Source organism: Methylobacterium sp. HJ2, assembly GCF_056431005.1.
Map to the genome: position 1 here is coordinate 554375 of NZ_JBWJYM010000002.1, position 110047 is coordinate 664421.

The window sequence follows — 110047 nt, forward strand, 5'->3', positions numbered from 1 at the left end:
CCTGACGGAAGGCCTGTGCGGCGCCTTCCGGCCGGGCCATTTCGCAGGCGTCGCCACCGTGGTGACGAAGCTTCTGAATCAGGTCCGGCCCGACGTCGCGCTGTTCGGGGAGAAGGATTTCCAGCAGCTCCAGGTGATCCGGCGGGCCGTGCGCGACCTCGACATGGAGACGGAGATCCGCGGCGTGCCGACCTTGCGGGAACCGGACGGGCTCGCCCTGTCCTCGCGCAACCGCTACCTCGAACCGGCGGAGCGGGCGCGCGCCGCGACGCTCCACGGCGTGCTGCAGCACATCGCCGAGAGCGTCCGCGACGGCAGCGAGACGGCCCCCACACTGGCCGCCGGCATCGCGGCGCTGGAGGCGGCCGACTTCCGGGTTCAGTACGTGGCGGTCTGCGATGCCGAATCGCTGGAGCCCGTCTCGCGGGTCACGGGTCCGGCCCGCGTCCTGGCCGCCGCCTATCTCGGGCGCACGCGCCTGATCGATAACGTCGCGGTGTAGTGCCGGCCGGAGCGGGGAGGGGGTCGTCTCGGAGCCCCGCGGACCCGCCTCGCGGCTCCATCCGGCGCGTCGCCCTCAGCGACCGCTACGCCGCACCCGCGTATGAGGCCCTGAAGCGCTCCAGCGCCGACGCCTGAGCGCCGGACGACCGCTACCGAATGTCGGCGGGCGCCAGGCGGTGTTGCGCGAAGAAATCGAGCATCGCCCGCGAGGCGTCGGGGCCGCGCGCATCGGTGTAGCTGCCGCGCGGATCGCCGCCGGACCATGCGTGGCCAGCGCCGCGCACGCGCCAATCCTCGATCACCACCCGCCCGTGCTGATCCGCATAAAGGGTCCGCGTGACGGGATGGCCCACATCTTCGATCGTCTCGCGCCTCGGGGTGAGGCCGGAGATTCCGGCCTGGGCGACGATCTGGTCCGCGTTGCGAGCGCTCACGGTGCCGTCTTCGTCCCCGTGGAAGACGATCGTGGGCACGCGGATGCCCACCAGCGGTGCACCGAAGCCGGAGGGCTCGGCGGAGCCGGGGGCACCGACCTGCATGGCGATCAGGGCCGAGGAGAGATCGCGGGCGCAGCCGGCGGCGAGGCCCGAATGGATGCCGACCGCTGCGTAGAGGTCCGGATAGGCGCGCGCGATATTGGCCGCCGCCGCACCGCCCGCCGACATGCCGGCGATGTAGACCCGGGCCGGGTCGATCCCATGCTCTGCCGTCACCGTGCGGGTGAGCCCCGCGATGATTGCGGTCTCGCCGCTCTCACGGCCCTGATCGCGCGACTCGTACCAGTTCCAGCATTTCTGTCCGTTCGCGATCCGGGTCTGAGCCGGATAGGCCACGTACAGGCCATGACGCTCGGCCAGGACGTTCATGCCGGTCCCGGAGGCGAAATCGTCCGGGGATTGCGTGCAGCCATGCAGCATCACCAGAAGCGGCGCGGCGGGTCGCTGCGGCCGGCTCGGGATGAACAGCTTGTAGGTGCGCGAGCCGGCGGCAGCGCTGAACTGCCGCTCCACGAAGCTGCCGCCGGCGGGCCCCAAGGAGGCCGGCCCGAAGGAGGCGGGCTCCGCGCCCGGCCCTTCCCCATGTTGTCCGAGCGGCATCCCCGCCTGTTCGCCTCCGGCCAGACCCTCCAGGCCTTTCAGGAGCGGCGCGACGGTTTTGCCGAGGCCGCGTACGACGCCATCCACCGCGGCTCGGACGCGCTCGGGTACCACCGACGCCTGGGTGGCGGTCCCCGCCGCCTCAGCGAGGCCGTCTGCGGCCGGGGTCCGGCGCGCAGGAGCCGGCTCCCCATCGGAACTCCGGGTCGGCGGTTGGTGGGGTATGGGGCGACCGATCTCTTCGCGGCCGGGTCCAGCCGCGTGCCCGAACAGGGTGCGCTGGATCAGAGCGGTCGATTCGGCGATGCGGCCGAGACTGACGAGGCGGGTCGCCTCCAAGATCTGATCGAAGGGCGCCTGCGTCCGGCCGGGGCGATCGGTCGTGTCGGGACGATCGGTCATGGATCCTCGCAAACTTCGAATCGGCGCCGGGCACCTCGTGCGTCCAGCATCATCGCGTTGCCGAGACCCGGCCTCGATCGGCGGGGGCTCCGCCCATGCAGCGGCGGAATCCGCTTTCGACTGTGGTGGTTACGGATCATCGTGCGCCGAACAGGGGATCGCTCCGGCGGACATGCGGGTCAGCGCAGGCGATCGGCGAGGGCGGCCCGCGACGCCATCCACCTATCATCCAGGGGGATGGTAGCGGATCCTTCTTGTGCGCCGCAATACTTATTGTGCAATGCGGTAGCTGCGCGACAAAATGTGATCCTCGGGCTCCCGGGTCGGTTCCTCGGCTCGCGTCAGGCCGGTCCGTCCTCGGCCACGTATTCGGCCCAGATCGCGTTCGCGCCGAGGCTCGCCCGGAACGCGTCGTGGCGCGCCCGCTCCGCCTCACTCAACCGAGCCCGATACTGGCGCGGCCCGCGCGCGATCGTATCCGAGGCGGTGCTGCTCGCGGCCTGCTGGGGGAGGGCGGCGCCGAGATCGAACCCGGTCTGCTTGCCCCCGAGGAGCTCGACATAGACCTCGGCCAGGATCTGCGCGTCCAGGAGCGCGCCGTGCTTGGTGCGGCGACTCCGATCGATGCCGTAGCGGCTGCACAGGGCGTCGAGGCTCGCCGGCGAGCCCGGATGCTTGCGCCGCGCCATCGGCAGGGTATCGACCACCTCGTCGAGGGCGATCGGCTTGGGGGCCGCGGCGCCGAGGCGGGCGTATTCCATGTTCAGGAAGCCGACGTCGAAGGGCGCGTTGTGGATCACCAAGCGACCGCCCTCGCAGAAGGCGACGAGGTCCCGGACGATGTCCGCGAAGAGCGGTTTGTCCGCCAGGAACGCGTCGGAGAGCCCATGCACCGCGAAGGCGTCCGGATGGACCGCGCGCTGGGGATTGACGTAGCGGTGGAAGCTCTGCCCGGTCTGGATGTGGTTGATGAGCTCGACGCAGCCGACCTCGATCAGCCGGTCGCCGTTCTTCGCATCGGTGCCCGTGGTCTCGGTGTCGAGGACGATCTCGCGCAACATCTCTTGCCATCCTGGGGGCGACCGGGGCCGGACCCTACCGGATTAGGGGAGAGCCGTTAACCGATCGCCTGCCCGGCCTGCGTGACCGCGGCGATGATGCGGTCCACCTCCGCCTCCGCCGCCGCGAAACCCCGGCCGGTGTCGATCACGAAGTCGGCGCGGCGCCGCTTCTCGGCGTCGGGAAGCTGCTTGGCGAGGATGGCGTCGAGGGCCGCCTCGGTCATGCCGGGACGGGCGAGAACCCGCGCGCGCTGGATCTCCGGCGACGCGCTTACCACGGCGACCGCGTCGCAGCGCGCCTCACCCCCTGTCTCGTAGAGGAGCGGGATATCGAGAACCACCAGACGCGCCCCGGCGTGGCGCGCGAGAAAGGCGCGGGCGACCTGACCGACAAGGGGGTGCACAATCCGCTCCAGTTCCGCCATCCGGTCGGCCCGATCGAGCACCGCCGCGCGCAGCCGCACCCGGTCGACGCTCCCGTCCGGTGCCCGCGTGCCCGGGAAGGCTTGAGCGATCGCCTCGGCCGCGCCGCCGCCGGCACCGTAGAGCGCGTGGACGGCCGCATCGGCATCGTGGACCGGCACGCCGCGCGCCGCGAACATCGCCGCCGTGGCGGATTTGCCCATCCCGATCGAGCCGGTCAGGCCGAGGACGAAGGGCCGACCCTCCGGGCGGGGACGGGCGCTCATCGGGCCGCCAGATCCGCGACGATCCGGTCGCGCAGCGCCGGCGTCACCGCGGGGCGGGTGCCGAACCATGCGGCAAAGCCCGGCACCGCCTGATGGAGCAGCATGCCGAGGCCGTCGACGGCCGCGAGCCCGCGCGCCCGCGCGGCGGCGAGGAGCGGGGTCTCGAGCGGCGCGTAGACGATATCGGCGACGGCCGAGCCGACGGGCAGCGGCGCGAGGTCGATCTCGAGCGGCGGGTGCCCGGTCATGCCGAGGGAGGTGGTGTTCACGAGAAGATCGGTTTCGGCCAGCCAGGCGGGCAGATCGGACCACGCGACCGGCTCCGCCCGGCCCGGCGCGAGCGCCGCGACCGCCTCGGCCCGTGCCGGGCTGCGGTTGGCGACGCGGATCCGCGCGACGCCACGCTCGGCGAGCCCCACCACGATCGCCCGTGCTGCCCCGCCGGCTCCGAGCACGAGGGCAGTGCCGCCGGTCCGTGCCAGCCAGTCTTGCCCGAGGGTCTGATCGAGATGCGCGACGAAACCCGGTGCGTCGGTGTTGTCGCCGCGGATCGTCCCGTCCTCGGTGAGGATCAGGGTGTTGACGGCACCGATCCGCTCGGCCCGCGGCGTCAACGTGTCGGCCAGCCTGAAGGCGGCCTCCTTGTGGGGGATGGTGACGTTGCCGCCGACATATCCTGCGCCGGCTATATTTTTTATGAAGTCGGCGAAGTCCTCCGGCGCGACGTCCACGCGCTCGTAGCGCCCGGCGATGCCGTAGCGGTCGAGCCAGTGGCCGTGGATCAGCGGCGAGCGCGAATGGGCGATCGGGTGGCCGACGACGAAGGCGCGTTTCATGGATCCGGTCCCCGACCTCATACCGTGCAGGCGCCCGAGAGGTGGCAGGGCGGTCCGCCCGCCTCCTCGATCTGCAGGGTGGCGTGGGCGATGCCGAAGCGGGCGCGCAAATCCTCCGCGGTCGCGATCAGGAAGCGGTTGCCCGGATGGCCCTCCGCCATCACCAGATGCGCGGTGAGCGCCGTCTCGGTGGTGCTCATCGGCCAGATATGGAGATCGTGCAGCTCGGAGACGCCGGGCCGGGCCCGCAGGAACGCGGCGACGGCGTCCGGCGCGATGCCCTCCGGCACCGCGTCGAGGGACATCGTCACGCTGTCGCGCAGCAGCCCCCAGCTCGCCCAGATGATCAGGCCGCCGATGAGGAAGCTCACCACCGGATCGATCCATTCGAGGCCGGTGAGGAGGATGACGAGCCCGGCCAGCACCACGCCGAGCGAGACGGCCGCATCGGCGGCCATATGCAGGAAGGCGCCGCGGATGTTGATGTCGCCCTTGGCACCCGAGGCGAACAGCCACGCCGTCACCCCGTTCACGGCGATCCCGAGCCCGGCCACCACCACCACGGTCACGCCGGCGACCGGCTGGGGATCCAGAAATCGCGTCCCGGCCTCCCACAGGATCGCGCCGACGGCGACCAGCAGGAACACCGCGTTGAACAGGGCGGCGAGGATCGATGAGCCGCGCAGGCCGTAGGTGAAGCGCGCGCTCGGACGGCGGCGCACCAGCACCGAGGCGACCCAGGCGACGATCAGGCCGAGCACGTCGGAGAGGTTGTGCCCGGCATCCGCCACCAGGGACATGGAGTTGCTGAGCCAGCCATAGGTCGCCTCGAGGCCGACGAAGCCGGTGTTGAGCAGGATGCCGATCGCGAAGGCGGTCCCGAAGCTCTTCGGCGCGTGGGCGTGGCCGATCCCGCCATGGGCGTGGCTGCCGTGACTGTGACTCCCATGGGCGTTGCTGCGAGGACGGACCTCGCCGTGCCCGGACCTGCCCTGCACCGGCCCGTCAGGGCGCTCCGCGGGCTCGGACGCGTGATCGTGCGGGTGATCGTGCAAATGCGTGCCCTTCAGAAGCGTAACCAGCCGCCCGCCCGCAGCTCCGCCAGCAGCGGTAGCAGCGGCAGACCCAGGATGGTGCTGTGCTCGCCCGCGACCGCCGCGAACAGATGGATCCCGAGCCCCTCGAGCTGGTAGCCGCCGACGCTCGCGCTGACGCGGGCCTCGCCGGCACACGCCACATAGGCCGCGATCGCCTCCGCATCGAGAGCGCGCATGGTCAGCCGGGCGGTCTCGACGGCGGCGGTCCGCAGCCGACCGTCCTGCGCCACCGCGAAGGCGGCGTGGAGTGCATGGGTGCGGCCGGCGAGACGGGCGATCTGCGCCCGGGCCGCCGCGGCGTCCGCGGGCTTGTGGAGGATCTCGGCGTCCAGGGCGAGCACTTGGTCGGCGCCGACCACGACCCGCCCCGGATGGCGGCGGGCGACCGCGAGGGTCTTGGCCTCGGCAAGCCGGCGGGCGAGCGCCTCGGGCGGCAAGCCGCCGCTATCCGCCTCGAGAGCGCGCTCGTCGATGCCCGGGGCCTCGGTCTCGACCGGTATCCCGGCGCCCTCCAGCAGAAGGCGCCGCGTGGGACTGGTGGAGGCGAGGAGGAGGGGGGCTGGACCGAGCCAGGGCGAGGCGGACACCATCGGCCCAGTGTCACGGATCCGCGCCGCCGGGCAAGCGCGGCGGGAGCCGAGGCGAACCCCGCCGCGCCGGGAGGGCCGGCGGGCGGGGCTGCTGGGAGAGCCGGTACGCGACGTGGCCCCTGACGCCACGATGCCCGCAGGCGGTTAGCCGAACATCAAGAGCCGATCGCGGCGGGCGCCCCAGGGTGGGACGGGCGCGCTCCGCCGGGCCTACGCACCCGGCATGGTGAGCACCATCGGCCCGTTGCGGGTGGCGACGACGGTGTGCTCGTACTGGACCGTCAGGGCCCGCGGCCGGCTGTAGAGGGTCCAGGGGTCGTCGCCGTGCTCGGCGAACCCGGCGCCGAGGGAGAGGAAGGGCTCGACGGTGAAGACGAGGCCGTCCGCCATGATCCGGCGCTCGGAGGCGTCGGGCCAGGTCGCGATCTCGGTCGGGGCCTCGTGCAGCGAGAGGCCCACGCCGTGGCTCGCGAGGTTCCGCACCAGGGTGTAGCCGTTCTTGCGCGCGAAGGCGCCGACGGCCTGGCCGATGCCGGAGAGGGGCTTGCCGGCGCCGACCTGACGCAGGCCCGTCCACATCGCCCGGCGCCCGTCCTTGCAGAGGCGCTCCACCGCCCGCGTCACCGGCGGCACGGCGAACGACGCGCCCGTATCGGCGAAGTAGCCGCCCCTCTCGGCGGAGACGTCGATGTTGACGAGATCCCCCGGCCCGATCCGGCGGTCACCCGGGATGCCGTGGGCGACCTCCTCGTTCACGCTGATGCAGGTCGCGCCGGGAAAGCCGTAGACCGCCTCCGGGGCCGGTCGGGCCCCGGCGGCCTCCAGGAAGGCCCGGCCGATCCGATCGAGCTCGGCCGTGGTCATGCCGGGCTCGATGGCCCGGCCCATCGCCGCCAGCGCGTCGGCGACGATGCGCCCGATCACCTGCAGCCCGGTCAGCTCGTCCTCGCTCGACACTGTCATGGGTCTACCTGGCCGAGCCGGACGGCATGATCAGACGGCGATGAACTTCAGCCGGTGGTCGCGGTAGAGATCGACGATCGCCGCGGCGGTCTCCTCGATCGAGCGACGGGTCACGTCGATGGTCGGCCAGCGGTTGCGGGTGAAGAGGCGGCGCGAGGCGGTGATCTCGTCGGCGACGGCGACGCGGTCCACGTAGAGGGTCGATTCGTCGGCGTTGAGGCTGAGGATCCGGTTCTGGCGGATCTGCACGATGCGCTCGGGGCTCGCGAACAGGCCGACGATGAGCGGACGCTTCGCCCCTTCGAGGCCCGGGGGCAGGGGCATCCCGGGCACGAGCGGCAGGTTCGTGGTCTTGAGGCCGCGGTTGGCGAGGTAGATCGAGGTCGGGGTCTTCGAGGTGCGGCTGACGCCGAGCAGGATGACGTCGGCCTCCTCCAGGTCCTCGGGCAGGTTGCCGTCGTCGTGCGCCAGCGTGAAGTTCATCGCATCGATGCGCTTGAAGTACTCTGCGTTCAGCATGTGCTGGGCGCCGGGCCGGGCCGTGGTCTGGGCGCCGAGATAGGATTGCAGCAGGGCGTGCACCGGCTGCAGCACTGAGAGGCAGGGCGAGCCGCCCTCGCGGCAGGCCGCCTCCAGCCGCTCGCCGAGATCGCCGCCGACGAGGGTGTAGAGCACGAGGCCGGGCGCGGCGCGGATCTCCGAGATGACCCGCTCCAGCTGCGGTCCGGAGCGGACCAGCGGGTACACGTGCTCGATCGCCGAGACGCCCTCGTACTGCGCGGCGGCCGCGCGCCCGACGTTGATCAGCGTCTCGCCGGTGGAATCGGATACGAGATGGAGATGGAAGTAGCTGCGGCTCATCCGGTCGCCTCGGGGCCCGGGCTTATCCACCGGGCGCCGTCAGGGGAGTCGATGAATGTGGATAGGATGCCTTGCGGGCAGGGTCCAGGCCGGAACGGCCCGAAGCTATCGACTCCGCCCTCAACAGGCTGCCGGCCGGGACGCGCCGAATCCGGGCGCCTGGGAGAATCCGGGACGCAGGCGCCCGCTCGGCGTGCGGGACGCTCGCAAGGCCCTCTGCGGCCAAGCCTATCCCTGACATTAGAGCGAACCCGTTAAAGCCCTCTTAACGCCGTGGCGGCGGGGACGGCCTGTGGACGCGGTTGCGATCCCGTGATCCAGCCTCCAATAGAAAAAACAGAGTCCTAGAATCTCTCTTCTCTTAAGATAGGGCCGGTCTGGGGACGGAGCCGTCGCGCTCCCTCCGGGCCCGGATTCGGGGTTTTCGGCAAAGAGACCCCTTCGACGACAAGACCGGCGTCAGGCCGAGGCGCAGGGACGGGGAGCGGCATGGTCGAAGCGAAGGGAATGGCCGAAGGGCAGGGGCTGGATCGCGCGATCATGCGGGTGCTCGCCGGCGAGGCGATCACGCCGCCGCCCGCCTGGATGATGCGGCAGGCCGGGCGCTATCTGCCCGAGTACCGGGCGACGCGGGCGGAGGCGGGATCCTTCCTCGACCTCTGCTACAACCCGGACTTCGCTGTCGAGGTGACGCTGCAGCCGATCCGCCGCTTCGGCTTCGAGGCCTCGATCCTGTTCTCCGACATCCTCGTGGTGCCCCACGCGCTCGGCCAGGACGTGCGCTTCGTGGAAGGGGAGGGGCCCCGCCTCGACCCGCTCGCCGGCCGGGCCGAGTTCGAGCGCCTGCGCGCGGCCGACGACCCGGCGGTGTTCGACCATCTCGCCCCTGTCTTCGAGACGGTGCGGCGCCTGCGGGCGGACCTCCCGGCCGAGACCACGCTGCTCGGCTTCTGCGGCGCGCCCTGGACGGTGGCGAGCTACATGATCGGCGGGCGCGGCACGCCGGACCTCGCCCCCGCACGGGCGCTGGCCGAGAGCGACACCGCCCTGGTCGACGCGCTGATCGACCGGCTGGTCACCGTGCAGACGGAGTACCTCGTGCGCCAGCTCCAGGCGGGCGCGGACGCCGTCCAGATCTTCGAGTCGCACGCGGGCACCCTGCCGGCGGCGCTGCCGCCCGCGGCCGACGTGGTGGACCCGGTGGGCGACGTCGCCGAGAGCGCGATGCCGGACGCAGCCGTCGACGCCTTGACGCGCTGGTCGTTCCGGCCGATCGCCCGGATGATCGCGGGCATCCGCGCCCGGGTTCCGGGCGCCCGCATCATCGTGTTCGCCCGCGGCTCGGGACTCGAGGGCCACGCCCGCGTGGTGCCCGAGACGGGCGCGGACGCCGTCGGCGTCGACTGGGGCGTCGATCTCAAGGCCCTGCGCGCCCGCATTCCGGCGACCACCGTCACGCAGGGCAACCTGCATCCCGAGACGCTGATCGAGGGGGGCGAGGCCCTCGACGCGGCGGTGGACGCGGTGCTCGAGGCGACGCGCGGGCTGCCCCACATCTTCAATCTCGGCCACGGCATCACGCCGCAGACGCCGGTGGCGCATGTCGAGCGCATGCTCGCCCGGCTCCGGGGCTGACGGCAGTGCTCTACGACTGGATCAAGGCCGGGCACGTCATCGCGCTGATCGCCTGGATGGCGGCGATGCTCTACCTGCCCCGCCTGTTCGTCTATCACGCCGCGCTGCCGGCCGGCCCCGGCTCGGCGGCGCAATCCGAGACCTTCAAGGTGATGGAGCGGCGGCTACTCAAGGCGATCATGACGCCCGCCATGATCGCCACCTGGGCCTTCGGCCTGACGCTCGCCTGGATGAGCGGCTACTACGCCAGCCACTGGCTCCAGGCGAAGTTCGTCCTCGTGCTGGCCATGAGCGGGATCCACGGCTGGCTCGCCCGCATGGTCAAGGACTTCGCGGCCGACCGGAACGCCCGGAAGCCCAAGTTCTATCGGGTGATCAACGAGGTCCCGACGCTCCTGATGATCGCCATCGTGATCCTCGCCGTGGTGAAGCCGGGCTTCTGAGTGGCGTCCCCCGATCCTGTGATCGCGGGATCCGGGGGCCGTTAACCCTCGGCGCGGCGTGCGGGAGCCTTCGCGGGGGCACGGCCGTTGTCGCGCATGTCCAAGCTCAGCCCCGCCGCGCACCTCCTGCCGCTCATCGCCCTGCTGGCGATGCCCGCCGTCCTCGCGACGCCCGCCCTCCTGGCGCCCGCGCAGGCGGCGAGCTTTCCCTGCGACAAGGCCGGGACGCCCGACGAGACGGCGATCTGCGCCCATCTCCCGCTCAACGACCGCGACGTCGAGATGGCGACGCGCTTCGAGATCCTGAAGGCGGTCCTGCCGATGGGCGGGCGCACCAAGATGCAGGAGGACCAGGAGACCTGGCTCGGGGAGCGCCGCACCTGCGGCGCCGAGGTCGCTTGCCTGACCGCAACCTACGACGCCCGGCTCAAGACGCTGCGCGGGCTGCTCTCGGAATTCGCCAAGCAGGGCCAGTGAGGTCGAGGCCGGGCGCCCGAGCCTAGAGCCGCGCCAGCAGCCGCTCCGCCAGGGGGTTCTCCGCCGCGAAGGCGTAATCGATGCGGCGGACGCTGACGGCGCGGGCGCCGGCCGCCACCAGGGCGTCGGCGAGGTCGAACACCGCGTCCGCCTTGCAGCGCAGCACGATCTCGCCGTCGAGCCCGCGCGGGGCGCCGTAGGGCAGCTCGGCCTCGTGCAGGCCGGCGATCCCCGCGAGGTCGATCTCCCCGCTCTCGGGCATGCCGGCGCGGATTTCGCGGGTGGTGCGGGCCCGCTCCTCGGCGCTGATCCGGCCCATCACCGCCCGGAAGGCGGTGCGCTGGCTCTCGCCCCAGGGGGCGTTCAGCGCGGCGACGAGGTTCGCCTCCGAGCGCAGGATGACGCCGTCGTCGAGGATCTTGAGGGCGTTGGCGGCGAGCGTCGCGCCCGTGGTGGTGATGTCGACGACGATCTCGGCCGAGCCCGCGGCCGGGGCGCCCTCGGTGGCGCCCAGGCTCTCGACGATGCGGTAATCGGCGACGCCCTTCTCGGCGAAGAAGCGCCGGGTCAGGTTCACGTACTTGGTGGCGATGCGCAGACGCCGGCCGTGGCGGGTCCGCATCTCGGCGGCGACCTCGTCGAGGTCGCTCATGGCGCGCACGTCGATCCAGGCCTGGGGCACGGCCACCACCACCGTGGCGTTGCCGAAGCCCAGCGGGGTCAGCAGCTCCACCTGCCCGCGCGGATCCGGCAGGCTCTCGCGGATCAGGTCCTCGCCGGTGATGCCGAGATGGGCCGCGCCCGAGGCGAGCTGGCTCGCGATCTCGGAGGCCGAGAGGTAGCGCACCTCGACGTTGGGCACGCCGACGAGCCTGCCGCGGTAGTCGCGCGCGCCCGAGCCCTGCGCCAGCCTGAGCCCGGCGCGGCTGAAGAAGGCGTTGGCGTTCTCCTGCAGCCGGCCCTTGGAGGGCACGGCGAGGACGAGCGGGGCGTCGCCCGCGGTCTCGGACACGCTCATCGGGCGGCTCCCACAACGCGCTCGACCCAGAAGGTGCAGCCCACGGCCGGCTGCGGCCCGGAGCTGCCGAGATGGGTCAGCAGGCCGTCGTAGCGGCCGCCGCCGACGAGGGTCGGGCGGCCCTCGCCGCCGGTGATCTCGAAGATGAAGCCCGTATAATAGTCGAGGTTGCGTGCGAAGCCGCCGCTGAAGCGGAAGCGCGCGAGATCGAGGCCGCGGGCGGCGATGAAGCCGTTGCGTTCCTCGAACAGGTCGAGCGCGGCGTCCAGCGCGGCGTGCCGCACGCCGGCCTCGGCGACCAGCGCCCGCAGGCCCCGCGCCGCCGCGTCGGGATCGCCCGCGATCCCCCGGTACCGCTCGATCAGCGCCCCGTTCTCGGGGTTGAGGCCCGCCCCGCCGCTCGCCTGCGCGGCGGCCTTGGCGAGGAAGCGCTCGGCGATCTCGCCCGCCGAGCGCCCGCCCACCGCCGAGATCCCGGCGATGGCCAGCACGTCCTCCACGAAGGCGCGCACCCCGCGCGGGTCCTGGCCCTGGATCGCGGCGAGCAGGCCCGCATGCGGATCCTCCGGCAGGGCGGCGTTGGCGAGGTCGTCGAGGGAGCGTCCGGCGGCGAGCGCCCGCAGCGTCCGGCGCTTGGCGGCCGGCGGCACGCCGAGCCCGTCGAGGAGCGCCACCGTCAGTCCCATGTCGCCGAGCCGCACCGCGGGGGCGTGATGGCCGAACAAGCCGAGGCCCTCGAGGGCGAGGCCCAGCACCTCGGCGTCGGCCGCCGGGATGTCGGCCCGGCCGATCGACTCGATGCCGGCCTGCAGGAACTCGTCGGGCTCGTCCGCGGCCAGCCGGAAGACGGGGCCGAGATAGCTGTAATCGGCCGCCTGCCCCGCGGCGCGGGCCTGGTGCAGCCGGCAGACCGGAATGGTGAATTCGGGCCGCAGGCACATCTCGGCCCCGGCCGCGTCCTGCGTCACGAAGATGCGCCTTCGGATGTCCTCGCCCGACAGTTCGAGGAACGGCTCCACCGGCTGGAGCACCGGCGGGGTGACGCTGGCGTAGCCGGCCGCCGCCAGATGCGCGAGCAGCCGCGCCTGCGCGCCGCCATCCGCCCCCGTCTCGCCTGCCTCCGGTCGTGTCATGCTATCCTCGCTCGGGCCGCTCTGTAGCAACCGGGCGGCAGGTTGGCGACTAACCCGCCCCGGGCCCGATTGCGCAGAGGCTCAGACGGTCGCCGCGTCCGAAAAATGCCGCGCCAGCACCTCCTGCACCCGGGCGACCATCTCTGCCTCGGAGCAGGAGAACTGGGCCGGGCGGGCGGATTTCCACTCGGCGTTGCTGGCGATGGTTTCGGCGGCGCGCGCACCCTCGATCAGGTCCTTGATCTGGACCTCGCCGGCCGCCCGCTCGTTCGAGCCCTGGATCACCGCCACCGGTGCGCGGCGGCGGTCGGCGTATTTCATCTGGGCCTTCATGCCGGCGCCGCCGAGATAGAGCTCGGCCCGGATGCCGGCCCGGCGCAGGGACGCGACGAGGCGCTGGTAATCGGCGACGTTCTCGCGGTCGAGGACGAGCACCACCACGGGGCCGGGCTTGGTCTTGCCCTCGAGCAGCGGGCTGCCCACGACCTGGAGCGCCGAGAACAGGCGGGAGACGCCGATCGAGAAGCCCGTGGCCGGGACCGGCTCGGTGCGGAAGCGCCCGACAAGCCCGTCGTAGCGCCCGCCGCCCGCCACCGAGCCGAAGCGCACCACCTGCCCGTCCTCGTTGGTGACGGGCACGGTCAGCTCGGCCTCGTAGACGGGCCCGGTATAATATTCGAGCCCGCGCACCACGCTGGCGTCGGCCCGGATCCGGTCGTGGCCGTAGCCCGCCGCCTCGCAGAGCCGCATGATGGCGTGCAACTCGGCGATGCCTTCGCGGCCGGTCTCCGAGGTGCCGACGACGTCCCGCCACGAGCCGAAGAATTGCTCCCAGAAGGCGAGCCGGTCGGCGCCCGCATCCGCCGAGGCCTGGAAGCCGACGTAGGCGAGGATCCGCTCGATGGCGGCCTCCGGAAGCCCCGCGCCCTTGGTGAAGTCGCCGCTCTCGTCCTTGCGGCCGGGGCCGAGCAGCAGGCGCACGCCGTCGGCGCCGAGGCGGTCGAGCTTGTCGATGGCGCGCAGCACGGTGAGGCGCTGGCCGGCCCGGTCCTCGCCGGCGAGGCCAATCGCCTCCATGACCCCGTCGAGCACCTTCCGGTTGTTGACCTTGATGACGTACTGGCCGGCGAGCCCGAGCCTATCCAGCGTGTCGGCCATCAGCATGCAGGCCTCGGCGTCGGCCGCGACGGAGGCGGCCCCGACGATGTCGGCGTCGAACTGCATGAACTGGCGGAAGCGGCCCGGCCCCGGCTTCTCGTTGCGGAAGACGTAGCCGGCGCGGAAGCTCCGGTAGGGCTTGGGGATCGCGTCGAAATTCTCGGCGACGAAGCGGGCGAGCGGCGCGGTGAGGTCGTAGCGCAGCGACAGCCAGGACTCGTCGTCGTCCTGGAACGAGAACACCCCGGCGTTCGGCCGGTCGAGGTCGGGCAGGAACTTGCCCAGCGCCTCGGTGTACTCGACGAAGGGCGTCTCCAGCGCCTCGAAGCCGTAGAGCTCGAAGGTCTCGCGGATGCGCTCCAGCATCCGGTGCTGGGCCGCGATCTCGTCCTCGCGCCGGTCGGCGAAGCCGCGCGGCAGGCGCGGCTTCAGGGTATCGGCCTTCTTGGAATCGGCCTTGGACATGGGGAACTTCGCTTCGCGTCTTCAAGATCTCGTCCCGGGCTCTACCGCAGGGCGCGGGGAGGCGACAACCGTCGCCCGGAGCCTCGTGGCGAAACGCGCGGCGCGCGGGCGCCGCGCGCAGGGTTGCGCTCAGTAGGGCGACATCAGCTTGAGCACGAGGAGCGCGGCGAGGCTCAGCACCGCGATCGGGATCTGGAGCGGTCGCAGCCGCGCGAAGAACAGGGGCGCCTCGCCGCGGCGCGCCGCGATCGGGTCGAGCACCGCCACCGCGACGAAGCCGGCGATCAGGAGGTCGAGGGCGACCACGCGGTTGCCGAGGATCGAGACCGCGAGGAGTGCCCCGAGGCCGAGGCAGAACAGGCCGAGCATCGTGGCGATCTGCACGAAGGTCGGCCCGCCCTCGGTGCGGAAGCTGACGCCGCGGCGCACCCCCGAGAGGAACAGCAGGATCGCCGCGCCGTACAGGATCGTCGCGAGCAGGATCAGCTCGTCCCACATCCCGCGCTGCCACCACGCGGCGGCGGCGCCGGCGACGAAGGGCAGCATCGGCCCGTAGCCGAGGACCACGCTGAGCCAGGGCGTCTCCCGCGGCTCTCGGGTGGTGAGGGTGCGTCCGGTGGCGTTCTCGAGCATGGAGGCCTTGACCTGAACAGGGTTCGCAAGAGTATCCCGCGGTTTCGCCAGGAAACCGTGCGGCTCACCGAGGATCCCGTGTGCGATGCACCCCTCGGCACGCAACCGGCGCCTGCCCGGGCGGTTCCGGCGCTCGACGCTTCGTGAGGAACGATGCGCCCGGCGTCGCCGCACCGCAACAGCCGACGGTCCGCCCCTTCATGCCGGCTGGGCCGGCGCCCGGGCTTGGCGCCGGCGGGCGCGCCGGCCGGGCTCGGGCGTCGCGTCGAGCCAGATCACCAGGGCGAGGGCGCCGAGGGCGGGAGCGCCGAGTGCCAGGAACGATCCGGTCCAGCCGAGCAGGCCGTAGGCGAGGCCGCCGTACCAGGCCGAGAGGGCGCCGCCGATGCCCTGGACCGCGTTGAGGCTGCCGAGCGCGGTCTGGGTGCGGCCCGAGCCCCAGGTCAGGTCGGCCACCACGACCGGCACGGCGACGCCGACGATGCCCGAGGCCACGCCGTCCAGCACCTCGGCGGCGATCAGCCAGACGGGATCGTCGATGAAGGCCGACAGCGCGGCCCGCACCGGAAGCACCGCGAAGGCGACGAGGAGGAGCCGGCGCCGCCCGCTGCGGTCGGCGAGCGAGCCGGCGAACAGGGCCACCGGCACCATCACGAGCTGCGCCACCATGACGTAGCGCGCAGTCCAGCTCGTGGCGTCGGCCGCCGTCGCCACGAGCTTCTGCCCGAGCAGCGAGAGCATGCCGCCGTTGCCGAGGTTGAACAGGGCGAGCGCCACCGCGAGCACGAGGAGCCGGCGGTTGCCCGCGATGCTGCGCAGGCCCGCGCGTGCGGGCGTCTCGTCAGAGTCTTCCTTCCAGCCGAGCGCCCGGCGCTCGCTGTAGCAATGGCCCGGCGTGGTCACGGTGGCGACGATGGCCAGCACCGCCATGCCGCCGAGCACCCAGAAGGCGATGGCGGGGCCGAACCAGCCGGTGCCGAGGCTGATCCCGCCGGCCGCGAGCAGGATGCCGAGGTGATTGAAGGCCTGGTTGCGGCCCTGCTGCGTCGGGAAGCGCTCCTTGCCGACGATGCCGAGCGTGAGCGCGGTCACGGCCGGGAGCAGCAGCGTGCCGCCGGCCGCCGCCATCATCTGCGCGGCGAACACGCTGGCGACGCCGCGGGCCGGCAGCAGCAGCAGGGTGCCGCACAGGATCGCCGCGCAGGCCAGCGCGATCAGGAGCCGCGGCCGGCCGAGCCGGTCCACCAGGGCGCCGAACGGGCCGCTGAGCAGGAGCGAGCCGATCCCCACGAGGGTGGTGACGAAGCCGATTCGCGCGGGGCTCCACGAGGCGGCCTCGGCGAGCCAGGTGCCGAGGAAAGGTCCGAGCCCGCCCTGGATGTCGCCGGTGAAAACGTTGATCAGCGCGAGGTGATGGGTGGCGAGCATGCGATCCTGTGGCGGGGAAGCCGACGGCCCCGCGGGCGTGACGCGGATGCATCCCGCTGCCGCGGAAGGGCTGGTGGGGACGGCCGGCATCCGCGACGGTCCGGGCGCGTGCCGCCCAGAGCGGGCTCTTCACGCCCCCGCGGACGCTGCGGCGTGGAACCATCACGGCGAAAGCCCGCACGTCCCGCTCTTCCCGCTGCGGGGGCGATGACAGCCGAAGGGTGACGGGAGCGCGGAGAGACGGTGCAGGACCGCGCTCTGCATCGACGCGCCGCCCCGGCCCGAAGCGCGGCTGCGCTCGGCACCTTCCCTCAGCGGAGGTGGACGGATCCCGCGCCTCGGCAGGTCATGCCCGAGCGTGCGAGGACGATCCGTGAAACCCCTCGCTCCGCAAGCGGGGCGAGGAGGAAGGCGCGCGATCGGCGCGGATCAGGACGCGAGCGGGCCGCCGGCCTGCTGCTGCGCCTCGAAGGCCTTCTGACGGTAGAGGCCGACGAAGTCGATCGGGTCGATGTAGAGGGGCGGGAAGCCGCCGTTGCGCACCGACTCGGCCACGATCTGGCGCGCGAAGGGGAAGAGCAGGCGCGGGCACTCGATCATCACCGCCGGGTGGAGCTGGTCCTGCGGGATGTTCAGCATGCGGAAGATGCCGGCATACTTCAGATCGAAGGCGAACAGCACCTCGCCGGCGATCTTGGCATCGCCCTCCAGGGTCAGCTCGACCTCGAAGTCGGTCTCGGCGATCTGCTGCGCGTTGACGTTGACCTGGATGCTGATCTGCGGGCCCTGGCCCTCCTGGGGCTGGAGCGAGCGCGGCGCGTTCGGGTTCTCGAAGGAGAGGTCCTTGGCGTATTGCGCCAGCGCGTTGATCGTGGGGGCGGCTTCGCCCTGCGGCGCGCCGCCGTTGCCGTTCGGAGCCGGAGAGTCGGCCATGGCGGGTATCCTCCTGAAGAGTGTCGCGCGCGCAGGAACCCGGCCCGCCGCCCTCGGACGCGCCCGGGGCCCTGCACCCCCCGGGGCCATCGCCCCGGCGCGCAGGCCGCTAACACGCCTCTCCGATGCCGACAAGCAACCGGCCCGCGGCTTCGCGCGTGGCTGCGCGCGTGGCTGCGCGCGTGGCTGCGCGCGTGGCTGCGCGATGCGCGCCATGCCCGCCCCGTCGGCGCAACGTCGTGGATGCCGCTGGAACCGGGGGGCCGGCCGTCCCATATGGCGGGAAGCCGCCGGGTCGCGAGCGGCGATATCCGGCTCGCTCCTCGCGCGGGTGTCGGATAAGAGCACTGCGTGCGATGCTTGCCCCGGCCGCCCGTCCGGTGCGGCATTCCGCGGCGGGACTCTCACGGGGCGCTCGCGGGATACGCTCGGGATTCTCTCGCGGAATTCTCAGGACGCCGGCTTCTCGGCAGCCGCCATCGGATCGATGATGCAGGATACCTTCGACCTTACGACGATCATCTTCCTGGCGCTCGCGGTCTTCGTGATCTGGCGCCTGCGCTCGGTCCTCGGTCAGAAGACCGGCGCGGAGCGCTCGCCGTTCAAGCCGGTGGAGCGCGGGCGGACCGAGCCGCAGCCGGGCCGCAAGGACGGCGACAACGTCGTGCGCCTGCCGGGCGCCGACCGTGCGCCGAGCCCGGAGCGCGGGGCCGCTGCGGCGGTCGCGCCCGTGCACGATTGGCGCGGCATCGCCGAGCCGGGCTCGGACGTCGCCCGGGGGCTCGAGGCGGCGGTGCAGGCCGAGCCCGGCTTCGATCCCCGTGCCTTCCTGGAGGGGGCCAAGGGCGCCTACGAGGCGATCATGATCGCCTTCGCCAAGGGCGACCGGAAGACCCTGCGCACGCTGCTCTCGAAGGAGGTCGGCGAGGCGTTCGAGCGGGCGATCGCCGAGCGCGAGCGCAACCGCCAGACCCTTGAGACGACCTTCGTGTCGATCGACAAGGCCGAGATCGTCGCGGTCGAGGTGCGCAACCGCGTCGCCCAGATCACCGTGCGCTTCCTCTCGAACCTGATCACCGCGACACGCGCCGCCGACGGCAGCGTCATCGACGGCAGCGCCGAGGCGGTGGTCGAGGTTCCGGACGTCTGGACCTTCGCCCGCACGCTGGGCACCCGCGATCCGAACTGGCAGCTCGTCGCCACCGAGGCGGGCGCCTGAGCCGCCCGGGCGCGTTGACGGTCCCGTCTCGGCGATGCCGACCTCGCTCCCCGTCGGGCGCCTACGCCGCCTCGCCGCAGCCCTGCTGAGCGCGGGCCTGTGCGCCGCATCGGGCCCGGCCGTGGCCGGGCCGCTCCGCGTCGGCGAGGCCGTGCTCGAGCCGGTCCCGCCCGCCGCGCTTCCGGGCTTTCCCGGCCCCGATCCGGCCGCCGCCCTCGACGCCTTTCGCCGCACCTGCGCCGCGCCGGGCCCGACGCTTCCGATCCCCGCGGGCGTCGCCGGCTCGGCCGAGGACCTGGCACGGGCCTGCCGGGACGCCGCCGAGGTCGCGCCGGACGGGGCGGGCGCGTTCTTCGCCACCCGGTTCGAGGCCTACCGGGTCGTCCGGCCCGCGACAGGCGCCGACCCCGAGCGGCGTCCGGGCTTCCTCACGGGCTATTTCGAGCCGGAGCTCGCGGGCGCCCTCGCGCCGGGCCCCGGCTACACGGCTCCGGTCCTCGCCCGGCCGGACGACCTCGTCAGCCTCGCGCCCGGGGAGACCCGGCCCGGTCTCGACCCGACGCTGCGCGCCGCCCGCGCCGTGGGCGGCGGGTTCGAGCCCTATCCCGACCGCGCGGCGATCGAGGACGGGGCGCTCGGCGCGCGGGCCCGCCCCCTGCTCTGGCTGCGCGACGGCGTGGATCTCCTCGTGCTGCAGGTCCAGGGCTCGGGCCGGGTGCGCCTGCCGGACGGATCGAGCGTGCGCGTGCTCTACGACGGGCGCAACGGCCGGCCCTACACCGCGGTCGGCAAGCTGATCGTACAGGAGGGTCACCTCCCCCTCGAAGGGCTCACGCTCGCCCGCTGGACCGCGTGGCTGCGGGCCAATCCCGAGACGGCGCGACGGTTGATCCGGGCCAACGCCTCCTACGTCTTCTTCCGCCTCGCCCCGGTCGAGGATCCGGCCCTCGGGCCGGCGGGCGCTGCGGGTGCGGCGCTCAGCCCGGGGCGGAGTCTCGCCGTCGATGCCGGGCTCTGGCGTTACGGCCTGCCGTTCTGGCTAGAGGGGCGGCTGCCGGGAGCGGGACCCGGCGAGACCGGCCGTCTCGTGATCGCGGCCGATACCGGCTCGGCCATCGTCGGCCCGGCCCGGGGCGACCTCTACCTCGGCACCGGCGCCGAGGCCGGCATCGCGGCCGGCACCCTGCGCGAACCGGTGGGCTTCGTGGTGCTTCTGCCCAAGCCCGCCGGGTCGTCCGGCTCGGGGCGATAGCCGCATGCGCCTGCCGCGTCGCCCGCGAGGCCTCACCGGCGAGGAGGCCCGCCTCTGGGCCGAGATCGCCAAGCTGATCACACCCCTGCGCGGGCGCGCCCGGCCGGCGTCGAAACCCGACCCCGGCGCACGCCCGGGCGCGCCGGCCCAGGGTCCGGTCAAGACACCGGGCCAGACCGCGGGGCCGGCCACCGGACCCGCGGCGGCCGCGAAGGCTCTGGCGCGGACGCTGCCCTCGGCGAGGACGCTGCCCGCGGGTGCGGCCGCGGCATCGGCGGCCAAGGGTGCGCCCAAGGCGTCCGCGAAGGGGACGGGGACCAAGCCTCCGGGCGCCAAGGCCCCCGCAGCCAAGCCCCCGCCGCTCCCGACCGCGGCACCCTACCAGGCGCCTCCCCCGGCTCCGCGGCAGCCGAGCGGCCTGGAGCGTCAGGCCCGGCTCGGCCTGCGCCGCGGCACGCTCGCGGTCGAGGCGCGGATCGATCTGCACGGGATGTTCCAGGGCGAGGCGCACGCGGCGCTCACGGGCTTCCTGCTCCGGGCCCGGGCCGCCGGCCACGCCCACGTCCTCGTGGTGACGGGCAAGGGCGGAGCGGATTTCGGCGAGGCTTTCGCCGAGCGCGGCGTGCTCCGGCGCAGCGTGCCGCACTGGCTGCGCGGACCCGAACTGCGCGGCATCGTGCTCGGCTTCGAGGAAGCGGCCCGGCATCACGGCGGCGCGGGCGCGCTCTACGTGCGCCTGCGCCGCCGCTGAGGCAGCGGCTCATCGGCGCGGCCTGGGGCCCCGCTCACCATCGCATGGTGCGGTGCCGGCAGGTGCGGCCGTTGTCCTGATAGCCCGCCGGACAGCGACGGACGCAGGCCCCGGCCGCGTATTTCAGCGGCGGCCGGCAGGCGTTGCCGAACTGGCGCGCGCCGAACTGGTAGGCCTTGGCGGGGCTCTCGGCCGAGGCCGGCCCGGCGAGGGCGAGAGGCAGGAGTGCGGCCGACAGGAGCAGCGCGGCGCGGGCGAGCGATCGGGGCATCGGGGATCCGGGTTTCGGGGCGTTCGCACAACGCCGCCGGCACCGACGGGTTCGACCCGGGACAGGCCCCGCAGCCCCGCGCCCGGCCGGATCGGACGGAAGATCGCATCGCGGACTTGAGCCCGCTACCGAAACGCGCTATGCGTGCCCAGCCCTCCTAAAAAACGTGCCGCACCGCATCCGTGAGCCCTGGGGGCTCCGCCCAGACGATGCTTCGGGATCCGCCGCTTCCCCAGCGGGCGATCCCGGCCCCGGCGCCTTGTGAACAAGGCCCGGTGCGGACCGCTTCCCACCCTCGCCCCAACCTTCGTCCCACGTCGGTTCAAGATATTCCATGACTGCAAATCCCGACGCTCTCGCGACCGCGGACCTGCCTGCCGAGGCCACCATCGCGGCGGCCGACCTCGATGCCATGCGCGAGGTGAAGCTCCAGGATCTCAAGGCGAAGACGCCGACCGACCTGATCGCCTTCGCGGAGGAGGTCGAGGTCGAGAACGCCTCGACCATGCGCAAGCAGGAGCTGATGTTCGCCATCCTGAAGCAGCTCGCTGCCAAGGAGGTCGAGATCATCGGCTCGGGCACCGTCGAGGTGCTCCAGGACGGCTTCGGCTTCCTGCGCTCGAACGACTCGAACTATCTGCCGGGTCCGGACGACATCTACATCTCGCCCACGCAGATCCGCCGCTTCGGCCTGCGCACCGGCGACACCGTCGAGGGCCCGATCCGCGGCCCCAAGGACGGCGAGCGCTACTTCGCGCTGCTCAAGGTGAACACGATCAACTTCGAGAACCCGGAGAAGATCAAGCACAAGGTCCACTTCGACAACCTGACGCCGCTGTTCCCCACCAAGCGGTTCAAGCTGGAGCTCGAGAATCCGACCAAGAAGGATTTCTCGCCCCGGATCATCGACATCGTGGCCCCCATCGGCAAGGGCCAGCGCGCCCTGATCGTGGCGCCGCCGCGCACGGGCAAGACCGTGCTGATGCAGAACATCGCCCAGTCGATCACCCTCAACCATCCCGAGTGCTACCTCATCGTCCTGCTCATCGACGAGCGGCCCGAGGAGGTCACCGACATGATCCGCTCGGTGAAGGGCGAGGTCATCGCCTCCACCTTCGACGAGCCGGCCACCCGCCACGTGCAGGTCGCCGAGATGGTGATCGAGAAGGCCAAGCGCTTGGTCGAGCATGGCCGCGACGTGGTCATCCTGCTCGATTCGATCACCCGGCTCGGGCGCGCCTACAACACCGTGGTGCCGTCCTCCGGCAAGGTGCTCACCGGCGGCGTCGACGCCAACGCGCTCCAGCGCCCGAAGCGCTTCTTCGGCGCGGCCCGCAATATCGAGGAGGGCGGCTCGCTCTCGATCATCGCCACCGCGCTCATCGACACCGGCTCGCGCATGGACGAGGTGATCTTCGAGGAGTTCAAGGGCACCGGTAACTCCGAGATCATCCTGGACCGCAAGGTCTCCGACAAGCGCATCTTCCCGGCGATCGACATCACCCGCTCGGGCACGCGCAAGGAAGAGCTGCTCGTCCCGCCGGACGCCCTCAAGAAGACCTACGTGCTGCGCCGCATCCTCAACCCGATGGGCGTCACCGACGCGATCGAGTTCCTGATGGACAAGCTGCGTCAGACCAAGAGCAACAGCGACTTCTTCGACTCGATGAACACCTGAGCGGTGCGCACGGCTTGATCCATCCAGAACGGTGACGTTCTGCTTGCCCGGGCCGGTGCCGCGATAGCGATTCTGCTCGCGATCACGGATGTCCCATCCACCACCTCATCCTGAGGCGGCGACGCACGGCGTCGCCCTCGAAGGAGGGCTCCAGATCCCGCCGCGGCTGCTGGAGCCCTCCTTCGAGGCCTCCGCTGCGCTGCGCCGCCTCAGGATGAGGTGGTGGGTGGGGATCGATCGGCAAAGCCCGTCGCCACATCGTCGTGATGCACGATCTCAAGAAGGCCATGACGCGAAGCCGGGTTCGGAAGCGGACTGGTAAGGCGCACGCAGCCTTCGCCGCGAGCATCGGCATCGCGGTCGAAGCCTTGCGGCAATGGGAGTCGCGCCGGCGCCAGCCGCGCTGGTGCTGCTCGACCTGCTCGACCGCAATCCGATCCCCGTAGAGGACACGCCGGGACGAGGCGGCCCGAACCCGTTCAGGCCGGCCCGTCGAGCGGCTTGAGCCTCTCCGCACCGGGCACGGCCGCCGGGCGCATCCGCTCCGCGCGGCCGAGCCGCCGGGCGAGGGCGGCGAGATCGGGGGCCGGGCCGCCGGCCGGGGCATAGACGGCGCGGTCGAGGGCCGCGAGGGCGGCGGCGGTTTCGGGTCTCTCGCGCCAGCGCCGAGCCAAAGCGGGCTCGGCCTGGGCCGCGGCGGCGAGTTCGGCCCGGAAGGCGATCGGATCGTTCGCGGCGGCCGCGCGGCGCAGGGCCCGGCGGCGGGCGGCGGGCAGGCGCAGGCGCGTGCCGCCCGGGCCGAAGCCGAGGAGCAGGAGCCCGAGCCCGAAGGCGACGAGGCCGGCGAGCCCCGCCGCCAGCGGCGCGGCGGCGCGGGGCGGGGCGAGGCTGCCCTCCTGGTCGACGAGGCCGCCGCCGATCTGGCGGGCCGGGATCTCGGCCTCGCGCAGCGTGCGGGACACCGTGTCGAACCACGGGATGGTGATGGCTTCGAGCGGGATCACCTCGGGCACGCCCAGTCGCACGTCCCACTGGTAGGTCGCCCGCGCCACCGGGCCCGAGGGTGTGATCAAGGTCTCGCGGCTGACGGGTCCGGCGAAGGTGAGGATGCCGCGCGTGCGCATGACGGGACGCGGCGGCAGGCCCTCGGCCACCATGCCCTGCGCCTCCACCGTCACAATCCGCCGGGTGGTCTCGCCGAGTTTCACCGTCTCGGGATCGGGCGTCCAGGAATCCGTGATGGTGACGTCGCGGGCGGGCAGCCACCACGGCTCCTTGGCGTCGGGGCCGCCGGAGGCTTGCGTCCAGCGCGCCACACCGAACGGGATCGGCTCCGATCGCACGTCGACCACGCGGCGCGCGCCCACGTCGTTGACGGTGAGGCGGTGCACGAAGGGATCGATGGTGAAATCGCCCGGATGGTGCGGGAAGATCGCGATGGTGCGGTCGAAGGCCAGCGCGCTCTGCCCGTCGGGCAGCTTGGTCTTGCTCCAGTGGTCGCGGCCGAGCTGGGTCCAGCTGAAATTCGCCAGCGTCGGCTGGATCACCTCCTCCAGCAGGATCTGCTGCTTGTAGACCCCGTGGATGCGCAGCAGCACCATCTCGCGGGCGTAGGGCGTCGCGTTGCCGTTGCGCTCGGGCGTCACCGTGAGGGTGAGGTCGCCCGGCTCGATCTCGGCGCGCGCCGGGGCGGCCAGGAGGACGAGGATCGTCAGCGCGGCCGAGATACGGATCACCACGGGTTGCTCCCGGCGGGCATGCTGGTGCCGGCCTCGACACGGCGGGTCTGCTCGGCCTTGATGCGGAGCTTGAGGTAGCGGCCGGGATCGTCGGGCAGCGTCTGCAGCCAGAGGCGGTCGGGCCGGATCTCGTGGGCCTCGAAGCTCTTGGTCACCCGGCGCACCTCCCTCTCGGGCGGCGCGGCCACCATCGCGGAGCCGCCGCCGGTGCGCCCGCGCCCGGCCGCGTCGCTAGCCGAGCCGCGCGCCTCGCCCTTCCCGGAATCGATCGATTGCTGCTCGGTGCGCCCGCGGCGGGCCACCTTGCTGTTGCCCGGCAGAGAGGCGCTCGAGGACGCCTCCTTGTTGCCGGCGAGGCCCTCGCCGCTCGAACTCGCGTTGATGTCGTCGTTCTTGTCCTGGTTCCCGGTGTTGTTGTAGCGCGCGCCGTACTGGGCGGTGCCGTTGGCGATGCCGCCGCCCTTGCCGCGGTCGATCGCCTCCTCGACCATGCGGGCGATCAGCGAGCGGTTGGCCTGGGCGTCGGCGTCGCGCGGGTTGAATTGCAGCGCCTCGTCATAGGCCTGGATCGCGCCCTGGAGGTCGCCCGCGCGGGCGAGCGCATTGCCGAGGTTGTAGGCGTTGCGCCGCCCGCTCGTCCGGTAGATCGCGGCGGCGGCGGCGTAGTCCCCCGCCTCGTAGAGGGCGGGCGCGCGCCAGGCCGGATCGGCGATCACCTCGGCGGCGAGGCCCGGCAGGCCGATCCCCATCAGCAGGCGCCCAAGCCCGGTCCTGGGCTCGGTCAGGGCAGCCAGCGCCAGGATGCCGCCGCCCGCCAGCGCGACGCCGCCGATCCGGGCGTAGAGCCGCCAGCGGCGTCCGAGCGCCGCCCCGAAGGGAGGGAGGGAGAGCGATCCGGCAGCCATCACGCCCCCAATTTCATCAGGCGCCCGTCGCTCATCAGGCGCTCCTGCGGAAGAGGACGAGGGCCGGCACAGCCGCGAGCAACAGCAGCCAGCGGCCGAGATCGGCGAAGGCCAGCACCGTGTAGCCGCCCGCGGCGAGGTGCTGGGCCGTGCTGGCGCCGACCGCGTCGAGGACGGGGCCGGGCGCGGCGAGGTCGGCGACCGTGCCGCCGCCCGCCGCCGCCAGGGCGTCGAGCCCGGCGCGGTCGGGTTTCGGCGCGCCCGGCGGCAGGGCCTTGGCGGCCGGCACGAACAGGCCCTGGAGGCGCCAGCCGCGCTCGCGGATCGCCCGCGCCTCGCGCAGGGCCGCGTCGCCGATTGCGTCGCCATCGGTGATCAGCACCACGTCGGCGGCGACCACGTCGGCCTCCGCGAGGGTGCGGCGGGCGAGCGCGAGCCCGCGCTCTGGGTGGCTGCCGCGGTCGGGCACCGTATCGGCGTCGAGGGCGAAGAGCGTGGTGCCGAGGCTGTCGCGGTCGGTCGTCGGCGACATCGCCAGATAGGCGTCGCCCGCATAGACCACGATGGCCACCGAGCGGGTGCCCGCAGCCTCGGCCACGCCCTGCGCCGTCTGGCGCAGGTCCTTCAGGCTGCCGCCCTCGGCGACCGAGCGGGACAGGTCGATCACCAGCACCGTGGCGTCGAGGTTGCGGAAGGTGGTGGCGTCGCTGCGCTCGACCGCGGGGCCCGCGAGCGCCAGGGCGATCAGCCCCGCCGCGAGCGCCGCCGCGAGGCTGGCCTTGCGGCGCCCGCCGAGCACGGCGCCGCGCCTTTCCATCAGGCGCATGAGAGCCGGGTCGACGGCACGGCGCCAATCGCCGAGCGGGGCGGCCCGCCACGCCGCCCGCAGCGCCAGCAATGCGACGAGGGGGAGGGCGGCCAGCCACCAGGGCCGCAGCAGGGCAAGGCTCGCGAGCGTCACGTCCGCCTCCGTGTCGCGAGCAACAGCCCGGCGCAGGCGAGCGCCAGCCCGGCGGGCCACGGCCAGAGATCGCGCCGCAGGGGCAGCGGCGGCGCCTTGGCGCGCCCGCCCTCCAGGGTGTCGATGGCGTTGGCCACCGCGATCAGGTCGTCCGTCGTCTTCACCCGGAAGGCCTTGCCGCCGCTGACCTCGGCCATCTCCCGCAGCGTCTCGGTGTCGACCACGTCCTGCTCGCCGTCGGCATTGGCCATGTCGCGGGGCCCGAGCGCGATGGTGTAGACCCGGATGCCGAGATCGCGCGCCAGCGCGGCGACGTCCCGCGGGGTGGTCTGGCCGGCATTGTTCGCCCCGTCGGAGAGCAGGATCACCACCTTGGTGCTGGCGGGGGCCGGCTGGCCGGCCTCGCTCCCGGCGTCCCGCGGGTCGAGGCGCCGGAGCGCGAGGCCGAGCCCGTCGCCGATGCCGGTCGAGCGTCCGACGAGGCCGATCGTGGCCTCCTCGAGCGCCCGGGCGACGCTCTGGGTGTCGAAGGTCAGGCTCGCCGCGACGAAGGACTGGTCGGCGAAGATCACGAGGCCGATGCGGTCGCCGGCACGGCGGCGGATGAAGTCGGCGCCGACGCGCTTGACCGCCGCGAGCCGGCTCACGGTCTCGCCGTCGAGGCTGAAATCGCGCCGCTCCATCGAGCCCGAGAGATCCATCGCCAGCATGATCTCACGACCCGAAGCCGGCAAAGCGGTTGCCGGCAGGACGAGCCGCGGTCCGCTCAGAGCCGCGACCAGGGCGCACCACAGCGTCCAGATCAGAACGGTCCGACGCCGGCCGCGGGCGGCCACCGCCGCGTCGGTGTCGGCATCCGGCACGAGCGTGGCGGGCACGCGCAGCGCGCCGCTGAAGCCCTCCGCCTCGGCCGGCAGCAGGCGCGCGGCGAGCCAGGGCAGCGGCAGCAGCGCGAGCGCCCAGGGCGTCGCGAGATCGAAGGCGGAGAGGAATGCGCTGACGGCGGGCGGCAGGAAGCTCATGACCGGCCGCTCACGTCCGCATCCGTCCGATCAGGCGACCGAGTTCCGCATCCAGGGCGGCGGGGTCCGGCTCCGCGCGGCGGTAGAGCCCGTCGGCGAGCGTCCGACCGGCGCCCGCGCTGAAGAAGTCCGTGGCGAACAGCCCGTCGAGGCGGCCGGCCCAGTCGGCTCCGCGGGCCGAGGCCGCCTCCTCGCCGAGGCGGGTGCGGACGAGGCGGCGCAGCAGACGGGCCTGGGCGACGAGACGGGCCTGCGGCTCGAGGGTCCGGCTCGCAGCGAGCTCGGCGAGCGCCGCCCGGCGCAGGTTCGACCGCGCGCGCACCCGGAGGTAGCGGACGAGGCCGACGAGGAGAGCGGCCAGGAAGCCGAGCGCCATCGCGGCCACGACCTCGCCCTGCAGCGCGCTGGCGGCGTTGCCGGGCAGATGCAGCCCGCGGAGCTGATCGAGGCCGAGAGCGGGATCCGTGCTCATGGGTGTTTCTTGGTCATGGAGCCGGCTCACAAAACCGCATCGAGCCGCTCCATCAGGGGCGCGTAGGCCTCCGGCCCATCCTCGACGTCGAGGCGCAGGCCCGCGATGCCGCGCCTCGCGTAATCCGCGAGTCGCACCTCGGCGCTCGGCGCGGATGGCCGGCCGCGGCCGGCATCGAGGGTGCCGCGCCGCCCGTCCGCCAGGGCGAAGGGGTAGAAGCCCGGGGGCCGTCCCCGCTCGAAGGCGTCGCTCACGAGGATCAAGCGGATCGCGATGCGCTCGGCGGCCAAGGTCAGCAGCGGCTCGAAATCGGGCCCGGGCGCATCGAGGGCGCTGGCGATGACGAGGTGGCCACCGGACGGCAGCAGGCTCGCGGCGAGCGTCAGCAGGGCGTCGAGGGGCGGATCCGGAGCGTTCGGCGCCGCGAGGGCGCGGGCATGGGCCAGCGCGAGGGCCCCGGTCACCGCGGTCATCGCCCGCTCGCCTCCGGCCGGCCGGAGGGCCGCGGGCGCGCCCGCGCTGCCGACCACGAGGCCGACCCGACCGCCGTCGCCGACGACGCGCCAGCCGAGCAGGGCCAGCGCCTCGGCCGCGGCGACCGAGCGGAGCGCCCGCCGCGTGCCGAACAGCATCGAGGGCCGGAAATCGGCGAGCAGCACCACGGCGCGGTCGCGCTCGTCGTGGTGGGTGCGGGTGTGAAGCTGGCCGGTGCGCGCGGTGGCGTTGCGGTCGATATGGCGCATGTCGTCGCCCTCCGACCAGAGCCGCACGTCGTCGGGCTCAGACCCCCGCCCGCGCCGTCGGGTGACGATGCCGCCGGGCAGGCCGGCGAGCGTCCGGGTCGCCGGGGAGACGCCGCGACGGGCGAGGTGGCGCAGGCCCATCAGGGCCTCGCCCGACAGGTGGATGCCGGGTTCCTCTGCGGCCTCCGCCGCTGGCGCGCCCGTGCCGGCCATGCTCAGAGCGCCCGAACCCGCTGCACCAGACCCTCGATGATGCCGCGCGTGGTCCGCCCCTCGGCGGCGGCGCGCCACGTCAGGCCGATGCGGTGGGAGAGGGCGTCGGCGGCGAGCTCCGCGATGTCCTCCGGCGTGACGTGGTCGCGCCCGTGCAGGTAGGCGCGGGCCTTGCCGGCGACCATCAGGGCGAGGGTGCCCCGCGGCGAGGCCGGGTGCTCGATCGCGGCGCGCAGGTCCGGTGCCGCCGCATCGGTGCGCGTGCCGGCGACCAGCCGCACGAGGTAGTCCTTCAGCGCGGGCGAGACGTAGATCCCGAGCGCGGCCTCCCGCGCGGCCCGCACCTCGTCGAGGGTGAGGCGGACCGGCATGGCCTCGGCGTGGTGGTTCAGCTCGCCCTCGACGAGGTCGAGGATGCGCCGCTCCGAGGCCTCGTCCGGCATCTCGACCACGACGTGGAGCAGGAAGCGGTCGAGCTGCGCCTCGGGCAGTGGGAAGGTGCCGGCGTGCTCGATCGGGTTCTGGGTCGCCACCACCATGAACGGGTCGGGCAGGGGGTGGGTATGGCCCGCCACCGTGATCTGGCCCTCGGCCATGGATTCGAGCAGCGCCGACTGCACCTTGGGTGGGGCGCGGTTCACCTCGTCCACCAGGATCAGGGCGTGGAACAGCGGCCCGGGCAGGAACTCGAAGATGCCGGCGTCCTGGCGCCACACGGTGGTGCCGGTGAGGTCGGCGGGCATCAGGTCGGGGGTGCACTGGATCCGCGCGAAGGATCCGTCGAGCCCGTCGGCGAGGCGCTTGACCGCGCGGGTCTTGGCGAGCCCCGGCGCCCCCTCGATCAGCAGGTGGCCGCCGGTGAGGAGCCCGATCAGCAGGCGCTCGACGAGCCGGTCGGCTCCGATCAGGCCGTGGGCGAGCCCGTCGCGCAACGCGAGGATGCGGGCGCGCAATCCGTCGTCCGGAGCTGCCCCGGGCGGCGGGGCGGCGAGGCCCCCCGGCGAAGGCACCGGGCCGTCGGGCGTGGGGCGGGTGGCGACCGTCGCGCCGCTCATGCGCGCGTCGCTCCGGACACGCCCGCACCGTCCACGAGGGGAAATACCACCATCCTGACCGTCTCCTCGTCGCGCGCGATACGATGATGGCGCGGGGCTCTTATGCGGCCCATAGAGAGCCGGTGTGCCCGCTGCCCGGGGGCAGCGTCAATCCCGTGCCTCGGCAACGCGGGGAGCGCAGGCCCTTTGCCCGTGTCCCATATCGTCACGGTTCCGTCATCGAGCGGTGCCTACGAGGCCGGATGATCACGTTCGCACCGCTTCCCGAGACCCTGAACTCGGCCATCAGCCTCGTCGTCGCCTTCGGCCTCGGCACCCTGATCGGGGCCGAGCGGCAGTACCGGCAGCGCACGGCCGGCCTCCGCACCGCCGTGCTGGTGGCGGTCGGCGCGGCCGCGTTCGTGGATCTCGGCATGCGGCTGACGGGAGGCGAGGGCGCGACGCGCACCGTCGCCTACGTGATCTCGGGGATCGGCTTCCTGGGCGCTGGCGTCATCATGAAGGAGGGCATGAACGTGCGCGGCCTCAACACGGCCGCGACGCTGTGGTGCTCGGCCGCCGTCGGCGCCTTCGCGGGCGCCGACCTGCCGGTGGAGGCGGGCTTCGTCACCGTCGCCGTGCTCGCCTGCAACACCCTGCTGCGGCCCCTCGTCAACGCCATCAATCGGGCCCCCATCCGGGAGGACCAGACCGAGGCGACCTACGAGGTCCAGATCACCACGGATGCCGCCGAGGCGGGTCCTGCCCGCGATCTCCTCGTCGAGCGGCTCGAAGCGGCGAGTTACCCGGTCAGTGGCATCGCCGTGGTGGAGCGCGGCGAGGACAGCGTCGACGTGATCGCCACGCTGCTCGCCGACGCGGTCGAGGCGGCGGAACTCGACCGCGTCACCGACGACCTCGCCCGCGTTCCGAGCGTCCGCCACGCCACGTGGTCGGTCCGGGCCGCCGACTGACGGACCTTTGCCGGCTTCTTAGGACTCTGCGGGAGGATCCTGGCGGAACGCCCGTGCTCCCTGGCACCTCGCCCGGGGGGCCGACCACCGACCTCGTCCTGAGGTCGTGACGCGCCGCATCGCTCTCGCAGGCGGGCTCCCGGGAAGGTCCCATTCCCCATCGCCCTCCCGTGTGAGCGCTTCACGGCGCCTCTGAATGAGGTCACGGGAGGATCGGACGGTCCGGGCAGCGAGTCCGACCGCTCCGACCGGACGCCGCAGCCCCCGCGCGTGCGCGTGCGCACGCCGCGGACGCCACGGCTCTTCTCACACCCGGCGCAAGGCCGAAGTCAGGTCCGCAACCGTCCACTTGCCGGAGGTACCCCATGAGCGCATCCCCCTCGAAAGCGGCGCTGATCGTCGGAGCCTCGCGGGGCCTCGGCCTCGGCCTCGTCGAGACCCTGCTGAAGCGCGGCTGGCGCGTCACCGCGACCCAGCGCAAGCCGTCGCCCGGCCTCGCGGCGCTCGCCTCCGAGGCGCTGCGCATCGAGACGGTCGATGTGGACGACGATGCCGCGGTGGCAGCCCTGTACGAGCGCCTCGGGCCGCAGGCCTACGACCTGATCTTCGTGGTGGCGGGCGTGGCGACCCAGGCGCACGATCCCCTGCACGCGGTGCCGCGCGCCGTCGCCGCGGAGGTCTATCTCACCAACGCGATCAGTCCGGTCCGCTTCGCCGAAGCGTTTCGCGACCGGCTCGCGCCGGGCGGCAGCATCGCCCTGATGAGTTCCATCCTCGGCAGCGTCGGGCTGAACGAGGCGGGCGGCTGGGAGATCTATCGGGCGAGCAAGGCCGCCCTCAACACGCTGGCCCGCAGCTTCGAGGTCCGGCACAGGGATTCGGGCCTCAGCGTGCTCCTCGTGCATCCCGGCTGGGTGCGGACCGAGATGGGCGGCGCGGAGGCCGACATCGATGTCGAGACCAGCGTCGCCGGCATGGCCGACGTGATCGAGGCCCGGCTCGGCCAACCGGGCTGCGCCTATGTCGACTACAAGGGCGACACCCTGGCCTGGTAGGGCGGCGTCGCCGTCCTCTCCCGCGCACGGGCCGGGCAGACCCGGCGGGCGGTCGCGCGGACGAAGCGCGGACGCCCGGTTCGGCGCCGGGCGATCAGCGTCCGAGCGGCCGGCCGCGACGTTCGACGATGACCGGCGGGCGGGTCCGGCGCTCGACCACCACCGTGCGCGGCGCACGGCTCGGGCCGGCATGGCTCAGGATCCGCTCCGGGACGCGCTCGGTCGCGCGGCGCGCGGGGGCGGACGCCGCGGCGACCACGTGCGGTCGCACCTCCTCGGCCGGCAGGCCGATCAGCCCAGCGGCGATCTCCACCTGCTGCTCGAGGTCGTCGGCAAGGTCCTGCGCTGCGGCGACCGCCTCGGCCACCGTGGGCGGCTCGCGCCGGACACGGATCGGCGGCAGGTCGGCGAAGCTCTTCTGCGATTTCTTCACGGCTCGGCTCGCACGGTTCATGATCCGAAGATAGGTCGAGTCGCTCGGATTGTGCACTGCATCAAACCGGAGAGGAAGGTCCCACCCGGCGCATGACGGTCGGTTTCCTCAGAGCCCCTGCACGATGATTGTCCAATCAGGCCGGATCTAGCAGATTCATTATGCAGTTGCCTTGCAGTGCAGCAGGCGACCGCGGAAATTGTGCGTCGTAATGACGCATGCGGTGAGCGGCTGCAAGAGTCGATGAGCTAACCGAGCGAGACCAAGATCGTTCTCGATCTCCTAACGTGCGCGGCGCGCCAATGCCGTGCGTCAGCCCACACCGCATTCGGTCCCATGAAGCCTTTCGATCCGCGTCTTACCCCGGCCCGGCCGGATCTGGCCGATGTGGTTCTGCGCGGGCGCGTCACGGCTGAGCGTTTCGTCGCCGGCACGCCGTGCCGCGTGCGGGTGCCGTCCGCACCGCTTCGCCGCGCGCCGTCGCACGATGCCGCGATCGATACCGAGGTGCTGCTGGGCGACGCCGTCACCCTCTACGAGGCCCGCGGCGGCTTCGCCTGGATCCAGATCGCCCGCGACGGCTACGTCGGCTATCTCGCTGATTCCGAGTTCGGCCCGGACGATCCGACCCCGACCCACCGCGTCACGGCCCTGCGGACCTTCCTCTACCCGGCGCCCGACCTGAAGCGGCCACCGCTCGGGCATCTGAGCCTCGGGGCTCGACTCCATGCCGTGGATCGGGCGGGCGACTACCTGCGGACCGGGCTCGGCTACGTCTTCGCGCCCCATTGCGGGCCGGTGGATGCCACCGAGCCCGATTATGCCGCCACCGCCGAGCGTCTCGTCGGAACGCCTTACCTCTGGGGCGGGCGGACCAGCCTGGGGCTCGATTGCTCGGGCCTCGTCCAGCTCTGCCTCGATCTCGCGGGTCTCGCCTGCCCGCGCGACGCCGACCAGCAGGAGGCGGCGCTCGGCACGCCGGTGCCCTCCGACCTGTCGGATCTCCGCCGCGGCGACCTCGTGTTCTGGCGCGGCCATGTCGGGATGATGCTCGACGGAACGCGGCTGATCCACGCCAACGGCCACCACATGGCGGTCGCGGTCGAACCGCTCGCCACCGCCGTCGCGCGCATCGCGGCGACGAGCTACGGACCGGTGAGCGGGGTGCGCCGGCCGATCTAGGCTCCTCTGTCCGGAGACGCCGCCGGCGCGGCGGGCGGCAAACCCGGCACCCGCGTGGCTGGGACCGGCTCCGGGACCCGCATTCCCGAGCGCCCCGCTCAGGCCAAACCTGCGGCCCTACGCGACCACCAGATTGAGCGTGCGGGCGGCTGCGCCCAGTTCGACCCGGCGCCCCCAGTCGAAGACCATGAAATCCGGCTCGATCCCGTCGGCGAAGATGACGCCGCCCTCGTTCATCCGGGAGGTGACGGCGAGGACCGCGCCGGCGAGCTTGCCCGCCCGCACGGTGGTGCCTGTGGCCACGCTCGGGAAGGGCTCGCGCACCCAATAGCCGACCGCCGGCTCCTCCGCCCCGATCCCGAGCGTGAGCTGCGTCGCCTCCCCGATCGAGCGGGCCCAGCCCGTCAGCCCGGTCCCCGAGGCGACGATGAGCCCGCTCGAGGACTGGTCCTCCGCCACGCCGTCCGCCTCGATCCGGTAGCGGGCCGATTGGTGGCTGCGATGGCCCACGAAGATCTCGTTGAGCGCCAGCAGCCGCTGTCCGGTGTCGAGCACCGCCTGCACAAGGGTGCGACGCTCGACCGGGGCCGCCCCGGCGAGGGTGGCCGGAAGCAGCGCGCCCAGGCGCTCCACCGCAATCCGCGCCAGGGCGCCGTCATAGAGGTCGGGAGCCGGGTTGACGCCGATCACCGACTGGTCGCGCAGGTACTTCGCCACGTTGGCGACCAGGCCGTCCTGCCCCACCGTCACCACGACGTCCTCGGGAGCGAACAGGAAGCGGTCCAGGTCGCCGCGCCGCGCCAGCGCCTGCCGCCACTCCCCCGGCACCGCGGCCCGTGCCTGCGCGAGCACGGCGTGGAAGTGGGCATGGCGCGCCTCGACCTCCGCCAAGCTCTGGCCGCGGCTCTCCAGAAAGAACCGGGCCTGTCCGCGGGTGGCGTGCCGGGCCAGCAGGGCCTCGTAATCGGTGTCGCGGATGACGAACACCGCGCGCGGGGCGATCGCCGGCATGGCACATCCTCAAGGGCGCATTCCGACGGCGTGGTTGCCGGTTCGTCGAGGGGATGCGCGTTACGACACAGACGTCGAGACCCCGACCCGATGCGATCAGGTCGGGTCCGGGACTAGCGCGGCACGGCCGCGGGCGGGACCGCGCGGCGGAACTCGCCGAGCGCCGCGGCCAGTAGATCGGGCGTCACGTTGAGGTGCTCGATGGTCTCGAGCTTGCCCGCGAGTTCGCGCGCGGCGAGCCCGAGGAGCACGGCCGGCGGCAGATCCCGGTAGATCGCGGCGCGGCTCTGCTCGGCCTCGGCCCGGGCGCCCTCGATGAGACGGATGCGCTCGGCCTCCGCCGCGGCCGCCAGCCCCTGCGCCTCCGCAAGCCCGGCCGCGCGGTCGCGGGCGTTCTCCGCCTCGCGGGCGATGAGCACGGCTTCCTGCCGGGCGAGTTCCGTCCGCGTCTCCAGCTCGTTCTCCGCGATGGCCCGCTCCTTCTCGACCGCGAGGGCGCGCCGCGCGAAGGTCGCCGCGTCGGCCTTCTGCTGAAGGGCCTCGAAGGTCGGCGTCTGCAGGGCGCGCTCCAGCTCGCTCGACGGCGCGAGGTTGGTGAGGCGCACCGAGACCACCGCGATGCCGATCTCCGCGAGCGCCGGTGCCGCCGCCAGCACGGCTTCGAGGGCGACGCGCAGCGGCTCGGGGCCGGCATCGAGGAGCGCGCCCACCGGACTCTCGCCGATCGCCTGGAGGACCGTCTGTCCGGCGATGCCGCCCAGGCGCGCCTCGATGCGCTCGATCGGCTCGCCCTGCGGCCGGCCGGTGTGCAGCCCGAGCGAGAAGTCGACCCGGCTCGCCAGCAGCTCCGGATCGACGACGCGCCACCCGATGGTCCCCTGGACCACGACGGTCTGGAAATCCCGGCTGCGACCGCGCACGAACAGCGTCGTCTCGCGGTCGTCCATCGGCACCTCGCTGATGCTCGCGGTCTCGGGCCGGAACCAGAAGACGAGGCCGCGCCCGCTCTGCCGGATGCGGCCGTTGCGGTAGCGGATGACGTGACGGCTCGCCTCGCTCCTGAGCTGGGCGACCGGACCGAGATTGCGGATCGTGGCCATGGGGCCTTCCTTCCCAGGATGGAGGTCAGAGCGGCTTGCGGAAACGGTAGAGTTCGGCCGGCCGGAACGAGGTGCCGGCCTCGCGGGCGCCCGTCGGCGCGAGCCAGCCCCGGTCGAGCATCCGGCGGCGGAAGGCGGGCTTGTTCAGGGCGGTGCCGAGAACCGCCTCGTGCACGTCCTGCAGCTGCCGCAGGGTGAAGGTCTCCGGCAGCAGCGCGAAAGCGATGTCGGAATAGTCGAGCTTCCCCCGCAGCCGCCGGATCGTCAGGGCCAGGATGTCGCCGTGGTCGAAGGCGAGGGGCAACGGCGTGCGCGCCGTCCTGTCCCGGGCGGCGAAGACCGCGACGGGCCCGCCCGAATCGCCGGCCCAGGGCACCGCGATGCAGGCCGCCGACAGCCCCGCGCGCGCCTCCGCCGCCCGCGCGAACACGGCCTCCGGCAGGAGCGCCAGATAGGCGACCGTGACGATGCGCATGCGCGGGTCCCGGTCCACCGCGCCGAAGGTGTAGAGCTGCTCCAGGCGCGTTCGGTCGGCCTCGTCCGCGCTGAAACCGGCCTTGTCCCGCAAGACGCGTCCGGCCGCCGCGTCGAGGGTCTCGTCGAGGCGGACGAAGCTGCCGGGCAGCGCCCAGCGGCCGGCATGCGGGTGCTCCGTGCGCTCGAGCAACAGCACGGCCGGGCGGCCCGCGCACAGACCGAGCAGGACGAGATCGACGGTGAGCGCCGGCCGCTCGAAGGCGGCCGGATCGTACTCCCTCAAGAACGCGTCCTCGTCCATGACGCCACCATATATCCATCTTGCATCTAACTAAGACGCAGGATGGATATATGTCAATCGGCAACGTCGATCCGCCACCGCAGGCCGAGCCGGATGGGCTCTACCCCTTCAGCCGGTTCTTGATCCGGAAGATCAGACCGTCGCGCACGTCGCGATACGCGTCCATCCGCTGGTCGCGGGAGGCCTCGAACAGGATGGTCGGATCGGGCGTCGGCCAATATTCCACCTCGGCAGCGAGCGTCCGCGTCAGCTCCAGGGCGGCGTGGTGCGCTTCGGGGGCGAGGGTCACGATCAGGTCGAAGTTCAGCCCCTCCCACTCGTCGAGCTGCGCCAGCGTCCGGGGCTTATGACGCGCGGCATCGATGCCGATCTCCTCGAGCGCCGCGACCATGAAGGGATCCACCGGCTCGCCCGAGCGCACGCCCGCCGACTGCACGTAGGTCGACTTGCCGAAATAGGCGCGCGCGATCGCCTCCGCCGCGGGGGAGCGCACGGCGTTGAAGTTGCACATGAACAGGACCGACTGGACCCGCTTCTTCCTCGGGGCGGCGTCGGGAGCGGGATCGTCCATCGGCGCTCAGCCCTTCACGGGGCTCAGCCCTTCCAATGCAGGGCGAAGATCAGGGTGAACAGGCGGCGGGCGGTGTCGTGGTCGAGGTCGACCTTGCCGTCGAGGCGCTGCTTCAGGGTCTCGGAGGCTTCGTTGTGCAGGCCGCGCCGGCCCATGTCGATCGCCTCGATCTGGGTCGGGGACGCGGTGCGGATGGCGTTGTAGTAGCTCTCGCAGATCATCTCGTAGTCGCGGATCACCCGTCGGAACGGCGTCAGCGACAGCAGGTGCGTCATTACCGGGTCGCCCGAGGCGGTGCTGATCGCGAAGGAGAGCTTGTTCTCCACGAGCCCGAGATGAAGCGCGTAGGGCCCCTCGTCGCGGCCCGGCAGCTCGAAGCGGTTGTCCTCCAGGATGTCGAAGATCGCGATCGCGCGCTCGTGCTCCTGGTCCGGATTGCCCCGCCCGATCGAATCCTCGTCGAGGGTCACCTTCGCGAGACGGTGCGGCCCGCGCTCCTTTTTCCCCTCCGACATCTTCGGCCAAGCCTCACAGGTTCAGGCGGATCGCGACGGAGCGGGCATGTCCCTCGAGCCCCTCCGACCGGCTGAGGGTTATCGCCGCGGGGCCGAGCGCCCGCAAGCTCTCCGGCGTGCAGGCGAGGATCGTCGTGCGCTTCATGAAATCGAGGACCCCGAGTCCCGACGAGAAGCGGGCCGAGCGCGCGGTCGGCAGAACGTGGTTGGGGCCGCCGACATAGTCGCCGATCGCCTCCGGCGTGTGCGCACCGAGAAAGATCGCCCCGGCATTGCGGATCTTGGCGGCCAGCGCCTCCGCGTCCCGGGTCTCGATCTCCAGATGCTCGGGGGCGAGGCGGTCGACCAGCGGCACGGCCTCGTCGAAATCGCGCACCCGCACGATCGCCCCGTAATCGCGCCAGCTCGCCCGGGCGATCTCCCGGCGGGGCAGGGTGGTGAGCGCCCGCTCCACCGCCGCTTCCGCCGCCTCCGCGAGATCCGGGCTGTCGGTGATCAGGATCGACTGGGCCGCGACGTCGTGCTCGGCCTGGGCGAGGAGGTCGGCGGCGATCCAGTCGGGATTGGCCTCGCCGTCGGCCAGGATCAGCACCTCGGAGGGGCCGGCGATCATGTCGATGCCGACCTGCCCGAACACCCGGCGCTTGGCCGCCGCCACCCAGGCGTTGCCGGGCCCCACCACCTTGGCGACCGGGGCTATGGTCGGCGTGCCGTAGGCGAGGGCCGCCACCGCCTGCGCGCCGCCGACGCGGTAGATCTCGTGCACCCCCGAGAGCCGCGCGGCGGCCAGCACCAGCGGGTTCATCTGGCCCTCGGGCATCGGCACCACCATGACGACGCGCGGCACGCCGGCCACGCGCGCGGGCAGCGCATTCATCAGCACCGAGGACGGGTAGCTCGCGGTGCCGCCCGGCACGTAGAGCCCCACCGATTCGAGCGCCGTCCAGCGCCAGCCGGAGACGACGCCGAGGGCGTCGGTCTGGCGATGGTCGCCCGGCACCTGGGCGCGGTGGAAGGCCTCGATGCGTTCGGCGGCGAGACGGAGCGCGGCGAGCGCATCGGCCGGGCAGGCCGCGATGGCGGCGTCGACCTCGGCCTCGCTCACCCGGAGCGAGGATGCGGTGAAGGCCTCGCCGACGCGGTCGAACCGGCGGGTGTAGTCGACCAAGGCCGCGTCGCCGCCGGCGACGACGCCCGCGATGATGCCGCGCACGGCCTCGTCCACGTCCTCGGCGATCTCGCGCTTCACGGTGAGGAGCCGCGCGAAATCCTGGGCGAAGGTCGGGGAGCTGCTGTCGAGGCGGACCATCGGGGCCTGTCGTCTGCTGAAATGTCCGGGGGCGGTCAGGCGGACCGGTCGAGGGAGGCGTCGCCGTTGCCGACCCCGTGGCCGGGCCGGGTCTCGGTCTCCCAGACCGGCCCGAGATCCTTCATCTGCACTTCGATGCACTCCACGTCGAGCCGGATCGCGGCGCCGCCGGAGAAGACCAGGGTGACGAAGCCCGAGGGGGCCTCCGTCGGATCGAAGGTGACGGCGAGCAGGCTCAGCGTCGCGTCGTCCGCCTGCCCGGGGGCGATGCCCCGTGTGCGGACGCCGAGCACGCGCTCGAAATGGACGCCTGCGAGGCGGCGTCGCGCCGGTCCGCCCTCGGGCGCCGACCAGTCGAAGCGGCGCACCACCAGCACGAAGCGGCGCTCGGCGGCCAGGTAGGTCAGGTCGCCCGCGCGCAGCACGGCATCCTGCAGGTGCGCCGAGATGATCGTGAGGTCCTCGGCATCGAGGGCGGCGAGCTTCAGAAGCTCCATGCGGTCACCTTGAGGGCCGGTCTCGGGGAGGGGTCGGATGTCGGAAGCGCGGCGGGTCGGCCGTGCCCTGTGCCGCATCGGCCGGATGGTAAATTTCACGTGAAACCGGTCCGGTCGGATCGGGCGAGGCAGTAGGTAGCGGCGCGAGGCGCCTGCGGCAACCGGGGCCATCGCGCGCCGGCCACGTCCGCTCCGCGTCCATTCGACGGATCGCGATCGTCACCGATCCGCATGGGAAAAAGGTCAGCCGCCGTTCAGGCACCGCGCTATATTCCGGGTTCAGGTACGCCAGACGGCTCCGGAGACACCAACGTGAAGCGCATCACCCTCGCGGCGCTCGCCGCCCTGACCCTCGGCACGACGCTCGGCACGGTCGGCGCCAGCGCCCAGTACTACGACGGTCCGCGCTATGGCCGGGAGCGCGACTACGACGGCGACCGCTACGAGCGCCGCCGACGCGACTACGACGAGGATCGCTACGAGCGCCGCCGCGACTTCGACGGCGGCCGCCGCGGCAGCATCTGCGTGACGGCCCGGGGCAACTGCGTCACCCGTCCGGCCCCGTTCAATGCGCCCTGCGGCTGCGAAGTCCCGGGCTTCGGCTTCAAGCGCGGCGCCATCGGCCGCTGATCCGTTCGCTCGGAGAGGCGATCGTCTCTCCGAGCGGCCGTCCGTGCGAGGCTTGGCTCCTCAGGAGCGCACGCGCTCGATCTGCGCGCCGCAGCGGCCGAGCTTGGCTTCCAGCGCCTCGAAGCCGCGGTCGAGATGGTAGACCCGGTTGATCTGGGTCTCGCCCTCGGCCGCGAGGCCGGCGATCACCAGCGAGACCGAGGCGCGCAGGTCGGTCGCCATCACGGGCGCGCCCTTCAGGCGCTCGACGCCGTCCACGATGGCGAGATCGCCCTCGAGGCGGATCCGCGCGCCGAGGCGGGCGAGTTCCTGGACGTGCATGAAGCGGTTCTCGAAGATGGTCTCGCGGATGCGCGAGCTCCCCTTGGCCAGCGTCATCAGCGCCATGAACTGCGCCTGCAGGTCGGTGGGGAAGCCCGGGAAGGGGTCGGTCGTCACGTCCACCGCGGCGATGCCGCTGCCGTTGCGCCGCACCCGGATACCGTCCGGCACCTGGGTGATCTCGGCGCCCGTGGTCCCCAGCACGTCGAGGGCCGAGTGCAGCAGGTCGGCGCGGGTGTTCTCCAGGACGACGTCGCCCCCGGCCATCGCCACCGCCATCGCGTAGGTGCCGGTCTCGATCCGGTCGGGCAGCACCTCGTGGCGGGCCCCGTTCAGCCGGGCCACGCCCTCGACCTCGATGCGCGGCGTGCCCGCGCCCTTGATGCGCGCGCCCATCTTGATGAGGCAATCGGCGAGATCGACCACCTCGGGCTCGCGCGCCGCGTTCTCGATCAGGGTGCTGCCGTAGGCGAGCGCCGCCGCCATCAGGGCCACATGGGTGCCGCCCACGGTGACCTTGGGAAAGCTGATCTCGGCGCCGCGCAGGCCGTTCTTGGTGCGCGCCACCACGTAGCCGCCGTCGATCTCCACATGCGCGCCGAGCCGCTCCAGCGCCATGATCAGGAGATCGACCGGCCGCGTGCCGATGGCGCAGCCGCCGGGCAGCGAGACCTTGCACTCCCCGAAGCGCGCGAGCAGCGGCGCCACCACCCAGAAGCTCGCCCGCATGGTCGAGACCAGCTCGTAGGGCGCCGTGGTGTCGATGATGTTGGAGGCCGTGAGCCGGATCGTCTGACCGGTCTCGGTGGTCTGCCCCGGACGCTTGCCGACCACCATGTGGTCGACCCCGTGGTTGCCGAGGATGCGCGTGAGTGCGGCGATGTCGGCGAGCCGGGGCACGTTGACGAGCTCCAGCGTCTCGCCCGTCATCAGGCTGGCGATCATCAGCGGCAGGGCCGCGTTCTTGGCGCCGGAGATCGGGATGGTCCCGTTCAGCGCAGCGCCGCCGGTGATGTGGATGCGGTCCATGCTCGTCCTCTCGGTCGCCGCGCGTCCGGAGGGTCCGGGACTCTCGCAGGCCGATTCAATGCCGTTTCAATCCTGGGTCGCACACCTGCGCGCCCATGCTTGGCCGCTGCCTATAGTCCAGTTTTGTTCGAATCGGGACCACCCGGATTCGCCTCGCCGTCCGCAGCGGGCGCGTCCGCCCCCGGCTCGATCCTGCCGGGCGCCTGAATCTCCCCGCGCACGCGCTCCTGTGCCTTGCGCCGCCGCAGGTTGTCACGCAACGCCGCCTTGAGGCGCTCGGCCCGCCCGTCCTTCGTCTCGCCCATCCGCCGATCCTCGAAAGATCCCCGTTCGTCATCGTCTGCGCAGATCGGTGCCGCGCCTGCCGTCTCGCGGCGTGCCGATCAGGGTCATTCCTGTCGGACGGAGCCCGCACGCTCGCCTCACCCGCCCGCTCCGCAGGCACCCTCCCATGCAGGGGGGGAGGGTAGAACCCGCGCGCGAACCGGACCCGCCGGAGCGCGGAGGCGGGCGCCTTGCCCCATCCGCCGATGCGGTGAGGGCGTCCGCCGACCCGGCGCCCGGAGGCGCGTGCCATCCGCGCGACGCTTCGTCGCCGCGGCGCTCGGAGGCTTTGTACCCGCCGGCCGAACGGTGCAGAGCAGGATTGTCGGAACTCACCTTGAACCGATTCCAGATCCGCCTGTATCCTGCTTCCGACGGCGCCTGAAGACGCTGCCGCACAAGGAAACCCGCCACACCGCGTCCCACGCCCGATATCCAGACCTGGGAAGGCCACCAGATCCGGAGGGCGAGCGGGCGCAAGTCCTCACGACGACGCCCGCGCCGCCGGAGCCCGCACCGGGATCCGCGACCGGGCGATCCCGCGCTCCGACGATCCCGGATCGTCCGGCGCCAGCCACCCGAAGGACCCCCATGCCCGTCAACCGGATGCCCGCTGCCCCGAAGACCGCATCGGCCGGACCCGGCAGCAGGACCGACTACGAGGCCCATTTTCGCGGCGCGCTGGAGAAGCTGCACGGCGAGCGGCGCTACCGCGTGTTCGCCGACATCGAGCGCATCGCCGGCCGCTTCCCCACGGCGAACTGGCGCCGGCCCGACGGCACCACCAGCGAGATCACCGTGTGGTGCTCGAACGACTATCTCGGCATGGGCCAGCACCCCGAGGTGGTCGGCGCCCTGACCGAGACGGCCCGGCGCTGCGGCGTGGGCGCGGGCGGTACCCGCAACATCGCGGGCAACACCTCGCCGCTGGTCGATCTGGAGCGCGAGCTGGCCGACCTCCACGGCAAGGAGGCGGGCCTCGTCTTCACCTCGGGCTACGTCTCGAACCAGGCCGGCATCTCGACCATCGCCAAGCTCATCCCGGACTGCCTGATCCTGTCGGATGCCTTCAACCATAACTCGATGATCGAGGGCGTGCGCCATTCGGGCTGCGAGAAGCGCGTCTTCCGCCACAACGACCTCGGCCATCTCGAGGACCTGCTGCGCGAGGCGGGGGACCGCCCGAAGCTGGTCGTGTTCGAGAGCGTCTACTCGATGGACGGCGACGTCGCCCCGATCGGCGCGATCTGCGACCTCGCCGACCGCTACGGCGCCATGACCTATCTCGACGAGGTCCACGCGGTCGGCCTCTACGGCGAGCGCGGCGCGGGGATCAGCGAGCGCGACGGCGTGATGGACCGGGTCGACGTGATCGAGGGGACCCTCGCCAAGGGCTTCGGCTGCGTCGGCGGCTACATCACCGCCTCGGCGGCGATCTGCGACGCGGTGCGCAGCTTCGCCCCCGGCTTCATCTTCACCACGGCCCTGCCGCCCGCGGTCGCGGCCGCTGCGCGTGCCTCGGTGCGCTACCTCAAGCGCTCGCGCACCGAGCGCGAGGCGCATCAGCGCCAGGCCGCCGCGACCAAGCGCGCGCTGGAGGAGGCCGGCCTGCCGGTGCTCGCCACCGAGACCCACATCGTGCCGGTGATGGTGGGCGATGCCGAGCTGTGCAAGGCCGCGGCCGACCACCTGCTCGAGCGCCACGCCATCTACATCCAGCCGATCAACTACCCGACCGTGCCGCGCGGCACCGAGCGCCTGCGCATCACCCCGTCGCCGTTCCACGACGCCGCCCGCATCGCCACGCTGACCGCGGCGCTCGTCGAGACCTGGGACACGCTCGACCTGCCGCGCGCAGGGGCGGTCTTCGCGCAAGCCGCGGAGTAGACCCCCCGCCGCGCGACGAGCGGCGCTCTCAGTCGGGATTCGGCCTGTTGTCCCCGGCCAGAGCGAGCCCGCGCGCCGCACGGGCGAGGCGGCGCTCCCGCGTCACGCATCGTCCGGCAGGGACAGCCCGGAGTCTCGAGCCGGGACCTCGTCCTGAAAGCTCGGCCGCATTGCATCCGGCGGCGGGATGCGCTGTGACTGCCCGCGACGAATCGGACGGGGAGCATCGGGCGAATGTCGGCTGGTCATGGGGCGGGTGGAAGTTCGAACAAGCGCGTGGCGCTGCTGATCTCGGTGCTGGCGCTGTTCCTCGCCTTCAGCGAGACGCTGGGCAAGGCCTCGCAGACCGACGCGCTCGGCGCCAACGTCGAGGCCTCGAACCAGTGGGCCTATTTCCAGGCGCGCACCATCCGGGCCACCGTGCTGAAGACCGCCGACGAGGCGCTGGCGCTGCTGCCGCCCGGCCCGAACCAGGAGGCGGTCCAGGCCAAGCGCGCCGAGTGGGCCAAGACGATGGCGCGGTGGGAATCCGAGCCCGCCACCGGCGAGGGCCGCAAGGAACTCGCCGCCAAGGCACTGGCGAGCCAGGAGAAGCGCGACCTCGCGCTGCACCGCTACCACCATTACGAGCTGGCCTCGGCGGCCTTCCAGATCGGCATCGTTCTGGCCTCGGCCGAGGTCATCACGGGCATCGCCGCCCTGGTCGTCGCGGGCGGCCTGCTCGGCCTCGGCGGCGTGGCGATGCTCGGCTTCGGCTTCTTCGCGCCCCACGCCCTGCACCTGTTCTGATCCGGCGGGACCCCGCGATCACCTTTCGGCGACGCCCTGGACTGTCCCGCCCCGATGGGCTCTCTTCGAGCAAACGGGGTGGGGGGCGAACATGGCGGACGATCCGCAGAGCCAGGGGACGCTGACGCGCGCGGCGAGCTTCATCTTCCTGCACACCGAGCACGCGATCTACGCCGCCCTCGGCATCCTGCTCGCGCTGACCGCCGTGGTGGCGCTGGTGGACGCCGCGCACCTGACGCTCGACGCCTTCAAGGCGCTCGGCGGGGTCACGCAGATCCTGGAAGTGGTCGACCGGCTGCTGTTCCTGCTGATGCTGGTCGAGATTCTGCACACGGTGCGGGTCTCCATGCGCTCCGGCCGGCTGACCTGCGAGCCGTTCCTGATCGTCGGCCTGATCGCCTCGATCCGGCGGGTGCTGGTGATCACCCTGCAATCCTCCGAGATCATGCACACCAAGAACTGGGACGCGGAGAAGGAGGCGTTGTTTCGGGCCTCGATGATCGAGCTCGGCGTGCTCGCCGGGCTGATCCTCACCATGGTGGTGTCGATCTTCCTGCTCCACCGCGCCCGCGACGACGACAAGGCGGCCGGCGAGGAGGAGCCGGGGATCGGCGAGGCCTGAGGCCGGCAGACCGCTCGATTGCGACGCAATTCGCAAAGTCCGCGGTGGCTACGCGCCCGTATTGCGCTGGACGGGCTCGCATCCGCCCACGGTTCATCGTGCAATCCGTAAGCTTTGCTTCACCTGTCTGACCGCCCATGGAGGGATGACCGAGGCCAGCCCCTGGCGGAACGCATGTCCCGTCCCGTTCTCCCCGCACTAATCTTGACGGGCCTCTGGTCCGTAGCCGGCTTCGTAAATGTCGCGGCGGCGGGGTCCCCGCTGCGGGACGCTCTCACCGCTGGGGGCGGCTGCGAGGCTCAGCGGGCGCTTATCGAAGGACGGCTGGGCCGCCTCGACGGCTCCGCGGCCCCCGCTCAGCCTGCCAGACCCGAGGCCGATCTATTCGGAAAGCCGGCTCACCAATGGAGCGATGCCGAGATCGGCGACGCGATCCAAGCCTTCGCGGCCTGCGAGACCCGCACCGACGGCCGTCGGCGGGCGCGCGATCTCGCCCGGTTCGAGGCCGCCCTGCGCCGGGCCATCGCGCTGAGCCGCGCGCAGGCGCCCCTGCCGGATGCCGCCCCGCATCAGCCCAGCCGCACCGCGGCCGAGGCGTCGGCGCCGCGTGATCCCAGCGGACGCGCCGCGGGCAAAGGGCCCGCCTTCATCCCGGCCGCGCGGGGCGCCGCCGAAACACCGGCGAATCCCGAGCGGGACCCGCACGCCGCGTTCGTGGAGGCGGCGCGCGAGGAACGAAGCATCGAGCCCACGCCGAGCGCCCCGGCACCCGGCCTGCGACCGCCGCTGCCATCCCCGCCGACGATCCCGGAGCCCGCCCGTCTCGCCGCCTTCGCCGCGGTCCCGCCGGAGCGGCACCTGGCGAGCGAGCGCTGGCACTGCCCCGTCGTGCTGCGGAGTTTCGATCTGCTGCGGGCCGACATGCTCCTGCCCGAGGTCGAGAACGTGATGGGCTGCCGTGGCACGCTGGAGAGCAGCGCCACCGTCGCGGGGATCGGCGACCTCGACGTCTACGTCTGGTCGGATCGCGGCCAGAGCTTCACGGTCACGGCCACCTTCCAGAACAGGCGCCTGCGCGCGAAGTCGCAGCGCGGCCTCAACTGATCCCGGCGCTCAGGAGCCGCGCGGCCGGGCCTGCGCCGCGCGCTTGAGCGCCTCGGCGAGTGCGCCGCCGGATTCCGTGGCGGGTGCCGCCGCGGGCGGGCGCGGCTGGGGCCGGGGCGCGGACGGAGCCTCCCGGCGCGGCGCGGCGCGGTCGTCGGAGCGCATGCTGAGGGCGATGCGTTTGCGCCCGGCATCGACCTCGACCACCCGCACCTGAACCACGTCGCCGGGCTTCACCACCTCGCGGGGATCCTTCACGAAGCGGTCGGCCAGCATCGAGATGTGGACGAGCCCGTCCTGATGCACCCCGATATCCACGAAGGCCCCGAAGGCGGCCACGTTCGTCACCACGCCCTCGAGCCGCATGCCGGGCCGCACGTCCCCGATCTTCTCCACACCCTCCTGGAAGGTCGCCGTGCGGAAGGCCGGCCGCGGATCGCGGCCCGGCTTCTCCAGCTCCGCCAGGATGTCGATCACCGTGGGTTCGCCGAAGGTCGCGTCCGAGAAGGCCCGGGGCGAGAGGCCGCGCAGGGTCGCGCCGTCCCCGATCAAGGCCTGGATCGGCTTGCCGGTGGCGGCCAGGATCCGCTTGACCACCGGGTAGGCTTCCGGATGGACGCCCGAGGCGTCGAGGGGATCGTCGCCGTCGCGGATGCGCAGGAAGCCCGCCGCCAACTCGTAGGCTTTCGGCCCGAGGCCCGGCACCTTGCGCAGCGCCGCGCGCTTGGCGAAGGGGCCGTTGGCGTCACGGTGCAGGACGATGTTGCCCGCGACCCGCTCGCTGAGGCCCGAGACGCGGGCCAGCAGCGGCGCCGAGGCGCTGTTCACGTCGACCCCGACGCTGTTGACGCAATCCTCCACCACCGTGTCGAGGGAGCGCGACAGCTTTCCCTCCGTCAGGTCGTGCTGGTACTGCCCGACGCCGATCGCTTTCGGCTCGATCTTCACGAGCTCCGCCAGCGGGTCCTGCAGCCGGCGCGCGATCGAGACGGCGCCGCGCAGCGTCACGTCGAGGCTGGGCAACTCCGCCGAGGCGTAGGCCGAGGCCGAGTAGACCGAGGCACCGGCCTCCGAGACCACCACCTTGGTGAGCCGCTGCTCGGGCATCTTGGCCACCAGCTCGGCCGCGAGGCGGTCGGTCTCGCGCGAGGCGGTGCCGTTGCCGATGGCGATCAGCTCGATCCGATGGGCGCGGACGAGCTTGGCCAGCGCCGCCAGCGCCCCGTTCCAGTCCCGCCGCGGCTCGTGCGGGAAGATCGTGTCGGTGGCCACCACCTTCCCGGTGGCATCGATGGCCGCGACCTTCACGCCGGTGCGGTAGCCCGGATCGAGGCCGAGCGTCGGGCGCGCGCCCGCGGGCGCCGCGAGCAGCAGGTCGCGCAGGTTGCGGGCGAAGACCTCGACCGCTCCGGTCTCGGCCACCGTCCAGAGCCGCGCGCGCAGGTCCGTGTCGGTCGCGGGCTTCAGGCGCTTCTTCCAGGCCTGCCGCACCGTCTCGACCAGGAAGGCGTCGCCCGGCCGGCCCCGGTCGGCGACGCCGAGGCTCCGGGCGATCCGCGCCTCCTGCCAGGACAGCGCCCCGGGAGCCGCAGCCTCCGCATCCGCGATGTCGAGGTCGAGCACCCCGTCCTTCTCGCCGCGGAACAGCGCGAGGATGCGGTGCGACGGCAGCTTGCCGAGGGGTTCCGAGAAGTCGAAGTAGTCGGCAAACTTCTCGCCCTCCACCGCCTTGCCCTTGCGCAGGCAGGAGACCATGCGCCCGCGCTGCCAACTCGTCTCGCGAAGCTGGCCGACGAGCTCGGGATCGTCGCAGGCCCGCTCGACCAGGATGGCGCGCGCGCCCTCCAGCGCGGCTGCCGCATCCGGCACTTCGCTCCGGCCGGCGAAGCGGCCGGCCTGCACGCCCGGGTCGAGATCGGGCCGGGCGAGCAGCGCCTCCGCCAGCGGCTCCAGCCCCGCCTCGCGGGCGGCCTGAGCCTTGTTCCGGCGCTTCGGCCGGAAGGGCAGGTAGAGATCCTCCAGCCGCGCCTTGGTCTCGGCCTGGGCGATCCGGGCGGCGAGATCCGCATCCAGCTTGCCCTGCTCGCGGATGCTGTCGAGGATCGCCGCGCGGCGCGCCTCGAGATCGCGCAGGTAGGCGAGCCGCTCCTCCAGGCCGCGCAGCTGCGCGTCGTCGAGGGCGCCCGTCGCCTCCTTGCGGTAGCGGGCGATGAACGGCACCGTGGCGCCGCCGTCGAGGAGGTCCACCGCCGCCTTCACCTGCGCCTCGGCGACGCCGAGTTCATCCGCGATGCGCCGATTGATCCCGATCATGAGGTCCTCCCGCTGGACGGGCGGTTTGGATCCTGGGCGCCGCCTCGGTCAAGGCGCCTCAGTTCAGGCGCAGCAGCGCCGCGTTCAGGAGGGTCGCGAAGGCCACCCAGGCGGCGTAGGGCACCAGCAGCCACGCGGCGATCCGGTCGACCCGCCACGCGAGGCGGATGGTCCAGAGCACCATCACCAGGAGCAGCACGACCACGACGAGGCCCGCCCCGAGGGCGTGGGCGGAGAAGAAGACCGGTGTCCAGGCCGCGTTGAGGACGAGCTGCACGGCGAACGCGATGAGCGCGAGCCACCAGCCCCGGCGGGCGGCGCCCGTGCCCCGCGGCGCGCCGAGAAGCCGCCAGGCCGCGACCGCGATCATGGTGTAGAGGATGGTCCAGGCGACCGGGAATACCCAGTCCGGCGGGTTGAAGGCCGGCTTGGCGAGCCCCGCATACCAGCCGTCGATCTCGGCCCGCGTCGCCACCGATCCCAGCCAGGACGTGGCCGCGACCGGCAGGATCGCTGCGGCGAGCCGGGGCCAGGTGCCCAGGGCCGGCGGCTCGTGTCTCTCGATCGGGGTCGCCATCGCGCGGTCGCCATCCTGTCGGCCGCCGCATCACCGGCGGCGGTTCCCTGTCCAGCGAGGTAGCGTGATTCCCGCCGAAGGGGATGCCGGTTCGGCGAGAGACCGCACGGCGCGACGGCAATTCGGAGCCGGTGCTGGCGGGACGCGCCGCCGAGCGGAACCGGAGCGCGGATCACCGCCGGGTTGCGACCCGATCCAGCATGCCGGGCCCGACGGCCGCGCCGGATCCAGTGTCCGCGATGGGAGCGAATCACGAAGACTGACAATACACGGACGATCGGCGTCCTCGCGGGCCGGGAAGGGGATTCGGTCGCGCGCAATGCTGCTGCCGCGACCGGCCGGCCGTGTGGGGCGGCGGTTTTCATCGCCAAATTCGGCGTGGGCGGGTGCGAGGACTACCGAACCCGGGGTCTGGGTGCTTGGCGCGCGCGGCTAAGGTTAATACTCCGGTCTGCTCGCTCGTGCTCTGCCCGCGTGTGGGAGCGGAGGGAAACGGTTTGTTAACCCTGATGCGGATCAAGATGATACGGCCCGGAGGCTGAGGCACTGACATGATCCTTCTCCTCGCGATGACGTATCTCGGCGCGTTCCTGGGCGGCCTCTCGGCCTACGCGGTGGCGAAATCGCTGGTCTGGACGCTGGCGGGCGCCTTCGCGGGCTCGACCGCGGCGGTCCTGGCCGGTGCCGCGATGCTCCATCGCAGCCGCGATCCCGAGGCGGCCCCGCCCTCCTACCTCCGCGCGGCCCGCACGAACCCCTAGAGGCCCCGATCGCGTCGCGAGGCGACGCCCCCCTTCGGGACGACGGGTGTCGGCCCGTCGCAGCGGCCCCGAGCGCCCTGCTCCGGGGCATCGCGGCGCGCTATAGGGATCCGGACCGATCCGGAGCCCCCTGATGCCGCAGCCCGACGCGACCTTCTCCCGACGCAGCCTCGCCGCGCAGGCGCTCGGCCGGATCGATCCGGCGACCCGCGCCGTCGTGCCGCCGCTGCACGTCTCCACCACCTTCATCCGCGATCCGGACAACGGCTACAGCTCGGGCTTCTCCTACGCGCGGCCGGACAACGCCACGGTGCGCGAGGCCGAGGCCGTGCTGGCGATGCTGGAGGAGGCCCCGGCGGGCGCCCTGCTGTTCGGCTCCGGCATGGCGGCGGCCACCGCCGTGTTCGGCGCGCTGGAGCCCGGCGACCACGTGGTGGCGCCGAACGTGATGTACTGGGCGCTCAAGCGCTGGCTGCGGGAAGAGGGGCCCCGGCGCGGCCTCGCCGTCGATTTCGTCGATGCGGAGGATCCCGAGCGGCTGCGGGCCGCGATCCGGCCGGGCCGGACCAAGCTCGTCTGGATCGAGACGCCCGGCAACCCGCTCTGGACCGTGACCGACATCGCCGCCGCCGCCGAGGCCGCGCACGCCGCCGGCGCCCGGCTCGCCGTCGATTCGACCGCGGCCTCGCCCGTCCACACCCGGCCGCTGACCCTCGGCGCCGACATCGTGATGCATTCGGGCACGAAGATCCTGAACGGCCATTCCGACGTGGTGGCGGGGGTGCTCGCGGCGCGGGAGGCGGACGCGTTCTGGGCGCGGATCGGGGCGATCCGCGCGAGCGGCGGCGCGATCCTCGGGCCGTTCGAGGCCTATCTGCTGATGCGCTCGCTCCGCACCCTGCACCTGCGCGCGGCGGCCCAGGCCGCGGGCGCCCTCGACCTCGCGACCCGACTCACCGCGCACCCGCAGGTCTCGCGGGTCCTCTACCCGGGCCTGCCCGACGATCCCGGCCACGCGGTCGCGCGGCGCCAGATGGAGGGCGGCTTCGGCTACATGCTGTCGATCCGGGTCCGGGGCGGCGAGGCGGCGGCGATCGCCGCGGCGGCGCGGGTCGGGCTGTGGAAGCGGGCCACCTCGCTCGGCGGCGTCGAGAGCCTGATCGAGCACCGCGCCTCGGTCGAGGGGCCGGGCTCGCCGTGCCCGCCCGATCTCCTGCGCCTCTCCACCGGGATCGAGGACCCGGCCGATCTCTACGCGGACCTCGATCAGGCCCTGCGCGCCGCGCGGGCGTGAGGGATTTCCGGGCCCGATGCGGGACGATCGCCGATCTTGAGCGTTGTGCCGGCAGCATCGGCCGGGCGCTGTCGCGTCCCGGCACCCGAACCGCCGGAGTCCAGCCATGACCATCCACCGCGCCGCCCTGCCCGGGCCCCTGGCCCTCGTCCTCCTCGGCGCCCTCTGCGGCGCGGCTCGGGCGGAGTCGGTGCCCAATCTCGACGTCGAGAAGACCTGCTCCACCGCCGATCAGGTCAATCTCGGGACCAATGCCAGCGCGAAGGAGAGCCGGGACGGCTGCATCCGCTCGGAGCGCGAGGCGCGCAAGGAGGCCGAGCGCCGCTGGGGCGACTACACGCCGGCGGCCAAGAAGCAGTGCCAGAGCCAGTTCCAGGCCGGCGGCTACCCGTCCTACGTCGAGATGGTGACCTGCCTGGAACTGGCGAGCGGCACCGTCCCGTCGCAGACGGGCACCGGCGGCGGCGCGACCGGCGGTCCGGGCGCGGCGCGCGGCGACATCAAGGCCCCCCGCGAGCGCGACCAGGGCGCGGGCGCGATGACCCAGGAACCGCCCGCGAGCCAGCGGACCGACCCGATCAAGGTGCTGGAGAACAAGTAGGCGCGCCGGCCTCCGCCGCCGGGGCGCAGGGTCGGGTAACCCCCGCTCAGGCCTCGTCGGTGGCGAGCCAGATGGCGGCCTGGGGCTCCCGGGCCGCCGCCCGCGGCGCGGCCGGCGGGATCCGGCCCTGCGCCAGCTCGGCGAGTTCCGGCGCCTGGGCTGTGTCGTCCACCGTCAGGAAGAGGCCGCGCAGCCGGGCGATCCGCCCGAGATCGGCCCGGCTCGTGATCACGCTCTGAGCGGGGCTGGTCAGCAGGGCGAACGCGATCGGCGCCATCCAGAGCGCGAGGGCGAGGTCGCCCGCGAGGGCGAGCAGGCCGGCGAGCAGGGCGCCCACCACCACCGAATCGGCCTGCAGCCGGAAGGCCTCCGTCCACGGCACGCGGCGGTCGTCGCGCACCTGCGCGTCCCAGCGCACCACCCGGCCGAAGAAGGTCGAGACCACGGCGCCCGCGGTGAACAGCGTCATCACCGGCCAGAGCAGCACCCAGACGATCTGTTCCAGCGCGGCGCTCGCGAGCAGCGGGCCGGTGCCCCCGAAGGCGGCGCGGCGCTCGGGCGAGGCGAGCACGTGGCCGAGGCTGAGCAGCTTCGGAAGGGCCATCACCGTCACCGTGAGGCCGGCCAGCGCGTGGGCGGCCGGCCCGGCGCCGGTGAGCCCGTAGGCGAGGAGGCCGAGATCGCCGGTGCGGGCGGCGAGCCACGCGCCCGCGGCCAGGAAGGCGATCCAGAGGGGCAGCATCGCGTAGGAGAGGATGCCGACGGCGAGGTGCCAGCGGCTCGCCGCCTTCAGCCCGGCCCAGGGCAGCACGGAGAGGTGCTGCAGGTTGCCCTGGCACCAGCGGCGCTCCCGCCCGAGCAGGTCGACGAGGTTCGTCGGCATCTCCTCCCAGGTCCCGCCCATCTCGGGCAGCAGGCGCACCTCCCAGCCGGCGCGGCGCAGCAGCGCGCCCTCGACGATGTCGTGGCAGAGGATCTCCCCGCCCAGCGGCGTCTTGCCGGGGAGCACCGGCAGGGCGGCGTTGGCCGCGAAGGCCTCGATGCGCAGGATCGCGTTGTGGCCCCAGTAGCTGCCGTCCGGGCCCTGCCAGGTCTCCAGGCAGCGCAGGGCCAGCGGCGCGTAGAGGCGCACGGCGAATTGCTGGATCCGGGCGAACAGCGTGTCGCGCCCGGCGGCGTAGGAGACGGTCTGGATCAGGCCGACGCGGGGGCTGTCCTCCATCAGCCCGACGAGGCGGCGCATGGCGGCGCCGGTCATCAGGCTGTCGGCGTCGAGCACGATCATGAAGTCGTATTCGGGGCCGTAGGTCTCGCAGAACTCGGCGATGTTGCCGGCCTTGCGGCCCGTGTTCAGCGCCCGGCGGCGGTAGCGCACCAGCGGCAGGCCGGGGCCGGCCGCCCGGCGCCACGCCTGGATCCGGGCGAATTCGTGCTCCTCGACGGCCGCGATGGCGCCGTCGCGGGTATCCGAGAGGACGAAGAGGTCGATGTCCTGCGCCCCCTCGCGGGCGAGCGAGCGGGCCATCACCCGCAGCCCGGCGAAGACCGCGACGGCGTCCTCGGCGTGGATCGCCACCACGGCCGCCGTCCGGCTGCGACCGCTCGGGCCCGGCACGGCGGCCTCCGAGCGCCGCTCCAGCACGGAGCGGGTGCGCGCGCCCATCCGGTCCGCGACGAGGCCGTAGAGGTACTGCCAGGCCGTGAACGACTGCCACGCCATCACCACGCAGAACAGGCCGAGCACGACGGCGCCGAGCCAGCCCGTCACCGGATAGGCGGCGGCGGCGAGCGCCGCGATGCCGGCGCCGGTCGCGAGCGCGGGCAGGGCCAGGGCGAGCCGGCGCAGGCGCAGGGTCCGGCCGGCGCGGCCGGCATTGTCCCCAGCCTCGCCCTTGCCCTCCGCCTGCCAAGCCTCGACATAGGCAGCGGCCGGACGGGGCGCCTCGGCGGCCGGTCCGTTCGGCAGGGGGGCGATCCGCGAGGGGCGGCTCGTCCGGACCTCGACCGTCGGTGTCTCGTGCGGCGGCGTTGTGGTGGACATGGCGCGTGGAACTCGACGGAGTGGGAACCCGGCCGCCATCGGGAATCGAGGGACCGAATGAGCGAGGACGCCGATGAGCGGAGCGAGTGGCAGGGCGAGATGCAAAGCCGGCCCGACAGCCGGACCCCGCCGCAGCAGGACGGCCCTCGGCTCGGCAGTTCGGTTCCCCCCTCCCGTCGATCCGTTCTTCGGACGGCCGCGACCGTGTTAGCCGGTGCGCTTGGTCCTAGCGCCATCGACCTGAATGTCGCCAGAACGATGGCGGAGGACGCGCGCGGGACTCCGGGCGGCCCCGCCGGCGCCGGTCCGATGACCTTCGCGGGCGTCGTCGCCGAAGCCGAGCGGCTGGCCGCCGCGCCCTACGCGCCGCCGGCCGAGGATCTACCCCCGGCGCTCGCCGCCCTGACCTACGACGGCTATCGCCGCATCGTGTTCCGGCCTGCCGAGAGCCTGCGCCTCGGCCGGCACTTCAGCGCCCAGATGTTCCACCGCGGCTTCCTGCAGCGCAAGCGCGTCCGGCTGTTCGTGCAGCCGCGCGACGGTGGGCCGCGGCCCGTGGCCTACGATCGCCGCCTGTTCGCGTTCGGCGCGGACCTCTCCGGGCGCGACGTCTCCAGCAACGGGCTGGGGGAGGCGCCCTTCCCCGCCGATCTCGGCTTCGCGGGCTTCCGCCTGCACTACGCCGCCACGGACACGCTGCCGAACCGGCCCCCGGGCTTCCAGGAGGAGTTCCTGGTCTTCCTCGGCGCCTCGTATTTCCGCCTGCGCGGCGAGGGGCAGGAATACGGGCTCTCGGCCCGCGGGCTCGCCATCGGCACGGGGGCGCCGGAGGGCGAGGAATTTCCGGATTTCGTCGCGCACTGGATCTGCGAGCCGGAGCCGGAAGCCCGCGTCATCACCGTCCTGTCGCTCCTCGACAGCCCGAGCGTGGCCGGCGCCTACCGCTTCGAGATCCATCCGGGGGATCCCGCCCGCATCGGCGTCACCGCCTCGCTCCATCCGCGCCGCCGGATCGACCGGCTCGGGCTGGCGCCGCTGACCAGCATGTTCCTGCACGGCCAGAACGGGCCGGGCGCACGGAACGCGCAGCCCTTCGACGATTTCCGGCCGCAGGTGCACGATTCCGACGGGCTCGTGGTGCGCACCCGCGCGGACCGGCTCTGGCGGCCCCTCGTCAACGGGCGGGCGCAGCCGCAGATCTCGGCCTTCCGGGCGGCGCCCCTCGCGGGCTTCGGCCTGATGCAGCGGGAGCGGAGCTTCGCGGCCTATCTCGACGTCGAGGCGCGCCACGAGGCGCGGCCCGGCCTCTGGGTCGCGCCGGCGGCGAGCGCGCCCCGGCCCGAGATGGTCGCGGCGGGCGCCTCGCCGCGTCCCCCCGCGCCGGGCGACGCCTTCGCGGACGGGGCGGTGCAGCTCTTCGAGATCCCCTCGCGCGAGGAGTACATGGACAACATCGTGGCGGCCTTCGTGCCGGCCGCGCCCGCCGAGGCCGGGCGCCCGCTCGAGGCGGCCTACACGCTGACGACGGTCGGAGCGGAGCCGGTCGCGGTCCTGCCCGGGGATCTCGCCCGGGTGGTCTCGACCCGGGTCGGCTCCGCCGAGCGCCTGCGCCCGACCGAGCCGCCGAGCCCGCAGCGCCGGCTCTACGCCATCGATTTCGCGGGGCCGGACCTGCCCGCGGGGCCGGACGAGGCCGTCACCGCCGTGGTCTCGGCCAGCGCGGGCACGATGGTCGAGCCGGTGGCGGCGCCGATCCCGCAGACCGGGGGCTGGCGCATCTACGTGGAGTGGCGCCCGCCCGCGGAGATGCCCGCGGGCGACGTCGTGCTGCGGGCGCATCTCGCCCGCGGCGGCCGGCCGATCAGCGAGACCTGGGACGCCCCGGCCTGAGGCCGGCGCGGCGGGATCCGGAGCGCCGGATCAGGCGCTGCGCTGCTCCCGCTCCAGCCGCTTGCGCAGCCGGCTCGCCGCGTGGATCGCGCCGAGCCGGCGCCGGGCGGCGTGGACCGGCGGCGTCTCGCGCTCGGCCTCGGCCGCGGCGATCACCCGGAGGGCGGCGGCGACGGAGCGCTCGAGGTGAGCGAATTCGGGATCGGACATGGTTGCGTGGCCCCTCGACCGGGCGACGCCCTCTGGCGGGGCGATCGGCCGTGGCGCCAGGATCGGGAGCCGCCGGGGCCGCATCAAGGACGGGGCCGGGCAGGATTGCGGCAGCTTGGCCGTTGGAGCGGGCCGTGCGTCCTCAGGGGTCGCTGCGGCCCTCGCTGAAGGGATCGACGCAGCGATAGCCGACGAAGCAGTTCGGCACGTCCCGCGTCCGCTCGTAATCGGGGCGGGTCGATGTCTCGATGGTGCAGAAGCCGACGTCGCGCACGATGCGCTCGTAGGTCATCGGGCCCGTCGAGAGCACGATGGCGCCGGCCCGCGCCACCAGGGCGCCGGCCTCGGCGCAGGTGAGATCCGTCGTGCTCGGGCGCGGCTGGGCCTGGGCCGGGGCCGCCGCCAGGAGGATCAGCAGGATCGTGCGTCTCACCGCAACTCCTCGTGCCAGGTCCGCCCGTCGCGCTCGATCAGGGCGATGGCGGAGGTAGGCCCCCAGGTGCCGGCCGGGTAGGGGCGCGGCGCCTCGGGCCGGTCGGCCCAGGCCTTGAGCACGTTGTCGGCCCAGGCCCAGGCCGCCTCGACCTCGTCGCGGCGCATGAACAGGGTGGCGTTGCCGCGCACCACGTCCATCAGCAGGCGCTCGTAGGCGTCGGGGTAGCGCTGCTTGAAGGTCTCCTCGAAGGAGATGTCGAGGTTGGTGGGCCGCAGCCGCATGCCGCCGGGCCCCGGATCCTTGGTCATCACCTCGAGCTTCATGCCCTCCTGCGGCTGCAGGCGGATGACGAGGCGGTTCGGCTCGCGGCCGAAGGATTCCTCGGGGAAGATCGAGAAGGGCGAGGCGCGGAACTGCACCACGATCTCGGAGAGCTTCTGGGGCATGCGCTTGCCGGTGCGCAGGTAGAACGGCACCCCGGCCCAGCGCCAGGACTGCACCTCGAGCTTCAGGGCCACGAAGGTCTCGGTCCGGCTCGGTCCGTCGAGCTCGGTCAGGTAGCCCTCGACCGGCTTGCCGTCGACGGCGCCCGCCGCGTACTGGCCACGCACGGTGACCTGCTGCACGTCGTGGGGGGTGATGGGCTTCAAGGCGCGCAGCACCTTCAGCTTCTCGTCGCGCACGGCGTTGGCGTCGAGGTTGAGCGGGCTCTCCATCGCGGTGAGGCAGAGGAGCTGGAGCAGGTGGTTCTGCAGCATGTCGCGCAGCGCTCCCGACTTGTCGTAGTAGCCGGCCCGGCCCTCGACGCCGACCGTCTCCGCCACGGTGATCTGCACGTGGTCGATCACGTCCGCGGTCCAGAGCCGCTCGAAGATCGTGTTGGCGAAGCGGAGCGCCAGCAGGTTCTGGACCGTCTCCTTGCCGAGATAGTGGTCGATCCGGAAGATCTGCTCCTCGGGGAAGACCTCGCCCACCGCGTCGTTGATCGCGCGGGCCGATTTGAGGTCCTTGCCGATCGGCTTCTCCAGCACGACGCGCGACTTCTCGCCGATCAGCCCGTGGCTCGCGAGGTTGCGGCAGATCGAGCCGTAGAGGTCGGGCGAGGTGGCGAGGTAGTAGGGCCGCACCTGGTCGGGCCGCTCGGCGAGCTTGGCGGCGAGGTCGTCCCAGCCCTCCTCGCCCGCCCCGTCCACCGCCACGTAGTCGAGATGGTCGATGAAGCCGTCGAGGGCGCCCGCCCGGATGTCCTGGGGCGGCACGAAGCGCTTGATCGCGTCGCGGGCGCGCTCGCGGAACTCCTCCGCCGAGATCTCCGTGCGCGAGGCGCCGATGATCCGGCTGGTGCCGGGGATCTGCCCGTCCTGGAAACGGTAGAACAGGGCCGGCAGGAGCTTGCGCGTCGTCAGGTCGCCGGTGGCGCCGAACACGACGCAGTCGAAGGAGGCGACGGGGATGATGGTGGCCAAGGGCGGCTCCCGGGGTCCTGAGGATCGGCGGCGCCGGCACCCGAGCCGACCGGTTCGACGCCGACGGGATTATACCCCTGCAGGAACCTCGCCAAGACGGATCGGCCACGCCTCATCGTGCGCACCGGCCCGTCCCCGGGCGCTCATCCGGGGATCCCCGAGGGACCGGTCCCTTGGGTGGGGTTTTCAGGGGCAAGGCCCCTGACTCTGTCGCGACGATCACGCGGGGCTCCGCCCCTCGGTCCGGCCGAAGAGATGATGCCCTGAAAACCGGATCTCTTCGCTCTCGTGGGAACGACATCACACGTCCGGTAGCGGGCTTTGCGGCAGCTGGCCTTGCACATGCCGATCTGCGGTATCCCGGATCATTGTGTAAGAGGCTCTATAGATTTATTTATCTCGAAAATAGACATCCGCGGGCGAATCGACCCAGATATCCTCGAGTTCTTGATCGCTCAGATTTTTGGCGCGTAAATCATCTATAAAATCTCTGATCTTGAGAGCGGTTTCTCTGCTACGATAGGATACGATGAAAACTACAATCTCTTCCCAGCTATCTCCGAAAATGTAAAAATCCTGATGAAATCTCTCACAGAATTATTTCCAATCGGAATTCATTTCCTTTTCCTTATGTGCGGAAATGCATCTGATTGAATGTCATCCTGATCGCCATCATTCCTCGGATAGGCCGTGATGATGCGAAAGCCTCTGTCCACCGAGCGATCATGGACTGTGAAGACGCCGACGCCAGAGGCCGTCCTCACGCGGATGGGCGTATCAACCCGTGCGCAGGACAGCATCACAGGTCGCGCATGGCACTTACCCTTTTGGGCAGAACGCCTCGCACATGCTGGTCTGCCGTATCACAGATCAGCTTGTAGAAGGCTCTGTAGCCATCCTTGCTGGTCGAATAGATATGGGCGGAAGAATAGGACCAAATATCTTCGAGTTCCTGATCGCTCGAGTTTTTTTCAAGCAGATCGGTGAGAAACGCTTTGACCTCCAGGGCTTCTTCTTTGCATGATGTATCCGATAATATATTCCCATGTGTATCCATAAATATGGACGTAGAGATGAAATTCACCAGTAAACTCCTTCCAAGAAGGATTCATCTTTATCTCCTTGAGATCAAGGTATGTGCTCGATTTATTTTCTCCTTCGTCATCATCATTCATCGGAAAAGCCGTAATGATGCGAAATCCCCTCTCCACCGAGCTATCATGGACTATGAAGAAGCCCACCCCATAGGTCGTCCTCATGCGGATGGGCGTATCCTTCGGGATGCTCACGGCCTCTCGACCGGTCGGATAGCCGAAGCGCGACTTGAGCCAAGCCTCAGCCTTCGACCCTTCCGCGACCCGTCGAACGGCGTCTTTATTCTTCTCCAGACTCTCCCGGATGAAGGTTCTTGCAGACTCGATCGAATCGAAGGATCCGTCCCTTCTATGTGGTAAGATCGGCGGTAGTAGACCTTACAGCCCCCGCCGGTAACTGTCCGCGACGCGCTCGATCATCTCCGCGTCGGTCTTGCCCACATGCCGATCGACGATGTGGCGGTTGAGGTAGGGATCCTTGGCAAGCTCCGCACCGGAGATCCGATCCCGTTCCCGGCCCGCGGCAGGCTGGATCAAGGAATCGTTGCCGGCCCATTGTCCGCCCTCCCGGGTGCCGGCCGGGACCCGCGGCTGGAGCGGGTTGAAGACCTTGAGCGCCAGGCGCACGCGGACGAGCTTCGCCTCGACATCGAGGGCGGCGAGCTGCCAGCGAAGCGCATTCAAGGTGGCCGCCGGCAGAATCTCACGCATGGCGATCCGCTGGTGCGAAAGCCACTCAAGGTAGTCCATTCTGCCTGGATTGTCAATATATTCTTATCGAACGCGCCCTGGGCCGACCGTCCGACTCAGCAGGACCGCTCAGGCCGCCCGGACGACAGGCCCGATCTCCAATCCGCGGAGTCCGGACGGCGTGGCCCCGGATCGGATCCGGTGTCTCCGCCGATCCGGGAACGCCTCCCGGCGCCGAACGGATCGCCCGGGGAGAGGTCCCGCGCGTCAGCGCCCCGCCGAGAACGCCCCGAACGCCTCCGCGTGATCGGGGTGCCAGCGCGACAGCGCCGGGCGGTTCTCGATGATGTCCCCGGCCGCCCAGGCGATGCGCTTGGCGTCCTGCGCCCGGGTCGTCTCGTTGTCCGGGCAGAGGATGTAGAACTCGTCCCGTGCCAGCCGCTCCAGCAGGAACGCCACGGTCTCGTCGGGCGTCCAGGCGCCGGCGGGCTTCTCGGCGACGCCGCGGGCCTTGGTCAGCCCCGTGTAGACGAAGCCCGGGATGAGGAGGTGGGCGCTGGTGCGGCAGCCGTCGCGCCCGCGCAGGTCGTGGGCCAGCGCCTCGGTCACCACCTTCACCCCCGCCTTCGAGACGTTGTAGGGCGTGTTGCCGGGCGGCGTGGTGATGCCCTGCTTGGAGCCCGTCACCACGATCGCGCCGGGCTGCCCGCCCGCGATCATGCCGGGGGCGAAGGCCTGGATCCCGTTGATCACGCCCCAGAGGTTGGTGTCGAGGATGCGCGCCCAGGTCTCGGGTTCCGAGAACAGCGTGCCGCCGGCCTCGATCCCGGCATTCAGCATCACCAGGGCCGGGGCGCCGTGGCGGAGGACGGCGTCGCGCAGGGCCTCCATGGCGGCGCGGTCCGAGACGTCGGTCGCCACCGCCCGCACCTCGATCGCGGCGAGCGCCGCCACCTCGGCGCGGGCGCTCTCCAGCTCCGCGCCCGGCAGGTCGGCGAGCCAGACGTTCATGCCGGCCTGCGCGAAGGCCCGGGCGGCGGCGCGCCCGATGCCGCTCGCGGCCCCCGTCACCACCGCGTCGCGGCCGGGGCTGATCGCAGGGTGCTGCATGGCGGGTCCTTGTCCGATGGCGTGTCCGGGCCTGAGGGTGGGGCGCCGCGCGCGCTTGTCGAGGGCGGGACGGCGAGGGGGATCGGGCCGGTCACCGATTTGGTAACCATCGGGGCGCATCCTCCGCCCCGGTCCGCGAGCGGGCCGGACAGACCGGGGTTCTGCGTATGGTCTCCACGTTCGCGCGCGCGGCCATGCCGCCCCTGGCGCTGCTGCTCGCCCTCGCGCCGGCCGCCGCCGAGAGCCAGCCGCCGCTGCCCCCGGAGGCGATCCCGGCCCAGGGCGCGCTGCCGGTGGTCCAGAGCCCGGCGCCCGCCCGCGCCGCCGAACCCTCCGCCCGGATCGAGTCCGCCAGGGATGGCGTCCGAGCGGATGGCGTCCGAGCGGAGCCCGCCAAGGTCGATCCGCCGAAGGCCGACCCGCTCAAGGGCGAGCCCGCGAAGGGCGAACCGGCCAGAGGCGACGCGGCCAGGGGCGACGCGGCCAGGGGCGATCCCGCGAAAGCCGAGCCCAGGAAGGCGGAGGCGACCCGGCGCAAGGAGCCGGCGCCGCTGGTCTACGCCCAGGTCTCGGCCGACCCGACCCCGACCCTCACGGCCCGGACCTTCCTCGACACCCTGCGCGCCGCCGAGCGCTACCAAGCCTTCGCCGAGGCCGGCGGCTGGGAGCCGCTGCCGGCCGACCTCGTGCTGAAGCCCGGCGCCGGCCACCCGGCCATCCCGTCGCTCCGCCACCATCTCACCCTCACCGGCGACCTGCCGGCCGACGCGCCGCCGAGCGACCGGCTGGACCCGCCGCTGATCGCCGCAATCACCGCGTTCCAGGGCCGCCACGGCCTGCCCGAGACCGGCCTCGTCGGGCGCCAGACGCTCGCGGCGCTCAACGTGCCGGCGAGCGTGCGCCAGCGCCAGCTCGCGGCCTCGGCCCAGCGCCTGATCGGCTCGACCTTCGCGTTCGGCGACCGCTACGTGGTGGTCAACATCCCCTCGGCCGTGGTCGAGGCGGTGGAGAAGGGGCAGGTCGTGCGCCGCTACGTCGCGGTGGTCGGCAGCCCCGACAAGGCGACCCCTTCGGTCGAGACCCGGATCACCGACATCAACTTCAACCCGACCTGGACCGTGCCGGTCTCGGTGGTGAAGAACGAGATCATCCCGCGCATGCGGAAGGAACCGGGCTACCTCGCCAAGAACCACATCCGCATCCTCGGCCCCGGCGGCGTCGAGGTCGACCCGACCACCCTCGACTGGAGCACCAACAAGGCGGCGAACTACACGCTGCGCCAGGATCCGGGCTTCGACAACTCGCTCGGGCAGGTGCGGATCGACATGCCGAACCGCCACGCGGTCTACATGCACGACACGCCCTCCAAGTCGCTGTTCGGGCGCAGCATCCGCTTCCACAGCCACGGCTGCGTCCGGGTGGGCCAGGTGAAGGAATTCGTCGGCTGGCTGCTGCAGGGCAGCGAGGGCCCGAACGGATCGGGCTCGTCCTGGGGCCCCATCGAGATCGAGACCGGCATCGCCGACGGCGAGCGGCGCGACATCAAGCTGCCCAAGCCCGTGCCCGTCACCTTCGTGTACCTGACGGGCTACGCCACGCCGGACGGCCGCACGCATTTCCGCGACGACATCTACGGCCTCGACAGCCCGGCCGCCGCGCCCGCCGAGGTGCCGACCACCGGCACGATCCGGCCTGCCGTGTTGCCGGCCGCACCGTCGGCCGCCAAGACGCCGCGGGACCCGGCCGGCGGCAAGCCGGCGGCCCGCCCGACCCGTCCCTGAGCGGTCCGCGCGGGGCGCGGTGGCGTCCGGCACCTTAGAACCTCTCCAAGCTGTGCGAGGACCGCGACCCGGCCATGCAAGCCGGGCGCGCGGAGGAACAATCGCTGTCACCGCTCATTCTGCCCGGTGAGATGCCGGACGCCTCCGCGCCATGTCGCGAGAGCCCGCGTCGGTAGAGACATCCGAACAGACGAACGGAGACCCCCATGGCCAAGGCCAACCCCGTCAGCCGCATCGGCAGCGACCGCCTCAACACCCCGACCGACCTCGACCCGAACGACGTCAAGAAGATCTCCGAGGGGCTCACGGTCCTGCTCTCGGACCTCTTCGCGCTCTACATCAAGACGAAGAACTTCCACTGGCACATCAGCGGCCCGAACTTCCGCGATTACCACCTGCTCCTCGACGAGCAGTCGCAGCAGATCTTCGCGATCATCGACGCGGTGGGCGAGCGCGCCCGCAAGGTCGGCGGCACCACGCTGCGCTCCATCGGCCAGGCCAAGACCCTCTCGCGCGTGCCGGACAACGACGCCGAGTATGTCGGCCCGCTCGAGATGCTCAAGGAGCTGCGCGACGACAACAAGGCGCTCACCGCCCACATGCGCGAGCTGCACGAGGTGACCGACGAGGCCAAGGACGTGGCGACCACCAGCCAGCTCGAGGAGTGGATCGACCAATCCGAGGAGCGCACGTGGTTCCTCTACGAGGCCACCCGCAACGCCGAGGCCGGCGGCCACTAGAGCCATCCCTCCGCCACGAAGCGGATCGCGTCGAGGCCCTGCATCCCGGGATGCGGGGCCTTTTTCGTGTTCTCAGGGCCCCAGCAGGTCCACCAGGAACGGGATCAGCGGCGCGTCGGCGGGCGGCATGGCGAGGTCGCGCAGCGACCCCGGGCGCACCCAGCGCAGCGCCTGCCCCTCGGCCGGGCGCGGCGTGCCCGACCAGCGCCGGCAGACGTAGAGCGGCATCAGCAGGTGGAAGTCCGGGTAGGCGTGGCTCGCGAAGGTGAGCGGAGCGAGGCAGGGCTCCTCCACGCGGATGTCGAGCTCCTCGGCGAGCTCGCGGATCAGCGTCTCCTCGGGCCGTTCGCCCGCCTCGACCTTGCCGCCGGGAAACTCCCACAGCCCGGCGAGCTGCTTGCCGGCCGGGCGCTCGCTCACCAGCACGCGGCCGTCCGCGTCGACGAGGGCCACCGCCACCACGAGGAGGAGGCGCAGGCTGCCCGGCTCCGCGCTCACGGCGCCACCGCGAACACGGCCGAGACCTCGGCGGCGATCTGGATTGATCCCGCGGCCAGCGGGACGGCGGGCCCGGGCGCCTTGGCCGCCATCGCCGAGCGGTACGCCTGCGGCGGCGAGAAATCGTTCCCGGCGTGTCCGGCGTTCAGGCGGCAGAGGGGCCCGAGGGCCACGCCCGCCGCGTCGGCCAGCGCCGCCGCCCGCCTGCGCGCATCCTGCGCCGCCGCGACCTCGAGCGCGGCCTGCGCCGCCTCGGGATCGCGCAGGCCGAAGCCGATCGCCTCGATCCGGTTGGCGCCCGCCCTCAGGGACCGCCGCAGCAGGTCGCCGAGCCGGCCCATCTCGGCGAGGCGCACCGTCACGGTGTTGCTGGCCCGGTAGCCGTCCGCCTCGTTGGTGACCGCCCCGTTCGGGCGCACCACCTCGCGGGTCGCCCGGTTCAGGCTGAGCGCCGCGGTGCCGATATCTTCATCGGGCACGCCGAACTCGCGCCCCAGGGCGAGGATGCCGGCCACCGCCTTCGAGGCGGCGTCCACGGCGGCCGCGGCCTCGGGGGCCGTCGCCTCGACGCCGAGCGTCACCGCGGCGAAATCCGGGACCCGCGTCGCCTGGGCCCGGCCGCTCACGCTGATCTGGCGGTCGCACGGCCTGTCCGCGGGCCTGTCGCCCGCCCGGTCGTCGGCTTGCGCCGGAAGCCCGGCGGCGAGGAGGGCGAGGCCGGCGAGCGCGCCCCTCACGAGCGGTAATCCCCGTTGATCTCGATGTAGCCCTTGGTGAGATCGCAGGTCCACACGCGGGCCTCCCCGGCCCCGAGCCCGAGATCGGCCCGGATCGTTACGTCCTGGGCCCGCATCACCGCGCTCGCCGCGTCCTCGCTGTAATCGGGGTCCCGCGCGCCCGCGACCGCGACCCGCACGTCGCCGAACCAGATCGCGAGGCGGTCGCGGTCGGCCGGCTCGCCGGCCTTGCCCACCGCCATCACCACGCGGCCCCAATTCGCGTCCTCGCCCGCCACCGCGGTCTTCACCAGGGGCGAGTTGGCGATCGACATGGCGATGCGATGGGCGGAGGCGTCGCTCTCGGCGCCCGTCACCCGCACGGTGACGAACTTGCGCGCGCCCTCGCCGTCCTTGGCGACGAGCTGGGCCAGCTCGATCAGCAGGTCGTCCAGCGCCGCCCGGAAGCCCGCGAGCCGCGGGTCGGCCGCGTCGGCGGGCGCCGGGTTGCCGGCCTGCCCGGTGGCGAACAGCATCAGGGTGTCGGAGGTCGAGGTGTCGCCGTCGACGGTGACGCAGTTGAAGCTGCGCGCGGTGCCCTGCGCCAGCAGCGCCTGCGCCACGGGCTGGGGCAGCGCCGCGTCGGTGAAGACGAAGGACAGCATCGTCGCCATGTCGGGGGCGATCATGCCCGCGCCCTTGGCGATGCCGTTGAGCGTCACCGGCACGCCGTCGATCGTGGCGCTGCGGGTGGCCTGCTTCGGGAAGGTGTCGGTGGTCATGATCGCCTGCGCGGCCGCGGCCCAGGCCTCCGGGCCGTCCGCGGCGCGCCCCGCGCAATCGGCCAGCACGCCCTCGAACTTGCGCGCGTCGAGAGGCTCGCCGATCACGCCGGTCGAGGCGATGAACACGTCGGTCTCGGTGCAGCCCGCGGCCTGCGCGGCGATGCGCGCGGTGAGCGCCACGGCGTCGCGTCCGCGCGCGCCCGTGAAGGCGTTGGCGTTGCCCGAGTTGACGACGAGGGCCCGGGCGGCGGCGGCCGGCAGCGCCTCGCGGCACCAGTCGACGGGCGCCGAGGGGCAGCGCGAGCGGGTGAACACCCCGGCCGGCACCGTGCCGGGCTCGAGGGCCACGTAGAGCACGTCGGTGCGGCCCGAATAGCGGATCCCCGCCTGCGCGGTGGCGAGGCGGACGCCGCGGACGGCCGGCAGCGCGGGCTGCGTCGCGGGAGCCAGCGGCGAGACGGGGGGCGGATTGGCGGATGACAACGAATCGATCTCCGGCTGACCCGCGGTCTGCGCGCGGCGGGCCGGTGTTGCCCCGCGGGCCTCGGCGCCGTCAACCGCCGATGGCGCGGCCGCAGCGTGACGGAACGATCACGTCCGGTCCTGCCTCGTCCTTGGGCAGACCCGGATCCGATTGCGGCACATTCGGGGCGGAGGGCTTGTGCAGGCGCGGCGTCTCAGCTTAGCATGATGCAATGCAACGCGAACACGACGTCGAACGCGGTGCTCAGCGCGCCGTTCTCGGATCCGCTCTGATGAAGCCCGTCGTCCCCCCGCGGGGATGCTACAGGGTTCAAGTGCTCGTCGCCGGTCGCCAGAAGCGCTGGCGGGACGAGATCTCCGCCCAGGTGCGCCGGGCCGGCTATCAGGTGACGACCTGCGACAACGGCGTCGACGCGATGACGGTGCTGGCCCTCGGCCTGCCCGTCGACGTGCTGGTGGTGGACGTGGCGCTCCCAGGCCAGCTCTGCTGCGCCCGGCTCGCCCTCGAAGCCCGGGCCCTGCGTCCGAGCCTGCGCATCGTGCTGGCGAGCGACACCACCGAGGCCGCCACCCGCGAGGCCGTCGCGATGCTCCCCGACGCGCTGATCGTGCCGAAGGATCCGCGCGAGGGTGCCGTGGCGGCGACGGTCCGCGAGGCGCTGGCCGGCTCCACGGAGGCGGGGCGCCGCAACTGAGCCCCGTGCCGTCCCCCGGCGGGCGGCTCGTCAGATCGCGAGGGCCGGGCAGGCCTCGCCGCCCGGGAGGATCACCTCCGGCTGGCCGTAGACGGTCTTTCCGTCCCGCACCGGCCAGGACACCGTGTAGCTGAAGGTCCAGGTGTTGAGGATGGGCACCATCCGGAACAGCGCCGCGTAGGGCATCCGCACCTCGGCCATCACGTAGCGCGCCCCCGCGGTGGCGCTGCCGGCCGGTGCCGGGCCGATCAGCGCCCCGACGGCGCGGGCCTGATCGTTCTGGGTCGCGCTGGAGCAGACCTTGGCCACGAAGCCGGTGCCCTGCGCGTAGACGCCGACCGCGCTCAGCACGATCCCCGCATTGGCGATGCTGTAGGGCATCGCCACGGCCTGGGCGGCCGCGTAGATCTCCGACAGGCTGGCGAAGTCGTTGCGCGAGATCAGGTCCGCCATCGTGGCGGCGGCGAGGTTCAGGCGCTTGCCCGTGGAGAAGGCCCGCGGCAGCTCGACGGACGCCATGAACAGGAGCAGCAGGATCGGACCGATCAGGGCGAACTCGACCGCGCTGACGCCGTCGCGCGCGGCCAGGAAGCGGGCCGAGAGCCGCGTCAGGGCGCGCGCGAGGACGTGCAGGACGACGCGGGCCGGCGACCGCCTCACTGACAGGTCTTCCCCGAATAGGGTTCGGTGCGGAAGACCGCCGTGGCGACGAGGAGCTGCGTGTTGCGCCCCATGGTCTGCCGGGTGAAGTCGAGGAAGGTGAACAGGCGCATCACCGGCACGGCGGCGCGCAGCGCCACCACGTCGCTGCCCGACGGGCAGTCGAAATGGCTGCCGAAGCCGTCGGCCCAGGTCTGCTTCTGGCTGTCGTAGGGCGGCATGATCTGCACGCTGGAGAAGCTGCTGCCGTGCGTGACGTCGAGCTTGAGGTCGTCGCAGCGGAAGAACACGGTCCCGCCGCACATGACGCGGCGCAGGCGCTCGGTCGGGTCGCTGCCGTCGGCGCTGTCTTGGAACTCGCCCGTGCGCAGCACGCGCGTCGCCCGCCCCATGGCGACGTCGAGGGTCTGTTGAGAGAAGACCAGCATCGAGGATTCGAGGATCACGCTGAGCAGGAGCAGGAACGGCAGCGCCACGAGCGCGAACTCGACCGCGCTGGCCCCGCCCCGCGCATGCCCGAATCCCGCGCCGGCCCGGCGCAGGGCGCGCGCCAAACTCGCCAAGCTCGCCCAGCCGGCCCGAACCGGGCGACCGGCGGCGTGCGGACGCGCCTGACGCGGCGCGGCGTCTGGCGGTCGGATCTCAGGGCAGGTGCCATCAGGGGACATGCGGGAGGGCCCGGGGACAGGATCCGGCGTGCCGCCCCATCGGCTCGATCCGTGATCACGGGGAGTTTAACCGCCGGCACCTTTACAACCCGTAAGACTGGGCCGGACCACGTGCCGGCCGCGCGTCCGCCCGGGCCGGTGCAGTCCGCGTCTCCGACCCGCGACCGCGGCGCATCAGACCGGAGCGGTTGCCCCGACGGCCTCAAGTCACCGGGACAGGACGAGAAATCGGGCCGGCGCCGAAGGGCCCGGACCGCCGGGACGGCCCGTCCGGGACGGTTCGTTAACCGGCGACGCGTATGCCGGTCGCGGATCGGACGGTGATCTGACCGGATGAACGGCGGCGATGAGGCGGCGTGGAAGGCCAGGGGAACGCGGGCGTGAGCGGGGCCCGAGGCCGGCGCTGATCGCAAACCTCGCCCGGTTCGGGACCGATCGCGGCGGCGCGGTCGCGGTGGTCTTCGGCCTGAGCGCGCTGGTGCTCGTCGGCCTCGTCGGCGGCGGCATCGACTATGCCCGCCTCACCGCCCGGCGCAACCAGCTCCAGAGCGCGGCCGATGCCGGGGTGCTCGCGGGCGGCAACGCCCTCAAGCTCGCCTCCTCCAGCGGCGCCTCCGTCGCGGGCGTCACCGAGCAGGTGATCCGGGATGCCGCCAAGGTGCCGCCCGACCGGCCCTTCGCCGTGCAGGTCACGGTTCCGACGGACAAGACCAGCGTCACGGCGCGCGTGCAGGAGACGATCACCCTCGGCTTCGGCGGCTTCGTGGGGCTCGGCACCACCGTGATCTCCGCCCAGGCGCGGGCGAGCGTGGTGGGCCGGATGCGGCTCTGCATGCTGACGCTCGATCCGCTCGCGACCGGCGCCTTCAACCTGCAGAAGAACGCCCAGGTCACGGCCAACGGCTGCGCGCTCTACTCCAATTCGGCCAGTCCGAGCGGGATGGTGGGCGGCGACAGCGCGATCGCGCGCGCCGACACGATCTGCTCCGTCGGCGGCTATCTCGGCGCCCGGGCGAACTTCGCGCCGCCGCCGCAGACCGGCTGCCCGGTGATCGAGGACCCGCTGAAGGGCCGCGCCAACCCGGCGATCGGCGCCTGCATGGGCCTGCCCTACCCGTTCAACCTGCTGCCGCTCGGCAAGACGCCGACGATCGACAAGGACGTCACCCTGGAGCCCGGCACCTATTGCGCCGGCCTCCAGATCAAGAAGAACGCCGTGGTGACGCTGAAGCCCGGGATCTACATCTTCAACGACGGTCCGCTGATCGTGCGGGACAAGGCCAGCCTGAGCGGGGCCGGCGTGGGCTTGTATTTCGCCGGCAACAAGGGCGGCTTGCTCTTCGACAAGGACACCACGATCAGCCTGACCGCGCCGACCACGGGCGAGATGGCGGGCCTGCTGATGGCCGAGCAGACCACCGTCGCCAACCCGCTCGACCCCGCGGTCCTCGCCAACCTGCTCGACCTGGGATACCCCATCCCTCCGACGCCGGCGCCGCTCGGGGCGACCAAGCCGCTGCGGACCTACCGCATCATCAGCAACAACGCCCGCACCATGCTGGGCACGATCTACCTGCCGACCGGTCGCCTCGTGATCGACGCGACACAGCCGGTGGCGGACCAGTCGGCCTACACGGTCGTGGTCGCCCAGCAGGTCAATCTCTACGAGGGCCCGAACCTCTATCTGAACGCCAATTACGAGGGCACCAGCGTGCCGGTGCCCAAGGGCGTCGGCCCCCTCTCCGGCAAGGTCATGATGACCCGATGACCGGCCCGCACCCGCTCGCTCCGCCGGACCTCCGGCCTCCGGCCCGTCGATCCTGGGGACACCCGCGATGCTCGCCCTGATCCTCGACGATGCCGAGATGAACAACCTGCTGATGATGCAGGCCCTGAAGCCCGTGCCCGATTGCGAGCCCGTGGACTTCACCGAGCCGCACGAGGCCCTGGCCTTCCTGCGCGAGAACGTGGAGCGGATCGGCATCGTCATCACGGATTACGAGATGCCCGGGATGACGGGGCTTGGCTTCATCGCCGCCGCCCGCGCCGTTCCGGGCTTCGCGCACGTGCCGATCGTGATGGTGACGAGCCTCGACCAGCAGAGCCTGCGCCGCGAGGCGCTGGCCGGGGGCGCCACCGACTTCCTCGGCAAGCCCTGCGACCCGGTCGAGATCCGGGCGCGGGTGAGCAACCTCCTCAAGATCAGCGCGGCGCACCGCCAGGAGCAGGACCGCGCCGCCTGGCTCGCCCGCGAGGTCGCGGCCGCGGTCTCGGTGATCGAGGCGCGCGAGCGCGAGATCATCACGCTCCTGATGCGCGCGGCCGAGCACCGCGATTCCGATACCGGCAACCACGTCGCCCGCGTCTCGGCCTACGCGGGCATCATCGCCCGCCGCCTCGGACTCGACGACGGCTCGGTGCGGATGCTGCGCCTCGCCTCGACCATGCACGACGTCGGCAAGATCGGCGTGCCGGACGCGATCCTGCTGAAGCCGGGGCCGCTGACGCCCGAGGAGCGCGCGCAGATGCAGGAGCATGCCGAGCGCGGGCGCCGCATCCTCGAGGGCAGCACGTCCGAGGTGGTGCGGCTCGCCGCCGACATCGCCGCGAGCCACCACGAGCGCTGGGACGGCAAGGGCTACCCGGCCGGGCTCGCCGGGGAGGCGATCCCCCTCGCCGGCCGCATCGTGGCGGTGGCCGACGTGTTCGACGCCCTCGTCTCCGAGCGGCCCTACAAGCCGGGCTGGCCGCTGGCGGAGGCGAAGGCCTTCCTGCGCGAGCAGGCGGGACAGCATTTCGATCCGGCCTGCGTCGAGGCCTTCCTCGCCGGCTGGGACGAGGTCGAGCAGCACTGCACCGCCCTGGCGGCGTGAGCCGCGGGACCGCCGGCGCGAGAGAGGGGTGAGGCCATGCGCGTGCGTTCCCACGGATCCCGGCACTCGCTCGCCCGGCGCCTCGCCTGGGCGGTGATCGGCGCCGTCGCGGCGGCCCTCGTCCTCGCCACCGCCCTCTCGGTCTGGCGGGAGGTCGACCGCTACGCCGTCGACAAGCGGGAGGCGCTCCGCGCCATCGCCCAGGTCTTCGCCTATTCGAGCGCCGAGGCGATGGTCGCCGATGACGGGACGGCCGCCGAGACCACGCTGCGGGCGATCGCCCACGAGACCTCGATCGTCTACGCCGCCCTGGAGCGGCCGGACGGGTCGCTGCTGGCCGAGCAGGGCCTCGGCCTGCGCCTGACCCAGGACATCGACCTCGACGCCCGGGCCGAGCTCTCCCTCTACGACCTGCTCTGGGCCCGCACCCTGCGGGTGAGCGTGCCGGTGAAGGACAATGCCCGCGAGATCGGCCGCGTCGTCCTCGTGGCGCAGACCGGCGATCTCGCCGAGCGGATCGGCGCCGTGGCGCTCACCGCGACGCTGGCGGGGCTCCTCGCCGTCGCCCTCGGCCTCGCGGTCTCGGCCCGGCTGCAGCGCTCGGTGACCCGGCCGCTGGCGGCGCTCGCCACCACCATGGACGCGGTGCGCCTGCACCACGATTACACGCAGCGGGCCGAGATCGCCGGGAGCGACGAGGTCGGCGCGCTGGCCGGCACCTTCAACGCCCTGCTCGGTGCCGTGAACGAGCGCGACCGGCGCCTGGCCGAGCACGGGGCCCGCCTGGAGGAGGAGGTCCGCCTGCGCACCCTCGATCTCAGCGCGGCGATGCGGAGCGCCGAATCGGCCAACGCGGCGAAATCCACCTTCCTGGCCACCATGAGCCACGAGATCCGGACGCCGATGAACGGCATGCTGGTGATGGCGGAACTTCTGGCCGGCGCGGACCTGCCGCCGCGCCAGCGCCGCTACGCCGAGGTGATCGCCCGCTCCGGCCACTCACTCCTCGCCATCATCAACGACATCCTCGACTTCGCGAAGGTCGAGGCGGGCAAGCTGGAGCTGGAGCGCATCCCGGTCGATCCGGGCGAGGTCGCCGACACGGTGGTGACGCTGTTCGGCGAGCGCGCGCGGGGCGCGGGCGTCGATCTCGCCGCCGCCGTGGCCCCCGACGTGCCGCGGCGCCTCGTCGGCGATCCGGTGCGCCTGGGCCAAGTGCTCGGCAACTTCGTGTCGAACGCCCTCAAGTTCACGGCCAGCGGCCACGTCCTCGTGCGGATGGAGATGCGGGCGGGCGGCGCGATCCTGCGGATCAGCGTGGAGGACACCGGCATCGGCATCCCGGCGGAGACGCTGCCCACCCTCTTCACCGCCTTCTCGCAGGCCGACCAGTCGACCACGCGCCGCTTCGGCGGCACCGGCCTCGGGCTCTCGATCGCCCAGCGCCTGATCGCGGCCATGGGCGGCGCGGTGGGCGCCGAGAGCCGGCTCGGCCACGGCTCGACCTTCTGGGCCGAGATTCCGGTCGAAGCGGCCGAGCACGCCCCGGCCCCGCGGCGCGCGGCCTCCGTGCCGGCGGGCATCGCCCTGACGGGCCTCGGCGGCGCGACGGCGACCGCCCTGGCCGAGAGCCTCGGCGCGGCCGGCTTCGCCCTCGGGGAGGGCGGGGAGAGCCCCCTGCGCATCGTCGCGGCCGAGGACCTCCTGCGGGCCGGGCGGCGCCCCGAAGGCGCCCTGCGCGTGGTCGCCCTCTCGCCGATGGGCGAGCCGGCCGGCGCGGAGGTCGCGCAGGCGGGCCTCGCCGACGAGGTGCTGCGCTGGCCGGTCGTGCAGGCGGAATGGCGCCCCGTGCTCGGCGCCCTCGCCGAGGGCGCCGCCTTCGCGCAGCCGGAGGGGGGCGTCCAGGCCGCCGCACGCAGCCGCGCGCTGCCGCAATTCCCCCAGGCGCGGGTGCTCGTCGCCGACGACAGCGCGGTCAACCGCGAGGTCGCGGTCGAGGCACTCGCCCGCTGCGGCGTCACCGCGGTCGTCACCGTGGAGGACGGCGCGGCGGCCGCGCAGGCCTGCGCGGAGCAGCGCTTCGACCTCGTCCTGATGGACGGCAACATGCCGATCCTCGACGGCTTCGCCGCCGCGCGCGCGATCCGGGACCGCGAGGCCGGCACGGGTGCGGCCCGCGTCGCCATCGTGGCGCTCACCGCCCATGTCGTCGGCGACGGCGCGGTGGCGTGGCGCGAAGCGGGCATGGATGGCGCGCTCGCCAAGCCCTTCACCCTGGCCCAGCTCGCCGAGACGCTCGGCCGGGTGCTGGCGCCCGCGCCGGCGACGGCCCCGGCGGAGGCCGCGGCCGCAGGGGCCGGCCCGGGCGAGCCGGCGGGGGAGACGCCCCTGCTCGACGTGCGGACGCTGGCAGCCCTCGCCGAGATGGGCGACGGTGCCTTCTTCGCCCGGGTGCTCGGGCTCTACACGCGCCAGGGGCCGGTCGCCCTCGCGGCGCTGGCGGAGGCGGTCGCGGCGGGCGATGCCGACGCCGTCGCCCGGGCCGCGCACGGCCTGAAATCCATGAGCGGCAACATCGGCGCGGCCCGTCTCGGGGCCGATCTCGGGCGGATCGAGCGCGAGGCCCGCGACGGGGGCCGCTGTCCCGAGCCGGAGGCGGTCGAGCGTCTGCGCGCCGACCTCGCCGACACGCTGGAGGCCCTCGCCCGCTACGCCGGAACGCTCGCGGCCGACGCGCCGCCGGAGCCCACCCGCATCGCGGCGGCCTCCTGATCCCGCGTCGCCCGCCCGCAGGCAGCCCGCAGTCCATTGGGACGCCGCCTGGACGCTACCCGCAGGCAGCCCGGATCCCGGGTCGGCCCGGCCGCGCCGGGCGCTCGGATCCCTCGATCGCCCGGGCCCCGATGGGTTCGCGGTGGCAGGCGCGGCGCCGCACGGTTAGATCAACCCGCGGAGCCGAGGGCCGCGCACGAATCCTGCGGGGCCCTCGAGCCGTCGGTGCCCTGCGCGGGGATGCCGCCGGCCCGCTTCCGACCAGACACCGAAGGGTCCCCCGATGAGCGCCCCCGCCTACAACCCGCCCTGCGGCGGCCTGCCGCCCCAGACTGCGCTGATGACCGGCCGCGCGGTGTTCACCGAGGCCTACGCCGTCATCCCCAAGGGCGTGATGAGCGACATCGTCACCAGCGTCCTGCCGTTCTGGGAGGGGACGCGCGCCTGGATGCTGTCGCGCCCGCTCTCGGGATTCTCCGAGACCTTCGCCCAGTACCTGATGGAGGTCGCCCCGGGCGGCGGCAGCGCGCGGCCGGAGCCCGACCCGGAGGCCGAAGGCGTGCTCTTCGTGGTCGAGGGGGCCCCGAGCCTGACCCTTGAGGGACGCGACCATCCCCTGCGCCCGGGCCACTACGCCTACCTCGCCCCCGGCGCCGCATGGTCCCTGCGCAATGCCGGGGCGTCGCCGGCGCGCTTCCACTGGATCCGCAAGGCCTACGAGCGGGTCCCGGGGATCGACGCGCCCGAGTCCTTCCTGCGCCACGAGGCCGACATCGTTCCGGCGCCGATGCCGGGCACGGACGAGGCCTGGGCCACCCTGCGCTTCGTCGCCTCCGACGACGTGCGCCACGACATGCACGTGAACATCGTGGCGATGCGGCCGGGCGCCTCGATCCCGTTCGAGGAGACGCACGTGATGGAGCACGGCCTGTTCGTGCTGGAGGGCAAGGCCGTCTACCGGCTCAACCGCGACTGGGTCGAGGTCGAGGCCGGCGATTTCATGTGGCTGCGCGCCTTCTGCCCGCAGGCCTGCTACGCGGGCGGCCCCGGCCCCTTCCGCTACCTGCTCTACAAGGACGTCAACCGGCACGCCGGGCTCCGGCTCCGGAGCACCGCCCGGTGAGCCCGCGCAGCCTCGTCGCCCGGGCCCTGACGCCCGCGGCCTTCGCGCCCTACGGCACGGTCATCGACAGGGCGGCGGTCGCGTCGCGGCCGATGAACGCCGGCCGGGCGCGCCGCTTCCCGGACCTCGCGGAGATCGCCGTGGCGGGGGAGGGCGCCCGCGTCGTGATCGGGCTCGTGGAGGCCGAACCCTACCCGATCCCGCTGGCTCTGAGCCTGGTGGAGCGCCATCCCCTCGGCGCCCAGGCCTTCGTGCCCCTGAACGCGGCCCCGTTCCTCGTCGTGGTCTGCCCGGACGAGGGGGGCCGCCCGGGCCGGCCGGAAGCCTTCGTCACCGCGCCGGGCCAGGGCGTGAGCTACGCCATGAACGTCTGGCACGGGGTGCTGACCCCGTTCGGCGCGGCCCAGGACTTCGTGGTGATCGACCGCGGCGGCGTGGGCGTGAACCTTGAGGAACACGTCTTCGACGAGCCCTGGACGATCCACCTGGACGCGCCCTGAGCGGGGGGCGCCCCTTTCGGTTCGGGCGCCCCGGGGCTTGCGCGCCGTGGGGAGCCGATCTCGGCGAGGCGGACGCGGGGCCTACACGGGCAGGGTGAGGCCGCCGTCCTCGGAGAGCGCGAAGCCGGGGTTCCAGGCCACCTCCCACACGAACCCGTCCGGGTCGCAGAAATGGCCGTGGTAGCCGCCCCAATCTGCGGTCTGCGGCGATCGGGTGATGCGTCCTCCGAGGGCCTCGGCTCGGGCGAGCACAGCATCCACCTCGTCACGGCTGCGGGTGTTGTAGGCGAGCGTGAAGCCCTGCGAGGGTTGGGTTTGCAGGGCGACTCCCGCGTCCGCGGCCAGCTCGGCGCGCGGGTAGAGCGACAGCCCCAGACCGCACAACTGGAAGAAGGCGACACCCTCCGCGGCGAGGACCCGGCGAGGCCAGCCCAACCCCTCGTAGAAGGCCGTCGCACGGTCGAGGTCGGTGACGCCGAGGGTCACGAGGCTGATGCGCGGTTCCAAGCGAGACCTCCAGCAAACCGGAGCGGCGAGCCCGTCCGGCTGGGATCCGATCCGGGCCGGACGGGCCTGTCGCGTCCGGCCCCGGGGCATCGTCCCGATGGCCGGTTCGCGGCGCGCGGAACGGCGGATGCAGGAACGATCTCCCGGCGCCTCGTCCCGGATCCCGTGTCCGGGACGGTGCGCTAGGCCGCGAGCTTGGCCATCAGCGCCTCGGAGAGCGCGAAGTTGACGTAGACGTTCTGCACGTCGTCCTGGTCCTCGATCACCTCGACGAGGCGGATCAGCTTCTCGCCGGTCTCGTCGTCGACGTCGATGGTGTTCTGCGCCTTCCAGACGAGGCCGGTGCGGGTCGGCTCGCCGAACCGGGCCTCCAGCGCCTTGGCCACCTCGCCGAAGGCGTCCTGCGCGCAGGTGATCTCGTGGCCGGTCTCGTCGGAGCGCACGTCGTCGGCGCCCGCCTCGATCGCGGCCTCCAGCACGGTGTCGGCGTCGGCCACCGAGGCCGGGAAGGCGACGATGCCGACCCGGTCGAACAGGAAGGCCACGGCGCCGGTCTCGGCGAGGCTGCCGCCGGACTTGGTGAAGGCCGAGCGCACGTCCGAGGCGGTGCGGTTGCGGTTGTCGGTCTGCGCCTCGACGATGAGCGCGGCCCCGCCCGGGCCGTAGCCCTCGTAGCGGATCTCCTCGTAGTTCTCGCCCTCGCCCCCGGCGGCCTTCTTGATGGCGCGCTCGATGTTGTCCTTGGGCATGTTCTCGGCCCGGGCCGCCAGGATCGCGGCGCGCAGGCGCGGGTTCATCGACGGGTCCGGCGTGCCGAGCTTGGCCGCCACCGTGATCTCGCGGGCGAGCTTGCCGAACACCTTGGAGCGGACCGCGTCGACGCGGCCCTTGCGGTGCATGATGTTCTTGAACTGGGAATGGCCGGCCATGTCTCGGGTGTTTTCAGTCTGTCGCGGCGGAGCGTTCGGACTCTCGACGCCGCTCGATGGAACCTCAAGGCTTATAGGCCGGCCGCCGCCGGACAGGCAACGGACGGGATCGCCCGGCCCTCGTATGCGCCCCGACGGAAAGATCGGCGTCTCCGCACGTTCACGCACCGGAAGCGGCCGGGGTGCCGCCGGGAGCTTCGATGCGGCGGGATATGGGACGGACGGTGGTGGTGACCGGGGCCAGCGCGGGCGTCGGTCGGGCGGTGGCCCATGAGTTCGCCCGCCACGGCTGGAACGTCGGCCTGATCGCCCGGGGGGCAGCGGGCCTGCGCGGCGCGATCCGCGACGTGGAGGGGGCGGGCGGAACGCCCTTCGCCGTGGCGGCGGACGTGGCCGACGCGGACCGGGTCGCCGAGGCCGCCGACGCGATCGCCGCGCGCTTCGGCGGCATCGACGTCTGGATCAACAACGCGATGGTCACGGTCTACGCCCCCGTGCAGGAGACGAGCCCGGAGGAGTTCCGGCGCGTCACCGAGGTGACCTATCTGGGACAGGTCAACGGCACGCTGGCCGCGCTGAAACACATGGCGGCGCGGGATTCGGGCACGATCGTGCAGATCGGCTCGGCGCTCGCCTACCGCTCGATCCCGCTTCAGGCGAGCTACTGCGCGGCCAAGGCGGCGGTGCGCGGCTTCACCGATTCCCTGCGGAGCGAATTGCTCCACGACGGCAGCCGGGTCCGGCTCACCATGGTCCAGCTGCCCGCGGTCAACACGCCGCAATTCGATTGGGCCCGCTCGCGCCTGCCGCGCAGGCTCCAGCCCGTGCCGCCGATCTTCCAGCCCGAAGCCATCGCCCGGCACGTCTACCGCGCGGCCCACGAGGCCCCGCGCGAGCTCTGGATCGGCACCCCCGCCTGGAAGGCGATCCTCGGCACCATGGCGATCCCGGGCTGGATCGACGGCTACCTGGCCCGACACGGCTACGAGGGAGAGATGACGCGCATGGCGGCGAACCCGAACCGACCCGACAACCTCTACGCGCCGGTCGACACCGATCCGGGGGCGCATGGCCGTTTCGACGGCCGGGCGGTCTCCCGCGTCGTGGCGGCGGACCCACGCTGGCTCAGGCTCGGCATCGCCGCAGCGCTCGGCGCCGTGGCGGGCGCGACGCTGTTCGCAACCGAGGCCCAGGGCCGGTCACAGGGCCGGTCGCGGGGGCGGCTCGACCGCGGGCGCGATCGATAGATCCTGCGGGTCTGCGACGCCCCCGTCCCGGGGACCGCTCGGCCCGTGCCGGGGCCGTCAGCTTTGGCCGGCGTGCCACGCGCGCAGGGCCGCGAGCGTCACCACCCCGTCCGGCCAGACCGCGCCCGCGAGGTGGCGGTGCGGATGGTCCGGCTCGCCGAGGTCGGAGATCGCCGAGAAGGCGCCGTCGAGGGGGTGGCGCTCCGTGTAGAGGCTGCGGGTCGCGATCACCGGCAGGCCGGCATCGAGGGCGGAGCGGATGCCGGCCGCCGAATCCTCGAAGGCGATGGCGTCGGAGGCCGGCACCGAGAGGCGCTCCAGCGCGAGGTCGAACACGTCGGGGGCCGGCTTCTTGCGCAGCGCCTCGTCGCCCGCCGCGATCACGTCGAAGGGCTGGTCGCCGTCGGGGAAGTTCACCGCGATCAGCCGGTCGACGTTGGGGCGGCTCGTGGTGGTGGCGACCGCGAGCTTCACGCCGTCCGCGCGGGCCTCGGCGATCAGGCGGCGGATGCCGGGGCGCAGGCCGAGGCCGCCCGCCGCGACGAGGTCGCCGTAGACGCGGGTCTTCAGGCCGTGGATCTCGGGGCTGCGCGCGAGCAGCCCGGCGGCCTCGCGCGGATGGCGCGTCTCGATGAAATGGGCGAGCCGCTCCTTGCCGCCCATCACGGTGAGCAGGTCGGCGTAGGTGGCGGGCTCCCAGTGCCAGGGCAGGCCGAGCAGCCCGAAGGCGCGGTTGAAGGCCTGCCGATGCAGGTCCTCCGTCTCGGCCAGCGTGCCGTCGACGTCGAAGATCAGCGCCCTCAGCATGGGATCGGCCCGGGTCCGCCGCGGGCGGATTCGGCGCCCGCGCGGATCGCCGCGATGCGCGCCGCATAGGCCGCGGGCCCGTCCCGGAACACGGCGTTGCCGGCCACGAACACGTCGGCCCCGGCCCGGGCCGCCGCCGCGACGGTCCCGGCGTCGATGCCGCCGTCGACCTGGATGCGGATGTCGCGGCCCCCGATCATCGCCCGCACCCGGGCGACCGTGTCGAGAGCGCTCGGCAGGAAGCTCTGGCCGCCGAAGCCCGGATTGACCGTCATCACCAGCACGAGGTCGACCGCCTCGAGGAGCGGCTCGACCATCGCGGCCGGCGTGCCGGGATTGAGCGCGACGCCCGCCCGCTTGCCGAGGGCGCGGATCGTCTGCAGCGAGCGGTGGATGTGGGGGCCCGCCTCGACGTGGACGGTGATGCCGTCGGCGCCGGCCTCGGCGAAGGCCGCGAGGTAGGGATCGGCCGGCGCGATCATCAGGTGGACGTCGAAGAACCGGTCCGTGTGCGGGCGCAGCGCCTTCACCACGGGCGGTCCGAAGGTGATGTTAGGCACGAAATGCCCGTCCATCACGTCGAGGTGGATCCAGTCGCCTCCGGCCTCGGCGACCGCCGCCGTCTCGGCGCCGAGCCGCGCGAAATCGGCCGAGAGGATCGAGGGGGCGATCAGGGCGGAGCGGGTCGTCATGGGGCGCCTTTCGGACGGGAGATCGGGCCCGGTTCCCGCGCCGACCGCATCATGCGCGCGGGCCGGGCCCGGAGGGAAGCCGGACTTGCGTACGGAGCGAGACGGGGACGAGGACGGATCAAGCCAGCCGGCGCCGGCGCTCGACGAGCTGCATGATGATCGGCGTCAGGATGAGCTGCATCGCCAGATCGAGCTTGCCGCCGGGGATCACGATGGAATTCGCCCGGCTCATGAAGCTGTCGTGGATCATCGAGACGAGGTAGGAGAAATCGATCCCCTTCGGATCCTTGAAGCGGATCACCACCATCGATTCGTCGGCCGTGGGGATCCAGCGGGCGATGAACGGGTTCGAGGTGTCGACGGTGGGCACCCGCTGGAAGTTGATGTCCGTCCAGGAGAATTGCGGGCAGATCGTCTGCACGTAATCGGGCATCCGCCGCAGGATCACGTCGGTGACGGCCTCGGTGGAATAGCCGCGGAACGAGCGGTCCCGGTGCAGCTTCTGGATCCATTCGAGGTTGATCACCGGCACCACCCCGATCTTAAGGTCGGGATAGCGGGCGATGTCGAGGCTCGCATCGACGACGCAGCCGTGCAGGCCCTCGTAGAACAGCAGGTCGGAGCCCGGCGGGAAATCCTCCCAGTCCGAGAAGGTGCCCTCCGGGATGCCGTAGCGCGCCGCGTCGTGCGCGTCGTGGGCGTAGTGCCGGGTGCGTCCGGTGCCGGAGGCGCCGTAGCTGCGGAAGACCTCCTCCAGCTCCGGCAGCAGGTTGGCGCGCGGGGCGAAGTGGCTGAGCGTGGGCTCGCGCGCCATCATCGCCCGCATGGTGTCGCGATCGTAGGCGTGGAAGCCGTCGCCCTCGATGTAGACGGCGCTGACGTCCTCGCGGCGGAAGATCTGCTCGAAGGTGTTGCGGACGGAGGTGGTCCCGGCTCCCGAGGAGCCGGTGACCGAGATGATGGGGTGACGCGCCGACATCGGATCCGGTGGGTTCTCGCGCTCAGCTGCGCATCAGGCCGCGCTGGCCGAACAGCGGCGAGCGGCCGGCGGCGTGGTTGCGCCCGTCGAAGTACTTGGCCACGCAGGCGACCTCCTCGACCGAGCCGAAGACCAGCGGCACGCGCTCGTGGATGCCGGTGGCCGCGATGTCGAGGATGCGACGCTCGCCGTCGGTGGCGCCGGCATTGGCCTGCTCCATCAGCATGGCGATCGGCGCGGCCTCGTAGAGGAGGCGCAGGCGGCCTTGCCCGTAGCCCTTGCGCTGATCGCCCGGGTACAGGAACACGCCGCCCCGCATCAGCACGCGCTGCGCGTCGGCCACCAGCGAGCCGAGCCAGCGCATGTTGAAGTCCTTGTCGCGCGGGCCGTCCGAACCCTGCAGGCAATCCTCGACGAAGGCCTTGATCGGCGCCTCCCAGTGGCGCGCGTTCGAGGCGTTGATCGCGTATTCCTTGGCCTGGACCGGCACGTCGAGCCGGGGATGGGTCAGCCGGAAGGCGCCCTCGGCCCGGTCGAGCACGTAGATCTGCGTGCCCTCTCCGAGGGTGAGCACCAGGGCGGTGGCGGGGCCGTAGGTGACGAAGCCCGCCGCGAGCTGCGCGGTGCCGGGGCTCGTGAACGAGGCGAGCGGGTTCTGCGGATCCTGCACGGCCGGGCGGATCCCGAAGATGGTGCCCACCGCCATGTTGACGCCGATGTTCGACGAGCCGTCGAGCGGGTCGATGGCGACCGCGAGCGGCGCGCCGGCGTTGAGGTGCATCACGCCCTCGGCCTCCTCGGAGGCGACCTCGGCCACGGGCGCGGCCTGGAGCGCCTCGGTGACGCGCTGGTGGGCGATGACGTCGAGGGCCTTCTGGACGTCGCCGTCGCTGTTGTGCGAGCCCGCCGCCGCGAGGTCGCCGCCGAGCGCGCCGCGGCCGATCACCTCGCTGATGATGATGGCGGCCCCGGCGATGGCCGTGACCACCGCGGCCGTGTCCGCGAGCTCGGGCCTGTCCGCCACGGCCTGCGCGAGGCACGCGTCGAGGCGTGATCCGACCTCCAGAGATCCTGCCATCGGTCCGGTCCTCAATCCTGAATTGCCATCATGCCGTGGCGACCCGCCCTGCCGAGGCGAGGTCTAACCGCAGCGCTACCACGATGATACCGCGCCGACCCGGCGGATCACCAGGGCCGACGGTCGGCCTCCGTCAAGAATTCTAAAATACCTTGCGGCATCTTACAAAAAAACTAGAACCAGCCTCATGCGCAACCTGTCTCTCAAGCAACTCCAGGCTGTAGCTGCGGTCGCCCGTCTCGGCACGATGACGCGGGCGGCCCAGGAGCTGAACGTGACTTCGGCGGCGCTCTACGCGCGCATCCGCCAGCTCGAGGAGGAGGCCGGCCTTCTGCTGTTCGACCGCACCCCCAACGGTCTCAAGCCGACCGATGCCGGGCGCGAGATGCTGTGGGCGATCGACAGCATCAACACGGTGCTGGAGACCTGCACCGAGCGCCTCCAGACGCTCAAGGGCGGCGCGGGCGGACGCGTCGCCATGGGCGTCGTGTCCACGGCGAAGTACTTCGCGCCCAAGGCCATCGCGGGTTTCATCGAGCGGCATGCGGGCGTCGAGATCAACCTCTCGGTGCGCAACCGCAGCGAGACGGTCGAGGCGTTGCGCAATTACGAGATCGATTTCGCCATCATGGGCCGGCCGCCCCGCGACTTCGCCATCGAGGCCGAGACCTTCGGGCCCCACCCGCTGGTGCTGATCGCCGCCCCCGGCCATCCCCTCGCGGGCCGGCGCGGCATCGCCCGGGCGGATCTGGCCGACCAGCCCTTCTTCGTGCGCGAGGACGGGTCGGGCACCCGCACGGTGTTCGAGGAATTCATCAGCGGCATCATCATCCGGCAGGCGAAGCTCGGCATCGACACGGGCTCGAACGAGACGATCAAGCAGGCGGTGATGGCCGGCCTCGGCATCGCGCTCCTGTCGGCCCACACGGTCTCGGCGGAGGTGGAGAGCGGTCGCCTCGTGCTCCTCGACGTGCAGGGCCTGCCGATCCGCCGCGACTGGTACATCGTGCGCCGGGCCGACAAGGTGCTGGGGCCGGCCGCCGCCGCGTTCTGGGAGTATCTGGTGACGGACGGGGCGCGGTGCCTGCCCCGGCTCGGCGCCCTCGAGGCCGTCGGTTCGGAGGGCGAGCGGTGAGCGCGGCCGGCATCCTCGTCCTGGGCGCCGGACAGGCGGGGTTCCAGCTCGCCGCCTCGCTGCGCGAGGGGGGATGTGCCGATCCGATCACCGTGATCGGCGACGAGCCCGGCTTGCCCTACCAGCGTCCGCCCCTGTCGAAGGCCTATCTGGCCGGCAAGACCGACGCGGAGGGGCTGGCGCTGCGCCCGGCCGCCTATCTCGCCGAGCACCACATCGCCTACAGGCCGGCCCTGCGCGCGGAGGCGATCGACCGCGCGGGCCGCCGCGTCCTGACCGCGGACGGCCCCCTGGCCTACGATCACCTCGTCCTCGCCACGGGATCGCGCAACCGGCCGCTGCCGGTGCCGGGCGCGGATCTCGACGGCGTGCGGCAGCTGCGCGGCCTTGCCGACGCGGATGCCCTGAAGGCGGCGATCGCGCAGTGCCGCAGGGCGGTGGTGATCGGGGCCGGCTTCATCGGGCTCGAATTCGCGGCGGTCGCGGCCGTCCGCGGTGTCGAGGTCACGGTGGTCGAGGCGGCGGCCCGGCCGATGGCGCGGGCGGTCTCGCCCGAGACCGGCGCCTTCTTCCGGGAGGCGCATGCCGCGGCCGGCATCCGCTTCCTGTTCGAGGCCGGGGTCACGGCGATCCTGGGAGAGGCCGGCCGGGTCTCCGGCGTGGCGCTCGCGGACGGCCGCACCCTGCCGGCCGACCTCGTCCTCGTCGGCATCGGCGTGCTGCCGAACCAGGAGATCGCCGCCGCGGCGGGACTGGAGACCGGCGACGGCATCCGGGTCGATGCGGCGCTCGCCGCCTCGGACCCGGCCATCTCGGCCATCGGCGACTGCGCCCGCGCGCCGAGCCGCTTCGCCCGCGGCCTGACCCCGGACGGGACGGTCCGGATCGAGTCCGTGCAGAACGCGATCGACCAGGCCCGCTGCCTCGCCGCGCGGCTCAACGGCCGCCCCGCCGCCTACGAGGCCGTGCCGTGGTTCTGGAGTGACCAGGGACCGCACAAGCTCCAGATCGCCGGGCTCGCCGGCCCCACCGATGCGAGCGTGGTGCGCGGCGCCGGCACCGCCTTCTCGGTGTTCCGCTTCCGCGACGGCGCGCTGAGCGCCGTGGAATCGGTCAACCGGGCGGGCGACCACATGATCGCCCGGCGGCTGATCGCGGCCGGCACGGCACTGACGCCGGAGCAGGCGGCCGATCCGGGCTTCGACCTGAAGGCCCTGGCGACCGGACGGGGGTGAGAGGCGCCGCATGGGACGGGCCGGCGACGCGCGGGAGCGGGGGCCAGAACCGGGCTCTGGCGGCGTCCGACCGGATCTCGCCCGGCGCGCGCGGTTTCACGTGAAATTAACCCCGTTCGGCACGGGCCGGTAAACGAGCCTGCCGCGCCACACATGCGCGCCGATCGCGCGCGGAACGGCGCGCCCGAGGGCATCGCGATTGACGCCCTGCCTTCGAATGCCCAAGGTTTTCCGCGAGCCTGCGGACGGCTCGCATGTGGGGCTTCGGGACGGGGTCGATGACGCGTCGGTATGGTGTACTCCGCGGCCTCCTCGCCCTCGGCGTCGCGGCACAGCTCGCTGCCTGTTCCTCCTTGCCGCGCACGGCCTACACGGCGCAGCAGGCCGCGGTCGCGGACGTGCCCGGCATCCCCAACGCCCGCGTCTTCTCGGATGCCTCGGTCGAGACCTTCACGGCGCTCGCCTCGCAGCCGAAGGCGCGGTCGCACGGCTTCACCTATCTGGCGCTCTCGGGCGGCGGCGGGGACGGGGCCTTCGGGGCCGGCGTCCTCAACGGCTGGACCGAGTCGGGCACGCGGCCCGACTTCACCATGGTCTCGGGCGTCAGCACCGGCGCGCTGATCGCGCCGTTCGCCTTCCTGGGCCCGACCTACGACGCCTACCTCACCGAGTTCTACACCAGCGGCGTCGCCGAGACCCTGGTGCAATCGCCCGACATCACCAACGTCCTGTTCGGCTCCGGCCTGTTCGGCGACGGCCGGCTGCGCAGCCTGATCGGCCGCTACGTCACGCAGGACCTGCTCACCGCGATCGCGGCAGAGAACGCCAAGGGGCGCCGCCTCCTCGTGGTGACCGCCAACCTCGACTCGCAGCGCGCCGTGATCTGGAACATGGGCGCCATCGCGGCGAGCGGGGCGCCGAACGCCCTCGACCTGTTCCGCGACGTGCTCACCGCCTCGGCCAGCATCCCGGCGGTGTTCCCGCCCCAGCTCATCGACGTCCAGGCCGGCAACGCCGCCTTCCAGGAACTCCACGTCGACGGCTCGGTGGTCACCCCGGTCTTCACCCTGCCGCAGGCGCTGCTGGTGCAGCAGGGCAAGCTGCGCACGGCCGGCAAGGCGGACATCTACGTGGTGATCAACGGGCGTCTCGAGCCCGAATTCGACGTGACCAAGAACAACACGCTCTCGATCGTCGAGCGCTCCTTCACCACGGCGAGCCGCGCCCGCAGCCGGGCCACGCTGACCACCACCTACGCCTTCGCCCGCGCGAACAGCATCGGCTTCAACCTGACCTACATCGACGAGGGCGCGCCGAGCGCGAACGCGGCCCGCGGCTTCGACACCGCCTACATGCGGGCGCTCTACAAGTCCGGCTACGAGAAGGGGCGCACCGGCCGGTTCTGGGAGCACACCGTGCCGGCGGCCCCGATCGTCAAGGCGGCGATCGCCGAGGCCACGCGCTGAACGGACGCGCGCGGCGAACTCGCAAAGCGGGCGCGCCGCCCCTAGATTGCCCGGATCACGCGTACGTGGAGCGGACAATCCGATGACCGAGAGCGCAGGACCTGCCCGCAAGGGCCGGAAGACCGCCGCCAAGGGCGCGGCCTCGAGCCCGGCCGGCACGCCCGACGAAGCCGTCGCCGAGACCGCGGCACCGGCGGCCGCGCCCCCGAAGCCGTCGCCGCGGGAGGCCGCCGTCGAGGCGCTGATGCGGCTCGCGGCCGAGCAGCCCTGGAGCGACATCGAGATCGGCGACATCGCCCGGGAAGCCGGCCTCAGCCTGGCGGAGTTGCGCGACCTCTTCCCCTCGAAGGGCGCGGTGCTGGGCGGCCTCGCCCGCATGATCGACCGGACGGTCCTGGAGGAGGAGAGCAGCGATCTCGCCGACGAGCCGACGCGCGAGCGCCTGTTCGACGTGCTGATGCGCCGCCTCGATGCCATGACCCCCTACAAGCCGGCGCTCCGCCGGATCTCCGCCTCCCTGCGCGGCGACCCGCTGACCGCCCTGGCTCTCAACGGGGTGATGCTGAACTCGCACCGCTACATGCTGGCCGCCGCCGGCATCGACACGGAGGGACCGCTCGGCCGCCTGAAGCTGCAGGGCGTCGTCATCGCCTTCGCGCGCGTCACCGAGACCTGGCTGGAGGACGACGATCCGGCGCTGGCGCGCACCATGGCCCGGCTCGACAAGGAGATCCGCCGCGGCGAGCGCTTCATGGAGCGGGCCGAGGACGCCAGGCGCCTCACCGCACCGCTGCGGGCGCTGGGGCGGGCCGTGCTCGACCGCCGGCGCGGCCGCGCGTCCGACGCCGACGAATCGTCGGACCCGGCCGCCGCGATCTGACGGCCGGGACCTCAGCCCGGCGGCAGCACCTCGATCTGAAGGCTGCTGTAATAGGCCGCGAGATCGGCGAGATCCTGATCGGGGAGGTCCTTGGCCACGACGTTCATGATCTCGTTGCGGCGGGTGCCGTCCCGGTACTCGCCGAGCGCCTTGACGAGGTAGGGCTCGACCTGGCCCGCGAGGTTGGGCGCCTCCGGCAGCTTCGACAGCCCGTCGAGCCCGTGGCAGGTCTGGCAGGCGGCGGCGCGCCGCCGTCCCGCCTTGGCATCGCCCGCGGCCTCGGCGGAGGTGGCGAACCCCGCCGACAACCCCACGGTCAGGACGGCGAGCGCCGCCGTCCCGACGGCGATGCGGGCCGCGCTCATTGCGCCTTGCCCCCGGTCCCGCGCCCGTCCTGCTTGCTTCCGTCCTGCTTGCTTCCGTCCTGCCTGCCCCCGTCCTGGCCCTCGTAGGAGATGCGGTAGATCGCCCCCGCCGTGTCGTCGGAGACGAGGAGCGAGCCGTCGAGCAGCACCGCCACGTCGACGGGCCGCCCGAGATACTCGCCGTCGCCGGTGAGCCAGCCCTCGGCGAAGGGTTTCACCGAGGCGACCTTGCCCTCCTTGTCGAGGGTCGCGAACATCACCCGGGCGCCCACCGGCTCGGTGCGGTTCCACGAGCCGTGCTCGGCGATGAAGATGCCGCCCCGGTAGCTCTGGGGGAACATCCGCCCGTTGTAGAAGGTCAGCCCGAGATCGGCCGCGTGCGGGGGCAGCTCCGCCATCGGCGCGACGGTGCCGGCCGGCGGGGTCTGGTCCTTGTACTCGGTGGTGCGCACCTGCCCGCCGCCGTACCAGGGGAAGCCGAAATTCTCGCCCGCCTTGGTGGCGTGGTTCAGCTCGCCCGGCGGCTTGTCGTCGCCCATCCCGTCGACCTGGTTGTCGGTGAACCACAAGGTCTTGTCGGGGGCGAAGTCGATCCCGACCGAGTTGCGGATGCCGGTGGCGAAGACCTCGCGGTTCTTGCCGTCCGCATCGACCCGGATGATCCCGCCGATCCCGGTCTTCGCGTAGAGGTCGAGCTTGTCGGCGGCCGGCACGTTGTAGGGCTGGCCCAGCGCGATGTAGGTCTTGCCGTCGGGCCCGACCCGGCAGACCCGGGCGGTATGGTTGTAGCTCTCCTCCGAGGCCGGGATCAGCTCGCCCTGCTTGACCACGATGCCGGCGGCGACGTCCGGGTTCTCGTAGAAGAACTCGGCCGCCGGGAAGGACAGCACCCGGTTCTGCTCGACCACGGTGAGCACGCCGTCCTTCGAGAAGCAGACGCCGTTCGGGATCTTGAAGTCGATCCCCGGCGCGAAGGCCCGCACCTCGTCGGCGACGCGATCCTTGTCGCGGTCGGTCACCGTGTAGAGCTTGTTCTTGCGGGTGCCGACGAACAGCACCCCGGCATTCGGCCCCACCGCGATCGAGCGGGCATCCGGCACCACGGCGTAGAGATCGATCCGGAAGCCCTCGGGCAGCTTGACCTTGGCGAGGGTCTTGCGGATCGCGTCGGCGCGCCGCCCGGTCTGCGGGATCTCGGGGGCGGGGCTGGTATCGGTGCTCCGGAAGGCCTGGAGCTTCTCGAGCGCATCGGCCTTGCCCTTCGTCTCGGCCGGCGCGGCGCCCTGGGCGAGCGCGCCGCCGGCGATGATGAGGGCCGCGCCCGTCAGGAGCGCGGTGAGGATCTGCGATCGCATGGGGTGTCCTCCCGGAACCGCCCTGTGCCGGGCGTGCCGGGTAAGATCTGGCGCGGTTCGACGCCCGGGCAAGCGGGCGCGGAGCGATCCGCGTGTCGATCAGGCCGCCTTGCGCGGCACGAGGCGCTCGCTGCCGAGGGCCGCTTCGGCGCCGGACAGGCCGGCCTCGGTGTACTCGGCGTCCTCGTTGACCCGCCAGACGTCGTGGCGGCGCTCGCCCGCCACGATGTTCTCGACGGTCAGCATCGCCGTCATCATGGCGTGGTCCTGGTTGTTGTACTTGTGCATGCCGTTGCGCCCCACGAGGTGCAGCGTGGGGAAGTCCATCTCCAGCTCGCGCCGCACGGTGGCGACGTGGTCGGCATAGGCCTCGTCGTAGACCGGGTAGGCCTTGGGCTGGCGCACCACGCAGGCATCGACCACGTCGGCGGGATCGATCAGGCCGATACGGCCGATCTCGTCCTTGGCCAGATCCACCAGCGCCGCGTCGGACGCATTCCAGAGACCGTCGTCCTCGAAGCAGAAATACTCGAGGCCGAGGCAGGTATGGTGCTCGTCCGGGATCATCTCGGGCGACCACGAGCGGAAGTTCTGGACGCGGCCGACCTTCACCGAGGGATCGTGGATGTAGATCCAGTTGTCCGGGAAGGTTTTGTCCGACTTCGCGATCAGCGCGACGGTGACGAAGTCGCGGTACTGCAGGGACCGTGCGTTGAAGGTGCTGATCGGCCGCGGCTTGATCGCCTCGACCAGCTCGCGCACCGGAGCCGAGGAGATCACGTGGCGCGCCGTGTAGGTCTCGCGGCTGCCGTCGCCGCGCAGGACGCTCACCGTCCAGATCCCGGTGGCCGGATCGAAGCTCAGGCCGTCGACGCCCCGGTCGAGCAGCACGTGGCCGCCCTGCGCGCCGATCTTGGCGGCGGCGGCCTCCCACATCATGCCGGGTCCGCGCCGCGGATAGCGGAAGGACTCGATCAGGGTCTTGATCACCGGCTCGCCGGGCTTGGGCTTGGCCTTCCGCTTCAGGCCGAGCGAGCGGACCACGCCGTCCCGGATCGCCGCGCCGAGGTCGAGCCCCTTGATGCGCTGGGCGGCCCAGTCGGCCGAGATCGCGTCGCAGGACATGCCCCAGACCTTCTCGGTGTAGGTCTTGAAGAAGATCGAGAACAGGCGCTCGCCGAACTGGTTGCGCACCCACTGGTGGAAGTTCTTCGGCTCGGCCACGGGCTTGGCGCGCGCGTAGAGGTAGGAGGCGACGCAGGCGGCGCTGGTGAACAGGCCGAGGTTGCGCAGCGCCTCGAAGGCCTTGAGCGGGTAGGCGTAGTAGCGGCCCCGGTAGTAGATCCGCGACAGGCGCGGGCGCTCGATGAAATCGTCGGGCAGCAGCTCGTCCCAGAGATCGACCACCGCCTTCGACTTCGAGAAGAAGCGGTGCCCGCCGATGTCGAACAGGTAGCCGTTGTGCGAGACCGTGCGCGAGATGCCGCCGACCTGGGCGGGATCGCGCTCCAGCACCGTCACCGCTCGACCCTGCTTCGACAGCAGGTAGCCGGCGGTGAGGCCCGCCGGTCCCGCGCCGATGATCAGCGTCTCGGTGTGATGGCTCATCCCGCAGGCTTTCCCGTCAGAGCGCGCCCGCGGCGGACCGAACGGTCCCACGGGCAGAATGCGTGGAGGCCGCTTGTCCCGAGGATCGACGTGCCGCCGGGGCAGGCCCGCGACCGGCACGCCGGTCGGACCACGGCGCGAAGAGGATCCTGCCGTGCGTCTGGTTAAGGAAGGGCTCCCAACATCGGGACCGGGCCTCCGCGCCGCCCGGAACCGGCAGCGCGCGCCGCCCGGACCCGGCGGCGGCCTGCCTTGACCCATCCTTAAGCCGGCCCGTGCCAGGGTCCGGGCGAGGCTTGGGGGGATGCATGACGCGCTCGGTGCTCAGACCCGGACGGCCGGCAGCCCGGGTACGGCCGTGCTGAGCCCGGCCCTGTCGTCGCGCGCGGGCGCGTCCCGGCCCGCGAGCCGCATCGACGTCACCCTGTTCCTGTGGCTCCTCGTGGGCCTGTCGGCGCTGACGCTGAACACGCCCGGCGAACTCTGGGGCACGATCGACCACCTGCGCGTGCCCGACACCGACGACGCCATGCGCCTCGTGGAGGTCCGCGACCTCGTGGCCGGCCAGGGCTGGTTCGACAATGTCCAGCACCGCTTCCTGCCGCCGGCGGGCGTGGCGAGCCACTGGTCCCGCCTCGTCGATGCGCCCCTCGCCGGGCTGATCCTCACCCTGACGCCGCTCGTCGGGCCGCGCTTGGCCGAGGGGCTGACCGCCGCGTTCTGGCCGGGGCTTCTCCTGGCGCTCTACGCCGTCGTGCTCTTCCGCGGGGTCCGCCCGCTCTACGGCCGGCTCGCCGCGATCCTGGCGGTGCTCGCCACGCTCCACACCTTCGGGCTGACGGTGCAGTTCCGCGCCGGGCGGGTCGATCACCACAACGTCCAGCTCATCGCGATCCTGGGATTCACGATCGGCCTCGTCCGCGGCGGCTGGCGCGCCGGCCTCGCGGCGGGGACGCTCGCCGCGTTCTCCCTCGCCGTCGGGCTGGAGGCGCTGCCCTACCTCGCGCTCGGGGCGCTGTTCCTCGTCGGCGACTGGATCCTGCGCGGCCGGCCGGCGCTGCCGGCCTATCTCGGCTTCGGCCTCGGTCTCGGCCTGTGCGCGCCGCTGCTCTTCGGCGTCCAGACGGCGCCCGCGCTCTGGGGCGTCGCCGCCTGCGACGCCCTCTCGCCGCCCTGGCTCTGGCTCGCGGGCGGCGGCCTCGCCGCGGCGCTCGCCTGCGCGGGGCTCGACCGGCACTTGGCCACCCCGCAGGCCCGGCTCGGCGCCGCGGCGGGCGCGGGCGCCATCCTCCTCGGCGGCTTCGCGGCCCTGTTCCCGGCCTGCCTCGGCGGCCCCTTCCCGGGCATGCCGGAGCTCGTGCGCGAGCACTGGCTCTACACCGTCAACGAGATGGCCTCGCTGCCGAAATTCATCGTCCGCGGGCAGTGGGAGGCGCTGGTCTTCTATCCCGTCCTGCTGCTCGCCGCCTGCGCGGCGACCTGGGAGGCCGTGCGCGGCGCCGGCCTCGCGCGCCGCGCCGCCGGCCTCGTCGCCCTGTTTCTCTGGCCCGGCCTGATCCTCGGCTGCGTCCAGTTCCGCGGCACCTACATCGCCTCGGGGCTGGTGCCGCTGGTGGCGGGCCCGGTCATCGCCCGGGCGCTCGCCGCCGCGGCCGATCCCGCGGCCGGATGGCGCCGCTTCGGGCTCGTCGCCCTCGCCACCGGCCTGATCAGCGCGCTCTGGACGCTGCCGGTCTACCTCATGGCCTTCCTGGCCCCCGAGACGACCCAGGCGGATCCGCAGGGCGCGCTCCGCTGCCACGCCAACGAGGCGGTGGCGCCGCTGGCGCTCGCCGGCCTGCCGCCCGGCACGGTTCTGGCGCCGATCTTCATGGGGCCGTCGATCCTGCTGCGCACGCCGCACGCGGTGGTGGCCGCGCCCTATCACCGGGCGATCCCCGGCCTCGTCGCCGCCATCGAGGGCTTCGGCGGCAGCGAGGCGGACCTGCGCCGCCACATCGCGGCCCGGGGCGTCACCTACCTCGTGAGCTGCCCGGCCCGGCCCGGCGACGATCTCGGGGCGGAACCGGCCTTCGCCACCCGCCTCGCGCGCGGCGACGTCGCCGTCCCCTGGCTGGAGCCGGTGCCGCTGGGCGACAGCCCGCTGCGGGTCTGGCGGGTGCGCTGAGCCTTCCGTCGCGCCCGACCGCCCTCAGGACTTCACGATCCGGTCGAGGCGGTTGTTGACGAAGAGGTAGAGCTCCTTCGCCCCCGGCTCGGTGTAGAGCACCTGGACCTCCCGGCCCGACCGGCCCTCGCCGACCAGCACGTCGGTGGGCGCGCGGCCCTTCAGGCGGACCAACTCGCACTCGCCGATGCCGGGCTCGATCGCGGCCGCCGCCGTGGGCGCCGGCCCGGTGCAGGTGCCGTCCGGCGCGAGCACCGGGCCGCTGAAGCTCGGCGGCGGGGCCGGCGGGCGCGGCGGCACCGGCGCGATCTCGCTCGGCGTCGGCGGCGTCCGCTCGGTGGCGGTGCATCCGGCGAGAAGGCCGATCGCCGCCGATGCGGCCAGGGCTGCCCTACAAATCCGCGTCATCGCATCTCGCGTCCTGCAGCCGGATCCGCCCGGCCCGCCTCCGTGCCGCGGGCCTTCAGCGCGGCCGCGAACAGCGCCGCGGCGTCCCGCTTGAAGGCGGCCCGCGAATCGGGTCGTCCGTAGAACATGTGGCCGCCTGGATAGACCGAGAGGGCGAGGCGCGGGGTCGGCCCGTAGGAGGGGATCTGGTCGATCAAGAGCTTCGAGGCGAAGTAGGGCGTGACGAGATCGGTGTAGCCGTGGGCCACCAGCACCCGCAGATTGCCGTCGAGCGCCAGCACGCTGCGGAGCTGGCTCAGGACCTCCGGGGCCTGACGGCCCGAATTCCAGCCCCAGCTCCGGTTCACCGCACCGTTGAGCAGCTCGTAGCGCAGGTTCGGCACCCGCCAGTTGAGCCGGGCGGCGTAGAGCTCGATCATCGCGCTGGTGAGCGGGGCCTGGAGGGCGGTCAGCACGGGGTCGTCGAAGCCCGCATGGGCGGCCGTCGGATCCGGATCCCAGCCGCTCACCCCCGTGTCGTAGGCGCTGGCGACACGACCGTTCGGGCGATCGATCTCGCGCTGGACGCTGCTGGAGGACAGGCGGCCCGCCTGCGCCCGCACGAAGGCCGGATCGAGCCCCGTGAGGGCCGCCACCCGCTCGGTGAGGCGGGCGACCGCCGCCGGGTCGTTCGGGCCCTTGAGGAGTTCGGCGAGATAGGGGCCGGTGGCGTAGGCCTCGGCCTCGGCCATGCGGCTCCGGTCCGGCACCGTGCCGGCCCGCTCCAGCGCGGCCGCCGCGTAGGAGGGGAGCCGCAGCACGTGGCCCCAGGGGTTGGCCCGGGGCTGCTGGAGCCACGCGAAATCGAGCACCGGCGAGAGCAGGACCATGCCGGAGAGGCCGACGCCGATCTCCTCTTGGAGCTTGGCGGCGATCAGCGGTCCCCGGAAGCCGCCATAGCTCTCGCCGACGTAGAATTTCGGGGCCGCCATCCGCTCGTTCACCCGCAGGTAGCGGGCGATGGCCGCCGCGAGGACCGAGCTGTCGGTGTCGACGTTCCAGTACGACTTGCCGTCCCCGTCCGCGGCCCGGCTGTAGCCGGTGCCGACGGGATCGATGAAGACGAGGTCGGTGAAATCGAGCCAGGTCCCGTCGTTCGGCACCAGCCCGACGCCCTGCGACGGCGAGATGCTCGGCCCGTCGGTGGGCAGGCGCCAGGGCCCGATCGCCCCGATGTTGAGATAGGCCGAGGCGGCGCCCGGTCCGCCGTTGATCGCGAAGGTGACGGGGCGCTGGCGGCCTGCCTCGGCCGGCCGCGTATAGGCCACGAACGCGATCTCGGCCTGGAGCTTGCCGCCCTCGTCGACGAGGGGCAGGCTGCCGGCGGTGGCGGTGAAGTCGAGCGTCCGCCCGTCCGGCAGGGTGACGCTCTGCTGCGTCACCGAATCGGGCGGGAGCTTGCGGCCGTCGCGGGATTCGGCCGCGCGCTCGGGCGGCCGGCGTGGCCCTTCCGGGGCGGAGCCCGGTTGGGCGTGCCCCTGCTGGGCCTGGGCGGGGCCCGCGGGCCCGAGCTGGAGCGGCGCGAGGCCGATCAGGAGCGCGGCGAGAAGGCCGCGGGCCCGCGCGGCCGCTGTATCTGTCGAGACGGATCGGTTCACGCTCAAGCCTTCTTGTTCCAGCGTCCGGAATCGTCCTGCTGCCAATAGGCGACCGCGTGGCCGGCGGCCTTGGCCCCGCGCCACTGCTCCCGGGCGCGCAGCAGGGCGTCCTGGTCGGTGCCGTCGAACAGGATGCAGATGCGGGCGTAGGCGTCCGCGTCCGGCGGCAGGTCGGCGCCCTCGACGAGGAAGCGGATCGAGGCGCCGTTGGGGTTGAGCTCGCGTAGCGTCAGCACCACCGGCTGGGTCGCCGCATCGGGATCGCGGTCGGTGCCGTGGGGCAGGAAGCTCTCGTCCGTGTAGGTCCAGAGCTGGTCGTCGAGCGCCTGCAGGCGCTCCTCGCTCACCGCCTGGATCGCGGCCTGCCAGCCGCGCTCCAGCGAGCGCTCGAGGAGGTTCGGCAGCACCCGTTCCAGGGGCTGGCGCTGCATGTGGTAGAACAGGATCTCGGTCACGGTCCGCTACAGATAGGGCGGCCCGGCCGGTTTCGCAGCCGTCGCCGCCCGTCCTCAGGCCGCGATGAGGTGCGGCACGAACAGCGCCGCGTCGGTGGTGATCGGTCCGTCCGATTCCCGGATGCAGAGGCCGGCCGGCGCGTCGCCGACGATCCAGGAGCCGACGAGAGGGCGGCGCCCCGCGAAATCCGGAAGCTCCGCCAGCGCCTGCCGCACGTGGCCCTCGTCGCCGTACGGACCCGCGCCGCGGGCGACCACGCGGCCCGCGCGCAGCATCAGGACGTTCGCGCCCTCGCGGGAGAACAGGGGCTTGCGCACGAAGGAGCCACCGAGCTGCGCCTTCGCGGGATCGTCCTCGAAATAGGCCGGCAGCAGGTTCGGATGGCCGGGCTCGCGCGCCCAGAGCAGCGGCAGCAGGCCCTTGTTCGACAGGATCGCCTTCCAGGGCGGCTCGAGGAAGCGCGTCGTGCTCCGGCGGATGCGGGGGCCGAAATCGTCGGCGAAGGCCCATTCCCAGGGGTAGAGCTTGAACAGCGTCTCGATCGGGCGCCCGCCGGGCGTGCAGAACGTCCCGTCCGTGGCGAGCCCGATCTGCGCGAGGTCGAGCAGGATGGTGGAGCGCCCGGCCTGTACCGCGCAATCCTGAAGGTAGGCCGCGGTGCCGCGATCCTCCGGTGCGTCCGCGTAGGCGCAGAAGGCGATCAGGCCCGCGCCGGCGAGGGCGCGGAAGCGCGCCACCAGGCGCTCGTGCACGGAATTGTACTGGTCGGAGCCGGGCGGCAGGCGGCCGGATGCCAGGCCCGCCTCCAGCCAGAGCCACTGGAACACGCCCGTCTCGAACAGAGCGGTCGGCGTGTCGGCGTTGTATTCCAGGAGCTTGGCCGGCCGTCCGGCGCCCCCGTAGGCGAGATCGAGCCGGCCGTAGAGGCTCGGGTCGCCCCGCCGCCAGCTGTCGCGCACCGTGTCCCAGGCGGCCGGCGGGATCCGGAGCCGGGCGAGCAGCCGCTCGTCCTCGACGACCCCGGCCACGAGGTCGCGGCAGAGCGCGTGGAGCTCGGCGCTCGGCCCCTCGATGTCGTCCTCGATCTCCGGGAGGGTGAAGGCGTAGGCGTGGCTCTCGTCCCAGTAGGGCGCCCCGTCGAGGCTGTGATGCAGGAAGCCCGCCTCCCGCGCGGCCCGCTGCCAGTCCGGCCGCGCGCCGGTCGCGATCCGGCGCATCAGCCGCCGCCCGAGGCGAAGCCGCGCCCGGTGCCGCCGAAACCCCCGAACGAGGCCGGCCGCACCGCTGCCGAGGCGACGCGGGCCGCGGTGGACCGGCCGCCGCTGCCCGTCACGATGCGGCTGCCCGAGCCCGTGCAGAAGCCGCCCGCATGACCGGCGCCGGCATGACCGCCGCCCTGCGGCTCGTGCTCGAAGACGGGCTGCGGGGCGAGCCCCTGGGCCGCGCTTCGACCGATCAGGTAGGCGGCCATCCGGGGCAGGCTGTGCCCGGCCGCATCCGCCGCGACGCTCGCCCCGTCGAGGCAGTGGCCGGTGCCGTGATGCCGCTCGCACCCGGCCGTCGAATCGTAGCGCGGAGCCGCGGTCGGGTAGGCCGCACGCGCGACCGCGTAGTCCGACAGGCAATCGGGCTCGCTGCGGATCCGGGCGGCGGCGCAGGCTGCCGGATCGGCGTAGACGAGGACATCCTCCTCGCGCTGCGTCGGGTCGAGGGCGCCGAGGCCGAGCGCCGCGAGGCCCGCGCCGGTGACCAGGACGAGGGAGACCGTCTGGGACCGCTTGGACCGCGGCGCCTCCGCTGCGGGGTCGCCGTCTTGCGCTGTCATGTCCGTCTGCCCGGAGGCTGCATCGCGGAGCGATCCCCGCAAGCGTGGCATATGGGATCGGGTCCGGCGGCGCGTTAGATCCGCGTCCTCAGTAGGTCATGGAGGCCGCGTTCACGAGACCGCCCGCGACCGACGCGAAGGCCAGGAGGATGCCGGAGGCGATCTCGCCCTCGGCGATGCGCCGCGGCAGATCGGGCAGGGCGATCCGGACCAGCCAGTAGATCAGCACCTGAACGGTGAGCGCGACGAGCCCCCAGATCGCGCAGTCGAGCAGGGATTGCGCGTTGTAGATCGCCACGGCCAGGGGCAGCGTGTAGCCCAGCAGGCTCGCGCCGAGGCCAAGGGCGGCCGCGGCGTTGCCGGCGCGGATCAGGGCGACCTCGCGATGCGCCGTCGCCGTGAAATAGACCGCGAGGTAGAGGCCGACGAGGCCGAGCGCCAGGACGAAGTAGGCGAGGAAGGCGGGAAGCCCGGAGATCGAGATCATCCCGCGCCCCGCTCCTCAGACCAGCCGGCTCTGCTCGATCGCGGCGCCGATGAAGCTGCGGAACAGCGGGTGCGGCTCGAAGGGGCGCGACTTCAATTCGGGGTGGAACTGCACGCCGATGAACCACGGGTGCCCGACATGCTCCACGGTCTCGGGCAGGAGGCCGTCCGGCGAGGTGCCGGAGAAGCGCAGGCCCTTCGCCTCCAGCCGCTCGCGATAGGCCATGTTGACCTCGTAGCGGTGGCGGTGGCGCTCGGAGATCTCGGTATGGCCGTAGATCTCGGCGATCCGGGTGCCGGGGGCGAGGGTCGCCTGGTAGGCGCCGAGCCGCATCGTGCCGCCGAGATCGCCTGCCGCCGCCCGCTGCTCCAGCTCGTTGCCGCGCAGCCACTCGGTGAGCAGGCCGACCACGGGCTCGGGCGTGTCGCCGAACTCGGTGGAGTTCGCCGTCTCGATGCCGGCGAGCGAGCGGGCCGCCTCGATCACCGCCATCTGCATGCCGAAGCAGATGCCGAAATACGGGATCCTGCGCTCGCGGGCGAAGCGGGCCGCGCGGATCTTGCCCTCGGCGCCGCGCTGGCCGAAGCCGCCGGGCACCAGGATGCCGTTGATGCCCTCCAGGAACGGGGCCGGGTCCTCGCGCTCGAACACCTCGGACTCGATCCATTCGAGGTTGACCCGGCAGCGATGGGCGATGCCCCCGTGCGTCAGCGCCTCGGTGAGCGACTTGTAGGCGTCCTTCAGCCCCGTGTACTTGCCCACGATCGCGATCGAGACCTCGCCCTCGGGATTGCGCACCCGCTCCGAGATCGTGCGCCAGCGCGTCAGGTCCGGCTCGGCCTTGGGCTCCTCGAGGCCGAAATGGGCCAGCACCTCGCGGTCGAGCCCGGCCTCGCGATAGGAGAGGGGCACGTCGTAGATCGAAGCGACGTCGCGCGCCTCGATCACCGCGGTCTCGCGCACGTTGCAGAACAGGCCGAGCTTGCGCCGCTCGTCGGCGGGGATCGGGCGGTCGCAGCGGCAGAGCAGGATGTCGGGTTGGATGCCGATGGAGCGCAGCTCCTTCACCGAGTGCTGCGTCGGCTTGGTCTTCAGCTCGCCGGCCGACGGGATGTAGGGCAGCAGCGTCAGGTGCACGAAGGCGGTGGCGCCGCGGGGCAGCTCCTGCCCGAGCTGCCGGATCGCCTCGAAGAAGGGCAGGCCCTCGATGTCGCCCACCGTGCCGCCGATCTCGACGAGCACGAAGTCGAACGCCTCGTTGCCGTCGAGGACGAAGGTCTTGATGGCGTTGGTGACGTGGGGGATCACCTGGATGGTCGCGCCGAGATAGTCGCCGCGCCGCTCCTTCGCGATGATGTCCTGGTAGATCCGGCCGGTGGTGATGTTGTCGGCCCGCGTCGCCGGAAGCCCGGTGAAGCGCTCGTAATGGCCGAGATCGAGGTCGGTCTCCGCGCCGTCGTCGGTGACGAAGACCTCGCCGTGCTGCGTCGGGCTCATCGTGCCCGGATCGACGTTCAGGTAGGGATCGAGCTTGCGCAGGCGGACGCGGTAGCCCCGCGCCTGAAGGAGCGCCGCGAGGGCGGCGGAGGCGAGGCCTTTTCCGAGAGAGGAAACCACGCCGCCGGTGATGAAGACGTACCGCGTCATGGGCCTCGGTCCATAAAGAAAGCCAGGGGGTTTGCCAAACGGCATAGCGCCCGCGGCCGGCGATTCCTGTGGTCGCGCGGCGCGGGGCCGGGTCGCCGTGGCGGCATGGGTCTTCGATCAGAGTGTCTCGATCCCGGCCGGCGGCCGGGATCCCGGAGAGCGCCGTCCCGCGGCGCCCGGCCGGTCAGCGCGATTGCGGCGCCTCGGGCGCGGCCGGCGCGGAGGTGGCCGGGGCGGGAGCGCTCGGGGCAGGCGTCTCAGGGGCAGGGGTCGCAGGAGCGGGCGTCGCCGGGGCGGTCGGGGCGGTCGCGTTCGGCGCGGCGTTCTGCTGCTGGCGCAGGCTGTCGAGGAGATTGTCGGCCCCGGTCGGCTGCTTGGCCGGCTGGCTCGTGCCGTTGGCTCCGTCGAGGATCGATTTCGGCGCGGCGCTGCGGTGCGACATCACGGCGAGCGTCATGCTGGTGACGAAGAACAGCGCGGCAAGGATCGCGGTGGCGCGCGTGAGCGCGTTCGCCTGCCCGCGGCCGGTCATGAAGCCCGAGACGCCGCCGCTGCCGCCGCCGCCGAGACCGAGGCCACCCTCGGAGCGCTGCAGCAGCACCACCCCGATCAGGGACAGCACGATGATGAGATGGACGACGATCAGGACGGTCTGCATCGGTTTTCCGGGAACTCTGCACGGGGAGCGGCCCTGAGGACCGTCGGCGCGTGCGGCGCTGGCCGGGCACGGGCGGGTGCCCGCGGGCCGCGAATCTTGCAGGCGCCATTACACCAGATGCGCGCGCACGCCAACCGGAGGGCCCGCCGCCGCCGGGCCCCGCGATCCGGCCTCGCCTGCGCGCCGCAGCCGTGCTCAGATCGCGCGGATCCGTCCGGGGCGGACGCCCCAGCGGCGGATCGGGCCATCGCGTGCAGGAGTCTCACCATGTCCGTCCCGGTTCGCGTCCTCCGCGCTGCCGCGCTCGCCGCCGCGCTGCTCGTCCCGCTCGCCGCCGCGGGCCTCGAGGCGCCCGCCGGCCCGGCGGCCGAGGTCGAGGCCGCGGTGGACGCGCTCACCCGGGCGATGCTCGCGGCCGACGGGCCGGCGCTCGAGGCGCTGGTGCTCGACGGCCTGAGCTACGGCCATTCGAGCGGTGCGGTGCAGGACAAGGCGGCCTTCGTCGAGGCGCTGGCGAGCCGACGCTCCAGCTTCCCCAGCATCACGCTGGCGGACCGGTCGTCCAGGGTCGTCGGCGAGGACGCCATCGCGCGCCACGTCTTCGACGGCGAGACGGTCTCGAACGGCCGGACCGTGCCTGTGCATATCGGGGTGATGCAGGTCTGGCACCGGGACGGCGCCCGCTGGCGGCTGCTCGCGCGCCAAGCCTTCAAGCTCTGAGAGTCTTTGAGTTCTGAGAGCCTCTGCGTTCCGAAAGCCGTCCCGCTCCGGACGCCGTCGAGCGCCCGCGTCCTTCGGGCTCCGGGGGCGCCTGCCTACGCGTAGGCGTTGCAGATGCCCAGGAAGTCCTCGGCGACGAGGCTCGCGCCGCCCACGAGGGCGCCGTCGACGTTCTCGACCGCCATCAGCTCGCGGGCGTTGGCGGGCTTCACCGAGCCGCCGTAGAGGATGCGGATCTTCGCGGCTTCCTCGCCGACCAGCTTGTCCAGCATCTCGCGCAACGAGGCGTGCACCTCGGCGATCTCGGCCGGGGTCGGGGTCCGGCCGGAGCCGATCGCCCAGACCGGCTCGTAGGCGATCACCGTGTCGGCGGCGGTCGCGCCCTTGGGGATGCCGATGGCGAGCTGCGCCCGCACGATGCTGAGCGCGCGGCCCTGCTCGCGCTCCTCCAGGGTCTCGCCGACGCAGATGATGCCGCACAGGCCGGCCCGGCGCGCGCCGAGCGCCTTGGCGTGGACGCCGTCGTCGGTCTCGTGGTGGTAGGCGCGGCGCTCGGAGTGGCCGACGATCACGTATTTGGCGCCGAGGTCGGCCAGCATCTCCGCCGAAATCGAGCCGGTGAAGGCCCCGCTCGGGCGGGCATGCAGGTTCTGGCCGCCGATGGCGATGGAGGAGCCGTAGGTGGCCGCGACGCAGGAGCCGATCAGCGTGGAGGGCGGGCAGATCAGCACGTCGATCGTCTCGACGAGCTTGGGCGAGAGCCCGTCGCGGATCGCCTCGACCGTCGCGACCGAGGACCGCGTGCCGTTCATCTTCCAGTTGCCTGCAACCAGAGGACGCCGCCCCGTATCCGCCATCCCGATGTCCTCGTCCCGCAGCCGTCCGTCACCCGTGCCGGGGCCCTACCAGAGCGAGCTTGGGCGCGCAAACGCCGACGCCGCGGCCCTGGCCGCCGACCGGGGCGGCGCCCCCCTGCGCGTCGACCCGCGCGCTTTGCCCCGCGCCCGCGGATGGTCTATCGCGGGCGCCACCGGGGGAAGCCCCGCGGCCCACGGGCGCGGGAGGACGCGAAGAGCATGCTGCAGAACATCCGCAACGCCAGCGAGCACTGGCTCGGCAAGATCGTCCTGACGATCATCTTCACCCTGCTGATCGCGGGCGTCGGCATCTTCGGCGTCGAGGAATTCTTCCGCGGCAGCACCAGCAGCACGGTCGCCACTGTCGGCAAGACGCCGATCAGCGCCGAGGCCGTGCGCACCGCCTACCAGAACCAGCTGCAGCGCTTCCAGACCCAGTTCCGACGCAACCTGACGCCCGACCAGGCGCGGGCGCTCGGCATCGAGCGGCAGGTCCTGTCCCAGCTGGTGACCGAGGCGTCGCTCGACCAGAAGACCCGGGATCTCGGGCTCGCCGTGCCGGACGCCGCGGTGATTCGGGCGATCCACGACGAGAAGAGCTTCCAGAACGCGGACGGGCGCTTCGAGCCGACCCTGTTCTACCAGACGCTCCAGCGGGCCGGGCTGAACGAGCAGACCTTCGTGCGCGAGCAGCGCTCCGTCATCGCGCGGCTGCAGCTCGCGGAGGCCGTCTCGGCCGACCTCACCGTGCCGGAGGCGATGCGCGAGGCGGTGCACCGCTACACAACCGAGCGGCGCGCGGCCGCCTACCTGATGCTGACCCCCTCCGTGGCGGGCGAGATCCCGGCCCCGAGCGAGGACGACCTCAAGGGCTATTACGCGGCCAACACCGCCTCCTACCGCGCCCCCGAGACCCGCGCGGCGAGCCTGCTCGTGCTCGACCCGGAGGCCCTGGCCAAGCCGGACGCCGTGAGCGCCGAGGACGTCGCCAAGGTCTATGACGGCCAGAAGGAGCGCTTCGGCAGCCCCGAGCGCCGCACCATCCAGCAGATCGTGTTCCCGGACGCGGCGGCGGCCGAGGCGGCGCGCAAGACCATCGAATCCGGCGCCAAGACCTTCGAGGCGGTGGCCGCCGAGCGCGGCACCGACGGCAAGGACCTCAGCCTCGGCACCCTGACCAAGGCCGAGCTGTTCGACCCGGCCGTGGCCGAGGCCGCCTTCGCGCTGCCCCAGGGCGGCGTGAGCCAGCCGGTCCAGGGCCGCTTCGGCACGGTGCTCCTGCACGTCAGCGCGATCGAGCCGGGCACCACCAAGCCGCTCGCCGAGGTCGAGCCCGAGATCCGCCGCCAGCTCGCCCTCGCCCGCGCCCGCGACGGGCTGGAGGCGATCCACGACGCGGTCGAGGACCAGCGCGCCGGCGCCAAGCCCCTCGCCGACATCGCCGCCGAGCGCAAGCTGCCCCTCGTCCAGCTCGCGGCGGTCGACGCGCAGGGCCGCGACGCGCAGGGCCAGCCGGTTGCCGGCATCCCCGAATCCGAGGCGACGCTGCCGGCCCTGTTCCGGGCCGAGGTCGGCGGCGACAACGAGCCCCTGCGCACCAAGGCCGGCGGCTACGTCTGGTACGACGTCACCAAGATCGACCCCGCCCACGACAAGCCCCTCGATCAGGTCCGCGACGCGGTGACGGCGGGCTGGCGCAAGGCCGAGGTGGGCAAGCGCCTGCAGCAGACGGGCCGGGAGCTCGCCGAGCGCCTCGAGAAGGGCGAAACCATCGAGGCGGTGGCCCAGTCGGTCGGCGTCAACGTCCAGGAGGCCGAGGACCTCGCGCGCAACCAGCCGAAGGACCAGCTCACCGCCGAGGTGGTCAACCGCATCTTCGCGACCGCGCTGGGCAAGGGCGGCACGGCGCCCGCAGGCGACGAGGCCCGCGCGGTCTACCGCGTCACCGCCGCGACGATGCCGGCCTACGTGCCGGGCAGCCCGAGCGACAAGACCGTGGCGTCGAACTTCCGCACGGCGCTCGCCGACGACGTGCTCGGCCAGTACATCGCCGAGGTGCAGAAGAACGCCGGCGTCAGCGTCAACCAGGCGGCGCTCCGCCGCGCCATCGGCGGCGAGTACTGATGCCGGAGGCCAGCGATTTCGAGGCGGTCGCGGCCGCCTACGGGGCCGGGCGCCCGTCCCTCCTCAGCCTCAGCCTCGTGGCCGATCTCGAGACGCCGGTCGCCGCCTTCCTGAAGCTGCGCGCCGGCCATGCCGGCCCGGCCTTCCTGCTCGAATCCGTCGAGGGCGGCGCCGTGCGCGGGCGCTACTCGATGATCGGGCTCGATCCCGACCTGATCTGGCGCTGCCGGGACGGGCGGGCCGCGTGCGCGCGCGGGCCCGACCTCGCGGCCTTCGAGGCCGACGACCGCCCGCCCCTCGACAGCCTGCGGGCGCTGATCGCCGAGAGCGCGGTCGGCGCGGAGCCCGGCGCCGAGCTGCCCCCGATGGCGGCCGGCCTGTTCGGCTATCTCGGCTACGACATGGTGCGGGCGATGGAGCGCCTGCCCGCGCCCAATCCCGATCCGCTGGACGTGCCCGACGCGGTGATGATCCGCCCCCGCGTCATGGTGGTGTTCGACGCGGTGCGCGACGTGCTCACCGTGATCTCCCCGGTGCGGCCGGCGGCGGGCGTGCCCGCCCGCGCGGCCTACGAGGCGGCGCTCGCCCGGCTCGACCGGGTGGCGGCGGCGCTGGAGGGCCCGCTGCCGGTCGACGCCCGGGTCGACCTCACGGCGGTCGCCCATCCGGAGCCCGTCTCGAACACCCCGCCGGCCGACTACGCCGCGATGGTGGCGCGGGCCAAGGAGTACATCGTCGCGGGCGACATCTTCCAGGTGGTGCTGTCCCAGCGCTTCGAGGCGCCGTTCGGCCTGCCGGCCTTCGCCCTCTACCGCTCGCTCCGGCGCACCAACCCGGCCCCGTTCCTGTGCTACCTCGATTTCGAGGCCTTCCAGATCGTCTGCTCCAGCCCCGAGATCCTGGTGCGGCTGCGCGACGGCACGGTGACGATCCGCCCGATCGCCGGCACCCGCCGCCGCGGCGCCGACGCCGCCGAGGACCGCGCGCTCGCCGCCGAGCTCCTGGCCGACCCGAAGGAGCGCTCCGAGCACCTGATGCTGCTCGATCTCGGCCGCAACGACGTCGGGCGCGTCGCCCGCATCGGCAGCGTGCGCGTCACGGATTCGTTCTTCCTCGAATATTACAGCCAGGTGATGCACATCGTCTCGAACGTCGAGGGCGCCATCGACCCGGCCCACGACGGGCTCTCGGCGCTGGCCGCGGGCTTCCCGGCCGGCACGGTCTCGGGCGCCCCGAAGGTGCGGGCGATGGAGATCATCGACGAATTGGAGCGCGAGAAGCGCGGGCCCTACGGCGGCTGCATCGGCTATTTCGGCGCCCAGGGCGAGATGGACACCTGCATCGTGCTCCGCACCGCGATCGTGAAGGACGGCCGCATGCACGTCCAGGCCGGCGCCGGCATCGTCTACGATTCGGACCCGGCCTCCGAGCAGCAGGAATGCGTCAACAAGGCCAAGGCGTTGTTCCGCGCGGCCGAGGAGGCGGTGCGGTTCGCCGCCCAGGCGCGGCGGGGGCAGTAGGGCCCCGCCGCGACCCGGCGTATGGATGAAGCGGCGCAGGCCGCCCGGATGCGCGGCGTCTCACCGCAGATTCGGCGCGGGCGGCGCTTCGCGGTTTCAGCCGTGGTCAATATCTGACGCTTGGTACCCATCGACGACGTCCGGTTTCGACCCCACTCGGACGCGACTGGCATCACCGCAGATGCTCTGAAGCGGACCTTCCCATGCGACTCGCTTAGGGATGGGGTGCCCCACGCCGAGGGCCGAGCCGCAATGGGGCGCGGTAGCACCCAGGAAGCTGCACGCCGACGGATGTCGGACGAGTCGATCCTCACGATCTCAGCGATCAGGGCAGAGCCACCAGCGCGACGCCCGTGATTATCAGGCCAAGCCCGAGGATGCGCCGCAGAACGGCCCCCTAAGGCCACGATCATTCACCGTCCCGCGGTCCGCTTGGGCGCTGTGCGGAGGTCGCTCCGTGGCACTCTCAGGTCGTGATGCCGGCGGCTGCCGCGGGACGCATCGCGTTGCAGCCGATGGGGAAGACCAGCAACAAGGCGAGCGCCATGTTCCTACGACCGTTGCAGGACATAGCGCTCTTGCTGCAGGCAGGAGCACTTAATTGTAAGATCGTAAAACCGTTTCACAGAGTTGGTCAGCTAAAGAACCACCTTGTTGGCCGCAGAATCGAAGAGATTTACCTAGATTCGGAACGTCATGATCTTTTCAGAAACTTCGCGTGCTTTTGGGCGAAACTCAGGAATGTCACGGCAATGCATGTATCTGCGGCATACGTGAGCTGAGATCCACACCAGCTTCGTGCGCTTCCTTAAGTTGCATCGCCAAGCGCTGCAGGTTGCAACCGGCGAGAGTGCACGTGGGTAGGGCGTGTATGTAGCCTATGATCGGCATCCATTAGCTTAAGGCCTATCCAGGGCCTATTGCCTTAAAGCTCGACGTCTACTGGAATCGCACCAGAATAGCGCAATGCTAGATTATCGTTCTTTGCCCGCGCGTCGAAGCGCGGTTTTCAGGCAACCCGCTTCTGGGATCGATTCGCGTTCGGAGCCGAATTTCGAAGATTAGCATAGGTTTAAGGGAGTCGGCCCCTCGTAACGCAGGCCCGTGACAAACCTCATTCTTTGACATTAAATGGCGTTATTCATGCCAGGCTACAGATGGAAGTCATTGCCTGTATTTAGAAACATTTAAGCTTATTATACGGATGATGGTTTGTCTATCGCAGGGCAACGACCATGTTCCGAAAAATCTCCTACAACGAAGCGCAAGCCAAGCTCAACGCTTTGGATCGCTCGCTCGCAATCATCGAGTTCTCGCTGGAGGGCACCATCCTGCATGCGAACCCGAATTTTTTGGCCGTTGTCGGCTACACACTCGATGAACTCAGAGGCAGGCACCATCGCATCTTCATCGAGGAAGCCGCCGCAGCGAGCGCCGAATATGCGGCCTTCTGGACCAAGCTGCGCGGCGGAGACTATATGTCCGGCGAGTTCATGCGTCTGGACAAGTCCAAGCGTCACGTCTGGTTAGAGGCGACCTACAACCCTGTTCTCGGCGCCGATGGCAAACCCGCGAAGGTCGTCAAATTCGCCGCGGACATCACGGCCAAGAAGAATGAGACCAGCCGCCTGCTCACGATGATCGACGAGATGCCCGTCGCCGTGATGACAGCCGATCCAAAAAACGAGTTCAAGATCAACTATCTGAACTCTACCTCGCGCAAGACGCTTGGCTCCATCGAACAGCACCTGCCGATCAAGGTATCGCAGATGATGGGCTCCTCGTTCGACGTGTTCCACAAGAACCCGCACCATCAACGCAATATGCTCGCAGACGACCGACGGTTGCCGCATCGCACGAAGATCAAAGTCGGACCCGAGACTCTGGACCTCCAAGTGTCCGCGATCAAGGATCCGGAGGGCAACTACATTGGACCAATGCTGACCTGGGCTGTGGTCACCGCGCAGATCGCCCTGGCGGCGGACGTCTCCCAAGTGGTCAGCGCGCTCGGCGTCGCCATCAACGAGATGCAGCAATCCGCCGAGGGGCTCAATCAATCGGCCGAGCAGGCGAGTGAGCGCGCGAACTCGGTGGCCGCCGGGTCGGAGGAGATGACGAGCTCGATCCGCGAGATCTCGGGGCAGGTCGGCCGCGTGTCGGAGCGGGCGCAGCAGATCTCCGACCAGGCTGCGGCGACGGATGCGACCGTGCGCAACCTTGCTGAGAACGCGCGTAAGGTCGACACCGTGGTCGGCATGATCAAGTCCATTGCCAGCCAGACCAACCTGTTGGCGCTGAATGCCACCATCGAGGCCGCGCGCGCCGGTGAGGCAGGTCGGGGCTTCGCCGTGGTGGCGGCGGAGGTGAAGGAGCTGGCCAGTCAGACGGCCAGAGCCACCGACGACATCACTCAGCAGGTTCAAGCGATCCAGGGTGCGACCGGCGAGGCCGTGGCAGCCATCGAGATGATCACCTCTGCCGTCGATGAGCTTTCGAAGCTCACCCTGGCGATGGCTGGTGCCGTCGAGGAACAAGCTGCTTCGACCCAGGAGATGTCGAGCAACATCACCGGGGTATCAGCGGCTGCGAGTGCGACGGGCCAACTCGCAGAGACTGTGCGTACCATCTCCGAGCAGCTGGCCGCGCACTCTGCCGGGCTTGGCGCGACGATGGAGAAGTTCCTCAAGGCGAGCTGAGGCTGCTATAGAAACTCGCTTCCTGAGTGCCCCTCGCAGGCGTCCGCTCGGCGGATGTAGCCAACGACCGCGCGCGGGTCTCGCTGTCCGCTCCGATTCATGGACCGGGCGCGATCCGTCCCGCGCCCGGCGATGATGGTGATGTAGCCTGCCCGCGCAGGATATGCGCTCCCAAGGTCGCTGCATCCAGTCCGGCAAGCCGCCGCGTACCGTTTGAGGATGCCGGCAACAGTCTGCTGTGTCGTTAGCCTAGGCCTTGAGGGAATAGCAGGGCGCGTGACATCGGAACCTCTAGGCCGCACGGCGGTCCGGCACCTGTGCGATCAATCGCGGGTTTGATCGAGAGGAGTGGCGGCATGTATGAGTACGCAAGTGAGCAGCTCATTTTGAAACCAGCCATTGAGGCTGCCCTCAATGAGCCGGTCCTGTCGCCAGCACACCGTCAGAACACGAGCAGATTTCTTGTGGTCCGTGCGCGGGATAGCCTCAACGTCACTCACGAGGCGGTCGGCATCTGGGCTTCCCAACTAGTCCGGCCAATCGAAATCTTGCACCCAGCCGTGGTGAAAGGGCCGGCTCCCGTTCAGGCGAAGCTATTCTGAGCAGAGTTATTGCCGCACCTCCGACAGGACGAAGCCAACCGCTCGGGGCGAAAGGTGAGCCTCGGGTCAGCTAGAACTGAAACGCCAGGCGTAGTGCTACGCAGGCTGACAAGCTGAGCTGTTTGAGCGGCCGGTTCGGAGAAGCGGCGGGGGTCCTTTGTATAACCGGGATGGGCGCGAAGCCGGCATGCCTGGCCACCTGAATGAACGTCGGGTTCATCTCCGTCGATTCCCAAATGCAAACCGGCAGCAAACCGTCCATGGCGGAGACCGCGACTGTACCTCACGTCAGATGTTCACCACGGGAGGCTGTCATGCCGTTCAGGCATCGGCCGTCGAGGCCTGAGCCGGATGCCGGCCTGTTGACCCCGGCCCGATCACCGGCCACATCGGCCCAGAAATCCCGGAAAGCGCCGGCCATGGCCAACGTCCTCGTCATCGACAACTACGATTCCTTCACGTGGAATCTCGTCCACCTGATCGGCCCGCTCTGCGACGGGATTGAGGTGGTGCGCAACGACCGGATCACGGTGGCGGAGATCCGCGCCAAGGCGCCGGACGCGCTGGTGCTCTCGCCCGGGCCCTGCACCCCGAACGAGGCCGGGATCTGCCTCGACGCGGTGAAGGACCTGTCCGGCGAGATCCCCATCTTCGGGGTCTGCCTCGGGCTGCAGGCGATCGGGCAGGCCTTCGGGGGCGACGTGGTGCGGGCGCCCGCGCCGATGCACGGCAAGGTCTCGACCATCCGGCACCGGGCGAGCGGCATCTTCCGCGGCCTCAACGACAGCTTCGACGCCACGCGCTACCATTCCCTCGTGGTCGACCGCGCCCGCTGTCCCGACGCCCTCACGGTCACCGCGGAGGCCGACGGGCTGATCATGGGCCTGGAGCACGCGGACCTGCCGGTGCACGGGGTGCAGTTCCACCCCGAGAGCATCCTGTCTCACCACGGCAGCCAGATCCTGCGGAACTTCCTGGCGATCGCGGCGGCCTGGAACGCGGAGCGTGCGGGGCGCCCCCCCGGCGGGCCGGGGAACGCGGGGCGTGACGAGCGCGTCCCCGGCGGGCCGGGGAACGCGGAGCGTGACAAGCACGCCCCCGGCGTGCATTGACGGCGGCACGCTAGCCCCGCCCGCTCACGCATCACGCGAATGGATTCGTTCAAGCCCCATCTCGCGAAGGTCGCGGCCGGCCGCGCGCTCGACCGCGCGGAGGCGCGCGCGGCCTTCGACGACCTGCTCTCGGGCGAGGTCACGCCGGTTCAGGCCGGCGCCTTCCTGATCGCCCTCAAGGTCCGGGGCGAGGCGACCGAGGAGATCGTCGGCGCCGTCGAGGCGATGCGCGCCCGCATGGTCACGGTCGCGGGCGTGCCGGGGGCGGTCGACGTGGTCGGCACCGGCGGGGACCATTCGGGCAGCTACAACGTCTCGACGCTCGCCGCGATCCTCACGGCCGCCTGCGGCGTGCCGGTGGCCAAGCACGGCAACCGGGCCGCCACCTCGCGCTCGGGCGCGGCGGACGTGCTGGCGGCGCTCGGGGTCAAGCTAGGGCTGACGCCGGACGCGCTCGCCCGCTGCCTCGCGGAAGCCGGCTTGTGCTTCATGTTCGCCCAGACCCATCACGGCGCCATGCGCCACGTGGCGGCGGTGCGCCAGGAACTGCCGGTGCGCACCATCTTCAACCTGCTGGGTCCCCTCTCGAACCCGGCGGGCGTCGCCTACCAGCTCTTCGGCGTCTCGCAGGAGGCCTGGGCCGAGCCGCTGACGCGGGTGCTCGCCGAACTCGGCAGCCGCCGGGTTTGGACCGTGCACGGCTCGGACGGGCTCGACGAGATCACCGTGACGGGCCCGACCGCCGTGGTCGCCCTGGAGGAGGGCCGGATCTCGCGCTTCGCGATCGATCCGCGCGACGTCGGCCTGCCGCTGCACCGCCTCGATGACCTGCGCGGCGGCGACCCGGATCACAACGCGCGCGCGCTCGGCGCGGTTCTCGCGGGCGCACGCAACGCCTACCGGGACATCGCGGTTCTCAATGCGGGGGCCGCCCTCGTCGTCGCAGGCGCGGCCGGCGCCCTGGCCGAGGGCGTCCGGCGGGCGCAGGATGCGATCGATTCGGGCGCCGCCCGCGCGACCCTCGCCCGCCTCGTCGCGGTCTCGAACGGATAGGTGCGCCGATGTCCTCCACCCCCGAGCCCGCCGCCGCGGACCCGGCCGCCGCGGACCCGGCCGAGCCGCCGGCCGAGCGCCCGAGCGTGCTCGCCCGGATCGAGGCCTACAAGCGCCGCGAGATCGCCGAGGCGAAGCTGCGCGTGCCGCTCTCGAAGCTCGAGGCGCGCGTCGCCAAGGCCGAGCCGCCGCGGGGCTTCGCCCAGGCGATCCGCGCCCATATCGGTGCCGGCCGGCCCGCGCTCATCGCCGAGGTGAAGAAGGCCTCGCCCTCGAAGGGCCTGATCCGCGCCGATTTCGACCCGGCGACGCTCGCCGCCGCCTACGAGGCCGGGGGGGCGAGCTGCCTCTCGGTGCTCACCGACGAACCCTCGTTCCAGGGCCGGCCGGACTACCTCGTCCAGGCGCGCGCCGCCTGCGGCCTGCCGGTGCTGCGCAAGGACTTCCTGTTCGAGCCCTACCAGGTCTACGAGGCGCGGGCCTGGGGCGCCGATTGCATCCTGGCCATCATGGCCTGCCTCGACGACGACGAGGCGGAGGCGCTGGTGGAGACCGCGCACGATCTCGGCCTGGACGTGCTGGTCGAGGTCCACGACGCGGCCGAGCTCGCCCGCGCCATCCCGCTGGGCACCGCGATGATCGGCATCAACAACCGCAACCTCAAGACCTTCGAGGTCTCGTTCGAGACGGCGATCCGGCTCGGGCCCGGCATCCCGGAGGACCGCATCGCGGTCGCCGAGAGCGGGATCTCGACCCATGCCGACGTCGAGCGCCTGCGCGCGCACGGGCTCGACACGGTGCTGGTCGGCGAGAGCCTGATGCGGCAGGCCGACGTCACCGCCGCGACGCGGGCGCTGCTCTTCGGGGCGGCGTCGGGCGACAAGCCGGGGAAGTCCGGCAAGAAGGCGGCCAAGGCCTGACGGTGAGCGGCATGAGCGGCCTGACCCATCTCGACGCCAGCGGCGCGGCCAACATGGTCGACGTCACCGACAAGGCCGCCACCGACCGCACCGCCCGCGCCGAGGGCTGCGTCGTCATGCGCGCCGAGACCCTGGCGCTGATCCGCGAGGGCGACGCCAAGAAGGGCGACGTGATCGGCACGGCGCGGCTCGCCGGCATCATGGCAGCGAAACGCACGCATGAATTGATCCCACTTTGCCACCCTCTTCTGCTCTCTAAGGTACGGGTGGAATGTGCGGTCGAC

General features: G+C 72.2%; 108 protein-coding genes and 1 pseudogene (2 of these 109 cut by a window edge). 42 read left to right on the forward strand and 67 right to left on the reverse strand.

All coding sequences use genetic code 11. The features are described 5' to 3' along the window. A protein-coding gene (gene panC / locus ACS5RC_RS07255) for a pantoate--beta-alanine ligase (protein WP_478343436.1) crosses the window boundary here: on the forward strand, positions 1-502 show its 3' portion. 347 nt of this gene lie to the left of the window's left edge; only the last 502 of its 849 coding nucleotides appear in the window; its start codon lies off the left edge, out of view; the stop codon is at positions 500-502. Positions 503-653: 151 nt separating this feature from the next. On the opposite strand, the gene ACS5RC_RS07260 is transcribed toward panC, so the two are convergent. The 8 genes from ACS5RC_RS07260 to ACS5RC_RS07295 form a co-directional block, all read right to left on the reverse strand. Continuing rightward, positions 654-2003 (reverse strand): extracellular catalytic domain type 1 short-chain-length polyhydroxyalkanoate depolymerase, encoded by a 1350-nt coding sequence (locus ACS5RC_RS07260; protein ID WP_478343149.1) that lies wholly within the window; start codon positions 2001-2003, stop codon positions 654-656. Positions 2004-2344: 341 nt separating this feature from the next. Next, positions 2345-3064, reverse strand: a complete 720-nt coding sequence (gene dnaQ, locus ACS5RC_RS07265; RefSeq protein ID WP_478343150.1) for a DNA polymerase III subunit epsilon — start codon at positions 3062-3064, stop codon at positions 2345-2347. A 56-nt stretch (positions 3065-3120) separates the two neighbouring features. Continuing rightward, complete coding sequence (gene coaE / locus ACS5RC_RS07270; RefSeq protein WP_478343151.1) at positions 3121-3753, reverse strand: dephospho-CoA kinase; 633 nt, start codon at positions 3751-3753, stop codon at positions 3121-3123. Then, on the reverse strand, positions 3750-4589 hold the full coding sequence (locus ACS5RC_RS07275) for a shikimate dehydrogenase (RefSeq protein ID WP_478343152.1): 840 nt from the start codon (positions 4587-4589) through the stop codon (positions 3750-3752). Before ACS5RC_RS07275 ends, coaE begins: the two co-directional genes overlap by 4 nt. 17 nt (positions 4590-4606) lie before the next feature. Beyond that, positions 4607-5587, reverse strand: a complete 981-nt coding sequence (locus ACS5RC_RS07280; protein ID WP_478343153.1) for a cation diffusion facilitator family transporter — start codon at positions 5585-5587, stop codon at positions 4607-4609. Positions 5588-5655: 68 nt separating this feature from the next. Then, positions 5656-6273 (reverse strand): Maf family protein, encoded by a 618-nt coding sequence (locus ACS5RC_RS07285; RefSeq protein ID WP_478343437.1) that lies wholly within the window; start codon positions 6271-6273, stop codon positions 5656-5658. 213 nt (positions 6274-6486) lie between these two features. Then, complete coding sequence (gene map, locus ACS5RC_RS07290) at positions 6487-7239, reverse strand: type I methionyl aminopeptidase (protein ID WP_478343154.1); 753 nt, start codon at positions 7237-7239, stop codon at positions 6487-6489. A gap of 30 nt (positions 7240-7269) precedes the next feature. After that, positions 7270-8100 carry a pyruvate, water dikinase regulatory protein gene (locus tag ACS5RC_RS07295; protein ID WP_478343155.1) on the reverse strand — a complete coding sequence of 277 codons (831 nt, stop codon included), beginning with the start codon at positions 8098-8100 and terminating at the stop codon, positions 7270-7272. 489 nt (positions 8101-8589) lie between these two features. On the opposite strand from ACS5RC_RS07295, the gene ACS5RC_RS07300 reads away from it, so the two are divergent. The 3 genes from ACS5RC_RS07300 to ACS5RC_RS07310 all read left to right on the forward strand — a co-directional run bounded on the left by ACS5RC_RS07300 (position 8590) and on the right by ACS5RC_RS07310 (position 10655). Then, positions 8590-9735, forward strand: a complete 1146-nt coding sequence (locus ACS5RC_RS07300) for a uroporphyrinogen decarboxylase (protein ID WP_478343156.1) — start codon at positions 8590-8592, stop codon at positions 9733-9735. 5 nt (positions 9736-9740) lie between these two features. Then, positions 9741-10178 (forward strand): protoporphyrinogen oxidase HemJ, encoded by a 438-nt coding sequence (gene hemJ / locus ACS5RC_RS07305; RefSeq protein WP_478343157.1) that lies wholly within the window; start codon positions 9741-9743, stop codon positions 10176-10178. A 150-nt stretch (positions 10179-10328) separates the two neighbouring features. Further along, positions 10329-10655, forward strand: a complete 327-nt coding sequence (locus ACS5RC_RS07310) for a lysozyme inhibitor LprI family protein (RefSeq protein ID WP_478343438.1) — start codon at positions 10329-10331, stop codon at positions 10653-10655. Positions 10656-10677: 22 nt separating this feature from the next. On the opposite strand, the gene hisG is transcribed toward ACS5RC_RS07310, so the two are convergent. The 6 genes from hisG to secB form a co-directional block, all read right to left on the reverse strand. Further along, the gene (gene hisG / locus ACS5RC_RS07315; RefSeq protein WP_478343158.1) at positions 10678-11673 is read right to left on the reverse strand and encodes an ATP phosphoribosyltransferase; all 996 of its coding nucleotides are present in this window, start codon (positions 11671-11673) and stop codon (positions 10678-10680) included. Then, positions 11670-12806, reverse strand: coding sequence for an ATP phosphoribosyltransferase regulatory subunit (locus tag ACS5RC_RS07320; RefSeq protein ID WP_478343159.1), 1137 nt, complete (start codon positions 12804-12806; stop codon positions 11670-11672). The genes hisG and ACS5RC_RS07320 overlap by 4 nt, the downstream gene beginning before the upstream one ends. Positions 12807-12887: 81 nt before the next feature. Next, positions 12888-14429 (reverse strand): histidine--tRNA ligase, encoded by a 1542-nt coding sequence (hisS, locus tag ACS5RC_RS07325; RefSeq protein WP_478343160.1) that lies wholly within the window; start codon positions 14427-14429, stop codon positions 12888-12890. Between the two features lie 129 nt (positions 14430-14558). After that, positions 14559-15062, reverse strand: coding sequence for a DUF3429 domain-containing protein (locus ACS5RC_RS07330; protein ID WP_478343161.1), 504 nt, complete (start codon positions 15060-15062; stop codon positions 14559-14561). A gap of 198 nt (positions 15063-15260) precedes the next feature. After that, on the reverse strand, positions 15261-16490 hold the full coding sequence (locus ACS5RC_RS07335) for an MFS transporter (protein WP_478343162.1): 1230 nt from the start codon (positions 16488-16490) through the stop codon (positions 15261-15263). Between the two features lie 429 nt (positions 16491-16919). Next, complete coding sequence (gene secB, locus ACS5RC_RS07340; RefSeq protein WP_478343163.1) at positions 16920-17423, reverse strand: protein-export chaperone SecB; 504 nt, start codon at positions 17421-17423, stop codon at positions 16920-16922. A 490-nt stretch (positions 17424-17913) separates the two neighbouring features. On the opposite strand from secB, the gene ACS5RC_RS07345 reads away from it, so the two are divergent. Genes ACS5RC_RS07345 through ACS5RC_RS07355 form a run of 3 tightly spaced genes read left to right on the forward strand, consistent with a single transcriptional unit; the run spans position 17914 to position 20645 of the window. Beyond that, positions 17914-18642 carry a Tim44/TimA family putative adaptor protein gene (locus ACS5RC_RS07345; RefSeq protein WP_478343439.1) on the forward strand — a complete coding sequence of 243 codons (729 nt, stop codon included), beginning with the start codon at positions 17914-17916 and terminating at the stop codon, positions 18640-18642. 34 nt (positions 18643-18676) lie between these two features. Further along, positions 18677-19894, forward strand: a complete 1218-nt coding sequence (gene mltA, locus ACS5RC_RS07350) for a murein transglycosylase A (protein WP_478343164.1) — start codon at positions 18677-18679, stop codon at positions 19892-19894. A gap of 4 nt (positions 19895-19898) precedes the next feature. Then, the gene (locus ACS5RC_RS07355; RefSeq protein ID WP_478343165.1) at positions 19899-20645 is read left to right on the forward strand and encodes a Smr/MutS family protein; all 747 of its coding nucleotides are present in this window, start codon (positions 19899-19901) and stop codon (positions 20643-20645) included. 34 nt (positions 20646-20679) lie between these two features. On the opposite strand, the gene ACS5RC_RS07360 is transcribed toward ACS5RC_RS07355, so the two are convergent. Beyond that, positions 20680-20916 (reverse strand): hypothetical protein, encoded by a 237-nt coding sequence (locus tag ACS5RC_RS07360; protein ID WP_478343166.1) that lies wholly within the window; start codon positions 20914-20916, stop codon positions 20680-20682. A gap of 334 nt (positions 20917-21250) precedes the next feature. Here ACS5RC_RS07360 and rho point away from each other — a divergent pair, with 334 nt between their 5' ends. Then, positions 21251-22594, forward strand: a complete 1344-nt coding sequence (gene rho, locus ACS5RC_RS07365) for a transcription termination factor Rho (protein WP_478343167.1) — start codon at positions 21251-21253, stop codon at positions 22592-22594. Between the two features lie 479 nt (positions 22595-23073). Here rho and ACS5RC_RS07370 read toward each other — a convergent pair whose 3' ends face one another. The 7 genes from ACS5RC_RS07370 to ACS5RC_RS07400 are packed head-to-tail and all read right to left on the reverse strand — an operon-like array spanning position 23074 to position 29704. Then, positions 23074-24333: a hypothetical protein gene (locus ACS5RC_RS07370; RefSeq protein ID WP_478343168.1), complete on the reverse strand. Its 1260-nt coding sequence runs from the start codon at positions 24331-24333 to the stop codon at positions 23074-23076. Then, the gene (locus tag ACS5RC_RS07375) at positions 24327-25238 is read right to left on the reverse strand and encodes a tetratricopeptide repeat protein (RefSeq protein ID WP_478343169.1); all 912 of its coding nucleotides are present in this window, start codon (positions 25236-25238) and stop codon (positions 24327-24329) included. Before ACS5RC_RS07375 ends, ACS5RC_RS07370 begins: the two co-directional genes overlap by 7 nt. 34 nt (positions 25239-25272) lie before the next feature. Further along, positions 25273-26199, reverse strand: coding sequence for a VWA domain-containing protein (locus ACS5RC_RS07380; protein ID WP_478343170.1), 927 nt, complete (start codon positions 26197-26199; stop codon positions 25273-25275). After that, positions 26196-27221 carry a VWA domain-containing protein gene (locus tag ACS5RC_RS07385; protein ID WP_478343171.1) on the reverse strand — a complete coding sequence of 342 codons (1026 nt, stop codon included), beginning with the start codon at positions 27219-27221 and terminating at the stop codon, positions 26196-26198. Before ACS5RC_RS07385 ends, ACS5RC_RS07380 begins: the two co-directional genes overlap by 4 nt. 10 nt (positions 27222-27231) lie before the next feature. After that, positions 27232-27693 (reverse strand): DUF4381 family protein, encoded by a 462-nt coding sequence (locus ACS5RC_RS07390; protein WP_478343172.1) that lies wholly within the window; start codon positions 27691-27693, stop codon positions 27232-27234. A gap of 26 nt (positions 27694-27719) precedes the next feature. Further along, complete coding sequence (locus ACS5RC_RS07395) at positions 27720-28649, reverse strand: DUF58 domain-containing protein (protein WP_478343173.1); 930 nt, start codon at positions 28647-28649, stop codon at positions 27720-27722. A 2-nt stretch (positions 28650-28651) separates the two neighbouring features. Then, a complete protein-coding gene (locus tag ACS5RC_RS07400) occupies positions 28652-29704 on the reverse strand; it encodes an AAA family ATPase (RefSeq protein WP_478343174.1) in 1053 nt (350 codons plus the stop codon). A gap of 242 nt (positions 29705-29946) precedes the next feature. Between ACS5RC_RS07400 and ACS5RC_RS07405 the strand changes: the two genes are divergently transcribed. Together ACS5RC_RS07405 and ACS5RC_RS07410 are read left to right on the forward strand one after the other, a co-directional pair. Then, on the forward strand, positions 29947-30657 hold the full coding sequence (locus ACS5RC_RS07405; protein ID WP_478343175.1) for an MgtC/SapB family protein: 711 nt from the start codon (positions 29947-29949) through the stop codon (positions 30655-30657). 365 nt (positions 30658-31022) lie between these two features. Next, positions 31023-31712 carry an SDR family oxidoreductase gene (locus ACS5RC_RS07410; protein WP_478343176.1) on the forward strand — a complete coding sequence of 230 codons (690 nt, stop codon included), beginning with the start codon at positions 31023-31025 and terminating at the stop codon, positions 31710-31712. A gap of 94 nt (positions 31713-31806) precedes the next feature. Here the strand turns inward: ACS5RC_RS07410 and ACS5RC_RS07415 are convergent, their stop codons facing one another. Continuing rightward, entirely contained in the window at positions 31807-32166 is a 360-nt protein-coding gene (locus ACS5RC_RS07415) for a hypothetical protein (RefSeq protein WP_478343177.1), read from the reverse strand. 315 nt (positions 32167-32481) lie between these two features. Between ACS5RC_RS07415 and ACS5RC_RS07420 the strand changes: the two genes are divergently transcribed. After that, positions 32482-33327: a C40 family peptidase gene (locus ACS5RC_RS07420; protein ID WP_478343178.1), complete on the forward strand. Its 846-nt coding sequence runs from the start codon at positions 32482-32484 to the stop codon at positions 33325-33327. A gap of 117 nt (positions 33328-33444) precedes the next feature. On the opposite strand, the gene ACS5RC_RS07425 is transcribed toward ACS5RC_RS07420, so the two are convergent. The 7 genes from ACS5RC_RS07425 to ACS5RC_RS07455 form a co-directional block, all read right to left on the reverse strand. Beyond that, entirely contained in the window at positions 33445-34338 is an 894-nt protein-coding gene (locus ACS5RC_RS07425; protein ID WP_478343179.1) for an NAD(+)/NADH kinase, read from the reverse strand. Positions 34339-34451: 113 nt separating this feature from the next. Then, positions 34452-35438, reverse strand: coding sequence for an SPFH domain-containing protein (locus tag ACS5RC_RS07430; protein ID WP_478343180.1), 987 nt, complete (start codon positions 35436-35438; stop codon positions 34452-34454). Positions 35439-35463: 25 nt separating this feature from the next. Beyond that, a complete protein-coding gene (locus ACS5RC_RS07435; RefSeq protein ID WP_478343181.1) occupies positions 35464-36216 on the reverse strand; it encodes an NUDIX hydrolase in 753 nt (250 codons plus the stop codon). A 100-nt stretch (positions 36217-36316) separates the two neighbouring features. Continuing rightward, positions 36317-36787 (reverse strand): arsenate-mycothiol transferase ArsC, encoded by a 471-nt coding sequence (locus ACS5RC_RS07440; RefSeq protein ID WP_478343182.1) that lies wholly within the window; start codon positions 36785-36787, stop codon positions 36317-36319. Positions 36788-36810: 23 nt separating this feature from the next. Then, positions 36811-37302 carry a UPF0262 family protein gene (locus ACS5RC_RS07445; protein WP_478343183.1) on the reverse strand — a complete coding sequence of 164 codons (492 nt, stop codon included), beginning with the start codon at positions 37300-37302 and terminating at the stop codon, positions 36811-36813. Positions 37303-37315: 13 nt separating this feature from the next. After that, positions 37316-38611 carry a histidinol dehydrogenase gene (gene hisD / locus ACS5RC_RS07450; protein ID WP_478343184.1) on the reverse strand — a complete coding sequence of 432 codons (1296 nt, stop codon included), beginning with the start codon at positions 38609-38611 and terminating at the stop codon, positions 37316-37318. 35 nt (positions 38612-38646) lie between these two features. Then, positions 38647-39108, reverse strand: coding sequence for a DUF2948 family protein (locus ACS5RC_RS07455; protein ID WP_478343185.1), 462 nt, complete (start codon positions 39106-39108; stop codon positions 38647-38649). Positions 39109-39420: 312 nt separating this feature from the next. On the opposite strand from ACS5RC_RS07455, the gene ACS5RC_RS07460 reads away from it, so the two are divergent. Beyond that, complete coding sequence (locus ACS5RC_RS07460; RefSeq protein WP_478343186.1) at positions 39421-39738, forward strand: hypothetical protein; 318 nt, start codon at positions 39421-39423, stop codon at positions 39736-39738. A 60-nt stretch (positions 39739-39798) separates the two neighbouring features. Here the strand turns inward: ACS5RC_RS07460 and murA are convergent, their stop codons facing one another. Continuing rightward, complete coding sequence (murA, locus tag ACS5RC_RS07465) at positions 39799-41088, reverse strand: UDP-N-acetylglucosamine 1-carboxyvinyltransferase (protein ID WP_478343187.1); 1290 nt, start codon at positions 41086-41088, stop codon at positions 39799-39801. Positions 41089-41198: 110 nt separating this feature from the next. Then, complete coding sequence (locus tag ACS5RC_RS07470; protein ID WP_478343188.1) at positions 41199-41393, reverse strand: hypothetical protein; 195 nt, start codon at positions 41391-41393, stop codon at positions 41199-41201. 610 nt (positions 41394-42003) lie between these two features. Here ACS5RC_RS07470 and hemA point away from each other — a divergent pair. The 4 genes from hemA to ACS5RC_RS07490 all read left to right on the forward strand — a co-directional run bounded on the left by hemA (position 42004) and on the right by ACS5RC_RS07490 (position 45814). Continuing rightward, positions 42004-43299: a 5-aminolevulinate synthase gene (gene hemA, locus ACS5RC_RS07475; RefSeq protein WP_478343189.1), complete on the forward strand. Its 1296-nt coding sequence runs from the start codon at positions 42004-42006 to the stop codon at positions 43297-43299. A gap of 234 nt (positions 43300-43533) precedes the next feature. Then, on the forward strand, positions 43534-44088 hold the full coding sequence (locus tag ACS5RC_RS07480) for a DUF4337 domain-containing protein (protein ID WP_478343190.1): 555 nt from the start codon (positions 43534-43536) through the stop codon (positions 44086-44088). Between the two features lie 91 nt (positions 44089-44179). Then, positions 44180-44710, forward strand: a complete 531-nt coding sequence (locus ACS5RC_RS07485) for a phosphate-starvation-inducible PsiE family protein (protein ID WP_478343191.1) — start codon at positions 44180-44182, stop codon at positions 44708-44710. 174 nt (positions 44711-44884) lie between these two features. Then, positions 44885-45814: a hypothetical protein gene (locus tag ACS5RC_RS07490; RefSeq protein WP_478343192.1), complete on the forward strand. Its 930-nt coding sequence runs from the start codon at positions 44885-44887 to the stop codon at positions 45812-45814. 9 nt (positions 45815-45823) lie between these two features. On the opposite strand, the gene ACS5RC_RS07495 is transcribed toward ACS5RC_RS07490, so the two are convergent. Then, entirely contained in the window at positions 45824-48127 is a 2304-nt protein-coding gene (locus tag ACS5RC_RS07495) for a Tex family protein (protein ID WP_478343193.1), read from the reverse strand. Between the two features lie 58 nt (positions 48128-48185). After that, positions 48186-48704, reverse strand: a complete 519-nt coding sequence (locus ACS5RC_RS07500; RefSeq protein ID WP_478343194.1) for a TspO/MBR family protein — start codon at positions 48702-48704, stop codon at positions 48186-48188. Positions 48705-49255: 551 nt separating this feature from the next. Here ACS5RC_RS07500 and ACS5RC_RS07505 point away from each other — a divergent pair. The 3 genes from ACS5RC_RS07505 (at position 49256) to ACS5RC_RS07515 (ending at position 51360) form a co-directional block, all read left to right on the forward strand. Continuing rightward, positions 49256-49465 (forward strand): hypothetical protein, encoded by a 210-nt coding sequence (locus ACS5RC_RS07505; protein ID WP_478343195.1) that lies wholly within the window; start codon positions 49256-49258, stop codon positions 49463-49465. A gap of 133 nt (positions 49466-49598) precedes the next feature. Continuing rightward, a complete protein-coding gene (locus ACS5RC_RS07510) occupies positions 49599-50759 on the forward strand; it encodes a trans-sulfuration enzyme family protein (protein WP_478343196.1) in 1161 nt (386 codons plus the stop codon). A 106-nt stretch (positions 50760-50865) separates the two neighbouring features. Further along, a complete protein-coding gene (locus tag ACS5RC_RS07515; protein WP_478343197.1) occupies positions 50866-51360 on the forward strand; it encodes a hypothetical protein in 495 nt (164 codons plus the stop codon). A 46-nt stretch (positions 51361-51406) separates the two neighbouring features. Here the strand turns inward: ACS5RC_RS07515 and mdoH are convergent, their stop codons facing one another. Further along, a complete protein-coding gene (mdoH, locus tag ACS5RC_RS07520) occupies positions 51407-53401 on the reverse strand; it encodes a glucans biosynthesis glucosyltransferase MdoH (protein ID WP_478343198.1) in 1995 nt (664 codons plus the stop codon). Between the two features lie 309 nt (positions 53402-53710). Here mdoH and ACS5RC_RS07525 point away from each other — a divergent pair, with 309 nt between their 5' ends. Further along, positions 53711-55291, forward strand: a complete 1581-nt coding sequence (locus tag ACS5RC_RS07525) for an OpgD/OpgG family glucan biosynthesis protein (RefSeq protein ID WP_478343199.1) — start codon at positions 53711-53713, stop codon at positions 55289-55291. A 30-nt stretch (positions 55292-55321) separates the two neighbouring features. Here ACS5RC_RS07525 and ACS5RC_RS07530 read toward each other — a convergent pair whose 3' ends face one another. The 8 genes and pseudogenes from ACS5RC_RS07530 to ACS5RC_RS07565 form a co-directional block, all read right to left on the reverse strand. Continuing rightward, positions 55322-55501, reverse strand: coding sequence for a hypothetical protein (locus ACS5RC_RS07530; protein ID WP_478343200.1), 180 nt, complete (start codon positions 55499-55501; stop codon positions 55322-55324). Positions 55502-55643: 142 nt separating this feature from the next. Continuing rightward, positions 55644-55934: a hypothetical protein gene (locus ACS5RC_RS07535; RefSeq protein WP_478343201.1), complete on the reverse strand. Its 291-nt coding sequence runs from the start codon at positions 55932-55934 to the stop codon at positions 55644-55646. Then, positions 55931-57403 (reverse strand): glucose-6-phosphate dehydrogenase, encoded by a 1473-nt coding sequence (gene zwf, locus ACS5RC_RS07540; protein WP_478343202.1) that lies wholly within the window; start codon positions 57401-57403, stop codon positions 55931-55933. Before zwf ends, ACS5RC_RS07535 begins: the two co-directional genes overlap by 4 nt. Before the next feature lie 390 nt (positions 57404-57793). After that, positions 57794-57976: pseudogene (locus ACS5RC_RS07545) on the reverse strand (hypothetical protein); the annotation flags it as partial. A gap of 226 nt (positions 57977-58202) precedes the next feature. After that, complete coding sequence (locus ACS5RC_RS07550; RefSeq protein ID WP_478343203.1) at positions 58203-58487, reverse strand: hypothetical protein; 285 nt, start codon at positions 58485-58487, stop codon at positions 58203-58205. Then, positions 58375-58860 (reverse strand): RNase A-like domain-containing protein, encoded by a 486-nt coding sequence (locus ACS5RC_RS07555; protein ID WP_478343440.1) that lies wholly within the window; start codon positions 58858-58860, stop codon positions 58375-58377. The genes ACS5RC_RS07550 and ACS5RC_RS07555 overlap by 113 nt, the downstream gene beginning before the upstream one ends. Before the next feature lie 15 nt (positions 58861-58875). Further along, positions 58876-59208 carry a hypothetical protein gene (locus ACS5RC_RS07560; RefSeq protein WP_478343204.1) on the reverse strand — a complete coding sequence of 111 codons (333 nt, stop codon included), beginning with the start codon at positions 59206-59208 and terminating at the stop codon, positions 58876-58878. Between the two features lie 246 nt (positions 59209-59454). Further along, complete coding sequence (locus ACS5RC_RS07565) at positions 59455-60297, reverse strand: SDR family NAD(P)-dependent oxidoreductase (protein WP_478343205.1); 843 nt, start codon at positions 60295-60297, stop codon at positions 59455-59457. A 167-nt stretch (positions 60298-60464) separates the two neighbouring features. On the opposite strand from ACS5RC_RS07565, the gene ACS5RC_RS07570 reads away from it, so the two are divergent. Both ACS5RC_RS07570 and ACS5RC_RS07575 read left to right on the forward strand, forming a co-directional pair. Beyond that, positions 60465-62078 carry a L,D-transpeptidase family protein gene (locus ACS5RC_RS07570; RefSeq protein WP_478343206.1) on the forward strand — a complete coding sequence of 538 codons (1614 nt, stop codon included), beginning with the start codon at positions 60465-60467 and terminating at the stop codon, positions 62076-62078. A 206-nt stretch (positions 62079-62284) separates the two neighbouring features. Next, positions 62285-62818, forward strand: coding sequence for a Dps family protein (locus ACS5RC_RS07575; protein WP_478343207.1), 534 nt, complete (start codon positions 62285-62287; stop codon positions 62816-62818). A 72-nt stretch (positions 62819-62890) separates the two neighbouring features. Here ACS5RC_RS07575 and ACS5RC_RS07580 read toward each other — a convergent pair whose 3' ends face one another. The 3 genes from ACS5RC_RS07580 to argJ are packed head-to-tail and all read right to left on the reverse strand — an operon-like array spanning position 62891 to position 65300. Continuing rightward, complete coding sequence (locus tag ACS5RC_RS07580) at positions 62891-63316, reverse strand: (deoxy)nucleoside triphosphate pyrophosphohydrolase (protein ID WP_478343208.1); 426 nt, start codon at positions 63314-63316, stop codon at positions 62891-62893. Continuing rightward, positions 63313-64053 (reverse strand): SIMPL domain-containing protein, encoded by a 741-nt coding sequence (locus ACS5RC_RS07585; RefSeq protein ID WP_478343209.1) that lies wholly within the window; start codon positions 64051-64053, stop codon positions 63313-63315. Before ACS5RC_RS07585 ends, ACS5RC_RS07580 begins: the two co-directional genes overlap by 4 nt. Next, positions 64050-65300, reverse strand: coding sequence for a bifunctional glutamate N-acetyltransferase/amino-acid acetyltransferase ArgJ (gene argJ, locus ACS5RC_RS07590; protein ID WP_478343210.1), 1251 nt, complete (start codon positions 65298-65300; stop codon positions 64050-64052). Before argJ ends, ACS5RC_RS07585 begins: the two co-directional genes overlap by 4 nt. A 272-nt stretch (positions 65301-65572) precedes the next feature. On the opposite strand from argJ, the gene ACS5RC_RS07595 reads away from it, so the two are divergent. Continuing rightward, entirely contained in the window at positions 65573-65995 is a 423-nt protein-coding gene (locus ACS5RC_RS07595; protein WP_478343211.1) for a response regulator, read from the forward strand. Positions 65996-66025: 30 nt separating this feature from the next. Here the strand turns inward: ACS5RC_RS07595 and ACS5RC_RS07600 are convergent, their stop codons facing one another. After that, complete coding sequence (locus ACS5RC_RS07600) at positions 66026-66655, reverse strand: TadE/TadG family type IV pilus assembly protein (protein WP_478343212.1); 630 nt, start codon at positions 66653-66655, stop codon at positions 66026-66028. Beyond that, positions 66652-67218, reverse strand: a complete 567-nt coding sequence (locus ACS5RC_RS07605; RefSeq protein WP_478343213.1) for a TadE/TadG family type IV pilus assembly protein — start codon at positions 67216-67218, stop codon at positions 66652-66654. The genes ACS5RC_RS07600 and ACS5RC_RS07605 overlap by 4 nt, the downstream gene beginning before the upstream one ends. Positions 67219-67777: 559 nt before the next feature. On the opposite strand from ACS5RC_RS07605, the gene ACS5RC_RS07610 reads away from it, so the two are divergent. From ACS5RC_RS07610 to ACS5RC_RS07630, 5 genes are all read left to right on the forward strand, one after another. Next, complete coding sequence (locus tag ACS5RC_RS07610) at positions 67778-69091, forward strand: pilus assembly protein TadG-related protein (protein WP_478343214.1); 1314 nt, start codon at positions 67778-67780, stop codon at positions 69089-69091. Between the two features lie 67 nt (positions 69092-69158). Further along, complete coding sequence (locus tag ACS5RC_RS07615; RefSeq protein WP_478343215.1) at positions 69159-70196, forward strand: HD-GYP domain-containing protein; 1038 nt, start codon at positions 69159-69161, stop codon at positions 70194-70196. A 36-nt stretch (positions 70197-70232) separates the two neighbouring features. Beyond that, a complete protein-coding gene (locus tag ACS5RC_RS07620) occupies positions 70233-72968 on the forward strand; it encodes an ATP-binding protein (protein WP_478343216.1) in 2736 nt (911 codons plus the stop codon). Positions 72969-73251: 283 nt separating this feature from the next. After that, positions 73252-74091 (forward strand): bifunctional allantoicase/(S)-ureidoglycine aminohydrolase, encoded by an 840-nt coding sequence (locus ACS5RC_RS07625; protein WP_478343217.1) that lies wholly within the window; start codon positions 73252-73254, stop codon positions 74089-74091. Further along, positions 74088-74591, forward strand: a complete 504-nt coding sequence (locus ACS5RC_RS07630; protein ID WP_478343218.1) for an ureidoglycolate lyase — start codon at positions 74088-74090, stop codon at positions 74589-74591. Before ACS5RC_RS07625 ends, ACS5RC_RS07630 begins: the two co-directional genes overlap by 4 nt. Before the next feature lie 81 nt (positions 74592-74672). Here ACS5RC_RS07630 and ACS5RC_RS07635 read toward each other — a convergent pair whose 3' ends face one another. After that, on the reverse strand, positions 74673-75098 hold the full coding sequence (locus tag ACS5RC_RS07635; RefSeq protein WP_478343219.1) for a VOC family protein: 426 nt from the start codon (positions 75096-75098) through the stop codon (positions 74673-74675). A gap of 182 nt (positions 75099-75280) precedes the next feature. After that, a complete protein-coding gene (locus ACS5RC_RS07640) occupies positions 75281-76027 on the reverse strand; it encodes a YebC/PmpR family DNA-binding transcriptional regulator (RefSeq protein WP_478343220.1) in 747 nt (248 codons plus the stop codon). Between the two features lie 200 nt (positions 76028-76227). On the opposite strand from ACS5RC_RS07640, the gene ACS5RC_RS07645 reads away from it, so the two are divergent. After that, complete coding sequence (locus ACS5RC_RS07645) at positions 76228-77274, forward strand: SDR family oxidoreductase (RefSeq protein WP_478343221.1); 1047 nt, start codon at positions 76228-76230, stop codon at positions 77272-77274. Between the two features lie 57 nt (positions 77275-77331). On the opposite strand, the gene ACS5RC_RS07650 is transcribed toward ACS5RC_RS07645, so the two are convergent. From ACS5RC_RS07650 to ACS5RC_RS07665, 4 genes are all read right to left on the reverse strand, one after another. After that, positions 77332-78081, reverse strand: a complete 750-nt coding sequence (locus tag ACS5RC_RS07650; RefSeq protein ID WP_478343222.1) for an HAD-IA family hydrolase — start codon at positions 78079-78081, stop codon at positions 77332-77334. Next, positions 78075-78773: a ribulose-phosphate 3-epimerase gene (rpe, locus tag ACS5RC_RS07655; protein WP_478343223.1), complete on the reverse strand. Its 699-nt coding sequence runs from the start codon at positions 78771-78773 to the stop codon at positions 78075-78077. Before rpe ends, ACS5RC_RS07650 begins: the two co-directional genes overlap by 7 nt. Positions 78774-78891: 118 nt before the next feature. After that, positions 78892-79752: a phosphoribulokinase gene (locus tag ACS5RC_RS07660; RefSeq protein ID WP_478343224.1), complete on the reverse strand. Its 861-nt coding sequence runs from the start codon at positions 79750-79752 to the stop codon at positions 78892-78894. A gap of 22 nt (positions 79753-79774) precedes the next feature. Continuing rightward, positions 79775-80830 carry a class 1 fructose-bisphosphatase gene (locus ACS5RC_RS07665; protein WP_478343225.1) on the reverse strand — a complete coding sequence of 352 codons (1056 nt, stop codon included), beginning with the start codon at positions 80828-80830 and terminating at the stop codon, positions 79775-79777. A 187-nt stretch (positions 80831-81017) separates the two neighbouring features. Here ACS5RC_RS07665 and ACS5RC_RS07670 point away from each other — a divergent pair, with 187 nt between their 5' ends. The 4 genes from ACS5RC_RS07670 to ACS5RC_RS07685 all read left to right on the forward strand — a co-directional run bounded on the left by ACS5RC_RS07670 (position 81018) and on the right by ACS5RC_RS07685 (position 85546). Further along, entirely contained in the window at positions 81018-81965 is a 948-nt protein-coding gene (locus ACS5RC_RS07670; protein WP_478343226.1) for a LysR family transcriptional regulator, read from the forward strand. Beyond that, positions 81962-83200, forward strand: a complete 1239-nt coding sequence (locus ACS5RC_RS07675) for an NAD(P)/FAD-dependent oxidoreductase (RefSeq protein WP_478343227.1) — start codon at positions 81962-81964, stop codon at positions 83198-83200. Before ACS5RC_RS07670 ends, ACS5RC_RS07675 begins: the two co-directional genes overlap by 4 nt. A gap of 278 nt (positions 83201-83478) precedes the next feature. Continuing rightward, positions 83479-84666: a patatin-like phospholipase family protein gene (locus ACS5RC_RS07680; RefSeq protein ID WP_478343228.1), complete on the forward strand. Its 1188-nt coding sequence runs from the start codon at positions 83479-83481 to the stop codon at positions 84664-84666. An 82-nt stretch (positions 84667-84748) separates the two neighbouring features. Continuing rightward, the gene (locus ACS5RC_RS07685; RefSeq protein WP_478343229.1) at positions 84749-85546 is read left to right on the forward strand and encodes a TetR/AcrR family transcriptional regulator; all 798 of its coding nucleotides are present in this window, start codon (positions 84749-84751) and stop codon (positions 85544-85546) included. An 11-nt stretch (positions 85547-85557) separates the two neighbouring features. On the opposite strand, the gene ACS5RC_RS07690 is transcribed toward ACS5RC_RS07685, so the two are convergent. The 3 genes from ACS5RC_RS07690 to ACS5RC_RS07700 all read right to left on the reverse strand — a co-directional run bounded on the left by ACS5RC_RS07690 (position 85558) and on the right by ACS5RC_RS07700 (position 88874). Continuing rightward, a complete protein-coding gene (locus tag ACS5RC_RS07690) occupies positions 85558-85911 on the reverse strand; it encodes a c-type cytochrome (protein ID WP_478343230.1) in 354 nt (117 codons plus the stop codon). After that, the gene (locus ACS5RC_RS07695) at positions 85908-87266 is read right to left on the reverse strand and encodes a PQQ-dependent sugar dehydrogenase (RefSeq protein WP_478343231.1); all 1359 of its coding nucleotides are present in this window, start codon (positions 87264-87266) and stop codon (positions 85908-85910) included. Before ACS5RC_RS07695 ends, ACS5RC_RS07690 begins: the two co-directional genes overlap by 4 nt. Positions 87267-87365: 99 nt before the next feature. Continuing rightward, the gene (locus ACS5RC_RS07700; protein WP_478343232.1) at positions 87366-88874 is read right to left on the reverse strand and encodes an NAD(P)/FAD-dependent oxidoreductase; all 1509 of its coding nucleotides are present in this window, start codon (positions 88872-88874) and stop codon (positions 87366-87368) included. Between the two features lie 304 nt (positions 88875-89178). Here ACS5RC_RS07700 and ACS5RC_RS07705 point away from each other — a divergent pair, with 304 nt between their 5' ends. Next, on the forward strand, positions 89179-91041 hold the full coding sequence (locus ACS5RC_RS07705) for a hypothetical protein (protein WP_478343233.1): 1863 nt from the start codon (positions 89179-89181) through the stop codon (positions 91039-91041). A gap of 24 nt (positions 91042-91065) precedes the next feature. On the opposite strand, the gene ACS5RC_RS07710 is transcribed toward ACS5RC_RS07705, so the two are convergent. From ACS5RC_RS07710 to secG, 8 genes are all read right to left on the reverse strand, one after another. Next, positions 91066-91449: a hypothetical protein gene (locus ACS5RC_RS07710; RefSeq protein ID WP_478343234.1), complete on the reverse strand. Its 384-nt coding sequence runs from the start codon at positions 91447-91449 to the stop codon at positions 91066-91068. After that, a complete protein-coding gene (locus tag ACS5RC_RS07715) occupies positions 91446-93086 on the reverse strand; it encodes a S10 family peptidase (RefSeq protein ID WP_478343235.1) in 1641 nt (546 codons plus the stop codon). The genes ACS5RC_RS07710 and ACS5RC_RS07715 overlap by 4 nt, the downstream gene beginning before the upstream one ends. Positions 93087-93088: 2 nt before the next feature. Next, positions 93089-93541: a DNA polymerase III subunit chi gene (locus tag ACS5RC_RS07720; protein ID WP_478343236.1), complete on the reverse strand. Its 453-nt coding sequence runs from the start codon at positions 93539-93541 to the stop codon at positions 93089-93091. Between the two features lie 54 nt (positions 93542-93595). Next, a complete protein-coding gene (locus ACS5RC_RS07725; protein ID WP_478343237.1) occupies positions 93596-94759 on the reverse strand; it encodes a glutathionylspermidine synthase family protein in 1164 nt (387 codons plus the stop codon). Next, positions 94759-95367 carry a DUF1190 domain-containing protein gene (locus ACS5RC_RS07730; protein WP_478343238.1) on the reverse strand — a complete coding sequence of 203 codons (609 nt, stop codon included), beginning with the start codon at positions 95365-95367 and terminating at the stop codon, positions 94759-94761. The genes ACS5RC_RS07725 and ACS5RC_RS07730 overlap by 1 nt, the downstream gene beginning before the upstream one ends. 88 nt (positions 95368-95455) lie before the next feature. Beyond that, positions 95456-95854 (reverse strand): DUF350 domain-containing protein, encoded by a 399-nt coding sequence (locus ACS5RC_RS07735; protein ID WP_478343239.1) that lies wholly within the window; start codon positions 95852-95854, stop codon positions 95456-95458. A 15-nt stretch (positions 95855-95869) separates the two neighbouring features. Next, on the reverse strand, positions 95870-97501 hold the full coding sequence (locus tag ACS5RC_RS07740; RefSeq protein WP_478343240.1) for a CTP synthase: 1632 nt from the start codon (positions 97499-97501) through the stop codon (positions 95870-95872). Between the two features lie 184 nt (positions 97502-97685). Continuing rightward, complete coding sequence (gene secG / locus ACS5RC_RS07745; RefSeq protein WP_478343241.1) at positions 97686-98159, reverse strand: preprotein translocase subunit SecG; 474 nt, start codon at positions 98157-98159, stop codon at positions 97686-97688. 267 nt (positions 98160-98426) lie between these two features. Here secG and ACS5RC_RS07750 point away from each other — a divergent pair, with 267 nt between their 5' ends. Next, positions 98427-98879, forward strand: a complete 453-nt coding sequence (locus tag ACS5RC_RS07750; protein WP_478343242.1) for a nuclear transport factor 2 family protein — start codon at positions 98427-98429, stop codon at positions 98877-98879. A 95-nt stretch (positions 98880-98974) separates the two neighbouring features. Here the strand turns inward: ACS5RC_RS07750 and tpiA are convergent, their stop codons facing one another. Continuing rightward, positions 98975-99736 carry a triose-phosphate isomerase gene (tpiA, locus tag ACS5RC_RS07755; protein ID WP_478343243.1) on the reverse strand — a complete coding sequence of 254 codons (762 nt, stop codon included), beginning with the start codon at positions 99734-99736 and terminating at the stop codon, positions 98975-98977. A gap of 219 nt (positions 99737-99955) precedes the next feature. On the opposite strand from tpiA, the gene ACS5RC_RS07760 reads away from it, so the two are divergent. From ACS5RC_RS07760 to ACS5RC_RS07770, 3 genes are all read left to right on the forward strand, one after another. Continuing rightward, positions 99956-101860, forward strand: coding sequence for a peptidylprolyl isomerase (locus ACS5RC_RS07760; RefSeq protein WP_478343244.1), 1905 nt, complete (start codon positions 99956-99958; stop codon positions 101858-101860). Beyond that, positions 101860-103380 carry an anthranilate synthase component I gene (trpE, locus tag ACS5RC_RS07765; RefSeq protein WP_478343245.1) on the forward strand — a complete coding sequence of 507 codons (1521 nt, stop codon included), beginning with the start codon at positions 101860-101862 and terminating at the stop codon, positions 103378-103380. The genes ACS5RC_RS07760 and trpE overlap by 1 nt, the downstream gene beginning before the upstream one ends. A 1235-nt stretch (positions 103381-104615) precedes the next feature. Further along, positions 104616-106076: a methyl-accepting chemotaxis protein gene (locus ACS5RC_RS07770; protein WP_478343246.1), complete on the forward strand. Its 1461-nt coding sequence runs from the start codon at positions 104616-104618 to the stop codon at positions 106074-106076. 323 nt (positions 106077-106399) lie between these two features. On the opposite strand, the gene ACS5RC_RS07775 is transcribed toward ACS5RC_RS07770, so the two are convergent. Further along, on the reverse strand, positions 106400-106576 hold the full coding sequence (locus ACS5RC_RS07775; RefSeq protein WP_478343247.1) for a DUF6508 domain-containing protein: 177 nt from the start codon (positions 106574-106576) through the stop codon (positions 106400-106402). Positions 106577-107097: 521 nt separating this feature from the next. Here ACS5RC_RS07775 and ACS5RC_RS07780 point away from each other — a divergent pair. The 4 genes in view from ACS5RC_RS07780 to moaC are tightly spaced (at most 39 nt apart) and all read left to right on the forward strand, a layout consistent with a single transcriptional unit that may run on beyond the window. Next, positions 107098-107790, forward strand: coding sequence for an anthranilate synthase component II (locus ACS5RC_RS07780; RefSeq protein ID WP_478343248.1), 693 nt, complete (start codon positions 107098-107100; stop codon positions 107788-107790). Positions 107791-107829: 39 nt separating this feature from the next. After that, positions 107830-108843 (forward strand): anthranilate phosphoribosyltransferase, encoded by a 1014-nt coding sequence (gene trpD, locus ACS5RC_RS07785; protein ID WP_478343249.1) that lies wholly within the window; start codon positions 107830-107832, stop codon positions 108841-108843. Between the two features lie 8 nt (positions 108844-108851). Continuing rightward, positions 108852-109763 carry an indole-3-glycerol phosphate synthase TrpC gene (trpC, locus tag ACS5RC_RS07790; RefSeq protein ID WP_478343250.1) on the forward strand — a complete coding sequence of 304 codons (912 nt, stop codon included), beginning with the start codon at positions 108852-108854 and terminating at the stop codon, positions 109761-109763. 11 nt (positions 109764-109774) lie between these two features. Further along, positions 109775-110047 carry the 5' portion of a cyclic pyranopterin monophosphate synthase MoaC gene (gene moaC / locus ACS5RC_RS07795; RefSeq protein WP_478343251.1) on the forward strand. The gene runs 207 nt beyond the window's last position, so the window shows 273 of its 480 coding nt (coding positions 1-273); it begins with the start codon at positions 109775-109777; the stop codon falls past the right edge of the window.

Excerpts from the sequence above, each read along its gene's own strand:
- ACS5RC_RS07260 (WP_478343149.1), bottom strand. The coding sequence starts at position 2,003 with ATGACCGATCGTCCCGACACGACCGATCGCCCCGGCCGGACGCAGGCG.
- dnaQ (WP_478343150.1), bottom strand. The coding sequence starts at position 3,064 with ATGTTGCGCGAGATCGTCCTCGACACCGAGACCACGGGCACCGATGCG.
- coaE (WP_478343151.1), bottom strand. The coding sequence starts at position 3,753 with ATGAGCGCCCGTCCCCGCCCGGAGGGTCGGCCCTTCGTCCTCGGCCTG.
- ACS5RC_RS07275 (WP_478343152.1), bottom strand. The coding sequence starts at position 4,589 with ATGAAACGCGCCTTCGTCGTCGGCCACCCGATCGCCCATTCGCGCTCG.
- map (WP_478343154.1), bottom strand. The coding sequence starts at position 7,239 with ATGACAGTGTCGAGCGAGGACGAGCTGACCGGGCTGCAGGTGATCGGG.
- ACS5RC_RS07295 (WP_478343155.1), bottom strand. The coding sequence starts at position 8,100 with ATGAGCCGCAGCTACTTCCATCTCCATCTCGTATCCGATTCCACCGGC.
- ACS5RC_RS07300 (WP_478343156.1), top strand. The coding sequence starts at position 8,590 with ATGGTCGAAGCGAAGGGAATGGCCGAAGGGCAGGGGCTGGATCGCGCG.
- ACS5RC_RS07310 (WP_478343438.1), top strand. The coding sequence starts at position 10,329 with ATGCCCGCCGTCCTCGCGACGCCCGCCCTCCTGGCGCCCGCGCAGGCG.
- hisG (WP_478343158.1), bottom strand. The coding sequence starts at position 11,673 with ATGAGCGTGTCCGAGACCGCGGGCGACGCCCCGCTCGTCCTCGCCGTG.
- ACS5RC_RS07320 (WP_478343159.1), bottom strand. The coding sequence starts at position 12,806 with ATGACACGACCGGAGGCAGGCGAGACGGGGGCGGATGGCGGCGCGCAG.
- hisS (WP_478343160.1), bottom strand. The coding sequence starts at position 14,429 with ATGTCCAAGGCCGATTCCAAGAAGGCCGATACCCTGAAGCCGCGCCTG.
- ACS5RC_RS07330 (WP_478343161.1), bottom strand. The coding sequence starts at position 15,062 with ATGCTCGAGAACGCCACCGGACGCACCCTCACCACCCGAGAGCCGCGG.
- ACS5RC_RS07335 (WP_478343162.1), bottom strand. The coding sequence starts at position 16,490 with ATGCTCGCCACCCATCACCTCGCGCTGATCAACGTTTTCACCGGCGAC.
- secB (WP_478343163.1), bottom strand. The coding sequence starts at position 17,423 with ATGGCCGACTCTCCGGCTCCGAACGGCAACGGCGGCGCGCCGCAGGGC.
- ACS5RC_RS07345 (WP_478343439.1), top strand. The coding sequence starts at position 17,914 with ATGCAGGATACCTTCGACCTTACGACGATCATCTTCCTGGCGCTCGCG.
- mltA (WP_478343164.1), top strand. The coding sequence starts at position 18,677 with ATGCCGACCTCGCTCCCCGTCGGGCGCCTACGCCGCCTCGCCGCAGCC.
- ACS5RC_RS07355 (WP_478343165.1), top strand. The coding sequence starts at position 19,899 with ATGCGCCTGCCGCGTCGCCCGCGAGGCCTCACCGGCGAGGAGGCCCGC.
- ACS5RC_RS07360 (WP_478343166.1), bottom strand. The coding sequence starts at position 20,916 with ATGCCCCGATCGCTCGCCCGCGCCGCGCTGCTCCTGTCGGCCGCACTC.
- rho (WP_478343167.1), top strand. The coding sequence starts at position 21,251 with ATGACTGCAAATCCCGACGCTCTCGCGACCGCGGACCTGCCTGCCGAG.
- ACS5RC_RS07375 (WP_478343169.1), bottom strand. The coding sequence starts at position 25,238 with ATGGCTGCCGGATCGCTCTCCCTCCCTCCCTTCGGGGCGGCGCTCGGA.
- ACS5RC_RS07385 (WP_478343171.1), bottom strand. The coding sequence starts at position 27,221 with ATGAGCTTCCTGCCGCCCGCCGTCAGCGCATTCCTCTCCGCCTTCGAT.
- ACS5RC_RS07390 (WP_478343172.1), bottom strand. The coding sequence starts at position 27,693 with ATGAGCACGGATCCCGCTCTCGGCCTCGATCAGCTCCGCGGGCTGCAT.
- ACS5RC_RS07395 (WP_478343173.1), bottom strand. The coding sequence starts at position 28,649 with ATGGCCGGCACGGGCGCGCCAGCGGCGGAGGCCGCAGAGGAACCCGGC.
- ACS5RC_RS07400 (WP_478343174.1), bottom strand. The coding sequence starts at position 29,704 with ATGAGCGGCGCGACGGTCGCCACCCGCCCCACGCCCGACGGCCCGGTG.
- ACS5RC_RS07405 (WP_478343175.1), top strand. The coding sequence starts at position 29,947 with ATGATCACGTTCGCACCGCTTCCCGAGACCCTGAACTCGGCCATCAGC.
- ACS5RC_RS07410 (WP_478343176.1), top strand. The coding sequence starts at position 31,023 with ATGAGCGCATCCCCCTCGAAAGCGGCGCTGATCGTCGGAGCCTCGCGG.
- ACS5RC_RS07415 (WP_478343177.1), bottom strand. The coding sequence starts at position 32,166 with ATGAACCGTGCGAGCCGAGCCGTGAAGAAATCGCAGAAGAGCTTCGCC.
- ACS5RC_RS07420 (WP_478343178.1), top strand. The coding sequence starts at position 32,482 with ATGAAGCCTTTCGATCCGCGTCTTACCCCGGCCCGGCCGGATCTGGCC.
- ACS5RC_RS07425 (WP_478343179.1), bottom strand. The coding sequence starts at position 34,338 with ATGCCGGCGATCGCCCCGCGCGCGGTGTTCGTCATCCGCGACACCGAT.
- ACS5RC_RS07430 (WP_478343180.1), bottom strand. The coding sequence starts at position 35,438 with ATGGCCACGATCCGCAATCTCGGTCCGGTCGCCCAGCTCAGGAGCGAG.
- ACS5RC_RS07435 (WP_478343181.1), bottom strand. The coding sequence starts at position 36,216 with ATGGACGAGGACGCGTTCTTGAGGGAGTACGATCCGGCCGCCTTCGAG.
- ACS5RC_RS07440 (WP_478343182.1), bottom strand. The coding sequence starts at position 36,787 with ATGGACGATCCCGCTCCCGACGCCGCCCCGAGGAAGAAGCGGGTCCAG.
- ACS5RC_RS07445 (WP_478343183.1), bottom strand. The coding sequence starts at position 37,302 with ATGTCGGAGGGGAAAAAGGAGCGCGGGCCGCACCGTCTCGCGAAGGTG.
- hisD (WP_478343184.1), bottom strand. The coding sequence starts at position 38,611 with ATGGTCCGCCTCGACAGCAGCTCCCCGACCTTCGCCCAGGATTTCGCG.
- ACS5RC_RS07455 (WP_478343185.1), bottom strand. The coding sequence starts at position 39,108 with ATGGAGCTTCTGAAGCTCGCCGCCCTCGATGCCGAGGACCTCACGATC.
- murA (WP_478343187.1), bottom strand. The coding sequence starts at position 41,088 with ATGGACCGCATCCACATCACCGGCGGCGCTGCGCTGAACGGGACCATC.
- ACS5RC_RS07470 (WP_478343188.1), bottom strand. The coding sequence starts at position 41,393 with ATGGGCGAGACGAAGGACGGGCGGGCCGAGCGCCTCAAGGCGGCGTTG.
- hemA (WP_478343189.1), top strand. The coding sequence starts at position 42,004 with ATGCCCGTCAACCGGATGCCCGCTGCCCCGAAGACCGCATCGGCCGGA.
- ACS5RC_RS07480 (WP_478343190.1), top strand. The coding sequence starts at position 43,534 with ATGTCGGCTGGTCATGGGGCGGGTGGAAGTTCGAACAAGCGCGTGGCG.
- ACS5RC_RS07485 (WP_478343191.1), top strand. The coding sequence starts at position 44,180 with ATGGCGGACGATCCGCAGAGCCAGGGGACGCTGACGCGCGCGGCGAGC.
- ACS5RC_RS07490 (WP_478343192.1), top strand. The coding sequence starts at position 44,885 with ATGTCCCGTCCCGTTCTCCCCGCACTAATCTTGACGGGCCTCTGGTCC.
- ACS5RC_RS07495 (WP_478343193.1), bottom strand. The coding sequence starts at position 48,127 with ATGATCGGGATCAATCGGCGCATCGCGGATGAACTCGGCGTCGCCGAG.
- ACS5RC_RS07500 (WP_478343194.1), bottom strand. The coding sequence starts at position 48,704 with ATGGCGACCCCGATCGAGAGACACGAGCCGCCGGCCCTGGGCACCTGG.
- ACS5RC_RS07505 (WP_478343195.1), top strand. The coding sequence starts at position 49,256 with ATGATCCTTCTCCTCGCGATGACGTATCTCGGCGCGTTCCTGGGCGGC.
- ACS5RC_RS07510 (WP_478343196.1), top strand. The coding sequence starts at position 49,599 with ATGCCGCAGCCCGACGCGACCTTCTCCCGACGCAGCCTCGCCGCGCAG.
- ACS5RC_RS07515 (WP_478343197.1), top strand. The coding sequence starts at position 50,866 with ATGACCATCCACCGCGCCGCCCTGCCCGGGCCCCTGGCCCTCGTCCTC.
- mdoH (WP_478343198.1), bottom strand. The coding sequence starts at position 53,401 with ATGTCCACCACAACGCCGCCGCACGAGACACCGACGGTCGAGGTCCGG.
- ACS5RC_RS07525 (WP_478343199.1), top strand. The coding sequence starts at position 53,711 with ATGACCTTCGCGGGCGTCGTCGCCGAAGCCGAGCGGCTGGCCGCCGCG.
- ACS5RC_RS07530 (WP_478343200.1), bottom strand. The coding sequence starts at position 55,501 with ATGTCCGATCCCGAATTCGCTCACCTCGAGCGCTCCGTCGCCGCCGCC.
- ACS5RC_RS07560 (WP_478343204.1), bottom strand. The coding sequence starts at position 59,208 with ATGCGTGAGATTCTGCCGGCGGCCACCTTGAATGCGCTTCGCTGGCAG.
- ACS5RC_RS07565 (WP_478343205.1), bottom strand. The coding sequence starts at position 60,297 with ATGCAGCACCCTGCGATCAGCCCCGGCCGCGACGCGGTGGTGACGGGG.
- ACS5RC_RS07570 (WP_478343206.1), top strand. The coding sequence starts at position 60,465 with ATGGTCTCCACGTTCGCGCGCGCGGCCATGCCGCCCCTGGCGCTGCTG.
- ACS5RC_RS07575 (WP_478343207.1), top strand. The coding sequence starts at position 62,285 with ATGGCCAAGGCCAACCCCGTCAGCCGCATCGGCAGCGACCGCCTCAAC.
- ACS5RC_RS07595 (WP_478343211.1), top strand. The coding sequence starts at position 65,573 with ATGAAGCCCGTCGTCCCCCCGCGGGGATGCTACAGGGTTCAAGTGCTC.
- ACS5RC_RS07615 (WP_478343215.1), top strand. The coding sequence starts at position 69,159 with ATGCTCGCCCTGATCCTCGACGATGCCGAGATGAACAACCTGCTGATG.
- ACS5RC_RS07620 (WP_478343216.1), top strand. The coding sequence starts at position 70,233 with ATGCGCGTGCGTTCCCACGGATCCCGGCACTCGCTCGCCCGGCGCCTC.
- ACS5RC_RS07625 (WP_478343217.1), top strand. The coding sequence starts at position 73,252 with ATGAGCGCCCCCGCCTACAACCCGCCCTGCGGCGGCCTGCCGCCCCAG.
- ACS5RC_RS07640 (WP_478343220.1), bottom strand. The coding sequence starts at position 76,027 with ATGGCCGGCCATTCCCAGTTCAAGAACATCATGCACCGCAAGGGCCGC.
- ACS5RC_RS07645 (WP_478343221.1), top strand. The coding sequence starts at position 76,228 with ATGCGGCGGGATATGGGACGGACGGTGGTGGTGACCGGGGCCAGCGCG.
- ACS5RC_RS07650 (WP_478343222.1), bottom strand. The coding sequence starts at position 78,081 with ATGCTGAGGGCGCTGATCTTCGACGTCGACGGCACGCTGGCCGAGACG.
- rpe (WP_478343223.1), bottom strand. The coding sequence starts at position 78,773 with ATGACGACCCGCTCCGCCCTGATCGCCCCCTCGATCCTCTCGGCCGAT.
- ACS5RC_RS07660 (WP_478343224.1), bottom strand. The coding sequence starts at position 79,752 with ATGTCGGCGCGTCACCCCATCATCTCGGTCACCGGCTCCTCGGGAGCC.
- ACS5RC_RS07665 (WP_478343225.1), bottom strand. The coding sequence starts at position 80,830 with ATGGCAGGATCTCTGGAGGTCGGATCACGCCTCGACGCGTGCCTCGCG.
- ACS5RC_RS07670 (WP_478343226.1), top strand. The coding sequence starts at position 81,018 with ATGCGCAACCTGTCTCTCAAGCAACTCCAGGCTGTAGCTGCGGTCGCC.
- ACS5RC_RS07680 (WP_478343228.1), top strand. The coding sequence starts at position 83,479 with ATGACGCGTCGGTATGGTGTACTCCGCGGCCTCCTCGCCCTCGGCGTC.
- ACS5RC_RS07685 (WP_478343229.1), top strand. The coding sequence starts at position 84,749 with ATGACCGAGAGCGCAGGACCTGCCCGCAAGGGCCGGAAGACCGCCGCC.
- ACS5RC_RS07690 (WP_478343230.1), bottom strand. The coding sequence starts at position 85,911 with ATGAGCGCGGCCCGCATCGCCGTCGGGACGGCGGCGCTCGCCGTCCTG.
- ACS5RC_RS07695 (WP_478343231.1), bottom strand. The coding sequence starts at position 87,266 with ATGCGATCGCAGATCCTCACCGCGCTCCTGACGGGCGCGGCCCTCATC.
- ACS5RC_RS07700 (WP_478343232.1), bottom strand. The coding sequence starts at position 88,874 with ATGAGCCATCACACCGAGACGCTGATCATCGGCGCGGGACCGGCGGGC.
- ACS5RC_RS07705 (WP_478343233.1), top strand. The coding sequence starts at position 89,179 with ATGCATGACGCGCTCGGTGCTCAGACCCGGACGGCCGGCAGCCCGGGT.
- ACS5RC_RS07710 (WP_478343234.1), bottom strand. The coding sequence starts at position 91,449 with ATGACGCGGATTTGTAGGGCAGCCCTGGCCGCATCGGCGGCGATCGGC.
- ACS5RC_RS07725 (WP_478343237.1), bottom strand. The coding sequence starts at position 94,759 with ATGCGCCGGATCGCGACCGGCGCGCGGCCGGACTGGCAGCGGGCCGCG.
- ACS5RC_RS07730 (WP_478343238.1), bottom strand. The coding sequence starts at position 95,367 with ATGACAGCGCAAGACGGCGACCCCGCAGCGGAGGCGCCGCGGTCCAAG.
- ACS5RC_RS07735 (WP_478343239.1), bottom strand. The coding sequence starts at position 95,854 with ATGATCTCGATCTCCGGGCTTCCCGCCTTCCTCGCCTACTTCGTCCTG.
- ACS5RC_RS07740 (WP_478343240.1), bottom strand. The coding sequence starts at position 97,501 with ATGACGCGGTACGTCTTCATCACCGGCGGCGTGGTTTCCTCTCTCGGA.
- secG (WP_478343241.1), bottom strand. The coding sequence starts at position 98,159 with ATGCAGACCGTCCTGATCGTCGTCCATCTCATCATCGTGCTGTCCCTG.
- ACS5RC_RS07750 (WP_478343242.1), top strand. The coding sequence starts at position 98,427 with ATGTCCGTCCCGGTTCGCGTCCTCCGCGCTGCCGCGCTCGCCGCCGCG.
- tpiA (WP_478343243.1), bottom strand. The coding sequence starts at position 99,736 with ATGGCGGATACGGGGCGGCGTCCTCTGGTTGCAGGCAACTGGAAGATG.
- ACS5RC_RS07760 (WP_478343244.1), top strand. The coding sequence starts at position 99,956 with ATGCTGCAGAACATCCGCAACGCCAGCGAGCACTGGCTCGGCAAGATC.
- trpE (WP_478343245.1), top strand. The coding sequence starts at position 101,860 with ATGCCGGAGGCCAGCGATTTCGAGGCGGTCGCGGCCGCCTACGGGGCC.
- ACS5RC_RS07770 (WP_478343246.1), top strand. The coding sequence starts at position 104,616 with ATGTTCCGAAAAATCTCCTACAACGAAGCGCAAGCCAAGCTCAACGCT.
- ACS5RC_RS07780 (WP_478343248.1), top strand. The coding sequence starts at position 107,098 with ATGGCCAACGTCCTCGTCATCGACAACTACGATTCCTTCACGTGGAAT.
- trpD (WP_478343249.1), top strand. The coding sequence starts at position 107,830 with ATGGATTCGTTCAAGCCCCATCTCGCGAAGGTCGCGGCCGGCCGCGCG.
- trpC (WP_478343250.1), top strand. The coding sequence starts at position 108,852 with ATGTCCTCCACCCCCGAGCCCGCCGCCGCGGACCCGGCCGCCGCGGAC.